This is a genomic window from Neptuniibacter pectenicola, from assembly GCF_001597735.1.
Taxonomy (GTDB): Bacteria; Pseudomonadota; Gammaproteobacteria; order Pseudomonadales; family Balneatricaceae; genus Neptuniibacter; species Neptuniibacter pectenicola.
Genome location: NZ_LUTS01000001.1, coordinates 115344 through 230686, shown reverse-complemented (window position 1 = coordinate 230686; position 115343 = coordinate 115344). Strand labels below are relative to the sequence as shown.

111 protein-coding genes (2 of these 111 cut by a window edge) are annotated in these 115343 nt (G+C 45.6%); 55 read left to right on the top strand and 56 right to left on the bottom strand.

The window, feature by feature from the left end; translation table 11 throughout:
• Both A3773_RS01045 and A3773_RS01040 read left to right on the top strand, forming a co-directional pair.
• Positions 1 to 324 carry the 3' portion of a protein adenylyltransferase SelO gene (locus tag A3773_RS01045; protein ID WP_067981854.1) on the top strand. The gene continues 1143 nt to the left of window position 1, outside the view, so 324 of the gene's 1467 nt are visible here — the last part of the coding sequence; the start codon falls outside the window, past its left edge; the stop codon is at positions 322 to 324.
• Between the two features lie 228 nt (positions 325 to 552).
• Positions 553 to 759 carry a cold-shock protein gene (locus A3773_RS01040; protein ID WP_067863684.1) on the top strand — a complete coding sequence of 69 codons (207 nt, stop codon included), beginning with the start codon at positions 553 to 555 and terminating at the stop codon, positions 757 to 759.
• A 93-nt stretch (positions 760 to 852) separates the two neighbouring features.
• Here A3773_RS01040 and A3773_RS01035 read toward each other — a convergent pair whose 3' ends face one another.
• Positions 853 to 1173, bottom strand: coding sequence for a DUF3301 domain-containing protein (locus tag A3773_RS01035; RefSeq protein WP_067981849.1), 321 nt, complete (start codon positions 1171 to 1173; stop codon positions 853 to 855).
• A 132-nt stretch (positions 1174 to 1305) separates the two neighbouring features.
• Between A3773_RS01035 and A3773_RS01030 the strand changes: the two genes are divergently transcribed.
• Together A3773_RS01030 and htpG are read left to right on the top strand one after the other, a co-directional pair.
• On the top strand, positions 1306 to 2019 hold the full coding sequence (locus tag A3773_RS01030; protein ID WP_067981846.1) for a DUF599 domain-containing protein: 714 nt from the start codon (positions 1306 to 1308) through the stop codon (positions 2017 to 2019).
• A gap of 121 nt (positions 2020 to 2140) precedes the next feature.
• On the top strand, positions 2141 to 4066 hold the full coding sequence (gene htpG, locus A3773_RS01025) for a molecular chaperone HtpG (RefSeq protein ID WP_067981844.1): 1926 nt from the start codon (positions 2141 to 2143) through the stop codon (positions 4064 to 4066).
• Positions 4067 to 4132: 66 nt separating this feature from the next.
• Here htpG and A3773_RS01020 read toward each other — a convergent pair whose 3' ends face one another.
• Complete coding sequence (locus tag A3773_RS01020; protein WP_197462696.1) at positions 4133 to 5764, bottom strand: EAL domain-containing protein; 1632 nt, start codon at positions 5762 to 5764, stop codon at positions 4133 to 4135.
• A gap of 200 nt (positions 5765 to 5964) precedes the next feature.
• Between A3773_RS01020 and A3773_RS01015 the strand changes: the two genes are divergently transcribed.
• The 5 genes from A3773_RS01015 (at position 5965) to A3773_RS00995 (ending at position 12596) form a co-directional block, all read left to right on the top strand.
• Entirely contained in the window at positions 5965 to 6258 is a 294-nt protein-coding gene (locus tag A3773_RS01015; RefSeq protein WP_075109447.1) for a c-type cytochrome, read from the top strand.
• 143 nt (positions 6259 to 6401) lie between these two features.
• Positions 6402 to 7730 carry an ATP-binding protein gene (locus A3773_RS01010; RefSeq protein ID WP_067981838.1) on the top strand — a complete coding sequence of 443 codons (1329 nt, stop codon included), beginning with the start codon at positions 6402 to 6404 and terminating at the stop codon, positions 7728 to 7730.
• A complete protein-coding gene (locus A3773_RS01005) occupies positions 7723 to 8718 on the top strand; it encodes an NADH-quinone oxidoreductase subunit B family protein (RefSeq protein ID WP_067981835.1) in 996 nt (331 codons plus the stop codon). The genes A3773_RS01010 and A3773_RS01005 overlap by 8 nt, the downstream gene beginning before the upstream one ends.
• A 1-nt stretch (position 8719) precedes the next feature.
• Complete coding sequence (locus A3773_RS01000) at positions 8720 to 10171, top strand: nickel-dependent hydrogenase large subunit (protein WP_067981831.1); 1452 nt, start codon at positions 8720 to 8722, stop codon at positions 10169 to 10171.
• A gap of 184 nt (positions 10172 to 10355) precedes the next feature.
• Positions 10356 to 12596 carry an ABC transporter substrate-binding protein gene (locus tag A3773_RS00995; RefSeq protein ID WP_067981828.1) on the top strand — a complete coding sequence of 747 codons (2241 nt, stop codon included), beginning with the start codon at positions 10356 to 10358 and terminating at the stop codon, positions 12594 to 12596.
• Positions 12597 to 12666: 70 nt separating this feature from the next.
• Here A3773_RS00995 and A3773_RS00990 read toward each other — a convergent pair whose 3' ends face one another.
• Entirely contained in the window at positions 12667 to 13770 is a 1104-nt protein-coding gene (locus A3773_RS00990) for a phosphoribosylaminoimidazolesuccinocarboxamide synthase (protein ID WP_067981825.1), read from the bottom strand.
• 99 nt (positions 13771 to 13869) lie between these two features.
• Positions 13870 to 14088 (bottom strand): hypothetical protein, encoded by a 219-nt coding sequence (locus A3773_RS00985; RefSeq protein WP_067981822.1) that lies wholly within the window; start codon positions 14086 to 14088, stop codon positions 13870 to 13872.
• A gap of 290 nt (positions 14089 to 14378) precedes the next feature.
• Between A3773_RS00985 and A3773_RS00980 the strand changes: the two genes are divergently transcribed.
• The 15 genes from A3773_RS00980 to A3773_RS00910 are packed head-to-tail and all read left to right on the top strand — an operon-like array spanning position 14379 to position 28035.
• Entirely contained in the window at positions 14379 to 15017 is a 639-nt protein-coding gene (locus A3773_RS00980) for a HyaD/HybD family hydrogenase maturation endopeptidase (RefSeq protein WP_067981819.1), read from the top strand.
• A complete protein-coding gene (gene hypC / locus A3773_RS00975; RefSeq protein WP_067981817.1) occupies positions 15017 to 15322 on the top strand; it encodes a HypC/HybG/HupF family hydrogenase formation chaperone in 306 nt (101 codons plus the stop codon). Before A3773_RS00980 ends, hypC begins: the two co-directional genes overlap by 1 nt.
• 12 nt (positions 15323 to 15334) lie before the next feature.
• Positions 15335 to 15766 (top strand): thioredoxin domain-containing protein, encoded by a 432-nt coding sequence (locus tag A3773_RS00970; RefSeq protein WP_067981813.1) that lies wholly within the window; start codon positions 15335 to 15337, stop codon positions 15764 to 15766.
• 12 nt (positions 15767 to 15778) lie between these two features.
• Positions 15779 to 16657 (top strand): hydrogenase expression/formation protein, encoded by an 879-nt coding sequence (locus A3773_RS00965; RefSeq protein ID WP_067981809.1) that lies wholly within the window; start codon positions 15779 to 15781, stop codon positions 16655 to 16657.
• The gene (locus A3773_RS00960; RefSeq protein WP_067981806.1) at positions 16654 to 16890 is read left to right on the top strand and encodes a rubredoxin; all 237 of its coding nucleotides are present in this window, start codon (positions 16654 to 16656) and stop codon (positions 16888 to 16890) included. The genes A3773_RS00965 and A3773_RS00960 overlap by 4 nt, the downstream gene beginning before the upstream one ends.
• A 5-nt stretch (positions 16891 to 16895) precedes the next feature.
• Entirely contained in the window at positions 16896 to 17447 is a 552-nt protein-coding gene (gene hybE / locus A3773_RS00955) for a [NiFe]-hydrogenase assembly chaperone HybE (protein WP_082800507.1), read from the top strand.
• Positions 17447 to 18628 carry a nickel-dependent hydrogenase large subunit gene (locus tag A3773_RS00950; RefSeq protein WP_067981793.1) on the top strand — a complete coding sequence of 394 codons (1182 nt, stop codon included), beginning with the start codon at positions 17447 to 17449 and terminating at the stop codon, positions 18626 to 18628. Before hybE ends, A3773_RS00950 begins: the two co-directional genes overlap by 1 nt.
• A 4-nt stretch (positions 18629 to 18632) precedes the next feature.
• Positions 18633 to 18974: a hydrogenase maturation nickel metallochaperone HypA gene (hypA, locus tag A3773_RS00945; RefSeq protein WP_067981791.1), complete on the top strand. Its 342-nt coding sequence runs from the start codon at positions 18633 to 18635 to the stop codon at positions 18972 to 18974.
• Positions 18975 to 18976: 2 nt separating this feature from the next.
• Positions 18977 to 19855 carry a hydrogenase nickel incorporation protein HypB gene (gene hypB / locus A3773_RS00940; RefSeq protein WP_067981787.1) on the top strand — a complete coding sequence of 293 codons (879 nt, stop codon included), beginning with the start codon at positions 18977 to 18979 and terminating at the stop codon, positions 19853 to 19855.
• 1 nt (position 19856) lies between these two features.
• Entirely contained in the window at positions 19857 to 21311 is a 1455-nt protein-coding gene (locus tag A3773_RS00935; RefSeq protein ID WP_067981784.1) for a sigma-54-dependent transcriptional regulator, read from the top strand.
• A gap of 34 nt (positions 21312 to 21345) precedes the next feature.
• Entirely contained in the window at positions 21346 to 23793 is a 2448-nt protein-coding gene (gene hypF, locus A3773_RS00930) for a carbamoyltransferase HypF (protein ID WP_075109446.1), read from the top strand.
• On the top strand, positions 23784 to 24032 hold the full coding sequence (locus A3773_RS00925; protein WP_067981782.1) for a HypC/HybG/HupF family hydrogenase formation chaperone: 249 nt from the start codon (positions 23784 to 23786) through the stop codon (positions 24030 to 24032). Before hypF ends, A3773_RS00925 begins: the two co-directional genes overlap by 10 nt.
• The gene (gene hypD, locus A3773_RS00920; protein WP_067981774.1) at positions 24029 to 25186 is read left to right on the top strand and encodes a hydrogenase formation protein HypD; all 1158 of its coding nucleotides are present in this window, start codon (positions 24029 to 24031) and stop codon (positions 25184 to 25186) included. Before A3773_RS00925 ends, hypD begins: the two co-directional genes overlap by 4 nt.
• Positions 25187 to 25213: 27 nt before the next feature.
• Positions 25214 to 26290 (top strand): hydrogenase expression/formation protein HypE, encoded by a 1077-nt coding sequence (gene hypE, locus A3773_RS00915; RefSeq protein ID WP_067981771.1) that lies wholly within the window; start codon positions 25214 to 25216, stop codon positions 26288 to 26290.
• Positions 26290 to 28035: a hydrogenase maturation protein gene (locus A3773_RS00910; protein ID WP_067981768.1), complete on the top strand. Its 1746-nt coding sequence runs from the start codon at positions 26290 to 26292 to the stop codon at positions 28033 to 28035. The genes hypE and A3773_RS00910 overlap by 1 nt, the downstream gene beginning before the upstream one ends.
• Before the next feature lie 16 nt (positions 28036 to 28051).
• On the opposite strand, the gene A3773_RS00905 is transcribed toward A3773_RS00910, so the two are convergent.
• The 3 genes from A3773_RS00905 to A3773_RS00895 form a co-directional block, all read right to left on the bottom strand.
• A complete protein-coding gene (locus tag A3773_RS00905) occupies positions 28052 to 28438 on the bottom strand; it encodes a hypothetical protein (RefSeq protein ID WP_067981765.1) in 387 nt (128 codons plus the stop codon).
• A 128-nt stretch (positions 28439 to 28566) separates the two neighbouring features.
• Positions 28567 to 29769 carry an EAL and HDOD domain-containing protein gene (locus A3773_RS00900; protein ID WP_067981763.1) on the bottom strand — a complete coding sequence of 401 codons (1203 nt, stop codon included), beginning with the start codon at positions 29767 to 29769 and terminating at the stop codon, positions 28567 to 28569.
• 129 nt (positions 29770 to 29898) lie between these two features.
• Entirely contained in the window at positions 29899 to 30204 is a 306-nt protein-coding gene (locus A3773_RS00895; protein WP_067863713.1) for a hypothetical protein, read from the bottom strand.
• 244 nt (positions 30205 to 30448) lie between these two features.
• Between A3773_RS00895 and A3773_RS00890 the strand changes: the two genes are divergently transcribed.
• On the top strand, positions 30449 to 31378 hold the full coding sequence (locus tag A3773_RS00890; protein ID WP_067981761.1) for an AEC family transporter: 930 nt from the start codon (positions 30449 to 30451) through the stop codon (positions 31376 to 31378).
• A gap of 33 nt (positions 31379 to 31411) precedes the next feature.
• On the opposite strand, the gene A3773_RS00885 is transcribed toward A3773_RS00890, so the two are convergent.
• The gene (locus tag A3773_RS00885; RefSeq protein ID WP_067981759.1) at positions 31412 to 32479 is read right to left on the bottom strand and encodes a nucleoid-associated protein; all 1068 of its coding nucleotides are present in this window, start codon (positions 32477 to 32479) and stop codon (positions 31412 to 31414) included.
• 141 nt (positions 32480 to 32620) lie between these two features.
• On the opposite strand from A3773_RS00885, the gene A3773_RS00880 reads away from it, so the two are divergent.
• Positions 32621 to 33154 (top strand): YaeQ family protein, encoded by a 534-nt coding sequence (locus A3773_RS00880; protein ID WP_067981757.1) that lies wholly within the window; start codon positions 32621 to 32623, stop codon positions 33152 to 33154.
• Positions 33155 to 33176: 22 nt separating this feature from the next.
• Here A3773_RS00880 and arfB read toward each other — a convergent pair whose 3' ends face one another.
• The 3 genes from arfB to A3773_RS00865 all read right to left on the bottom strand — a co-directional run bounded on the left by arfB (position 33177) and on the right by A3773_RS00865 (position 34815).
• Complete coding sequence (arfB, locus tag A3773_RS00875; protein WP_067981755.1) at positions 33177 to 33590, bottom strand: alternative ribosome rescue aminoacyl-tRNA hydrolase ArfB; 414 nt, start codon at positions 33588 to 33590, stop codon at positions 33177 to 33179.
• 140 nt (positions 33591 to 33730) lie between these two features.
• Complete coding sequence (locus tag A3773_RS00870; protein WP_067981753.1) at positions 33731 to 33946, bottom strand: PA3496 family putative envelope integrity protein; 216 nt, start codon at positions 33944 to 33946, stop codon at positions 33731 to 33733.
• Between the two features lie 287 nt (positions 33947 to 34233).
• A complete protein-coding gene (locus A3773_RS00865) occupies positions 34234 to 34815 on the bottom strand; it encodes a HupE/UreJ family protein (protein WP_082800505.1) in 582 nt (193 codons plus the stop codon).
• A 345-nt stretch (positions 34816 to 35160) separates the two neighbouring features.
• Here A3773_RS00865 and A3773_RS00860 point away from each other — a divergent pair, with 345 nt between their 5' ends.
• A complete protein-coding gene (locus tag A3773_RS00860; RefSeq protein WP_067981751.1) occupies positions 35161 to 37905 on the top strand; it encodes a bifunctional acetate--CoA ligase family protein/GNAT family N-acetyltransferase in 2745 nt (914 codons plus the stop codon).
• A gap of 44 nt (positions 37906 to 37949) precedes the next feature.
• Here A3773_RS00860 and A3773_RS00855 read toward each other — a convergent pair whose 3' ends face one another.
• Together A3773_RS00855 and A3773_RS00850 are read right to left on the bottom strand one after the other, a co-directional pair.
• A complete protein-coding gene (locus tag A3773_RS00855) occupies positions 37950 to 38966 on the bottom strand; it encodes a GGDEF domain-containing protein (protein WP_231902108.1) in 1017 nt (338 codons plus the stop codon).
• 512 nt (positions 38967 to 39478) lie between these two features.
• Positions 39479 to 39763: an ArsR/SmtB family transcription factor gene (locus tag A3773_RS00850; protein ID WP_082800522.1), complete on the bottom strand. Its 285-nt coding sequence runs from the start codon at positions 39761 to 39763 to the stop codon at positions 39479 to 39481.
• Positions 39764 to 40245: 482 nt separating this feature from the next.
• On the opposite strand from A3773_RS00850, the gene A3773_RS00845 reads away from it, so the two are divergent.
• The 3 genes from A3773_RS00845 to A3773_RS00835 are packed head-to-tail and all read left to right on the top strand — an operon-like array spanning position 40246 to position 44994.
• Entirely contained in the window at positions 40246 to 42882 is a 2637-nt protein-coding gene (locus A3773_RS00845; RefSeq protein WP_067981747.1) for an efflux RND transporter permease subunit, read from the top strand.
• Positions 42875 to 43684, top strand: a complete 810-nt coding sequence (locus A3773_RS00840; protein WP_067981744.1) for an outer membrane lipoprotein-sorting protein — start codon at positions 42875 to 42877, stop codon at positions 43682 to 43684. Before A3773_RS00845 ends, A3773_RS00840 begins: the two co-directional genes overlap by 8 nt.
• On the top strand, positions 43684 to 44994 hold the full coding sequence (locus A3773_RS00835; RefSeq protein WP_231902107.1) for a hypothetical protein: 1311 nt from the start codon (positions 43684 to 43686) through the stop codon (positions 44992 to 44994). Before A3773_RS00840 ends, A3773_RS00835 begins: the two co-directional genes overlap by 1 nt.
• A gap of 29 nt (positions 44995 to 45023) precedes the next feature.
• Here A3773_RS00835 and A3773_RS00830 read toward each other — a convergent pair whose 3' ends face one another.
• Positions 45024 to 46232 carry a GGDEF domain-containing protein gene (locus tag A3773_RS00830; RefSeq protein ID WP_067981742.1) on the bottom strand — a complete coding sequence of 403 codons (1209 nt, stop codon included), beginning with the start codon at positions 46230 to 46232 and terminating at the stop codon, positions 45024 to 45026.
• 231 nt (positions 46233 to 46463) lie between these two features.
• Positions 46464 to 46877: a YgaP family membrane protein gene (locus A3773_RS00825; protein WP_067981739.1), complete on the bottom strand. Its 414-nt coding sequence runs from the start codon at positions 46875 to 46877 to the stop codon at positions 46464 to 46466.
• 208 nt (positions 46878 to 47085) lie between these two features.
• Between A3773_RS00825 and A3773_RS00820 the strand changes: the two genes are divergently transcribed.
• On the top strand, positions 47086 to 48015 hold the full coding sequence (locus A3773_RS00820) for a universal stress protein (RefSeq protein WP_067981736.1): 930 nt from the start codon (positions 47086 to 47088) through the stop codon (positions 48013 to 48015).
• Positions 48016 to 48061: 46 nt separating this feature from the next.
• Positions 48062 to 48325 carry a hypothetical protein gene (locus A3773_RS00815; protein WP_067981732.1) on the top strand — a complete coding sequence of 88 codons (264 nt, stop codon included), beginning with the start codon at positions 48062 to 48064 and terminating at the stop codon, positions 48323 to 48325.
• A gap of 83 nt (positions 48326 to 48408) precedes the next feature.
• On the opposite strand, the gene A3773_RS00810 is transcribed toward A3773_RS00815, so the two are convergent.
• The 5 genes from A3773_RS00810 to xthA form a co-directional block, all read right to left on the bottom strand.
• On the bottom strand, positions 48409 to 49134 hold the full coding sequence (locus A3773_RS00810) for a hypothetical protein (protein WP_075109445.1): 726 nt from the start codon (positions 49132 to 49134) through the stop codon (positions 48409 to 48411).
• Positions 49135 to 49227: 93 nt separating this feature from the next.
• Positions 49228 to 49542 carry a 4a-hydroxytetrahydrobiopterin dehydratase gene (locus A3773_RS00805; protein WP_067981725.1) on the bottom strand — a complete coding sequence of 105 codons (315 nt, stop codon included), beginning with the start codon at positions 49540 to 49542 and terminating at the stop codon, positions 49228 to 49230.
• 261 nt (positions 49543 to 49803) lie between these two features.
• Positions 49804 to 50070, bottom strand: coding sequence for a hypothetical protein (locus tag A3773_RS00800; protein WP_067981724.1), 267 nt, complete (start codon positions 50068 to 50070; stop codon positions 49804 to 49806).
• A gap of 76 nt (positions 50071 to 50146) precedes the next feature.
• Entirely contained in the window at positions 50147 to 51406 is a 1260-nt protein-coding gene (locus A3773_RS00795; protein ID WP_067981721.1) for a DEAD/DEAH box helicase, read from the bottom strand.
• Between the two features lie 237 nt (positions 51407 to 51643).
• Positions 51644 to 52459: an exodeoxyribonuclease III gene (gene xthA, locus A3773_RS00790; RefSeq protein WP_067981719.1), complete on the bottom strand. Its 816-nt coding sequence runs from the start codon at positions 52457 to 52459 to the stop codon at positions 51644 to 51646.
• A 195-nt stretch (positions 52460 to 52654) separates the two neighbouring features.
• On the opposite strand from xthA, the gene gorA reads away from it, so the two are divergent.
• From gorA to A3773_RS00775, 3 genes are all read left to right on the top strand, one after another.
• Positions 52655 to 54007 (top strand): glutathione-disulfide reductase, encoded by a 1353-nt coding sequence (gene gorA, locus A3773_RS00785; RefSeq protein WP_067981717.1) that lies wholly within the window; start codon positions 52655 to 52657, stop codon positions 54005 to 54007.
• Positions 54008 to 54444: 437 nt separating this feature from the next.
• Positions 54445 to 55392 carry a cytochrome-c peroxidase gene (locus A3773_RS00780; protein ID WP_067981714.1) on the top strand — a complete coding sequence of 316 codons (948 nt, stop codon included), beginning with the start codon at positions 54445 to 54447 and terminating at the stop codon, positions 55390 to 55392.
• Positions 55389 to 58610 carry an EAL domain-containing protein gene (locus tag A3773_RS00775; protein WP_067981710.1) on the top strand — a complete coding sequence of 1074 codons (3222 nt, stop codon included), beginning with the start codon at positions 55389 to 55391 and terminating at the stop codon, positions 58608 to 58610. Before A3773_RS00780 ends, A3773_RS00775 begins: the two co-directional genes overlap by 4 nt.
• 19 nt (positions 58611 to 58629) lie before the next feature.
• Here A3773_RS00775 and chrA read toward each other — a convergent pair whose 3' ends face one another.
• The gene (gene chrA / locus A3773_RS00770; protein ID WP_067981707.1) at positions 58630 to 59796 is read right to left on the bottom strand and encodes a chromate efflux transporter; all 1167 of its coding nucleotides are present in this window, start codon (positions 59794 to 59796) and stop codon (positions 58630 to 58632) included.
• A 151-nt stretch (positions 59797 to 59947) separates the two neighbouring features.
• Positions 59948 to 61207 carry a glycosyltransferase family 4 protein gene (locus A3773_RS00765; RefSeq protein WP_067981702.1) on the bottom strand — a complete coding sequence of 420 codons (1260 nt, stop codon included), beginning with the start codon at positions 61205 to 61207 and terminating at the stop codon, positions 59948 to 59950.
• A 111-nt stretch (positions 61208 to 61318) separates the two neighbouring features.
• Here A3773_RS00765 and A3773_RS00760 point away from each other — a divergent pair, with 111 nt between their 5' ends.
• Positions 61319 to 61852 carry a DinB family protein gene (locus A3773_RS00760; protein WP_197462693.1) on the top strand — a complete coding sequence of 178 codons (534 nt, stop codon included), beginning with the start codon at positions 61319 to 61321 and terminating at the stop codon, positions 61850 to 61852.
• 61 nt (positions 61853 to 61913) lie between these two features.
• Positions 61914 to 63005 (top strand): DUF1835 domain-containing protein, encoded by a 1092-nt coding sequence (locus A3773_RS00755; protein ID WP_067981699.1) that lies wholly within the window; start codon positions 61914 to 61916, stop codon positions 63003 to 63005.
• Positions 63006 to 63414: 409 nt separating this feature from the next.
• On the opposite strand, the gene A3773_RS00750 is transcribed toward A3773_RS00755, so the two are convergent.
• Positions 63415 to 64443 carry a GGDEF domain-containing protein gene (locus A3773_RS00750; RefSeq protein ID WP_067981695.1) on the bottom strand — a complete coding sequence of 343 codons (1029 nt, stop codon included), beginning with the start codon at positions 64441 to 64443 and terminating at the stop codon, positions 63415 to 63417.
• 353 nt (positions 64444 to 64796) lie between these two features.
• Between A3773_RS00750 and A3773_RS00745 the strand changes: the two genes are divergently transcribed.
• Positions 64797 to 66446 (top strand): SulP family inorganic anion transporter, encoded by a 1650-nt coding sequence (locus A3773_RS00745; RefSeq protein WP_067981692.1) that lies wholly within the window; start codon positions 64797 to 64799, stop codon positions 66444 to 66446.
• Here A3773_RS00745 and A3773_RS00740 read toward each other — a convergent pair.
• Positions 66422 to 67039 carry a YigZ family protein gene (locus tag A3773_RS00740; RefSeq protein ID WP_067981689.1) on the bottom strand — a complete coding sequence of 206 codons (618 nt, stop codon included), beginning with the start codon at positions 67037 to 67039 and terminating at the stop codon, positions 66422 to 66424. The two genes, A3773_RS00745 and A3773_RS00740, sit on opposite strands and share 25 nt — an antisense overlap.
• The gene (locus A3773_RS00735) at positions 67036 to 68214 is read right to left on the bottom strand and encodes a cation diffusion facilitator family transporter (protein ID WP_067981684.1); all 1179 of its coding nucleotides are present in this window, start codon (positions 68212 to 68214) and stop codon (positions 67036 to 67038) included. Before A3773_RS00735 ends, A3773_RS00740 begins: the two co-directional genes overlap by 4 nt.
• A gap of 529 nt (positions 68215 to 68743) precedes the next feature.
• On the opposite strand from A3773_RS00735, the gene A3773_RS00730 reads away from it, so the two are divergent.
• Positions 68744 to 69625 (top strand): bile acid:sodium symporter family protein, encoded by an 882-nt coding sequence (locus tag A3773_RS00730; RefSeq protein ID WP_067981681.1) that lies wholly within the window; start codon positions 68744 to 68746, stop codon positions 69623 to 69625.
• Between the two features lie 9 nt (positions 69626 to 69634).
• On the opposite strand, the gene queE is transcribed toward A3773_RS00730, so the two are convergent.
• Positions 69635 to 70267: a 7-carboxy-7-deazaguanine synthase gene (gene queE / locus A3773_RS00725; protein WP_067981678.1), complete on the bottom strand. Its 633-nt coding sequence runs from the start codon at positions 70265 to 70267 to the stop codon at positions 69635 to 69637.
• 114 nt (positions 70268 to 70381) lie between these two features.
• On the opposite strand from queE, the gene A3773_RS00720 reads away from it, so the two are divergent.
• On the top strand, positions 70382 to 70897 hold the full coding sequence (locus A3773_RS00720; protein WP_067981676.1) for a DUF3087 family protein: 516 nt from the start codon (positions 70382 to 70384) through the stop codon (positions 70895 to 70897).
• Positions 70898 to 71088: 191 nt separating this feature from the next.
• A complete protein-coding gene (locus A3773_RS00715; RefSeq protein ID WP_067981674.1) occupies positions 71089 to 71730 on the top strand; it encodes a rhodanese-like domain-containing protein in 642 nt (213 codons plus the stop codon).
• Between the two features lie 34 nt (positions 71731 to 71764).
• On the opposite strand, the gene A3773_RS00710 is transcribed toward A3773_RS00715, so the two are convergent.
• The 17 genes from A3773_RS00710 to ccoN all read right to left on the bottom strand — a co-directional run bounded on the left by A3773_RS00710 (position 71765) and on the right by ccoN (position 87912).
• The gene (locus A3773_RS00710) at positions 71765 to 72238 is read right to left on the bottom strand and encodes a hypothetical protein (protein ID WP_156473414.1); all 474 of its coding nucleotides are present in this window, start codon (positions 72236 to 72238) and stop codon (positions 71765 to 71767) included.
• A gap of 195 nt (positions 72239 to 72433) precedes the next feature.
• Entirely contained in the window at positions 72434 to 73405 is a 972-nt protein-coding gene (locus tag A3773_RS00705) for an SLAC1 anion channel family protein (protein WP_067981670.1), read from the bottom strand.
• Between the two features lie 158 nt (positions 73406 to 73563).
• Positions 73564 to 74478: a recombination-associated protein RdgC gene (gene rdgC / locus A3773_RS00700; protein ID WP_067981669.1), complete on the bottom strand. Its 915-nt coding sequence runs from the start codon at positions 74476 to 74478 to the stop codon at positions 73564 to 73566.
• Between the two features lie 109 nt (positions 74479 to 74587).
• Positions 74588 to 75061 carry a thioredoxin fold domain-containing protein gene (locus A3773_RS00695; protein WP_067981667.1) on the bottom strand — a complete coding sequence of 158 codons (474 nt, stop codon included), beginning with the start codon at positions 75059 to 75061 and terminating at the stop codon, positions 74588 to 74590.
• A gap of 50 nt (positions 75062 to 75111) precedes the next feature.
• Complete coding sequence (locus tag A3773_RS00690; RefSeq protein ID WP_067981666.1) at positions 75112 to 75993, bottom strand: alpha/beta hydrolase; 882 nt, start codon at positions 75991 to 75993, stop codon at positions 75112 to 75114.
• Between the two features lie 100 nt (positions 75994 to 76093).
• Positions 76094 to 76636 (bottom strand): adenine phosphoribosyltransferase, encoded by a 543-nt coding sequence (locus A3773_RS00685; protein WP_067981664.1) that lies wholly within the window; start codon positions 76634 to 76636, stop codon positions 76094 to 76096.
• Between the two features lie 165 nt (positions 76637 to 76801).
• On the bottom strand, positions 76802 to 77596 hold the full coding sequence (gene fnr / locus A3773_RS00680; protein ID WP_067981662.1) for a fumarate/nitrate reduction transcriptional regulator Fnr: 795 nt from the start codon (positions 77594 to 77596) through the stop codon (positions 76802 to 76804).
• A gap of 72 nt (positions 77597 to 77668) precedes the next feature.
• On the bottom strand, positions 77669 to 79057 hold the full coding sequence (gene hemN / locus A3773_RS00675; protein ID WP_067981661.1) for an oxygen-independent coproporphyrinogen III oxidase: 1389 nt from the start codon (positions 79055 to 79057) through the stop codon (positions 77669 to 77671).
• A 79-nt stretch (positions 79058 to 79136) separates the two neighbouring features.
• The gene (locus A3773_RS00670) at positions 79137 to 79805 is read right to left on the bottom strand and encodes a sulfite exporter TauE/SafE family protein (protein WP_067981659.1); all 669 of its coding nucleotides are present in this window, start codon (positions 79803 to 79805) and stop codon (positions 79137 to 79139) included.
• A complete protein-coding gene (gene ccoS / locus A3773_RS00665; protein WP_067981656.1) occupies positions 79798 to 79998 on the bottom strand; it encodes a cbb3-type cytochrome oxidase assembly protein CcoS in 201 nt (66 codons plus the stop codon). Before ccoS ends, A3773_RS00670 begins: the two co-directional genes overlap by 8 nt.
• 46 nt (positions 79999 to 80044) lie before the next feature.
• Positions 80045 to 82531: a heavy metal translocating P-type ATPase gene (locus A3773_RS00660; protein WP_067981654.1), complete on the bottom strand. Its 2487-nt coding sequence runs from the start codon at positions 82529 to 82531 to the stop codon at positions 80045 to 80047.
• Complete coding sequence (locus A3773_RS00655; RefSeq protein WP_067981652.1) at positions 82531 to 83052, bottom strand: FixH family protein; 522 nt, start codon at positions 83050 to 83052, stop codon at positions 82531 to 82533. The genes A3773_RS00660 and A3773_RS00655 overlap by 1 nt, the downstream gene beginning before the upstream one ends.
• Positions 83053 to 83184: 132 nt before the next feature.
• On the bottom strand, positions 83185 to 84609 hold the full coding sequence (gene ccoG, locus A3773_RS00650) for a cytochrome c oxidase accessory protein CcoG (RefSeq protein WP_067981651.1): 1425 nt from the start codon (positions 84607 to 84609) through the stop codon (positions 83185 to 83187).
• Between the two features lie 149 nt (positions 84610 to 84758).
• Entirely contained in the window at positions 84759 to 85652 is an 894-nt protein-coding gene (ccoP, locus tag A3773_RS00645) for a cytochrome-c oxidase, cbb3-type subunit III (RefSeq protein ID WP_067981649.1), read from the bottom strand.
• Positions 85649 to 85834: a cbb3-type cytochrome oxidase subunit 3 gene (locus A3773_RS00640; protein ID WP_067981647.1), complete on the bottom strand. Its 186-nt coding sequence runs from the start codon at positions 85832 to 85834 to the stop codon at positions 85649 to 85651. Before A3773_RS00640 ends, ccoP begins: the two co-directional genes overlap by 4 nt.
• A 6-nt stretch (positions 85835 to 85840) precedes the next feature.
• Positions 85841 to 86461: a cytochrome-c oxidase, cbb3-type subunit II gene (ccoO, locus tag A3773_RS00635; RefSeq protein ID WP_067981645.1), complete on the bottom strand. Its 621-nt coding sequence runs from the start codon at positions 86459 to 86461 to the stop codon at positions 85841 to 85843.
• Positions 86462 to 86481: 20 nt separating this feature from the next.
• Positions 86482 to 87912, bottom strand: a complete 1431-nt coding sequence (gene ccoN / locus A3773_RS00630) for a cytochrome-c oxidase, cbb3-type subunit I (protein WP_067981643.1) — start codon at positions 87910 to 87912, stop codon at positions 86482 to 86484.
• Positions 87913 to 88283: 371 nt separating this feature from the next.
• On the opposite strand from ccoN, the gene A3773_RS00625 reads away from it, so the two are divergent.
• The gene (locus A3773_RS00625) at positions 88284 to 88883 is read left to right on the top strand and encodes an alpha/beta family hydrolase (protein WP_067981641.1); all 600 of its coding nucleotides are present in this window, start codon (positions 88284 to 88286) and stop codon (positions 88881 to 88883) included.
• On the top strand, positions 88880 to 89947 hold the full coding sequence (rlmM, locus tag A3773_RS00620) for a 23S rRNA (cytidine(2498)-2'-O)-methyltransferase RlmM (protein WP_197462691.1): 1068 nt from the start codon (positions 88880 to 88882) through the stop codon (positions 89945 to 89947). Before A3773_RS00625 ends, rlmM begins: the two co-directional genes overlap by 4 nt.
• Before the next feature lie 26 nt (positions 89948 to 89973).
• On the opposite strand, the gene A3773_RS00615 is transcribed toward rlmM, so the two are convergent.
• Positions 89974 to 90255 carry an antibiotic biosynthesis monooxygenase family protein gene (locus tag A3773_RS00615; protein ID WP_067981639.1) on the bottom strand — a complete coding sequence of 94 codons (282 nt, stop codon included), beginning with the start codon at positions 90253 to 90255 and terminating at the stop codon, positions 89974 to 89976.
• A 148-nt stretch (positions 90256 to 90403) separates the two neighbouring features.
• On the opposite strand from A3773_RS00615, the gene tusA reads away from it, so the two are divergent.
• Together tusA and A3773_RS00605 are read left to right on the top strand one after the other, a co-directional pair.
• Positions 90404 to 90640 carry a sulfurtransferase TusA gene (gene tusA / locus A3773_RS00610; RefSeq protein WP_067981637.1) on the top strand — a complete coding sequence of 79 codons (237 nt, stop codon included), beginning with the start codon at positions 90404 to 90406 and terminating at the stop codon, positions 90638 to 90640.
• Positions 90606 to 91184 (top strand): ProQ/FINO family protein, encoded by a 579-nt coding sequence (locus A3773_RS00605; protein WP_231902105.1) that lies wholly within the window; start codon positions 90606 to 90608, stop codon positions 91182 to 91184. Before tusA ends, A3773_RS00605 begins: the two co-directional genes overlap by 35 nt.
• Before the next feature lie 61 nt (positions 91185 to 91245).
• Here A3773_RS00605 and A3773_RS00600 read toward each other — a convergent pair whose 3' ends face one another.
• The 5 genes from A3773_RS00600 to mqo form a co-directional block, all read right to left on the bottom strand.
• Entirely contained in the window at positions 91246 to 93195 is a 1950-nt protein-coding gene (locus tag A3773_RS00600; protein WP_067981636.1) for a bifunctional diguanylate cyclase/phosphodiesterase, read from the bottom strand.
• A gap of 25 nt (positions 93196 to 93220) precedes the next feature.
• Entirely contained in the window at positions 93221 to 93928 is a 708-nt protein-coding gene (locus A3773_RS00595; protein ID WP_425461958.1) for a transglutaminase-like cysteine peptidase, read from the bottom strand.
• A 19-nt stretch (positions 93929 to 93947) separates the two neighbouring features.
• Positions 93948 to 94955 carry a DUF3080 family protein gene (locus tag A3773_RS00590; RefSeq protein WP_231902104.1) on the bottom strand — a complete coding sequence of 336 codons (1008 nt, stop codon included), beginning with the start codon at positions 94953 to 94955 and terminating at the stop codon, positions 93948 to 93950.
• A gap of 70 nt (positions 94956 to 95025) precedes the next feature.
• The gene (locus A3773_RS00585; protein WP_269454467.1) at positions 95026 to 96330 is read right to left on the bottom strand and encodes an MATE family efflux transporter; all 1305 of its coding nucleotides are present in this window, start codon (positions 96328 to 96330) and stop codon (positions 95026 to 95028) included.
• 510 nt (positions 96331 to 96840) lie between these two features.
• A complete protein-coding gene (mqo, locus tag A3773_RS00580) occupies positions 96841 to 98355 on the bottom strand; it encodes a malate dehydrogenase (quinone) (RefSeq protein ID WP_067981627.1) in 1515 nt (504 codons plus the stop codon).
• A 439-nt stretch (positions 98356 to 98794) separates the two neighbouring features.
• On the opposite strand from mqo, the gene A3773_RS00575 reads away from it, so the two are divergent.
• Both A3773_RS00575 and A3773_RS00570 read left to right on the top strand, forming a co-directional pair.
• Complete coding sequence (locus A3773_RS00575; protein ID WP_067981625.1) at positions 98795 to 99196, top strand: SMI1/KNR4 family protein; 402 nt, start codon at positions 98795 to 98797, stop codon at positions 99194 to 99196.
• Positions 99197 to 99199: 3 nt separating this feature from the next.
• Positions 99200 to 99613 (top strand): hypothetical protein, encoded by a 414-nt coding sequence (locus tag A3773_RS00570; RefSeq protein ID WP_067981623.1) that lies wholly within the window; start codon positions 99200 to 99202, stop codon positions 99611 to 99613.
• Between the two features lie 60 nt (positions 99614 to 99673).
• On the opposite strand, the gene A3773_RS00565 is transcribed toward A3773_RS00570, so the two are convergent.
• On the bottom strand, positions 99674 to 101431 hold the full coding sequence (locus A3773_RS00565; protein WP_156473413.1) for a PHA/PHB synthase family protein: 1758 nt from the start codon (positions 101429 to 101431) through the stop codon (positions 99674 to 99676).
• Between the two features lie 493 nt (positions 101432 to 101924).
• Between A3773_RS00565 and A3773_RS00560 the strand changes: the two genes are divergently transcribed.
• On the top strand, positions 101925 to 102176 hold the full coding sequence (locus A3773_RS00560; RefSeq protein WP_067981620.1) for a glutaredoxin family protein: 252 nt from the start codon (positions 101925 to 101927) through the stop codon (positions 102174 to 102176).
• A gap of 11 nt (positions 102177 to 102187) precedes the next feature.
• Here the strand turns inward: A3773_RS00560 and A3773_RS00555 are convergent, their stop codons facing one another.
• Entirely contained in the window at positions 102188 to 102988 is an 801-nt protein-coding gene (locus A3773_RS00555) for a TatD family hydrolase (RefSeq protein WP_067981619.1), read from the bottom strand.
• An 87-nt stretch (positions 102989 to 103075) separates the two neighbouring features.
• Positions 103076 to 105040 (bottom strand): transglycosylase SLT domain-containing protein, encoded by a 1965-nt coding sequence (locus tag A3773_RS00550; protein WP_197462690.1) that lies wholly within the window; start codon positions 105038 to 105040, stop codon positions 103076 to 103078.
• 162 nt (positions 105041 to 105202) lie between these two features.
• Between A3773_RS00550 and A3773_RS00545 the strand changes: the two genes are divergently transcribed.
• Positions 105203 to 107089 carry an ATP-binding cassette domain-containing protein gene (locus A3773_RS00545; RefSeq protein WP_067981616.1) on the top strand — a complete coding sequence of 629 codons (1887 nt, stop codon included), beginning with the start codon at positions 105203 to 105205 and terminating at the stop codon, positions 107087 to 107089.
• Between the two features lie 43 nt (positions 107090 to 107132).
• Here the strand turns inward: A3773_RS00545 and A3773_RS00540 are convergent, their stop codons facing one another.
• Entirely contained in the window at positions 107133 to 107576 is a 444-nt protein-coding gene (locus tag A3773_RS00540) for a universal stress protein (protein ID WP_067981614.1), read from the bottom strand.
• Between the two features lie 221 nt (positions 107577 to 107797).
• Here A3773_RS00540 and A3773_RS00535 point away from each other — a divergent pair, with 221 nt between their 5' ends.
• Both A3773_RS00535 and A3773_RS00530 read left to right on the top strand, forming a co-directional pair.
• On the top strand, positions 107798 to 108304 hold the full coding sequence (locus A3773_RS00535; protein ID WP_067981612.1) for a hypothetical protein: 507 nt from the start codon (positions 107798 to 107800) through the stop codon (positions 108302 to 108304).
• On the top strand, positions 108304 to 108519 hold the full coding sequence (locus tag A3773_RS00530) for a DUF1653 domain-containing protein (protein WP_075109442.1): 216 nt from the start codon (positions 108304 to 108306) through the stop codon (positions 108517 to 108519). The genes A3773_RS00535 and A3773_RS00530 overlap by 1 nt, the downstream gene beginning before the upstream one ends.
• A gap of 14 nt (positions 108520 to 108533) precedes the next feature.
• Here the strand turns inward: A3773_RS00530 and A3773_RS00525 are convergent, their stop codons facing one another.
• Positions 108534 to 109238 (bottom strand): DNA topoisomerase I, encoded by a 705-nt coding sequence (locus A3773_RS00525; RefSeq protein WP_067981610.1) that lies wholly within the window; start codon positions 109236 to 109238, stop codon positions 108534 to 108536.
• A gap of 314 nt (positions 109239 to 109552) precedes the next feature.
• On the opposite strand from A3773_RS00525, the gene topA reads away from it, so the two are divergent.
• The 3 genes from topA to A3773_RS00510 are packed head-to-tail and all read left to right on the top strand — an operon-like array spanning position 109553 to position 112986.
• Positions 109553 to 112189, top strand: a complete 2637-nt coding sequence (topA, locus tag A3773_RS00520; RefSeq protein ID WP_067981609.1) for a type I DNA topoisomerase — start codon at positions 109553 to 109555, stop codon at positions 112187 to 112189.
• A gap of 12 nt (positions 112190 to 112201) precedes the next feature.
• Positions 112202 to 112726 carry a DUF6586 family protein gene (locus tag A3773_RS00515; RefSeq protein ID WP_067981608.1) on the top strand — a complete coding sequence of 175 codons (525 nt, stop codon included), beginning with the start codon at positions 112202 to 112204 and terminating at the stop codon, positions 112724 to 112726.
• A gap of 5 nt (positions 112727 to 112731) precedes the next feature.
• On the top strand, positions 112732 to 112986 hold the full coding sequence (locus A3773_RS00510) for a hypothetical protein (RefSeq protein ID WP_156473412.1): 255 nt from the start codon (positions 112732 to 112734) through the stop codon (positions 112984 to 112986).
• A 32-nt stretch (positions 112987 to 113018) separates the two neighbouring features.
• On the opposite strand, the gene A3773_RS00505 is transcribed toward A3773_RS00510, so the two are convergent.
• Positions 113019 to 113492: a cell division inhibitor SulA gene (locus tag A3773_RS00505; RefSeq protein WP_231902103.1), complete on the bottom strand. Its 474-nt coding sequence runs from the start codon at positions 113490 to 113492 to the stop codon at positions 113019 to 113021.
• 2 nt (positions 113493 to 113494) lie between these two features.
• The gene (gene lexA, locus A3773_RS00500) at positions 113495 to 114097 is read right to left on the bottom strand and encodes a transcriptional repressor LexA (protein ID WP_067981603.1); all 603 of its coding nucleotides are present in this window, start codon (positions 114095 to 114097) and stop codon (positions 113495 to 113497) included.
• A 120-nt stretch (positions 114098 to 114217) separates the two neighbouring features.
• Here lexA and dinG point away from each other — a divergent pair, with 120 nt between their 5' ends.
• A protein-coding gene (gene dinG / locus A3773_RS00495; RefSeq protein ID WP_331709161.1) for an ATP-dependent DNA helicase DinG crosses the window boundary here: on the top strand, positions 114218 to 115343 show its 5' portion. It continues 1031 nt past the right edge of the window; the window shows 1126 of its 2157 coding nt (coding positions 1–1126); it begins with the start codon at positions 114218 to 114220; its stop codon lies beyond the right edge, outside the window.

Here is a 115343-nt window from a genome sequence, read left to right as displayed (position 1 = left end):
GAAGCGGTTGCTGCCTTAATGACCTTAACGCAAGTGCCCTCAGGGTTAAGTGAGTGGCTATTAGCGTATGAACAGCGACTTGAGTTAGAGGTCGCTAGCTTTCCTATACGCCGTGCCCAGATGCGTGCGGTTAATCCTGAGTATATCTTACGTAATTACATGGCCGAAGAAGCGATCCGCGCGGCAACGGCAGGGGACTTTACCTTAGTCCATGATTTACTGATGTTACTGCGTACGCCTATGGACGAAAGTAGTGAATTTAGCCGTTATTCTACCGCGCCACCGACCTGGGCAGGGGGGATTTCATTGACCTGTTCGTCATAAATTAAATTAATTGCAAATTTATTGAATAAAAGCGTTTTTTTTCGTTGACCAGAGCTTAATAAGCTTTATAGAATGGAAGTCGCTTGAAAGTAAGACGTATATTTATGCACACCATTACGAAGTCTTATCAGTACCTCGTCCTGTTTTTCATAAGTAATCGCAACACTTCCAGCACAATCCGCCTCATATGAGGCAAAAAAAAAATTACTCTGAAAGAATAGGACTACTATTATGTCTACTACTGGTACAGTTAAATGGTTTAACGAAGAGAAAGGTTTTGGTTTCATCGAGCAGGAAAACGGCCCAGACGTTTTCGCTCATTTCTCTGCGATCCAAGGCGACGGCTTCAAAACTTTGGCTGAAGGTCAGAAAGTTGAGTTCACTGTAACTCAAGGCCAGAAAGGCCCACAGGCTGAGAACATCACTAAGATCTAATTCTTAGTACGTTCTAGTAAAAAAAAGCAAGGCTTCGGTCTTGCTTTTTTTATGCCTGAAATTTATGTTCAACGTAATAGTTAGCCCTGCGGGCTAGTGCAGAATATGCGGATCTAGATGAACATCGGTGACGGTATAACCTAACGTTATCACCTGTCCTTTATACCTTTCCTCGCCCGTGGAGGAAAATTCAAAGTTATAAGAGCGCCAGATTCTTATTTTGCCATCAGGCGCCCGTTTTAACCAAAAGGCACTGAGGTTAATATTATCGTCGAGTAGTTGCAGCTCTAACTCTTTACACTGTTTTCGAATGCGGTTTAATGCGACTTCTTTGACCTTTTGTGATTGCCACCAATGATAAAAAAGGTAGGCGAATAAGGTGACGACGATGAGTGCTTGGATATCTATATACATTATTGCTCGTTTCCGCAGTGCGTGTGTAACGAAAGTTAGATCAAATAAAAATCATAGCTTCTTTTGATTCTTACTTGTTTTACAATGAGTTGTATTACATTGCACGATTAATTTTATATTGAGGCTTCACTGATGGTATCGCTTTACCAGTTTATTCAAGAAAGTTGGCTCAATCTTCTCGCCTTAGTTTGGTTTTTAGTCTGTTTTAAAGGCTACATGTTTTATGCGCGTCTAAAAAGCTATGACACGCCTTGTCTTGCCAGCCTACTGCACCTTTATCGTAAAGAGTGGATGTTGCGGATGCTCACCCGTGAAGTGCGTATTGCCGATACCACGGCGATTGCAAACCTTGAGCGAGGCGTTTCTTTTTTTGCATCCACAACGATGCTGATTTTAGCCGGTTTAATGACCGTGCTGGGCTCCACTCAGCAGGTTATTGATGTGGTTTCCGATATCCCTTTTGCGGCGAAAGCGACCAGCGGTGAGTGGGAACTTAAAATATTGCTTATGATCACGTTATTCGTCTATGCCTTTTTTAAGTTTACGTGGAGTCTTCGTCAATACGGTTTTGTGTCCATTATGGTGGGTGGTGCGCCGTTACCGGAAGAGCATGTTTCTGAGCAACAAACAGAAGCCCATGCCAATCGAATTGCAAAAATGACGTCGATGGCAGCAAACAATTTTAATGTCGGCTTACGTACGTACTATTTCTGTTTAGCGATTCTTGGTTGGTTCATTAATCCGTGGATATTCATGGCATTGAGCACGGGTGTTGTTTATGTGCTTTATCGACGGGAATTTAAATCATCGACCTTAAAAACGTTAATGATGAGTGCCGGTGATTAAAAAAGCTGGGTCTGACGCTTGAAATGATTTCTCACGTCCCAATATTGTTTTTATAGGTTGCTTTGTTGTTTATCAGCAAAGCACTGTTTCTTGTAATAATCGATATATTGGATAAGTGTTAATGACTACCGAAACTCGTACAGAAACTCATGGTTTTCAGACAGAAGTGAAGCAGTTGCTTCATTTGATGATCCACTCCCTCTATTCAAATAAGGATATCTTCCTTCGTGAACTGATCTCTAATGCGTCAGATGCGGCTGAAAAGTTGCGCTTTGAAGCATTATCAAATGGATCTCTGTATGAAAATGATGGTGATCTTAAAATCAGCATCAGTTTTGATAAAGAAGCAAAAACCTTAACGATCGAAGATAACGGCATCGGTATGAGCCGTGATGAAGTGATTGAGCATTTAGGTACGATTGCTAAATCAGGTACCTCTCAGTTTCTTTCTCAGTTGACCGGCGATCAATCAAAAGATAGCCAATTGATCGGTCAGTTTGGTGTTGGCTTTTACTCTTCGTTTATTGTTGCTGACCAAGTTGAAGTGTTTACACGTAAAGCGGGCTTACCTGCGGCTGAAGGTGTGCACTGGGTCTCTGAAGGTGAAGGCGAATTTAGCATTGGTGATGTAGAGAAAGAGGGACGCGGTACGCGTATCGTCTTGCACCTTAAAGAGGGTGAAGAGAGCTTTGCCGATGGTTTTGCTTTACGCGGGCTGGTGCGTAAATACTCTGACCATATCTCTATTCCTGTTGTTATGCAGAAAGAAGCGACGCCTACGTTTGATGAAGAGGGCGAAGAGGAAAAAGATAAAGCGGTTGAGTTGGAAGATGAAACAGTTAACAGCGCTACGGCGTTGTGGACGCGCAGTAAATCTGACATTACTGACGAAGAGTACCAAGAGTTTTATAAGCATATCTCCCACGACTTTGGTAACCCGTTAACATGGGCCCATAACCGTGTTGAAGGTAATATGGAATACACCAGCTTGCTGTTTGTTCCTGAACGCGCACCTTATGATCTATGGAACCGTGAAGCACCACGGGGTTTAAAACTCTATGTGCAGCGTGTCTTTATTATGGATCAGGCGGATGAGTTCCTACCGCTTTACCTACGTTTCATGAAAGGTGTTATTGATACGAAAGACCTTTCGCTTAACGTGTCCCGTGAAATTCTTCAGAAAGACGCTAATGTTGATAAATTACGTTCAGCGTTAACTAAGCGCGTCTTAGATATGTTGATTAAACTGGGTAAAAATGATCCAGAGAAGTATGCTTCTTTCTGGAAAGAGTTTGGTCAGGTACTGAAAGAAGGGCCTGCAGAAGATTACGCTAACCGTGAGAAAATTCTTAAGCTGATGCGTTTCTCATCTACTCATACGGGTAGTGAAGAGCAGAATGTATCGTTGGATGATTACATCTCACGTATGCCAGAAGGTCAGGATAAGATCTACTTTGTGGTTGCTGATAACTACAACACGGCGAAAAATAGCCCGCACTTAGAGATCTTCCGTAAGAAAGGCATCGAAGTGTTGCTGATGACTGATCGTATTGATGATTGGATGATGAGCCAATTACACAATTACGATGAGAAAGCGTTCCAGGATGTCACTAAAGGTCAACTTGACCTAGATGATGCCCAGACGGAAGAAGAGAAAAAAGTACAGGAAGAAGCAGCCAAAGAGCTTTCCGGTCTAGTTGAACGTTTAAAAGCGAGCTTGGCGGACAAAGTTGCTGATGTACGTATTACAACCCGTTTGACTGATTCTCCTGCCTGCCTTGTGTTGGGTGAACAGGATATGGGCTTGCAGATGCGTCAGATTATGGAAGCTGCTGGACAAGCCGTACCGGATAGTAAGCCAACGTTTGAAGTGAACCCAGAGCATCCATTGATTGAAAAGCTCGACAAAGAAGCGGATGAAGATCGTTTTACGGATCTCGCATGGGTTTTATTTGATCAGGCTGGTTTGGCGGCGGGTGCTCAGCTGGATGATCCAGCGACTTATGTGGCACGCCTTAACAAACTATTATTGGAACTAAGCGCATAAGTAATAGGCTTAGAACAATAGAAAAGCGGCTTTTATAGCCGCTTTTTTTTATGCTGTTTTTTTGTGCTAAGAGGCTGGGATTGAGAGAGTAAAGCCTCGCTGTTCTATCTGTTCGAGCAGTACTTTTGCCGGTAAGGCTTTGCTATAGAGCCATCCCTGATGCAGTTCGATCTTTAGTTGCGTGAGATAATCTAGCTGTTCAGTTGTTTCGACCCCTTCGGCGATAACGGTTAACTCAAGCTTTTGCGCTAAATCAACAATCATCTCTAAGACATGGGTATGCATGCCGTCGGTCCCAATGGCCGCGATAAAGCTTTTATCGGCTTTAAGGTAGGTGACGGGGAGTTGGCTTAAGTAACTCAGTCCACAATAGCCGGTGCCGAAATCGTCAATCGCAATATGGATACCCGCCTGAGTTAGGGTGATAAAGGCGTGTTGAATGCTTTCGTTGGTTTCATCAATCAACACATCCTCGGTGACTTCGAGTACTAACCCCGGTATCCGTGTTTTATAACGGATGAATTCAGTAATCGCTTGCTGTGAGAGGAGGTGACAGGCGGAGATATTGATCGTCACGATAAAATCGGGGTCTTTGTCGATCAAGTGCTTTAGCTCTGTATAGCATTTAGCGAGCTGCTGCGATGTCATGAGATTGAGGTAGCCGGTGGCTATCGCCTCAGGAATAAAGGTAATGGGGCTTTTAAGGCCTTCTACTGGATGTTGCCAGCGCATTAATACCTCAACACCCATTATTTTTTTATCGCGATGAGCCACAATAGGTTGGTAGTAGTTGATGAACTCATCTCGTTTTAATGCGCGTTTGAGTTGGTGCCGACTGTCCGACAAATAGTTAGAGAGCATATAACCCACAGCGGTTAAGGCAAGCCAGATAATAAAAAGAACAAGGAATCCGGTAGGGCTGATAAGCTCGTCGTTGTCGATCAGAATGCTTTTCTCATCACTGATCACAATGCTGAGTTTAGGTAGGGTGGTTAAGGGGCTATAAACGGCAATTTGTTCACGGTTGTTTTGAAAGTAAGCCTGAATAATAAGGTCAAAATCGATAGGTAGATGAGTCGCTGGCTTCGGGTGGCTGTAGAGGCCATTTGTTACGATCGGATTGCCGGTGTCACTATCGATCAATGCGGTGAACCCTAGCTCACTTGCGTAGTTCTTTAGTTGGTTCTTAAGCCAGCGGATACGCACAAGGGCATTGACCTCAGAGCCGTCTCTTAATGTGCGGGCTAAAACAAACGCGGGTTGTTGCATATACTCGACATTGAGTGGACCGACAAACCGTAGCCCATATTGATCAGGCGGAGGGTTCACTTTGATCGCATTGTGATGTCGTTGCCAGCTGGTACAGATCAGTTCGCCCGCAGAATTGACCATGCCAATTTCTACAACCGGGGCTACGTTAAACATTAAACTGCGCAGTTCAAACAACATCTCACTGTCACAGGTATCCGCGGTTAAGGGCTCAACCTCCATTAATACATTGTTGATAATGCTGAAATTAGTATCTAACCATGCGGAGAGTTGTTGGGCTTTGAGTGTGAGGTGGCTGTATTGGAGTTGTTTACGCGCTTCAATCTGTTGGTAGACAAAAAAGATAGTGATAGCGACCGTGATCAAAAGCGCGATGGCGGCATGGGGTAATATTTTATTGAACCTAGGTAGGTTCGTTAAAGATGTCATCAGGTGCAGCGTCATTTTGTTGAAGGGTTAGGCAACAAACTACCATAAGTTATAACCAGTCAATAGATTTACTGCTACTTTTTGATATAGGTTAATGGTTTACTGAGGCAAATAGTTGAGTATTTGGTGTGTAGATTCACGTTGTTTTTATCGCGCATTCACCGATAAAAACAGTCAAATGTTCAACTGAGGTAAGCGTAATGATTAAACAGTTAGGGCCTATTGCCATCGCGTTCTTGTTATCGGCTACGTATGCAAACGCGGATGGCCAAGTAACCTATGCTAAGCATTGTAAAGGTTGTCATGTTGCGGGCGTAGGTCAGGCGCCTAAACCGGGCGATCAGGCCGCATGGCAGCCCCGTATTGCAAAGGGCGTTGATGCGATGGTGCAAACGGTGATCTCGGGTAAAGGCGCGATGCCACCTAAAGGCACATGTATGGAGTGTGATGAGGCGGCACTAACGTCCGCCGTTGAGTGGTTGATTGCACAATAGGTGAGGTTTTATTGGACGACTGTTTTTATGACAGGGGCGTGGTTATTATATGTCTAGACAGGTACATTGTGGCTAAGACATATCCGGTTTTAACCCGCGTATATAGCCCATTATAAATGGACAGAAGAGTTGATTGATCCTTTATGACGCATGATAAACACTTAGCTACTTCGCTTGATAACGGGCCGGAAGATGCGTGGGTAAGCGTTATTCAGAAAATGGATGAAGCGTACGCTGATCTGGTGCGTTACCAAGTTGAAGTAGAAGAGAAAAATCTGGAGTTAGAGGAGAATAAACAGTTCTTCGATAGTATTCAGAGCTCAATGAGTGACGTGCTTATTGTGTGTGACCACAGTGGTTATATCCAGCGGGTCAATCGGGCGCTCGAATTTTTAACCGGCAGTGTGGGAGAATCCCTTATTGGGACCCGTTTCACTGACCTTGTCGAGTCGCGCTTTTTACAGAAAGTCGACAGCTTCCTAAATCAGATCCGTATTCAGCCGGTTAGGGACTGTGAACTTGAGTTAAAAGGGGTTGATGGTCCCGTTCCTTTATCGATGAACTGCTCCCCACGTAAGAACCGCCGAGGGCGTTTGGTGGGCATGGTGCTGATTGGTCGTCCTTTGGGTGAGCTGCAAAAAGCCTATATCGAATTAAATAATACCCATGCCGAACTTAAACTGGCGCAAGAGCGTTTGGTTCAGTCTGAGAAGATGGCCTCCTTAGGCCGCTTGGTCGCGGGTGTCGCCCATGAGTTAAATAATCCGATCAGTTTTGTCTACGGCAATATGCATGCTTTACAGCGCTATACTGCCCGTTTGAGCTTATATTTTGATGCAATCAATGAAGGTCAGTCGCGAGAATCGTTAAAAGCGATGCGTGAAGCGTTGCGTCTGGATAAACTGATTCGCGACCTTAACTCGTTGGTCGATGGCACGATGGAGGGAGCCGATCGTGTTAAGGAGATAGTGAACGATTTACGCCAGTTCTCATCGACCCAAGAATCAGAAAAAAAACGCTTCGATCTCACCCACGTTATTCGCACGGCCTTGCATTGGATCATTAAGGAAAGTAAACACCCAGTTGAGGTACGTGAAACGGTACCGGATGGGTTATTTGCATTTGGACACTCCGGTCAGATCCATCAGGTTGTGGTCAATCTTATTCAGAATGCCGTCGATGCGATGATTGATTCTCATGAGAAAATACTCACCCTCAACGCTGAGCAGGTGGCGGGGACTATCGAATTTCGGGTGTCTGATACCGGGTCGGGCGTCTCCGGTGAAAACCTGTCGAGGTTGTTCGATCCGTTTTTTACCACAAAGCCGGTGGGGCAAGGTACGGGGCTTGGTTTATCAATCAGTTATGGCATAGTGTCTGAACATGGTGGCAAACTTGAGATCAGTAACAACCCCACAGGTGGTGCCCATGCACTGCTTGTCTTGCCTATAGAGGAGAGTCCCGTTGTTTAACCTTTTATGGTTACAATCTGCTGGGTGCGGCGGTTGTTCAATGTCACTGCTCAATGCAGAGTCCCCCGATCTTTTATCAACACTGGCCGCGGCTGATATTAATCTTCTTTGGCACCCCTCTTTAAGCGAAGAGACCGGCTCAGAAGCTGTTGCTATTTTGCAGAGTATTCTTGACGGTGAGACACGGTTGGATGCGCTTTGTGTCGAAGGCTCTATTTTGCGAGGGCCTATGGGTACTGGACGTTTCCATATGTTAGGCGGGACCGGTAAGGCGATGATGGAGTGGGTCAGTGAACTGTCTGAAAAAGCACACTATACCATTGCTGTAGGTTCATGCGCAGCGTATGGCGGTATCTCTGCGGCGGGCGATAATATTACCGATGCAACGGGACTGCAATTTGAAGGGGAAGTGTCCGGAGGGCTGTTAGGTGAAACTTATGTATCCCAATCCGGCTTTAAAACAATCAATATATCCGGTTGTCCCGTGCACCCTAATTGGGTGACAGAAACCTTAATGAGTCTAGCGTTGGGTGAGCACAACCATGATGCGGTCGATCTCTTTGGGCGCCCGCGTATGTATGCGGATCAATTAGTCCACCATGGTTGTAGCCGTAATGAATATTATGAATACAAAGCCAGTGCGGAGCAGCCCGGTGATCGAGGCTGCATGATGGAGAATATGGGGTGTTTGGGGACACAAGCCCACGCTGATTGTAATACCCGACCTTGGAACGGTGATGGCTCCTGTACTAAGGGGGGTTATGCATGTATCAACTGTACCGCCCCCGAATTTGAAGAGCCCGGTCATAGCTTTACACAAACCCCTAAAATTGCAGGTATTCCTGTTGGGTTGCCAACCGATATGCCTAAAGCGTGGTTCGTGGCGTTGGCTTCACTGTCTAAAGCCGCAACGCCTGAGCGTTTACGTAAAAACGCTACTTCAGAGAAACTGATCTACCCTCCGACTATTCATAAGAGAAAGAATTGAGATGAGCCGTATCGTAGTGGGGCCCTTTAATCGTGTTGAAGGGGACTTAGAAGTATCACTGGATATTGAAAACGGGCAGGTCAGTAGTGCACAGGTTAACTCGCCTATGTTTCGTGGCTTTGAGCGTATTATGCAGGGGCAAAGCCCAATGGATGCCTTGGTTTACACGCCGCGTATCTGTGGTATTTGTTCGGTGAGCCAATCGGTTGCGTGCGCTAAAGCCTTGGCGGATCTGATGAAGGTTGATATGCCGCCCAATGGCGAATTAGCGATCAACCTACTTTTAGCTAATGAGAATATGGCAGACCTTTTAACCCATTTCTATCTCTTTTTTATGCCTGATTTTTGTCGTGATGTATATGCGGATAAACCATGGTTTAACGAGGTCAATGCGCGTTTTAAGGCAACTCAAGGGCGGGCCGCACAAGCGATGCTCCCCGCGCGGGCTGAATTTTTACACCTGATGGGGATTATGGCAGGAAAGTGGCCACACACGTTAAGTATACAGCCCGGAGGCAGCGCTAAGCCTATAGAGCCGCAAGAGCGAATCCGCTTGCTGGCTATTATTGGTTCATTTAGACGTTTTCTGGAGGAACACCTTTTTGGCGCAAATCTAGATGAAATCGTGCAGCTAGACTCCATTGCCGCACTTAACCGTTGGCGAGATCAAGCGGATTGGCGTCAAAGTGATTTCCGTACCTTTCTGCATATTAGTGATGATTTAGGGTTGGCGGAATTAGGTCGTGGGACGAATCAGTTTCTGAGCTTTGGTAATTATGCCTTACAGGGCGAGAAGTTGTTTAAAGCGGGCGCTTACCTTCACGGTGAGCGGCAGGCACTTGCACCAGAGATGATTAGAGAAGATCTCGCGTATTCTTGGATGCAGGGCCCAGCTGAGCCACAACACCCGACAGAGGGGGTTACAGAGCCCTCTTTGGATAACCCTGATGCGTATACCTGGTGTAAAGCCCCACGCTTAAATGGTCATGTGGTTGAGGTGGGGGCGATAGCTCGACAGTTTATCAATGGGCACCCGCTTATCGAAGCGCTCGTCGCTCAGCGGGGCGCTAATGTTGAGAGCCGTATTATTGCTCGGATGTTAGAGTTGGCGATTGTCATCCCTCAAATGCAGGAGTGGGTTAAACAGATCGACCCCAAAGGGGATTTTTGTTACCGGGGCGCGCTGCCCAAAGAGGGGAGTGGGGTTGGCATTGTGGAGGCCGCCCGCGGCAGCTTAGGCCATTGGTTGAGTGTCAGTGGGGGCAAAATCAGTCATTATCAGATTATAGCGCCGACAACGTGGAACTTTTCACCCCGGGATCAGGATGCGACCCCTGGTGTTTTAGAGCAGGCGCTGGAGGGTGCGCCGGTTATTGCCGGTGAAAAAGAGCCGGTTTCAGTACAACATATCGTACGTTCATTTGATCCCTGCATGGTATGCACGGTGCATTAAAGGCTGAGTGCATGTCAATAAACAGGCAGGTAATACTAATATATCGTTATTTCCTATTGCTCTAATACAAAAATAGCCCACAATTGTTATTATCATCTATTTTGCGTCTTAAATTGTCGTCCTAGCTTCATACTCCTGATCTACACTGGGATGTAGAGATTGTTTTTTATTCTAAGGGCTTTCTATGCGGTTACTGCTTGTCAGCGCATTTTTTATATTTTTTAGTTGTCTAGCATCCGCGCAAGACACCATTAATGTTAGGTTGTTGTGGAAACATCAGTTCCAGTTCGCTGGCTATTACATGGCGAAAGAGAAAGGATTTTATGCTGAAGAAGGTCTTGATGTTAGGTTACAAGAGTTTGATTTTGGACTAGACCTAGTCGATGAAGTTATTCAAGGGCGAAGTCAATTTGGTATTGCGCGCACCTCCCTGTTAATTGATAAGAATGCGGGCGCAGATGTCGTTGCGCTTTTTGCGGCGTATCAGCAGTCGCCTCTGATGCTTTTGACGCGTAAAGACTCCAATATTCTTCTCTCATCGGATCTGCAAAATAAACAAGTGATGATCACGGATGATGCGAAGAAAGTGGGTGAGATTATTGCCATGCTTTTGCAAGCAGGCATCACCGCGTCTAATTTTATCCAGCAAGAACACAGTTATAATGTACAAGACCTTATTGATGGCAAAACGGATGCAATGGCGTCCTATGTATCGAATGAGCCCTTCCAGCTTGAGCAGCAAGGTATAGAGTTTAACATCATACATCCTAAAGATTATGGCTTTGATATGTACTCTGATATTTTATTTACCTCTCGTGAGTATGTAGAGCAAAACCCAGACGTTACCGACCGCTTTTACCGTGCCTCTATCCGTGGGTGGTTATATGCTTTTGAGCATATTGATGAAACCGCTGAGATTATTCTTAACCGCTATAACTCTCAGAACAAAAGCCTAGAGGCGTTAATTTATGAGGGTGAAGAACTTAGAAAATTAGCGTTTGATGATAAAGGTAATTTTGGCACCCTTTCGATTAATAAATTTAACGAAATGGCTCAAGTGTATCTGATTACAGGGAGTATCTTTTTAGGTTACGACTTTTCTGATTTTATCTATCGCCCCCTGAGTAATCTTTATCGTTTAAGCCAAGCGGAACAGCGTTATATTGATCAAAACGCTAAAGTAAAAATCTGCATTCATCCTGATTGGTATCCTTTTGAATCCTATTGGCAGGGGCGCTATCAAGGGATGGTGGCCGATTATATACAGTTGATTATGGGTAATATTGGGCTCAATTATGAAATAGTGCCCTCAACTTCTTGGCAGCAATCGTTGAAATATATTCAAAATGGCCGTTGTGAACTTTTGGCCGGTGCGATGCAAACCATTGAACGTAGCCAGTCCCTTGATTTTACCCAGCCTTATTTAAATGTGCCCGCTGTGATTGCGGTGAAAGCGGATGAGAATAAAAAGCCCCTCGCTGAGATGACCGTGGGGGTGATCGATAAGTCGGCATTCCATGAGATTCTAGCCACCCGATACCCTAAAATGAAAATCATTAGTGTGGATCATGTGGTTGAAGGCTTAAGAATGCTTCAGGCGGGGCAGATTGATGGCTTTGTCGGTGCGGCTGCGAGCATTGCGCATATCGCTAAAGAGTTTCAGATCTCCGATATCGCCATCAGCGATGAACTGCGGGATAGTTGGGATTTTAGTATTGCAGTAAAAAATGATATTCCGTATTTGCAAAATATTATCAATAAGTCGATTGCGTCTATTACCCCGGACGAGCAAGAGTCCATTGTTAACCGCTGGGTGGTCGTTGAATACAAACATACGGTTGATTACACCATCATTTGGATTGTGTTAGGGGTCGGTGCCGCATTAGCTTTAGCAGGTTTGTATCGATATTTACAAATACTCTCTTACAGTAAAGTTCTTAAAACTATCGCTGAAAAAGACGCCCTAACGGGTATTTATAGCCGTCATAAACTGCGCTCTGAATTAGAGTCGTTTACCGAACTGGCGGCACGGCATAATTGGTCACTGTCCGTTATCTTTTTTGATATTGATAATTTCAAACAGATTAATGATAGCTTAGGGCATGATGTCGGCGATAAAGTGCTGGTTCGTCTCTCTAAACTTATTGCCGGTATGTCACGTAAAACGGATCGTTTTGGCCGCTGGGGCGGGGAGGAATTCCTGTTTTTAATGCTTGAGACTGATCTGGATAAAGGGCATCGCATCGCCGAAAAATTCAGAGTAGAGATCTGTAAGTACAAGTTTGGTTTACCGGTGGATGTAACATGCAGTTTTGGTGTAGCTCAGTATAAGCGTGATGAGAGCATTGAACACTGGATTAGTCGAGCGGATCAGGCGATGTATCAGGCGAAGCACGAAGGCAAAAACTGTGTTCGTATAAGTTAATATAAAAAAACCGAGTAATCACTGGATTACTCGGCTTTAAGCGTAGTGCTGCTATGCGAACGGCGTTCGATTAATCGATTAGACCGTAGTCTTTACGTAAAATATCGATAATCTCCGCTTTCGGGTTCTCTGACAGCGTTAACGGCTTACCAATGATCTTTTCTGCAATGCCCACATAGGTTTCAGATACTTTCATCAGTAGTGCTTCAGGCAGGGCGTTATCTTTAGCTAAAGCATAACGTTCGTCCATGCGCTCTTTATTTAGAAGGATATCGGGGTCAGGGAAGTAGTTAAGCAGTTCCTGACGGAAAACTTCTTTTGAGTTTTCGACAACCTTGCCTTCACGGTACGATGGCCCATCCCAGATACGTGAAGAGTCAGGCGTTCCTACTTCATCCATATAGATAAGTTTTTCATTACCCGATGCGTCGGTCACATAACCAAATTCAAATTTAGTATCGACAAATACCTGATCAATTTTTTCAAGTGCATCGCTGATAACATCAAAGCCTTCTTTAAGCAGCTTTTCGTATTGCGCGATATCATCTTGGCTACGGAACTTGAAGGCTTCGTGGTTATTGCGGATATCATCCCGTGTAATATTGACATCATCGACTTCAGGCACGCCCGGAATACCGGTAAGGATACCTTTGGTCGATGGGGTAATGAGTAGCTCAGGCAGCTTTTGATCTTTCTTTAGGTTGTCTGCAATCTCAATACCGCAAAATTCACGTTCGCCTTTTGCGTAAGCACGCCACATGGATCCAGTAATGTATTGGCGGCAGATGGCCTCTATCATCACGGGTTTGGCTTTTTGTACAATCCACACAAAAGGGTGGGGTATATCGAGTATGTGGCTGTCAGCGAGGCCGTGCTCTCGGAAGAGTTTGAACCAGTGATTAGAGATTGCGTTTAACGCCGCGCCTTTACCGGGTACACCGTTCATACCCCCTTCGCCATGCCAGATGCATTCAAAGGCTGAAATACGGTCGCTGATGACCATAATAGCCAAAGGCGCATCAGCCGCGACATCATAGCCTTTCTCTTTAATTAGGCGTTTACTATCGGCTTCAGTTAACCAGTAAACAGAGCGTACTTTACCGCTATGGATCGGTTGATCTGTACGAATAGGTAGATCGTTATTAACGGCTAATACTTTATCAGCAAGACTCATCGATATATGTCCTGTATATAATCTGTGAAATCAGTAAATGAGGGGCTTGATTGTAACTAAAGCCCAAGTTTAATTAGCATCAGTTTTATGGTGCAAACATTATGAATAACGTTTTGCGTCGCGTAAAAGTGAGCTTAAATCCAGGTCTTGCATATCTGCGAGCGCTTCCAAGTCGTTGGAGGTTCGCGGTGGTAGCTTCGTAAGTCGCTCTCGTTTGGCGTCCTTTTCCTGAACCTTCTTTAATAGACTGTCCTGTATAGCATCCAGTTGCTCAGTAGTTAATGTAGCGAGGCGACTGATCAAGTCATCTTCAGTCATATTTCTCGTTATTGCTCCGAAACAACAAATCAAAAACAATTGAGAATTATACCAGCATTGTATGATCTTCGATCAAGTACCATTCTAAATTTAATAGTGGAAACTTACCTTTCAATTTTGCCGATATATGGAATAGTTTTTTTCGATCAATCTATATTCAGCGTTTTGTAACCCCTCCCGTAACAGGTGCCCTGTCTAGGTTTCAGCAAGGATACTGGTACTGGCATGTATTTTGTTAGTAGATAAAAAAGACAATAACGATAATACGCGGCACCGGTAGAGACATAGTTATGCAAGATCAAACGCCATTAAATGAAAAAAGAATACTTATTTTAGGTATCGGAAATGTGCTTTGGGCGGATGAAGGGTTTGGGGTTCGCTGTGTTGAAGCCCTGAATGCACGTTATCGATTTACGGATAATGTGAAGTTGATGGATGGGGGCACCCAAGGGATTTACCTGGTTCATCATGTCCAACAGGCTGATGTGCTTGTGGTTTTTGATGCTATTGATTATGGACTTGAGCCAGGCACCCTGAAAACTATTTATGATGATGAGGTCCCTAAGTTTATGGGGGCAAAGCAGATGAGCTTGCATCAGACGGGTTTTCAAGAGGTCTTAGCGATGGCCGAATTTACCGGCGATTACCCTGAATCCTTATTATTGATTGGTTGCCAGCCGGTTGAATTAGAGGATTTTGGTGGCAGTTTACGTGACCCGGTGAGGGCTCAAATCGATCCATCGTTGGAGATTGCACTGAACTACCTTAACCAGTTTGGCATTAGTCCTATTGCGGGTAGTGGGGGCTGCAATGAACTATCCCCAGAGGAACTGCAAATACATAGCTACGAGCAGGGCCGACCAGCAGAAAGCGAAGCCTGCCGTAAAGGTGATCCCCGTTTTCTCTACCCTGAAAAAGGTCAAGATTAATGTGCTTAGGGCGTCCTATGTTAGTGCAGCACTGTGAGGGAACCCGTGCACAATGTGTCTGCGATGAGTCGATTGAGTCCATTGATCTGTCGTTGATTGGACCTCAGGAAAAAGGAACCTGGGTGTTAGTGTTTCTGGGCGTCGCCCGTGAGGTGCTAACGGCAGAAAGGGCTTCACAGGTGCGTAATGCTTTAATGGCAGTAGATGCCGTAATGCGAGGGGATAAGGCGAACCTCGACCTGCTGTTTTCTGACCTTATTGAGCACGAACCTACACTTCCTCCTCACCTACAGAATAATAACTAAAGGTAATGACTTATGGCTTCACCGCTGATTAATCGTTTAGTTGATGAGTTGAACTATCCGCTTTTAAACGCAGATAATTTTGATGCGTTTATTAAATCCAATAAATACTCGGTGCTGTTTTGTACTGAACAGCCGGCGCGTTTTCCAGAAAGCAATGATGTCGCTGTCATTTTACCTGAATTGGTAAACCGTTTTTCTCAGCTAACCCCCGCTGTCGTGTCGACTGAGTTCGAAAAAAAGGTGCAGGGGCGTTACAACTTTAATGTGTGGCCTACCTTAGTGTTTCTGAAAGAGGGGCGATTTTTGGGGTGCATTAGTAAAGTGCAGGACTGGGATATGTACCGGTTAGAGATTCAAAGCATTTTGGGGTTAGAACCTAGGCGTGACCCAGGTATAGGTATTCCTGTTGTCGTCAATCCATCTTCAACGTCATGTGGACAGTAGGGGTATTAAATCATGCAAAATAATGGAATTCCTGTCGTTAACGTTCCTATAGGGCCTGGTAGCCAAGATGAAGGCGATATGGTCTTAGACTATATGAAAATGCCGTCCGAGATGGCGAGTTATGACCTGCCTATACTGCCTGAAGCTGAGATTGTCGCTGAGTGCCCACAAGCGTTGGCGGTGTTGGAAATATTACAAGAAAATCTAGATCGCTACCGTGTAGGTGATACTGCCCAAACAATCCCTCTTGTGGCGTTAGCTGAGCATGATCTGGACATTATTAATCAGATTTTAGGCGAGGGCGAAGTCAGTATTGCCATTGTTGGCCCGCGTGTTATTAAGGTGCAGGAAACAGTGTTGGCTGGTGTTTGGCGCATTCGTGCATTTGACGCCTCCGGCACGCTGATCGACGATGCGATGGAGATTGCAGATATACCGACGTTGGTCAAAACACATGCCTTCAGCACGCAACGCCCCCTTGTTTTTGATGCTGGTGCGTTGCCCGAAGGTGTATTAAACGCGCCGTCTGTGTTGGTGGAGATACAGGAGGCGTCACACCGATACAAAGAGGCTGCTGCGGTTGGCCAAGTGTCCGATATTGCGCATGTGATTAACTTATCATTGCTGCCTTTTTCACCGCAAGACCATGGCTTTTTGACAGAGATTACCGGTACCGGGCCTGTCACTATGCTTTCGCGGGGCTACGGGAATTGCCGCATTACTTCAACGCAAACGGAAGGGCTGTGGCGAGTACAGTATTTTAACAGTACGGATCAACTGATTTTAGATACGCTTGAAGTGACAGATATACCGCTGGTGGCCTGTGCAGCGCAAGAAGATTTAGATGACTCCGCTGAGCGCCTTAAAGAGATTCGTGAGGTGTTGGTATGAGTTCGGTGGATACGCGCTACCAAGGGTTTGAAGGAAGCTATATGGGGGATCAGTCCCGGGTTGCGGATGATGCCCGTTTAGAGTGCAAGATCTGTTGGCATGTCTATGACCCTCAAGAGGGCGATGATGTATGGCAGGTCGCTGCGGGTACGCCTTTTAGTCAGTTGCCCGAGCATTGGCGCTGCCCTGAGTGTGATGGTGAGAAAGACCAGTTCATGGTCTTAGATCGCTAGGTTTTATGATGCTGATTAGCGCAGATCAAATAAAACAGCAGTTTGAAAAGGTAGCCATAAACATGTCGTCGCTACCGATTTTTAACCCTGTGTTGAGGGTAGATACCCTCGGTTTCGACGTGACTGATGAGATTAACCCAGAGGGTTATGTGATGGGTGTGCTCATCACCCCCTGGTGTATGAACCTCATGTTACTGCCTAAAGGTGAGCTTAGGGTTAAGGAAGGGGATAAAGTGATGTTTACATTCCCCTCTGGCATCTATGAATTTATCAGCGCATGGGATGAAACCTTAGGTCACTACCTCAGCTGTTCGCTCTTTTCGCCGATGTTAGTCTTCAACGAGCAAGAGACGGCGTTGAGCACCGCCCGTGAAGTGTTAACCGCGCTGTTTAAGGCGGAACATCAAAGCTTAACGGATTTACAACAGGCGAAGCGGGCAGAGACGGCGCGTCAGCAAACCGATGCTGCTGAACAGTCGTCTAAGGTTGCGAACCATCATGTGGTGAGCCGTCGAGGGTTCTTAACCGCAGGTTTTTGCAATGAAAGTGAGCGGTAATGCCCTTGTCTAATATGAATGATCAGGCTCATCAGGGAGAAACCCTAGGCCATGTGGATATTGCGGGTCGCTTAACGGTGAAGGTTGATTATGCTGACGGTTATATTAAAGACTTGCAGATTACCTCTTCTCGGCCACAAGGCTTAACGGGTTTGTTTATCGGCAAATCACCCCAAACAGTGTGCCAGCTTCACCCACTCCTTTTTTCACTTTGCCGTAATGCCCAGTTGATTGCAGGCTTGAGCGCGTTTGAGTCGCTTCAAGCGGTCACTGTACCTCAACCGGCTCTGATTGCTCGAAATGTGTTGGTGTATTTAGAGACCGCCCAAGAGCTCTGTTTACGCCTGTCTAGTGATTGGTTAGATGATCTACAAGTGATTGATCTTGCCCAACTAATGACCACCATTAAGCAAGCGTACGGGGCGTTAAGCTGGTGTCTAGGCTTACATACCTCCTCTAAACCGGTGGTTGAGGCGGGGTTTGATTATGAGCCTATTCTCCGTGTGCTCGATCAGGTGTTACAGCCGTTAAGTCAGTTCTGCACACGCTACTTATTAAATCAGCGTACGTCAGGGCCGATCCCGCAGCTGGTTAGTCATTTAAACCAGACATTTGCACCGATTAAATTAGGGCACCCTGCGTCTCCTTTACAGCTCTCTGCTGAGTCGTTAATTGAGCGCTTACAGGGTGCGGATAGTCGTACTTTTTGTGCTCAGCCTGACCTTTACGTGGAGGGTCAGTGGCAGCCAGTAGAAACCAGTGTATGGACACGTAATTGTAATCTTTCATTGGTGAAGCAAGGGCGAGCTTTAGGGGCTCACCCTTTGACACTACGGGTGTTGGCGGTGATTAATGAATTGGAGAGCATACCGGACAAAATTAGACGCGTAATTCGTGAGCAGAATCACCTTTTAATCACCCAGCTAGCGCCGGGTTTAATCAAAGTTCAGGCCGCGAGGGGTGACCTTGTTCATCGCGTTGAGTTGAGCCACGATGTTGCAACTAATGTAAAGCAGTATCAGATTATCGCACCGACGGAGTGGAATTTTCATCCCCAAGGGAGTTTGGTTAGTATGCTGAAAGGGGTTATTGTTCCAAAGGAGCGTTTAATGTTATTGCTGGAAAAGATGATTTTAGCAATAGACCCGTGTGTGGCCTATGACATACAAATAGAAGAATAAAAATATGCATGAAATGTCGATAGCGGAAGGGATTGTTCAGGTACTGGAAGATCAAGCTAAAGCGCAATGCTATACCCGAGTTAAAACGGTATGGTTAGAAATAGGCCCTTTAGCCATGATCGAAACGGAGGCATTGAGCTTCTGTTTTGAGGCCGTTACGCGCGATACCTTAGCGGAAGGTGCCGTACTTAATATAATAAAAATAAAAGGTGAGGCATTTTGTATGCAGTGCCTTAAAAACGTCCCGATTACTGAACGCTATGATAGTTGTGTCGATTGTGGCAGCTATCAGTTACAAGTGGTTCAGGGGGATGAGATGAGAATTAAAGAGCTGGAGGTTGAATAGTTATGTGTACCGTTTGTGGCTGTAGCGAAGGTGATGTAAAGATTGAAGGTCCAGCTCATGAGCACGCCCATCCTCATGCTGATGAGAGTGAGCAGATGATTGTACAACAGGGCGATGATCTAGATTTTGGTCAAGGTCCTGCACATGCCCATGTAGCAGGCATGAGTCAAAGTCGGATGGTGCAGATTGAACAGGATATTTTGGGTAAAAATGATCGTTATGCAGGGCTTAATCGAGCACGGTTTGAAGCGCAAAGTATCTTTGCGTTGAACCTTGTTTCCAGCCCCGGTTCAGGTAAAACCACACTGTTAACGGAGACTATCCAACAGATCAAAGGCGACCGTCATGTGGCGGTGATCGAAGGTGATCAACAGACGGCGAACGATGCTGAGCGTATTCGTGAAACCGGTGTCCCTGCCATTCAAGTGAATACAGGTAAAGGCTGTCATTTAGATGCGCACATGGTCGGGCACGCCCTTGATAATCTGACCGCCTTTCAAGGGGGGATCCTCTTTATCGAAAATGTAGGTAATTTAGTCTGTCCCGCCGCCTTTGATTTAGGCGAGGCGCATAAGGTGGCCATTCTTTCCGTGACTGAAGGTGAGGATAAGCCGCTCAAGTACCCTGATATGTTTTATGCTGCGGACCTTATGGTTCTAAATAAAACAGACCTATTACCCTATCTGGATTTCGACGTAGATAAATGTATCGCTTATGCCAAGCAGGTAAACCCATCCATTGAGGTGATACAGTTATCAGCCAAAAGCGGTGAAGGCATGGCGGTCTGGGTTGAGTGGTTAGAGCACAAGCGTCAGGCCATGATTAAACAGCGTATCGATGCCTTAGAAACTGAAATCAACCAGTTTAAGGCGTTACTCTAATATGCAGTTACTAAAGCGACCCACCGTGCTCTGTGTGGATGATGAGATCCGTTCTTTAGAAACATTAGAACGTACCCTTGATGAAGAGTTTGATGTGCTCACCGCGTCTGATGCGGATCAAGCAATGGCCCTGTTAGCGCAGCATGAGGTACAAGCGATCTTATGTGATCAGCGAATGCCGGGAAAAACGGGGGTTGAGTTTTTAACGGAGGTCCGTCAAAAATGGCCTCAAACCGCGCGGCTTATCTTATCCGGTTATACGGATTCCGAAGATATTATCCGAGGCCTTAACGAGGCGGGTATCCTGCAATATATTACCAAACCTTGGCACCCGGATAATCTATTGTTGATTATGCGTGGGGCCTGTCGCCTGTTTGCGCTGCAAAATGAAAATGAGCTCTTGGCGATGGAGATGCGGCTCACCAGTGATCAAGCTGAGAAGAATATCGAGCAGAAAAAACAGCGTCTGCAACAAGCCTTTCAATTAGATGAGATCCGCCGGCACAAACAAAGCCCACTCAATCAACTATGTGATCAGGCGGCGAAAATTTCACCTTATGATGTTTCGGTATTGATAACCGGCCCGTCTGGGGCAGGTAAAGAGCTGTTCGCTCGCGCGTTACATTACAACAGTTTGCGCGCTGAACGGCCCTTTGTGGTGGAAAACTGTGGTGCAATGCCCGATGAGCTTTTAGCGTCCGAACTGTTTGGCCATAAGAAAGGCTCCTTTACGGGAGCGATCATGGACCATATAGGTCTGTTTGAGCAAGCGGATGGCGGGACCATCTTCCTCGATGAAATTGGTGAGATTAGCCCCTCTTTCCAAGTCAAACTTTTACGTGTGCTTCAAGAGCGAGAGGTTCGTAGACTAGGGGAGCATCAACGTCGAAAAATAGATGTGCGGATTATCGCATCCACTAACCGAGACCTCGAAGAGGAGGTAAGGGCAGGGCGCTTTCGGCAAGACCTTTATTTTCGTCTTGCTGAAGTCACACTGGAACTGCCAGCACTCGAAAAAAGGGTGGTCGATATCCCAGTGCTTGCCGACTGCTTTTTGGCCAAAGCCATGGTGGAGTTTGATAAGCCGGTTAAAGGTTTCACCGAGGAAACGCTCAACTGCATGAGCCAATATTGCTGGCCGGGTAATGTGCGAGAGTTGCAAAATGAGGTGCGGCGAATGCTCGTATTATCAGAAAGTGAGTGGCTGTCTGCGAATCTATTAAGTCCACGGGTATTACGTGCGGCACCGCGCGAGGAAACACAGGAAACTGAAGTGCTAGCGGGGTTGGATGGTTCGTTAAAAGAGCGCATAGAGAGTCTAGAAAAACGAATTTTACGGGAAACGCTGATCCGCCACCGCTGGAACAAAAGCCAAGCGTCGCGGGAATTAGGATTATCCCGTGTTGGGCTACGTTCTAAACTGGAACGTTATGGCCTGAATAAAGACTTTCATTAGTGTGTGATTTAGTAGACGTAGGGGGAGGGGCGTTATGAGCATCTCAGCATACAACCTTCGTGTTAAAGGTCAGGTCCAAGGGGTTGGCTTTCGCCCTTTTGTGTATAACTTGGCGGCACGGTTAGGGGTCTGTGGTTTTGTTAAAAATGGCCCCCAAGGTGTGGTTATTCATGCGCAAGCGGAGACGGCGGTTTTAACGCAATTCAAACAACGGCTGCTGGATGAACAGCCTTCGATGTCGTTGATTGAGACCATTGATATGACTCCGGCCCAAGTAGTGCCGACCCTAACCGACTTTTCGATTAAAACGAGTGAAACCGGCGCACTGGATCTTGGCGTTACACCGGATGCGGCGGTATGTCGCGAGTGCCTAGCCGAGCTCTTTGACCCTCATAACCGACGTTATCGTTACCCTTTTATTAACTGTACCCACTGCGGCCCACGATACAGTTTGATCAAAGCCCTACCTTATGACCGTAAACATACGACGATGGCTGATTTCGCCTTTTGTCAGCCCTGTTTAGATGAGTATAAAGCGGCTGATAATCGACGTTTCCATGCGCAACCGAATGCTTGTGCAACCTGCGGCCCCACACTCTTTTTTCACAATGCAAAAGGGGAAAAGCAGGCATCCATTGATCCGATCGCCGAGACCTTAGAGGTGATTAATAGGGGAGGGATTGTCGCGATTAAAGGGATCGGCGGTTTTCATTTAGCCTGTGATGGCCGTAACGATGAAGCAGTAAAACGATTAAGGGTACTCAAACAGAGAGGCCAAAAGCCGTTTGCTATTATGGCAGCAAACCCCGCCTCATTAGCCCCTTATATTGATTTGACTGTTGAGCGAACCCAGCGCTTACAGGCGATGGATGCACCGATTGTTCTGTGCCCAATAAAAGAGAATCAATCGTCTACATTATCTAAAGTGCTCGCGCCGCAGTTGGCTTGGATGGGGGTTATGTTGCCCCATTCTCCTGTACACCATCTTCTTTTTCATAAAGCGGCCGGTGAACCTACGGGCCTGAAATGGTTAGATCAACCGCAGGCACTGTTATTAGTCATGACCAGCGCTAACCGCTGTGGTAATCCGTTGCTGATTGATAACCAAAAAGCGTTGACTGAATTAACCGGTATTGCAGATGGTTTTTTGCTGCATAATCGGGATATTTATGTGCGCTGTGATGATTCGGTTGTGAGTGCTGTTGGGGAGAAACCCCGTTTAATTAGGCGTGGCCGAGGTCTTTCTCCACAATTTATACCGTTATCTTATGGGTTTTCTGCCGTAGATAAATCGGTGCTTGCGGTCGGTTCATTTTTTAAAAATACCTTATGTTTAACAAAAGGTGATCGTGCTTATGTGTCGCAATATATGGGTGATTTAGATAACCCTGAATGCTGTCGCGCACTGCATACGACGGTTGAGCATTTAACATCCCTCTTAGGTATTAAGCCGGACCTCGTCGTGTCTGACCTCCATCCTGATTTTTACAGTACACAGTTTGCCGAGCATTACAGCCAAGAACACTCGATTCCTTTGATCAAGGTACAACACCACCATGCCCACATCGCCTCGGTGGTAGCGGAGCATCAGATTAAGACACCCGTCTTAGGCGTTGCCTTAGATGGGTTTGGGTTAGGATTGGAGGGTGAGCTCTGGGGCGGTGAGCTGCTCTATGTTCATCAGGGTGAGTTTACACGGTTGGCTCATTTGTCACCGCTGACACTCCCCGGGGGCGAACGGGCAGCTAAGGAGCCTTGGCGCATGGCCGCCGCCGCGCTGTACGATTTGGGGCGAGGTGAAGAGATCTCGCAACGCTTTGCTGATCAACCGGGGGCAGACCTTATCGGTCAGCTACTTGATAAACAACTCAACTGCCCAACCACCACCAGTGCGGGACGTCTTTTTGATACCGTGGCAGGGTTACTCGGCATTACGACGACCAATCAGTATGAAGCCCAAGCGGCCATGATGCTTGAGTCATTAGCGTATACCTACCTTCAAAATCACCCTTGGCCGGAGGCCTCTCCGCTGATTGAAAGCGTTGATGGCAACCTCAATTGTGCTCCCTTGTTAGCCGCCATCTCCGATTGTGAGGATGCGGGTTACGGCGCAGCACTTTTTCATCAACAGTTGATCGATGGGTTAGCTCGGTGGATCAGTGGACAGAGTCAACGGACAGCGGTGACTAAGGTCGTGCTGGCGGGAGGGTGCTTTTTGAATGCGCTGTTAACGGACGGGGTAACAAGACAGCTTCAGGCTAACAATATTGACCTTTATTGCGCCGAAAAGCTGCCCTGTAATGATGGCGGTATTGCGTTGGGACAAGCGCACATTGCACTCGAGATGGAGGTGAAAAAAAGCGCATCCTTTGATCAGAATAGTCTTAATAAAAATAATACACAGTTGCAGACCTGTAACCATGTGGGTCAGGTCGTCAGTGACAGCGCGGTTAATTCAGCGGAGATAAAACGATGTGTTTAGCGATCCCTGTACGAATAGAAGAGATTTTGGGTGATGAAACAGCCATGGCTGATATCGGTGGCGTAAGAAAAGAGATCAACGTGGCATTAATTGCCGATTTAGCGGTGGGAGACTTTGTCATTATGCATGTAGGTTACGCGTTGAATAAAATTGATCCCGACGAAGCTGAGCGTACACTCGCGTTATTTGCTGAGCTGGATGCGTTGAGTCAACAGGATATCATTGAGGCCGCCCAATGAAGTACGTTGATGAATACCGAGACGGCGGTTTAGCTCGCGAGATCGCTGCTAAAATCTGTGCTGAAGCAACGCCTGAGCGAGCGTATCACTTCATGGAGTTTTGTGGGGGCCATACACATGCGATTTTCCGCTATGGCATCCCTGATCTGCTCCCTGATAATGTAAAAATGATTCATGGCCCGGGTTGTCCGGTATGTGTGTTACCTATCCCACGACTTGATGCGGCGATTGAGCTTGCGGTCACCCATGGGGTCACGTTGTGCTCCTATGGCGATATGTTACGTGTGCCGGGTTCAAGAAAGCGAAGTTTGCTTAAAGCGAAAGCGGAAGGGGCTGATGTACGCATGGTTTATTCATGTATGGATGCCTTGCGAATAGCACAAGAGAACCCAGAGAAAGAGGTGGTTTTCTTTGCGATTGGGTTTGAAACCACAACACCGCCTACCGCATTGGTGATCAACCAAGCGAAAAAGCTCGGCCTTAAAAATTTCACGGTTTACTGTAACCATGTTTTAACCCCCGCAGCGATTAGCAACATTCTTGAGTCGCCAGAAGTCAGAGAGCTGGGGGTGTTGCCGTTAGATGGTTTTGTTGGTCCAGCCCATGTGAGTACGGTAATCGGTTCACAGCCTTACCACTACTTTGCCGAAGAGTACCAGAAACCTGTCGTGATCGCGGGGTTTGAACCCCTCGATGTGTTACAGGCCATTTTAATGTTGGTACGCCAGATAAATGAGGGACGTGCCGAGGTTGAGAATGAGTTTTCCCGTGCGGTGACGTACATGGGCAACAGTCGAGCAAAACAAGTGGTTGCGGATACCTTCGAATTAAGACGCTCGTTTGAATGGCGGGGCTTAGGTGTGGTGCCCTATAGTGCGTTAAAAATAAAGGATTCCCTGTCCGAATTTGATGCTGAAAAACGCTTTATTGTGAATTATCGCAGCACTCGTGAAAATAAATCATGTGAGTGCGGAGCCATTTTACGGGGGGTTAAATCGCCCCGTGATTGCACCCTATTTGGTGACCCCTGTACTCCTGAGAACCCTCTGGGCTCTTGCATGGTGTCCAGTGAAGGGGCGTGTGCCGCGTATTACAGTTATGGCCGCTACCAAGAGCGAACTTTTGCTACCGACCAATCCCATCCCGCGGCCTAACGATAAGAATAATACGAGAATAAAAAGATGACTGAGCAAAGTAGAACCGATAGCACCGATGGGAATAAACGGCATTACTCGCACACACTTGATCTAAGTAAAGGTAAGGTCGAGATGGTGCATGGCAGTGGCGGTAAAGCCATGGCGCAACTGATCGATGAGCTATTTTTAAATGCCTTTTCTAACCCGTGGTTGGATGAGATGAATGATCAGGCATGCTTTCAGTTACCTGCGGGTCGGGTTGTAATGGCTACCGATAGTCATGTGATATCGCCTCTGTTTTTCCCTGGTGGTGATATAGGGTGTTTGTCGGTACATGGCACCGTGAACGATGTTGCTATGTCAGGGGCTGTGCCTAAATATCTCTCAGCGGGTTTTATTTTAGAGGAGGGTTACCCTCTGGCCGATTTGCAGGCGATTGTAACCTCAATGGCCGTCGCTGCGGAGGAGGCTGGGGTCTATATTGTGACGGGAGATACCAAAGTTGTTGAACGGGGCAAAGGTGATGGCTGTTTTATCACGACGACCGGTATCGGCGTAGTGCCGGAGGGCGTATCGATGGGGGCTGATCGTGTGACGGCGGGGGATAAAATAATTGTTTCCGGTAGCCTTGGCGATCATGGGGTTGCCATTATGTCGTTGCGTGAAAATCTGACCTTTGAAACCACCATTGAGTCGGACACGCAGTCATTAAATGATCTTGTCGCCGCGATGGTGGAGGTTGTACCTGATATCCACTGTTTGAGAGACCCAACCAGGGGAGGCCTATCTGCTACGTTAAATGAGATCGCCCAGCAATCCAAGGTCGGTATGCAGGTCTATGAGACAGAAATTCCTGTTAAGCCCCAAGTTAAAGCCGCGTGTGAGTTTTTAGGCTTAGACCCGCTCTTTGTCGCGAACGAGGGCAAGCTGGTGGCGTTTTGTCCAGCAGCTAAAGCGGAACAGCTACTGGCGGTGATGCGCGCACATCCGAAAGGTATGGATGCTGCCATTATTGGTGATGTGATTGAAGATGATCTGCAATTTGTGCAGATGCAGACAGCGTTTGGTGGCAACCGTATGGTTGATTGGATCAATGGCGAGCAGCTACCGAGGATCTGTTAATGCGTATTTTATTTTTGACCCATGGTTTTAATAGTCTAACGCAACGGTTGTTTGTCGAACTACGTCAATTGGGGCATCAAGTTTCGATTGAGTTTGATATTAATGATGCGGTGGCAGAACAGGCGGTTGAGCTTTTTAAACCGGAGCTTATTTTGGCACCTTTTCTTAAGCGCGCTATACCCGAAACGATCTGGCGTCATCATCGCTGTATTATTGTGCATCCCGGTATTAAGGGCGATCGTGGCCCCTCGTCGGTTGATTGGGCAATGATGGAAAATAGATCCAGCTGGGGCGTGACCTGTATTGAAGCGGTAGCAGAGATGGATGCGGGTGATATTTGGGCCAGTGTCGAGTTTCCTATGCGTGCCGCCTCTAAAAGCAGTTTGTATCGGAATGAGATTACCGATGGGGCGTTAGCGGCGGTTAAGCTAACGTTGGCACGTATCGAATCCGGAACCTATACGCCCCAACCGTTGAATTATGCGCAGCCTGATATTAAAGGGCAGTGGCACTGTTTAATGACCCAAGATGAGCGCCGTATTGATTGGCAGCGGGATAGCAGCGAGATTATTTTAAGGAAGATTAGAGCGGCGGATTCACAACCCGGGGTAAAGGAGTCAATTGCTGGTAAAGGGTATTACCTTTATAACGGCATTGTTGAGACCCAGCTTAATCAACCGGTTGAGGCGGATCCAGGGTCGATTATTGCAACGCGTGATGGCGCGATCTGTTTTGCTACATTGGATGGGGCAATTTGGGTAACGCATTTAAGGCTAGTCGAGCCTAAAGGTGAGGCGTTTGGCTTTAAACGGCCTGCCGCTGCGCTGTTACATGATCAGCTAACCTCAGCGCCTGAGGCGTTACGTGTGGCGGAGTTGCCACTGGCGCCTGAGGTTGTCCCCCTAGGGGAAACATGGCAGGAAATAAGGTACAGAGAGGAGGCGCAGGTAGGCTATCTGTATTTTGATTTCTACAATGGTGCTATGGATACCCAGCAGTGCCAGCGTTTACAACAGGCGGTCGCTAACGCGAAACAGCGTAATATTAATGTGTTAGTACTCATGGGGGGAGAGGAGTACTGGTCGAACGGTATTCACCTTAACCAAATTGAAGCGGCAGAGAGCCCCGCACAAGAGTCGTGGCGTAATATCAATGCGATGAATGACCTCTGTTTGGAGATTATCAACTCGCCCGAGCAGATGGTGTTAGTCGCGATGCGTGGCAATGCTGGCGCGGGTGGGGTGTTTATGGCCTTAGCGGCGGATAAAGTGTTTGCCCGTCATCCGGTGATCTTTAATCCACACTATAAATCCATGGGGAATCTATATGGTTCGGAGTATTGGACCTATCTCTTACCGAAACGGGTAGGCGTGGAAGCAGCGGCCGAGTTGATGCACACCCGTTTGCCACTGTCCGCACGGGAGGCGGAAGCTAAAGGGCTTATTGATCTCTGTTGTGATGAAACGCGGGATGGGTTTGTGGAGAAAATAAAAGCAGAAGCGGTACAGCTCTCGTGTAGTGCTGGCTTTGCAGATCAGTTGGCGCTGAAAAATGTACAGCGCAAGCAGGATGAGACGCTAAAACCTCTAGCGCACTACCGTCGTGAAGAACTGGAGCAAATGAAGTTAAACTTTTTTGGATTTGATCCCAGCTATCATGTGGCTCGGTATCACTTTGTAGAAAAGCTCCCTAAGGCGAGGACGCCGAGCTACCTTGCCTCACATCGTCGGTTGAAGTGTGGTTGATCAGCCTGCGAGCGGCTTATGAGAACAGCTCACGGCTAACGGAGGAGATAACACAATGTGCACAGCTTGGACTGTGGATACACTCCGCTGTGGCGAGTTGATCAAGTTCGTCCAGTTTCTCTTTAACTTTGCTGTGTAAACGCTTTGTAATTTTTCTTTTTTGCTTATACATATCTAAAAAGTGATTCACCTCATCGAAACCAAATATCACGGGAGTGGTACGGAGGTGGCAGCTAATTAATGTGAAACCGACCTGATTTTTATTGAGAACAATCTGCGATTCTACCGCAGGAATACCTCTAAACCGGAACCCTTTAGGGTTCATTTGATCAAGTATCGACTGACATATAGGAGCGCAAATTTCATTGTCAGTTGCGCCAAGGCTTGTGACAAAAATGCTCATGATGACGTCCTGTCTAAAGTATAAATCATATACGTTAACTGTAGGACAGATATGCCAGAAGGTATAGTGAGATTAATGGTAGTTTTATGCTGGAGGGCGCTTGAGGCCTATTATTCAAGGGTTTTCAGCTAGTTAAAAGCTGCTTTTTGGCTATTGATTGTCCATTGGATCGATTCCGACTGGGCTTTCAATAAGGTTTGCTCATCGGTAAGGGGGGAGAGCTTATCCCACTCATAACGAGAGAAACTGATAACATCGTTAAGCATCAAACCTAATTCGCCTTCACGGTGCAATAATGCATCGTTGACCGCATCGCTTAGGGGAATATGGAGACTAATATCTTCCATGGGAATAGAGAGCAGAGTATCAACGCCTGACAGGATACCGATTAAGAACCCTAAACCGGCTTCCGCATGGTAGTGAGGGGCAATGAGCTCACACATTTTTGCGCGGATAAGTAGCTCACGACAAAGCTCATCCGGAATATCTAATGTACCGGAAAGCGATACGACGACCGCCCAGCGTTTTAATTCGGCAAAGCCCAACAGTACAACGGCTTCATTAATGGTGGAAATAGAGCGTTGTAATGAAAAGGTCGCTGAATTAACAATCTTCAATAGGCGTACGGCCAAGTGTGGGTCTTTAGATATGATCTTCTCAAGCCCTTGAGGTGTCGCATCGGGGTTGCCTAATTCGGCTAGCAACTCTATCATGGTTAACTCATTACCACTGATAGGTTTACCTTCGATGACCTGAGGCATCGCAAAGAAATAGCCCTGAAATAAAGCAAATCCCAGTTTACGGAAACGATGAAATTCGGCCAACGTTTCGACTTTTTCAGCGAGCAGGGTGACATTATAAGCGGTTAACTTTTCTAGGGTATGGAAAAGCGTTTTGCCTTTAAGTGCTAATACATCGATTTTAACGATATCGACCACATCCATAATCGCTGCAAATTCATCTTTCCAGATAAAATCATCTAAGGCGATTTTAAAGCCGGCATCAGATAGGCGTCTAATTTGTGCGCTGGTTTTGTCGTTAATAGGTACATCTTCAGTAATTTCTAAGACCACATTATCGGCGGCAAAACTAGGTAGCTCATGGAACAGCAGTTCTTCATTGATATTCATGAACGCGGGAAGGGTACGTACGTTACCGCGTTGCAAAATACCGGTGTATGCGTTGATTAATACTTGGCAGGTTGCTGCTGTGGCGTTAAAGAACTCATCCGGTGGGCAACCTTTTGCGTCTCGGTACAGTAATTCATAACCGACCGTTTCACAGTTTGTATCGAGAATCGGTTGTCTCGCCAGTAGAATCTGTTCAAGCACAGGTACGCCTCATACAGCTAAAATAAAACTATTTCTATCGTAATGACGTTACAGTTGATTGATGGGGCTGACAAGAAGAAAGCAAAAAAAAAAACCGAGCATTGCTCGGTTTTTTTCGTACGCTAAAAATTACTTAGCAATAGATTGTAGCTCAGTCATAGCCGCTTCGCGTGTTTCATTTGCGATAGACGTGAATGCTTCACCTTGTCCTTTAAGCAGTTCAAAAAGCGCTTTGTTCGCTTCCATGTTGAACTTGATAAGCTCTTCAGGTGTTTTAAGCTCTTTAGCTTTCTCAGCTTCAGTTTTAAAGAAAGACGTTAACTGCTCGCCAGACTTTTTCTGCTGCTCGATAGATTTAGTGATAGCTGCAGCCTGCAAGTTCATTAGAGACTGAAGGGCATCGAAAGATTTCTGAAAATCAACTGGGTTTGTCATTTTAATTCTCCTTAAGGTTCTTGTGCGATGCACAATATGGATTCTATTCTAGTCTGTTTTTTAATCAAGTCAACACTATTTTGTTGCACTGCACAAAAAAATATTACTAGGGCGTAAAGCGCTCAAATTAATGCCCCTTGGGCAAGCATAATAAAGGGCTATTACGGAATGATGTCTAGACCTTCGTTAGACAAATTGATCTAATTGTCCCCCCCTAATTTATGAATCTGAGTAGTATAGGTCTATGGCTGGCATCGAAACGATCCTTTCCCTATTTTTCTTGATAGGACTTGGTTATCTAGGTAAGCGCACAGTCATGGCTGGGCACTCGTTGGTTCCCCTTAATACCTTTGTGTATTATTTCGCGGTCCCTGCGCTGTTGTTTAACTCGGTATATAAGCTCTCTCTGGATAGTTTGTTCCAACCGTATTATCTACTCGCGTTCCTTTTGGCCGCTGCGCTGACGGCACTGATTGCGGGGGTGGGTTGTGTGGTTCTGTTTAAAGAGCGTGATCGGGAAGTGCTTATTTTTCGGGCCTTAAATGGAACGTTTTCTAACTATGCCTATATGGGGATTCCCCTTGTCTTCGGCCTGTTAGGTGAAGCGGCCTATGGGGCGATGGTTAGTATTATCTTGTTAGGTAATCTGTTTCAGATTGGTGGAACTCAGTTTTTGATTGAGAGCCATCGTCAGGAAGGAAAAGGGTTTAAACAATTTTTGGCCATTTTAGATAAGTCGTTATTGCGTAGTCCTATCTTTTTAGCGACGTTTTTTGGTGTTTTGGTCTCAGGACTGTCACTTGAATTTCCCACCATCATTGTGGATGCATTAAATATGTTAGCGCCGGCTACCGTGCCTGTTGCTCTCTTCTGTTTAGGCGCAAGTCTTGAATTTAAAGCCCTGCAGCAAAGTAAAATTGAATTAGTATGGCTGGTGGTTGTTAAGCTGTTTATCCATCCCTTGTTGACCTTAGCGATCTTTCGGATGGCGGGCCTGACGGATCATAATTGGTTATTAGCGGCGGTGTTCTTGGCCGCCTTACCGACCGGTGCGTTGGCGCATGTGATGGCGCTGCGTTATGACGTGAAAGAGAAGGAGACCTCACTTACCGTTGTGTTGTCCACATTAGCATCGATTGTGAGTGTATCGTTGTGGGTCGGGTGGATGATGTAACGGAGGACGCCCCCATTACATCATGTGCGGTGATTACTCTTCTTGTTCGAGCGCTTCACGCAGTTGGTTAATCACTTTGCTGGGGAGGCGATTGATAATGATACGGCTATTATCTTCGTCAAATTCAATATCTTTACCTGAGTTAAGCTCGCCAAAGTTGCGTTTGGTAAAATCGACACTCCAGTTATCGGCTTTAACCTTTAGTTTGGCAAAGCGGTTGATTGTACTGGTGTGTGGTTGGAACTCTTGGCTGACGTTGTAGGGACCTTTGTTGGCAAACTTGCCAAACGTGCCCGCTGCGGTTTCGGCTTGCTCGGGTGGAATGTAGGCATCGAATAGATTTTCTATCTCATTCAGATTGGCCGATTCTTTCTCTGAACGTTGGCGTGATAAGTAGCTGACGACATCGTCCACGACCTCTTCTTTACGATCGCTCATATTGTTTTTATTGCAGAAGTCACGGGTGGCGCGGATGAGCTCACCGGTGGATTTACGCGACGGTGTTACATCGGTACAACCGAAAGCGGTTGAGAAAAAGTGGGTGATTTCGCCTTTCTCTTTGCTGCCAATAAAGCTGAGGTAGCTATCCTGTTTTTTGCGGAACGTGCTGATATTAATGCGTGCGGCTTGGTGTAGCTGGTCAAGATTGACCTCCATTACCTCTGTGGGATGGAGATCATTATCAAAACCTATACTGGCTTTGTCGCGGACAAGCGCGATCAGTAAATATTCATAACGGTCACTGGCATACAGAGAGAAAAGAACATAGCCGCCATTGGCATTGTGTGCTGATGGGTTGTTAATCGCCGCCGCCAACTGTGACATGCTTTTATCCACTAAGGTGGAAAATACAGTTTCGTCCCAGGTTTGGCTAACAAACTCTTCAAAGGCTGAGATAAACGGGTAACTCGTTTCATCGTCTGTATTAAAGGAGCCGTGGGTTAAACTGGAACGACGGCTAAAGGCTGAATTTAGGGTCTCAAACAGCTGGGTTGCGATCGGAGAGGCGGTGGGGATAATGCCTCCACGGTCGGTAATCCGTGCCGGGGATTCTTCCGATTCCTTAACCAGTTCACGAATTGCCAAGTGTTTCAGTTCCATAATGACCTCAAGTGTTATTCGGTAAAGAGAGTGTAAAGGGGAGATTGTATTTAAAACTCTGCGTTGATGCAGTATAAAGATGCACACAATGTAAATGTCCTCAGCTCGAGGCGTTCAAAATTATTCATAGGTTTCCCTTTCATGGCGTTAAAACCAACTATCTACAAAACCACATTGAACCTGATTGATATGAATCGGGATATCTATGTCACGGAGAAGTTGATGCTTGTCCTGCACCCATCGGAAACTGATGTCCGGATGATGGTGCGGTTACTGGCCTATGCGCTTAACTACGATCAAGATCTCGCGTTTAGTAAAGGCTTATCTGCCACGGATGAACCAGACCTGTGGGTTAAGCGACCGGATGGTTCTGTGAGTTGCTGGATAGAGGTCGGTCAAGCGTCGCCAGAGCGCATCCGTAAGGGGGTTAGCCGAGCCGATCAGGTAAAGCTTTATGCGTATGGTTCAGAGGTTGATGTCTGGTGGGCTAAACATTGTGATGCGTTAACCGGCCTGCCAAAAACGGAAGTGTATAGTTTTCCTGCGGTACAAGTGGATCGCTTAAGTGAGCTGTGTGGGCGAAATATGGAGTTGACCATTACCTTGAGCGAAGACCAACTTTATGTCACTACCGGTGAGCAGCAGCTCGAGATTGGTCTGACGCGTTTAGCTTAAATTTACGAGTAGGGAGCGTGGTTTAAAAGTCTACTTTGCCCCGTCCCTTTTTTACCTGTCCCCGTTTGTTCTTTTTATCCATTCGCTTGCGTTGAGAGCTGCGCGTTGGTTTTGTCGCCCGTCGTGGCTTTTCTACAGTGGTTGCTGCTTGAATCAGCTGCTGTAAGCGCAGTAGTGCATCTTCTTTGTTGCGTTCTTGGTCTCGAAAGCTCTGTGCTTTGATCACAATCACGCCATCGGTGGTGATTCTCTGATCCTGATAGCTTAAGAGGCGCTCTTTATAATGTTCAGGTAAGGATGAGCGCTGGATATCAAAACGGAGATGAATCGCGCTAGATACTTTATTTACATTTTGGCCGCCGCAGCCTTGGGCACGGATCGCTTTAAACTCAATTTCATTGAGTGGGATGGATAAACGCTCTGATATAGTCAACATGGGGCTATTCTATCAATCCGTTAGCAAGAAAGTCAGGCTTTATGGGGTGGGTAGGTAAAGTATTTTAGGGGGCGGTTGTCAGGTGCTAGGTTAGGCGCTGGCGAGTGTGCCAGCACCTAATACGGATAGAGGGGCTTTAGTTAATCATCCCAGTTATCCTCAAATACATCTTTAATATCTTTCATTAACTCTCGTTCTTCACGCATCGCTTCTAAGCGTCGGCGTTTATCCGGATTAATACTATCTTTTTTACGGATGGTTGAGTCAACTTGCACAGAGTCAAGGTCATCGCTCATCCAATCTTCCAGATCAAAAGTTGATTCTGGCTCACTACTAACGGGGCGTTGTTGGCTCATTGCAATGCCTCACTAATTGAGTTGATACATAGCCTGATTATGGTACATATTTCAAAATAGGAAAGTAGAGTTAGGACTATTTTTTGTCAAGAAAAAAGTCGGGCTAAAAGCCCGACAAGAACCATTTTGGGTGATGGTACTGGAACATGAAAGCGGAATATTGACGATTACGCCCTAATAACGGGGGTAGGGGAGGTTTAAACTTTAAGAAAACGGCGTGTTATCGGTACTCAAACATCACTCTTTTCCATGTGTGAAGCGGGTAAGCGCCGTTTATGTGTATGTGGTTAGGCCATGAGTAACATGGCGCCCATTAACGCAATACCTGCGCCAGCGACTTTTCCTATGAGTGGGGTGTATCGTTGTACTAAAAGGGCTGATTGTACGCCTGTTAGGTGTAACAGCGCGGTTGAACCTATAAAACCCGTGGCAAATAGGGCGGCATGAGCTACTCCGACCTCCGCACCATGCGCAATTCCATGATATAGGGCAAATGATCCAATCAGAGGGAGTGATAGAGTCATAGGCAAACGGGCCGCACTGACAATTAATAAGCCTAAGATCAGAACCGACAGGGCAATACCCGTTTCGATCGCGACTAACGTCACTGCATTAAGCCCTAAAAGAAAGCCAATTAAGAGGGCGCTGATAAAGACGAGGGGAATCGTGCGTGTGTTTTTTCCTCTCTGTTGAGCGGCCCAAAAGCCTACAGCGAGCATCGCAAGTAGATGATCGAGGCCTAATAATGGATGTACAAAGCCCGTTAATAGACTTGATTCCATTGGCAATGAATGGGCAAACGCCGAGGGCGCTAAGGTTGTTATGAAGGCTGTAAAGCTAGTGAGCAGTGTCAATTTTAATGGAGTCATTGATCGGCCTGTTTAATTATTATTGGGTGTATGTTGGTAGTCTTCAAAGCAAAGCAAGTGCCAAACTCAGAGTAGATCTAATTAAAACAGGGTAAACGGCCGCTATACTTAGGGTTGATGATGGTTTGGGTGGATTCAACTGTCGGGTGAATGCTTGAAAATAAGCATGAAGGTGGTAACTAACTTACCAGCTGGTGGGTCGACTTCTGTTAACGGTAATCAGTCGGCTTGTTTTTAAGAAGGGCCGAAAAATAGATATTATAATTATACTTTGGTATAGAAAATCTATTTTGTTGCAGTGCAAAAAAGTATAAGATAATGGGATATTGATAGAGGATTTAATGCGTGGCTACTAAGTATCTCAAACGTTTCTTTAAACCAGCTTCCATTGCTGTTTTTGGTGCCTCCGCCAGAGAGGACAGCATGGGTGGTATTGTTATTCAAAACCTGCTCGAAAGCGGTTTTAAGGGAGCAATCTATGCGGTCAATCGTCATGAATATGATGAAGTGCATGGGGTACCCTGCTTTAGAACACTATCAGATCTGCCAGAAATGCCTGATCTCGCCATTGTTTGTTCACCGCCTGATACGGTGGCAGACCTTATTCGCGGGTTAGGTGTCAGTATGGTTAAGGCCGCTATGATTCTAACGGGCGGCCTATCGATGACGAAAGATGAAAGTCATCGAACCCTACGTGATGAGGTTAGGGAAGCAGCTAAACCTTACGGTATAAGAATTATGGGGCCTGACTGTATGGGGATGCTTGTTCCTGGTCACCATATGAATGCAAGCTATTCCCACGTCAATATATTGAAAGGTAAAGTGGCCTATATTGGTCAGTCCGGTATTTTGGGGACGGCGATGATCGACTGGGCAACAGGTCAAGAGATCGGTTTTTCCCACTTTCTTACATTAGGTGATGGGGCCGATGTCGATCTGCCTTCAGTGATCGATTACCTGGCGCAAGACCCTTACACCCATGCGATTCTATTGCAGCTTAACCGCGTGGATGGTTCAGCACGGGATTTTCTTTCAGCGGTCCGTTCTGCGTCACGTAATAAGCTGGTACTGGTGCTTAAAAATGACACGTTTATCGGCGATAAATCTGCGACAACCTTAGCTGAAGGGATCTATGACGATGACCTGGTTTATGACGCTGCATTACGTCGCGCGGGTGTTGTCCGTGTAAAACGGTCGGATGACTTATTTAATGCGCTTGAAACGCTGACACGGATGAAGCCTATGCGTGGGGAGCGGTTAGCTATTTTATGTAATGGCACCGGCCCCAATGCGCTTGCGACAGAGCAGTTGTTTAAGCATGGCGGCAAGCTAGCGCCGTTAACTGATGAAACCATCGAGGCGTTAGCCGAGATATTACCGCCCCATTGGAATCGTTCTAACCCTGTTGATCTTAACTCTGATGCGCGGCCTGAACGCTTTGCAGAAGCGGTGCGCCTGCTGACTAAAGATAAAAATGTTGATGCTGTGTTGATGCTGCATGCGCCTACACGTATGGCCTCTTCCGTAAACACGGCTGACGCGGTTATACAGATTGCCAAGAAAACACCCCGCAATATTTTAACGTGCTTTATGGGACGGGCTACGGCTATTGAAGCTCGGAACCATTGTAACTCGGCAGGTATCTCAACCTTTTTGACACCGGAAGAATCGGTCGATGCGTTTATGCATATGGTGGATTTTCACCGTAATCAGGACGTGATGCGTCAAACGCCACCACCTTATATTGAGCAGTGCAGTCCACACCATATTCGTGCGAGGGAGCTTGTTCAAGAAGCGTTGCTTGAAGAGCGCGATTATCTACGTCATGGGGAAGCGATCGAGCTATTAGATCTATACGATATTCCGGTGGCTAATACCTTCTATTGCGACACCATCGATGAGGTGGTGTCACGGGCTAAAAAGATAGAGGGCACGGTGCAAGTTAAAGCCTTACACCATCAAAATGTCTACCCGTTTAGTTACGATGATACTGGGCGTCAGCGTTGGAAAGAGGTGGTACAAGACCTGTTTTCTAGCACGGAGGTTGAACATGCCACTACCCAGCTTTCTTATCGTATGGGCGAGATTTATCCTGCAGAGGATCTGATGGGTTTTTGTGTTCAACAGATGAAACGAGGCTTCCAATCCTTACAGATTAATGTAGGTATTACCCGTGATCCTACGTTTGGTCCGGTCATCTTTTTTGGGGTTGGCGGTCACACGGTGGATGTATTAGCGGATCGGCATGTGATGTTACCTCCTTTAAATATGTCATTGGCATCGGAACTGATTCGTCAATCGAGGCTGTGTCAGATTCTTAAAGAGAATAGCTACCGCCCGCAGCAGGATATGCAGCAGCTTGCTAATTTACTGCTTAAATTGTCTGAGATGGTGGTTGATCTACCTAACCTTAAAGGGTTAGAGATAAACCCAATGCTGGTGAATAAAAGTGGCTTATTAGTGATGGATGTATCGGTCTCGCTATCGCCTGAAGCGGGCTGTTTATCTATCTCGCCTTACCCGGAACACCTCACTGAAGAGATCACGCTTAAGCGTTCAGGTCGTAAAGCGATTATGCGTGCCATTCGCGGGGAAGATGAGCCTAATCATCTAGAGTTTTATAACAAACTGAGCCCGCAATCTATTCGGCTACGTTACTTCTATAGCCGTGGTATTCCTACGCATCAGGAGCTCGCTAATTGGACGCAGATTGATTACGACCGCGAAATGGCCTTCATTATTACGGCTCCCCGTGAAGATGGAGATGGTATGGAAACCCTAGGTGTTGTTCGGGCGGTTACTGACGCGGATAATGTGCAAGCTGAGTTTAGTGTTGTCATACGTGATGACTTGCAGGGTGAAGGCTTAGGTGTCGCCTTAATGAATAAGGTTATTGATTACTGCAAAAGCCGTGGGACATTACAAATTTTGGGCTCAACCTTACCGAATAATAAAGGCATGCAGAACTTGGCTAAAAAGTTAGGTTTTACCAATAGCTATAATGCCGAAGAGGAGGTTGTGGATATGCGTATGATGCTAAATGAGCCGTCAGAAGATTGGCAACGATTACGCTTAAATATCCCCCATTAAGCGTGAATGCTTTCGGGGCAGGTTGTTTGTGGGGTTTATACGCACTAAGCCGCATGTACTTGAATGGTATTTTTCCCGTTATCTTTAGCAAGGTACATCGCATTATCGGCATTGGTGATTAATGTTTCTTTATCGGTGCCGTGGTCAGGGTAGATTGCAATGCCGATGCTCGATGAAATGTTAATATTGTGCCCCGATATTTCCATCGGGTTTGAGGCTTCCCGTAAAAGCTTATTAGCAATTTTTGTAATATCGTCCCGCTGTTCAATTTTTTGGACGATCACTACAAACTCATCCCCGCCTATTCTTGCAACGGTATCATAGCTCCTAACGATCGTTTTAAAACGATTCGCAATGGTTTGTAAAAGCTCGTCGCCGACGGCATGACCGTATGAATCATTGACATGTTTGAAGCCATCTAAGTCGATAAAGAGGATGGCAATAGGATTTTTTCCACGCATCTCTGCACAAAGTGCCTGCTCGATACGATCATTAAATAATGATCGATTGGGTAAACCTGTCAGCGCATCATGAAACGCGAGGTGCTGTATTTTTTGCTCGCTCTCATGGGATTTAATTCTTAACTCTATATTTTCGAGTATATTTTTTCCTTGTATTAAGGAGGCGTAGATAATAAATAGCATGAATAGTATTAACATTAATGCCATGCCAATGGAGGTGCCCTGCTCCGACATTAAATAATGGATAATGTTAGGTGCTATGGTCGGCAGAACAAAAGAAATCATTGATAGTTTATCAACGGATAAAGAGGATGCCGCACCAGCTAATAAGCCTGCGAGCATAAATGATATATATAACTGAGAATCGAGAGAAACCTGCCCCGCAAAATAATAACCACACCAACCCCAGGTTAAGCCGGATAAAAATGCGCCTATTCTAAAAAATATTAATTTTCCGGTAAAACCACTGGTTATATCTGTGTTTTCTTTATAGGGAAGGACAGATAAAAGGCGGATTAAAAGTATGGATAAACTAGTGATAAGCCAAGGCATCAGCTGATCATGGGGAATTTTGTCTTTTAAATGAAAGCTAATTAACAAACAAAGAAATGCACTAATAAAAAAACTTATTATGATCGATTTTCTTAGTAGTTGTATTTTCTCTTTATTAATCGATATGTGATTCATTTTTTTTATACAACATAGACACGCAATTATGGTAGCAGCTGGTTTTTAGATTGTCATTGTAGCCGCGATGAATTTTATGCATGGAAGTTAGGCTTCCTATAAAAATTAGTATAGGCCTTAAGGGGAAAGCGGATGAATAATAGGATTTTCGACAGGGGTATCTGTCTTAAATTGACCTCGCACCTTTCTCCTTATCTCCATGGAGTCGCTATATCCATTACCCCCTCGCTTTATAGGAGGGTCATTCGCAATAAGGGGCAAGTAACAGCAGTATTATAGACTAAGTTGTCCAATACGTGATCAATTGATTGTGTTTTTGCTCAATAGCGGGGGATGTCATGGGGCAGGTTAGTGTATGGGAAAGGCGTGGTGTTTACGTCGAGGAAAGGACGCGCTAGTGAAAGCTAGCGCTTATGCTGCATCAATTAAATAGTAGGGCAGAACATCTCATGTAACGTATGGATGATACGTTTTGCTGTATCGCCCTGTAATGAGTAATAGATGGTTTGTGATTCACGTCGTGTTTTAACCAATCCATCTTTCCGCAGAACGGCAAGGTGCTGTGATAGCGCTGACTGGCTTAAATCTAAACAGTTGTTTAATGCAGTAACCGAAAGCTCTTTACCATCAAGGTTACATAAGATTAATAAGCGACTTTCGTTGCCAAGGGCTTTCATTAATTGTGCCGCTTTACCGGCATTTTTTTTCATCATATCTAGGGTTTCTGCATCAAGTGATGCGGCAGTTGAATCGTTCAAAATTATACTCCGAAGCGCTTAACTATTAATGTTGGAATCCTAGCTTCCATACTGTTCACGCCAGCGTTACTGCTATCAATTATTATCAACTTATAGTTATTAATATTCTGTTTTTTATAACATGTTCCATACTACCTAGTTTGCCGGTTTTTCGCAATTTTCTAATATACGCATTTGAAATGCGGTTTATAGTATGGACGAATGCGCCGTTTCTTCCTCAGTGTAGGTTTAACGGTTGGGCTGTTAAATGACCGCTTTTAACCGCTAACAAGTCGTGTTCGGTGCAACGAGGCGCGGTCGTTATGCACAGAATAAGTCGCTCGCTTATACGCCGACCTAAGAGTATTAGGTCGCGTTAATGTATTGCAATATTAGTTAATACTAATACAATAAAGCCTTATCTACCAGTCTGTGTCATGTCTATGAGGTTTTCAATGGGATTAAGAGCGTGGTTAGTCGCGTTGGCGATGGAAAAGCCTAAACAGGTTTTTTTCGGGGTTATTGCGTTAGTCGTGTTGGCGGGTCTTCAGATTCCGAGTATCAAGGTGGATACGGATCCTGAGAATATGTTGCCCCATGATCAGGTGGATCGCGTTTTCCATGATGAGGTAAAAAAGCGTTTCTCGCTATACGATTCTATTATTGTGGGTGTTGTTAATACTCAGAACCCGCAGGGCGTTTATAACCCACAAACCTTACAAGATCTGCATAAGCTTTCATCCGCCGTACAGTCAATGAAGGGCGTTATTCGTCAGGACCTTATGTCTTTGGATACGGTTGATAATATTAGCCAGTCATCTAACCAGCCGGGTGCTATACGTTTTGAATGGATGATGAAGTCAGCGCCAACGACACAGGCGCAAGCTGATCAGATTAAAGCCTCGGTGGAAAACCTCCCTTTACTTCAAAACACGCTGGTTTCAGGTGATGGTAAAGCGGCCGGTATTTATATTCCGATTGAAAGCAAATCAGAGAGCTACCGCTTATCAAAAGAGATTCAAACCGTCATTGATCAGTTAAACGTTGAATCGCCTGCTGCTGATAATGAGTTTTACATGGCGGGTTTGCCTGTCGCTGAAGATACCTTTGGGGTGGAGATGTTTATCCAGATGGCGATCTCGGCACCTCTGGCTGGATTGATGATCTTTATCCTTATGTGGGTGTTTTTCCGTTCGATGTTATTGATTACGGCGCCGATGCTGGTTGCCATGGCGGCGGTTATTATTACGATGGGTCTACTCATCGGTCAGGGTTACACGGTTCATATTATGAGCTCAATGATCCCTATCTTTTTAATGCCTATCGCGGTGGTTGATTCTGTCCATATACTGTCTGAATTTTCAGATCGCTATAAGCCTGGGGATAAACCGAACGCCGCATTAAAGGCGGTGGTTGGGCATCTGTTTACGCCGATGTTTTATACGTCGATTACATCTGCAGTGGGGTTTGCCTCGTTAGCCTTTACGCCGATTCCGCCGGTACAGATTTTTGGCTTACATGTGGCGTTTGGTATTTTACTGGCGTTTGTTTTAACGGTGACCTTAGTGCCTGCTTATATTGTGAGTTTGTCGCCAGCGCGTTTGGCTGCACTTAAAGATCACTCCCTCTCCGAACAAGTACATGAAGACAATACCAGCTTACTCAGTCGCTTATTGGCGATGACGGGGCGTTTCTCTATCGCTAAATCGAAAACCTTAGTGATGATGTTTGTTGCTGTGACCTTAGTGTCTATCTATGGTTTAACGACGATCCAAATCAACGACAACCCTGTGCGTTGGTTTAAAGAGGATCATCGTTTACGTATTGCCGACCGAGTGATGAATGAACACTTCTCTGGAACCTATGATGCCTTTCTCGTATTAGAACGCACAGGGTTGGATGAGCAGAAAACAGAATTTCTGGCCTATTTAAGAAAACAGGTCAACGCCCGTGAAAACGCTCAAGCAGTGACCGATAAGTTGGATAGTATTTTGCGTACACTGGAGGGTGAAGATTACAGTACCTTATTGCAAAAGCTGACTTATCAATTGGATGATGCGGCCTATGAGGATAGTGCTCATGAGGCCCATTGGATGGCATTACTCGATACGGTCGAGCAGGCGCAATCGAGCAGTAAATATTTTTTAACGCCAAGCGCTTTAGGTTATTTAAATGACCTTCAATTATTTTTAGATGACTCCGCTTTGGTCGGTAAAAGTAACTCCTTGGTTACTTTATTAAAAACGGTGTACCGCGAGTTACAAGGGGGGGATCCTGCGCATTATAAACTGCCGGATAACAGCAATGCGGCGGCACAAACTATTTTGAGCTTTCAGTCCTCCCACCGGCCCGACGACCTATGGCACATGGTAACGCCTGATTTTAATGCGACTGCACTGTGGTTGCAGTTAAAGAGTGGCGATAATCAGGAGATGAGCCGGGTCATCAAGCTGGTAGATGATTATGTGAGCGAACACCCTCTCCCTGCCAATGTTGAGATGAACTGGGCCGGTTTAACCTATATCAATGTGGTTTGGCAGGAGCAGATGGTGACAGGGATGTTAAGCAGCCTTACCAGCGCCTTCTTTATGGTGCTTGTGATGATGTTTGTTCTTTTTCGCTCAATCAAGCTTGGCCTGTTGGCCATGTTGCCTTTAACTGTAACGATTTTATTTATCTATGGCCTGATCGGTTTTGTGGGTAAAGATTATGATATGCCGATTGCGGTGCTTTCTGCACTGACGTTAGGTTTATCCGTGGATTTCGCGATTCACTTTTTAGAGCGTTGCCGTACCACCTATCAGGAAAGCGGCAGTTGGCCGTCCACTGTGACGGAAATGTATAAAGGCCCGGCTCGGGCGATTAGCCGAAATGCGGTGGTGGTGGCGATTGGTTTCACCCCTTTATTATTCGCCCCGTTAGTACCTTACATCACGGTAGGTTTTTTTCTCGCGATGATTATGGCGGTGTCTGCTGTCGTCACGGTCGTGCTGCTACCTGCTGTTATTAACGATATTAAAGATAAAGATAAGCTTTTTGCTATGTCAGAAGATGACCGTTTAAAAAGCATACAGGAGAAAAATAATGTCTAAGTTTATCGGTATAAAATCACTGCTTATAGTGATGGCCGTTAGTGCGCTAAATACGGTCTATGCTACGGAATTAACCGATGCTAATGCCATCGTATCTAAGGCGAATTTAGTTGCTTACTATGCGGGTAATGATGGTCGTTCTGAGGCGCGGATGTTAATCACCGATGCGCAGGGCCGAGAGCAAAAACGTCAATTCACCATTCTACGTCGTGATCGAGAGGAGGGGGGAGAGCAGGACTTCTTAGTTGTTTTTAGTCGCCCATCGGATGTGCGCAATACTGTGTTTTTGGTCGCTAAGAAACCGGGCGGTGATGATGATCGCTGGTTATACCTTCCAGGCTTAGATCTAGTAAAGCGAATTTCAGCCGGTGATAAGCGCACGAGCTTTGTCGGTTCCCACTATTTTTATGAAGATGTATCGGGCCGTAGCATAACGGAAGATAGCCATCAGTTGCTGGAAACCAGCGATAAGTACTACGTTATTGAGAATAAGCCGCTGGACCCGAACAGTGCTGAATTTAGTCGCTATATTGCGTGGATTAATAAAGCCAGCTTCCTACCTGAGAAAATTGAATATCAAGATGAGAACGACAAGGTCTATCGACGTGTAGAGGTATTAGCGAGTGAGGTGATTCAAGGTCATGAGACCGTCACTAAATCCCAAGTGTCTGATCTTCGAAGTGGAGGGACAACCACCTTAGCGTTTCGTTTTCAGCATTATGATTTAGGAATGGATCAAGCGGTCTTTAGTGAACGCTCATTACGCAAACCGCCACGGGAATGGTTGCAGAGGGGCGAGTGATGGGGGCTAAGATAACACCTAGATACTGGTTACTTATAACGATTCTATGCACATTCCCTCGTTATCTTTATGCCGCAGATGATTGGGGCGATGACGCGTGGGGAGAAGAGGAAAAACAAGGCACTGCCATACATGGTTTTATCGAAACCGCTGTGGGCGATCGCGTAAGTGATGATACGTTGGTGGATGATGCGTTAAGTTTGGCTGAAGTCCGCGCAAGGCTTGAAGCAGAAACCTACCAAGGGGCGCTACGCCTTAGCGGAAAAGTGGATCTTTATGCCGATGGGGTCGAGCGTGGTTTCGACATCTATTTACGGGAAGCGGTGGCTGAATTTTCCCTGACAGATAATGTGGATGTGAGAGCAGGGCATCAAGTTTTAACCTGGGGGACAGGCGATCTGCTTTTCCTGAACGATCTGTTTGCGAAGGATTGGGTCTCTTTTTTTTCCGGCCGCGATGATGAATATTTAAAAGCACCCTCGTCGAGTATCAAAGTGTCGGCGTATGGGGAAACGGCAAATATTGATTTTGTTTGGACGCCGGTATTTAACAGCGATAACTTTATTTCAGGCGAACGGTTCTCCTATTTCTCGCCCCAGACCGGCACACAAGTGGCGGCTCCGAGTGGGAAAATAGTCCCTGACGAGCCGAGTGAAACGTTCAGCCACGGTGAGTTCTCTGCGCGTATCTATGGGCGTAGTCATCTGTTAGGGCGCAGCAGTACAGAGTGGGCGTTATATGGTTATCGCGGGTTTTGGAAACAACCGAACGGGATTAATAGTAATAATCAGGCTTATTTCAGCCCCTTAACCAGTCTCGGTGCAAGTCTGCGTACTAATGTTGCGAGCGGTATAGGTCATACGGAATTAGCGTGGTACAACAGTGTTGATGATGACGGCAGTAATCCGCTGATCCCAAATAGCCAGATCCGTTTTTTAATGGGTTATGAGCAAGAGCTAGTGCCTAAACTAACCTTAGGCGTGCAATACTATTTTGAACACATACTGGATTATGATGCGCTTTCAGCCCATGACGGAGGGTCTATCTACCGTCCCGATGAGCATCGGGAGTTGTGGACGATGCGCCTCTCTTATCGCGCGTTACAGGACAATTTAACCTTCAATTGGTTTAGCTTCTATTCACCTACCGACCAAGACTATTACCATCGACCTTCCGTTAAATATCGCTTTAATGATCAGGTGAACTTAACGCTGGGTGGGAATGTCTTTGGGGGGAAGCAGAAGCAGACGTTTTTCGGTCAGTTTGAGGATGCGTCCAACCTATATGCCCGCCTACGATGGAGCTACTAATCGTCTTCGTTTGCTAGCGACGTAAGTGGTTACGCATAATCTTTTCGTTGCCCACGCCTAGTTGGTTTAGGCTTGGGTTTGTAGTGAACGGTTGTCGAACAGTTACGGCCGTTCTTTTTCGAGCGGTAGAGGGCTTCATCTGCTTTTTTAATAACCGCGTGAGCGTCGGCTAACTCCGCTGTTTTCTCACATATGCCAATACTGATCTGGACACTCACAACTTCACTTTTAGCACGCTGCTGGCGTTGCTGTTGGCCTTGGTCATTATCTTTTGGCCGGTCCTGATTACGAATATGCATAGGGTAATTCGCAATCGTTTCGCGCAGTTGTTCTATGTAAGGGAGCGCTTCCTCTTCGCTTTTACCTGCAAAGACTAAGGTAAACTCCTCACCCCCATAGCGATAGGCTTTCCCGCCGCCGCTAACCTGATTTAGTTTGGCTGCCACCATTTTTAACACTTGATCCCCTACATCATGGCCGTAGGTGTCATTAAACTTTTTAAAGTGATCAATATCGCACATGGCTAGGGTATATTTTTTTCCTAATGTGGCCAATTTGTCTTGGAGTGCACGACGAGCAGGGATCGCCGTTAACTCATCGATAAAGGCCATCTGATAGGAGTTCTGCATAACCGAAATGGCTAAAGCAATAAGACTGGCTGAAACAAAGAGGGCAGATATAAGTGATTGATCAAACTTGCTTAGCATCACTAATGCCGAGATGAACGAGGCAAGTAGAGCCGCATCCGTGTAGGTTTTGCGCAGGGTAAACGAGAGCAAGACAGGAATAAGGCAGAGGGTAAAGGTAATAGCGGCAGCTTCACTCAAGTAATATTGGTGAATCAGCATTTCGAGCATACTCATTGGAAGGTCGGCTAAATAAAGCCCCAGCGAGCCTTTCGCCCAACTGATATACAGAGTGAGGTAGGTGAGTACAATAAATGCAATGCGGATCACGCCGACCGGAGTGAACAAGCCTCGCTCCTTGTAGATCGCGATCAATGCCATATGCACGGGGAGTAAAACGGAGATCGTACTAAAAAGAACAAATGCATCGGGTTGGTTTAGGCTTGTCTGCAAACCATTTTGAATAAGCCAGTAGGCGCCACTTAAATTGAGTGCGGTAAATAGAATTCGACTTCTCTTAAACCCGTAGCCGAGTAAGGCAACAATGCAGGCTAAGGGGTAAGGGGTTAAGGTGATGATTTGCTGGTATTCATGACTCAGCTGCGTTGCCATAGGTAATACTATAGCTACACCCGCGAGAAGTAGCAGAGAGGGTAAAATCAAACCTGCGAGTCTTAAAAGCAAATGTCTAGTCCAGCCGAGTTAAAATCCCCTCCATTGTAACGACTGTTACGTAAAAATAACGACAGTTAATGAAAAAATATTGCGTTAAAACAATAAAAAAACGCCGAGTTAATTAGACTCGACGTTTCAAGATCGTGCTTTCGATAGGGATGGCCAGAACTAAGAGGCGGTTGTTTTTTTACAGCCCAGCATGGATGCGATCATCATTGCGGGACACCAGCCCGTGAAAGCTGATTGGGTCAAACTCGCCCCAATAATAGCCGTGATGATCAATGTCATCGGGGTTACATGTAAAAAGAGCACCGCGCTAACGGTTAATATGATAACGGAGCCGGCGATGATGTGGACCGCCTGATTAACGGTAACGCCTTTGTCCGTTGGACACTCAGCTTTAAGTCCGAGCTTTTTAAAGACCAGTATCGCTGGGCACCAGCCGGTAAATGCTGATTGAAATAAGTTAAGCCCTACAAAACCGGTTAGGTAGTACCAATTAGCATTAAGGTATGTGCCGAGGGCTAAGCTCGTTAGGACAACGAGGCCAGCCATTAAGCGTAAGGCAGCATTGATCGTCATAAAGCCTCCTAGTGTGCAGAACGTCTGCATGGGTAAGTGAATTCACAATATTATATATAAGTAATATCTAATATAAAAGTGTTTTATATGATGCATACCGGGTTAAAGGTCAGTAAATTTCATCCATTACAGTGAGTATTGGAGTGGCTATCCTTGATGATTACGTCCAAAATTAAGCTAGATGCTAAGCGACGAATGAGGGAAGAAGATGGATAAAATTCTAGTCAATATCGACTTCAAACATGACACTGCCATGATCTTAGAGAAGGCGGCTCAATTAGCCATAGAGCATTCAGCGGTAGTCGAACTTTTTTGCTGCTGTTACAACCGCGCTATCGTGCAAGATTATATGTTTGATAAGGCTGGAGCGCAGAAAGCAGAACATGCGTACGTCCGTCAGATAGAATCACAACTAGAAGTACTGTCTGATGCGCTGGCAGATAAGGGTATCCATGCGAGTTTTGATGCGTGTTGGGATCGTTATACGGATGAGGGCATTATGCGTAAAATTTTACGTTATGAGCCCGATCTCTTGATGCATGCGGTGCAGCCCCATAGTCGCATAGGGCACTATTTATTTGCGTCGCTCGATTGGCAGATTGCCCGTCAAAGCCCTGTATCTGTATTGTTTGTTAAGCAAAAGCCATGGACGACGATTATGCGTATTGCGGCGTGTATCGACCCGTTCCATAAAGATGATTTACAGGGGCAATTAGATCGAGAAATTTTGACCCAGAGTCAAACCTTTTCAAAAGGAGGTATGAGTGAACTGCGCGTGCTGCATTGTTTTAATACTTTACCCCATGAAGCGATTTTTGATGAGCACTTAGTCACCGATTATGAAGCGCTGCAAATTCGTATCGAAAAAGAACATATAACCCGCTGTAATGATGTGCTTGCTGAGTTTGGTTTAAGCACCGAGGATAGTTTGGTTGATGTTTTAAAAGGTGAGGCGGACTCCCTTATTAGTGATTATGCTATCGATAATCATATCGATATTATTGCTATGGGGGGCGTCGCACGTAGTGTGCTTGATCGCTTGTTATTGGGCAGTACGATGGAAAGTGTGGTAGATAATGTGGATTGCGATGTACTGGTCGTCAAACGCCCAGATTTTCTATGCCCCCTATCTGAATAAGCTATAGAGGCAGCAAGTATGGCCAGGAAATAGAGAGGGGTTTAGCATGCGTTATCTTTTTGGTGTGGTTTTGCCAGCGTTACTGCAGGTGTTGGTTGTGTTTATTATTATAGAAACAAATACCGGGAATGGCTCGTGGCTAGGCCTTTTGGCTTATCTTATAGGTCTGTTTGCTATCCCCTTAACGGCTATCATTAATGCGCTTTATATATGGAAAAGCCCAACGGAGTATTTTTTGAGTATTACCGGAAAATGCTTTGCTATTGCCCTAATCGCGCCAGTGATGTGTGTCTTCATGCTGTTTTTATAGCGAGTTTTTTCCTGCATTTTTCGCGATGATATCGCTATCGGACGCCTATTATTTTGTTACAGCAGCTGAATGCGATAAGAGAGTTATACTAATGACTGTCCATCGGCGGTTATAGTAAGCTCGCCCTTAGCTGAAAATTGTAAGCTGATCTCTGGGTATGCTTGAGCGCGGTTATCACCGAGATAGGCTGAGAAGTTTTCTAAAATAATATCGACTTCCGCTTGAGAATTGGCCTGCGCTAATGCTTCACGCATAGGTGCGGTCGCCTGAATCCCCGCTACATGTGAGGAGAGCGCGTGGGCTGTTTTTAGCGTCTTAAGCATGTCCGGATGCTGTTCTAATGCGGCGGTCAACTCTTCCTTATAGGCGTAATCATTAGGTAAAACCAGTGTTCCTTGGTTATCAAATAGCATGGTCTGGGGCGCTTCAGAAATACCATGTTTAGTTAAAAAATCGGGGAAAACCGAAGAGATATGCTCCTGCAGTGCTAGCACATTATTACTACTCGGCAAGAGTAGGTTAGCTGCGCCTGATGCTAAGTCGTTAACCGGTGATGATTGGGTGAAATAGCGGTCTAAATCGATCTGTTTAGTACCACTCCCTGTATCCATGCGGTAAACCGCTGTACTTGTTTGCATCGCCTTCGCTTCATCGGACAACGTCACGTCTGATCCGCGTGCTGATGGGTAAGTGCTTGCCACCTGAGGGAGTGAATTTGCCGCGGAATTCTGGGTTGTCAGAGCACTATTTATCCCCTTCGATGGGGCGGTATAGGTGACGTTGTAGCTGTTGTTTGTATAAATAGTCATGGCAAAGCTCATAGGGTAATCGATGTTAGATTATCTAAAGCGATTTATGTGCCAGTTTTTCAGGGGTCTCTCCGGGGGAAAGGGATTGTCGGGTTACTCTTTTGCCAGCGTGTTTGCGTACAGGTTCATCTGTTTAGCCAGGTCAGCGTCTTTGTCTGAGATACCAGATAGGTCATGGGTCATCAGTTGGACGTTCACTTTGTTATATACATTAAACCATTCAGGGTGGTGATTGATTTTCTCAGCATAGAGTGCGCACAAGGTCATAAAACCGAATGCGGTGTTAAAGTCCTTAAAGAGGAACTGCTTGGTGATTTTTCCCTGTTCTACGTACCAGCCATTATGAACGGTGTTTAGGGTTTCAATGAGTGCCTGTATCTCATTCGGGTTATATGCCTTAGCGCTCATAACAGCCTCGTTATTTATCAGTGTGAAAAAGTGTGGGGAGTGTGTTTAGGATAGACCTTTTATCGAATGTAAGGGGTGTTCTTCTCTTTTTGTGCATATTTATTTGAATATTTTTAGATAGGGGACGTGCGCATACGGATATAGGGGGGGGCTGAGCGATTTTATTTATCGTATATGCAGGGGCAGATAGCCCATAGGGTTGAATAGGTAGGTTGGAAAAATAAATGGGGGTCTCCCCATTTATTAATCTATTTATGTGTTTTACAGACCAAGATTTCGGGTTAAAACCTCTGCGGATTTAATAATACGCGTTGTACGATAAAGCTCTGGGTGCTTTTCATCGTCTGCGTATCCTACTGGATCTCCCGCTCCTGTGTTTACAAACCAAGAGTTTTCTGGACTGCGCTCATCGAGTAGCTTTTTAAATTCAGCTGGTTTTATACCTAGCGCTTGAGCCGCTGCATTGTATGTACAACGAGTCTTAACTTCGTTTAGGTAGTCTCGTATGGTAGTAAGTTTATCCTGCATCAAAAGGTAATTCCTAGAAAGTTAATATTAGTATAGCTGTATTTACCTGTTAGCTATGATCTACATTTAAAATAAGTTATTTATCGCCCCAGATCTTTTTAGCTGCGGCAGCGGCACGGAGTTTGTCTTTCTTGCTCATACGCTGCCCTTTGACTGGGGCTTGGCCTTTCTGCTCACGTACTTCAAGTGGCACAATGCTGTCGCGTTCAAACCCAGTTATCTGCTCGCGCGGAAGGGTTTGTTTAATGCGTTTTTCAATCAGCTTAAAGTGACTGTCGCCTTCGTGGTCAATAAAAGAAAGTGCTAGTCCTACTTCACCTGCACGACCGGTACGGCCAATACGGTGGACGTAGTCAGCGGGCGAGCGAGGAAGGTCATAGTTCAGTACACAGGGGAGATTAGGTATATCGATCCCGCGAGCGGCTAGGTCAGTGGCAACGAGTATTTTGCATTTGCCTGATTTAAAGTCGGCTAACGCGCCGCTACGCTCGGATTGAGTTAGATTCCCGTGTAGTGCTTGTGCGTTAATATCTGCGCGGGAGAGCTTTAAAATCACATTGTTAGCAGTACGTTTGCTTGCGACAAAGATTAAAACCCGAGACCAGTTCTCTGTTTTTAATAGGTGTTTCAGTAACATGGTGCGGTTCGTACGATCAACTTCGATCGCGCGTTGTTCTAATTGCTCAGGGATTGTCGCTTCTTGCTTTATGGATATTTCAACAGGGTCGCTGAGTATCTCTTGGGTTAAGGTCCGAACACTGTTTGGGAAGGTGGCTGAAAACAGCAGATTTTGTCTACGTTCGGGTAGTTCATCAAGGATATCATCTAACTCATCAGCAAAACCTAAATCGAGCATGCGGTCTGCTTCGTCCAGCACTAAGGTATGAACTGCACGTAAATCGATAGCGTTACGTTTAAATAGGTCAATTAAGCGACCGGGTGTGGCGACGACAATATCGCAGCCACTTCGCATCGCCTGCATCTGGGTATTAATCGATACACCGCCATAAATGGCGAGCGATTTTAATTTTCTTGGGAAGTATTTGGCATATTGCTGAACCGCTTCCTCAACTTGTACGGCGAGTTCGCGCGTAGGAACCAGTACTAAAACGTTAGCGTGGTTGCTACGCGGCGGAATTGCGTCTTTCATTCTTTCTAAAATGGGTAGTACAAAACCTGCTGTTTTCCCAGAGCCTGTTTCTGCAGCGGCCAGCACATCATTACCTTCCAGCGTGGCTGGAATGGCTTTTAGCTGTACCGGCGTAGGCTGTTCGTAGCCTAAATCTGTTAACGCGTTTAACAGAAAGTCAGAAAGATTAAGTGAAGAAAAAGACATAAAAAATCAAGTGCTCAATGGTCAGAAGGTCGAACGATCAATTCTAGCAGATTTGAGAAGGATTATCGGCTTGTTCTTTTCAATGGCGAGTAAATAGAGGCGAGGTCTTTTGTTAAAACAGTACGGAGTGGATGGGCGCTGCCTGTTTTTTTGATCTTTATCTGTGTTTTTATTTTCGATGCGTTTGAGGCGCTGAGTCCTTGAATGGGTCAAGAGACTCGCGCCTAATCTGCGGATTTATAAGTCTATCTCGGCCCAAATAGGCGCATGGTCAGAGGGTTTCTCCATGGCACGAATCTCATAGTCAACGCCTGCGTCGTTACATCTTGCTAGTAGGGGGGCTGTGAGTAAGATGCCATCGATACGCAGTCCGCGTTTTGGCTCATCAGCAAAGCCCTTAGAGCGGTAGTCAAACCAGCTAAAGACGCGATCTTCCTCTGGATTTAGGTGGCGGAAACAATCGGTCAGCCCCCAGCCGGTTAATTTTCCATACCATTCCCGCTCTTCTGGTTGGAAGCTGGCTTTGCCGGTTTTTAACCAACGTTTACGGTTAGGCTCACCAATCCCTATGTCTTTATCTTCAGGTGAAATATTTAGATCACCCATCACAACGATATTTTGTTCAGGTGAACAGTGCGTCTCTAGGTGGCTTTGTAGGTCCGCATAGAATTTACGTTTAGCGGGAAATTTAATTTCGTGATCGACACTTTCACCTTGCGGGAAGTAACCGTTCATCACTCTAACGGTATTGCCATTGTCCGTTTCGTAATCCCCCATAATCATGCGTTTTTGCGCATCGTCATTATCGGTGAGGTAGCCTTTTTGTATATTCGTTAGGGGCTTTTTAGAGATAAGGCAAACACCGTAGTGACCTTTTTGCCCGTGAATCTCTACGTGGTATCCCATTGCCTCAACATCGGCGACAGGAAACGCTTCATCATGGACTTTGGTCTCCTGTAAACCGATCACGTCGGGCTGATATTTATCGATGACTGCTTGTAGTTGGTGAAGACGGGAGCGCAGTCCGTTAACATTGAAACATATCAATTTCATCTGATCGGTGTCCTGATCGGTAACTAAATGAATGTGAATTTTATTGAACAATTCATGGGAAAGATACTCTGAAGGCTATTGGTAAAATTAATAGGGCTATTTAACTTTCTTAATTGGCTCTCATCTTAGTATCCATGTAAATTATTATTAATAAACTCGATCCATTATTGAGATATGTATTTAAAGGAGCCTGTTGTGGCGGAATATGATTTTGACCTATTTGTAATTGGTGCCGGTTCAGGTGGTGTGCGTGCGGCGCGTATGGCTGCGGGTATGGGAGTAAAAGTAGCTATAGCGGAGGATCGTCATTTAGGAGGCACCTGTGTCAATGTTGGTTGTGTCCCTAAAAAGTTATTTGTTTACGCTTCGCAGTATGCTGAAGGTTTTGCTGAAGCGGCTGGGTTCGGCTTAACTAACAAAGGTATCGAGTTTGATTGGCCTACGTTACGTGATAATAAAACCCGTGAGATTGAGCGTTTAAACGGTATCTATCAAACGATGCTGGTTAATTCCGGTTGTGAATTGATTAATGGTCGTGCGGTATTGGTTGATGATCATACGGTGGCTGTGGGGGATAAACAGTATAGTGCCGAACGTATTTTGGTCGCCGTAGGTGGGTGGCCAAATGTGCCTGATATCCCAGGCAAAGAGCATATCATTAGTTCTAACGAAGTCTTTTATCTAGATGAGTTTCCTAAGCGCGCCTTAGTGGTTGGCGGTGGTTATATTGCTGTTGAATTTGCCGGTATCTTTTCAGGTTTAGGGACAGACACTAAGCTGGTTTATCGCGGTGATCTTTTCTTGCGTGGCTTCGATAACGAGATTCGTGAGTTTGCGGCGACTGAAGTGGCTAAAAAAGGGGTCGACCTTGTTTTTAATAACAATGTTGAAGCGATTGAAAAACAGTCAGATGGCTCTTTTGTTGCCCAGATGACCGACGGTTCCCGTATTGAAACGGATCTGATTATGTATGCGACCGGCCGCAACCCTAAAGTGGCGAACTTGGGTTTAGAAGAGGTTGGTATTAAGCAGGCGAAAAATGGTGCAATCATCGTAAACGATGAGTTCCAAACCAATGTGCCGTCTGTTTATGCAGTTGGTGATGTTATTGACCGTGTTCAGTTAACGCCGGTTGCACTTGCGGAGGGGATGGCGTTAGTGAATAACCTTTATGCGGGTGAAAACAGAAAAGTTGATTACGACCTGATCCCAACCGCCGTATTCTGCCAACCTAATATTGGTACGGTTGGTTTAAGTGAAGAACAGGCGCGTGAAAAATACAGTAATGTTGAGGTGTATAAGTCTAGCTTTAGAGCGATGAAACACACCTTAAGCGGCAGCGAAGAGCGGACCTTTATGAAGATGCTGGTGGACGGTGATTCACGTAAAGTGGTTGGTGTACACATGGTAGGTCCTGATGCTGGTGAAATTATCCAAGGTATCGGTATTGCGCTTAAAGCGGGTGCCACCAAAGAGGTGTTTGATTCGACTATTGGAATTCACCCGACAGCGGCGGAAGAGTTTGTGACGATGCGAGAACCGGTTTAGGTCTCTGCTACGCTGAGAATAGAATAAGCTCTCCTTCCCAGTGAGCTTAAACTTAGCCCACCTTGTGTGGGCTTTTTTTTAATCTTTTTTCATGGGGTGCATCTATTGCGGCGCAGCAAAGGTAAGGGTGCTATATTATCTATACTATATTTGATCTTAAACAACGTATCACTGAAAAACGGTGTTCATCCACAGTCGCCTTGATTACCTACTTGGGATAAGGTTATTTCTTAAATAGTAGATCGCTTCCTTAAACGATAACGCTGCCTTTTTTAAAGGGCGCTGTTTAAGCAGGATTTAAATATCTTTAAACCAATCGTTATCCGTTTTTATTTTCGAGCCTGAAAAATGATGTTTGTGCTGCCGACGGTGCCGTTGAACCTCAGTAGTGAGCGTGCGAAGCGTTTCCTTCAAAGTGATGATGAGTTGAGCGCATTATGTTGAAATTTATCAGTGTTGTTTTTTGTTTTATCGTCTCGTTTGATGTGCTTGCTGATGAGCCGATTACGCCACTCGTTCCCATTGAGGGGTTGTCACCGGATAAAGTGAAATTAGGGCAGCAACTGTTTAACGATAACCGTCTATCAAAAGATAACTCGATCAGTTGTGCTAGTTGTCATCTATTGTCTAAGCATGGGGCTGATAATCGTACTCGCTCCATTGGTATTAATGGCAGTCAAGGTATCATTAAAACACCGACCGTTTATAACAGTGCGTTTAATTTTGTACAGTTTTGGGATGGTCGTAGCCGTACCTTAAATCAACAGGTCTCAGGGCCTATCCATAACCCCATAGAGATGGGCAGTCACTGGCTTGAAGTGATAGATAAGCTGAGTGCCGATCCCGCTGTTGCCGTACAATTTAAGACGCTATATGACGATGGGTTAACCGCAGCAAATGTTGCGGATGCAATCACAACCTTTGAACGCTCGCTAATTACCTTAAATTCTCGTTTTGATCGCTGGCTCGAGGGCGATGAGAAGGCCCTATCAGCAAACGAAAAGCAGGGTTACCAGCTGTTTAAGGCTTTTGGGTGCATTAGTTGCCACCAAGGACGCAATGTGGGTGGGAATATGTATGCGTATATGGGGACGATGGGTGACTATTTTTCAGATAGAGGCCAGCCGATTACAGTGGCTGATTATGGTCGTTTTAATGTAACGGGGGTGGAGGACGACAAATTTCTTTTTAAAGTTCCAAGTTTACGTTTAGTGGCACTACAACGTTACTTTTTTCATGATGCAAGTGAACGTCGTTTAGTGTCAGCGATAGAGGTTATGGCTAAATATCAATTGGGCCGCAATATAAATGAGCAGGATGCTGAATTAATTGCGGCGTTTCTCCGCTCGTTGGTTGGGCAGCACCCCCTACTGGAACCGCAATGAAGCGTAAGTTATCAAACTCCATTATCCTGCAGGCGGTTTTATTTATCGCGCTTATCGCATTACTGTTCTTCTTTTTTAAGCTTAACAACCTTAATTCGGCAGAGCATAAAACGCGGGTTGAAGTGTTACTGTCAGCTGAGCGTATTGATGCGGAATTAAACCAAGCGGGCTTACAAATACTGACCACGTCAATGCGTCATTACGATTCCCTCTCAGCCCTATATATACGTTTTGATCGTTTAATGGATACGCTGAAGGCTCAACCTGCCGGCGTGTTTAGCGCAACTAATCCATTAATAATGGACGATGTTAAGAATCTAGTCATCCATTTACAAACAAAGCTCGAACTCATTGAACGATTAAAAACCCAGTCGGCACTAGTGCGTAATGGGTTGCTTTATCTTCCGACGCTCAGTGATGAATTTCGCACCCAGCCATCGCTAAGTATGATAAACCCCAATGTATATCTAACCCGCTTGATGGCTTATCAACACTTCGCGACGGACAGTACTAAGGCTGAATTGCTCCATGAGATGGAGGCGCTTGACCATTGGGTGCAGTTATATCCTGAGAATGAATTAGTCAGCAACTTCCAGCGCCATCTCCTTAAAAGCGTTGAAGGGTTGAATAAACTGAGTGATATCAAAAAACAGTTTATCGGGATTCCGACGAAAAATTTACTTGAGTCGCTGCGAATTAATTATCTTGATTATCATGAGGTTAAGGTTAAAGAACGGCAGCAGCTGAGTATCCTACTATTAATGTTATGCACCGTGCTTATCGCCTTTCTTATTATTATCTTACGTCGTCTCGACAGTTCGCGAATTGTGGCGGAAGAGGCCAACACGCTGTTACATAATGCGGTTGAAAAGTTGTATGAAGGCTTTGCACTGTATTCAGCTCAAGGTTCATTAAGGTTTACCAACAGTCGCTGGCTAGCGCTATATGGGGTGGACAGTATGGCTGACTACCCTTGCGATTTAGATGAGCTTAAAACCAGAAAACACGATTTTATCGTGGAGGAAACCGAGGTCGAAGATGAAGTCACCGGTTTGCCGTTTACGTTACAAAAAACGAAGAATGGGCGCTGGCTTCAAGCCCGAGATACCCCGACCAGTGATGGCGGTTTGGTGTGTATTCGAGTTGATATTACTGATTATAAACGGGCAGAACACCAGTTAAGAAAACTCGGTCGGGCTGTTGAGCAAAGTCCTATCTCGATTGTTATTACCGATGTCCAAGGGCTCATTGAGTATGTGAATCCAAAATTTGAAGAGGTGACCGGTTATTCCTTTGAGGATGTGAAAGGCACGAACCCAAATATATTAAAAGCTGGGTACACCTCAGAGGTTGAGCATGCTGCACTTTGGCATGACCTTAAAGCAGGTAACGAGTGGAAAGGGGTTTTCGCTAACCGGAAGAAAGATGGGACTGAATATTGGGTATCGGTGACCGTTTCGCCGATTAGAGATGAGGCGGGGGTTATTACTAACTTTGTTGCTATCAAAGAGGATATTACCCAGCAGAAGGCTGATAATGTGTATTTAGAGATGGCTGCCGCTGTCCTTGATGCAACCCCTGAAGGTATTATGACCACTGATGCGGAATTAAGGGTCACTGCTGTGAACCCCGCATTTACAGAGATTACTGGGTATCAGGAGAGTGATGTTTTAGGTAAAAAACCCTCTATGCTTAGTTCCGGTAAACATGATGCCGATTTTTACAAAAAGATGTGGGGCGTGCTAATTGACAAAGGGCGCTGGGCTTCCGAGGTGTGGAACAAACGCAAAGATGGGTCGGTATATCCACAATGGTTATCGATCAATGTAGTGCTTAATGACAAAGGTGAAGTCTCACAGTATGTAGCCATTTTGACGGATATCTCTGAGCGTAAAGCACAGGAGGAGAAGATCCACTATCAGGCCTACTATGATGGACTCACTGGGTTACCTAACCGTTCCCTTCTTATGGATCGTGTTGAACATGATCTACAAATAGCAAAACGTAAAGGTCACCAGAGTGGTTTGCTCTTTATCGATTTAGATCGCTTTAAACGCGTGAACGATACCATGGGGCATGAGGTGGGTGATCAGTTATTACAGGAAGTAGCTGAACGATTAAAAATAATTATTCGTTCATCAGATACCATTTCGCGCTTTGGTGGGGATGAGTTTGTTATCTACCTTACGGATATCTCGGGTCCGAGTGATGTGGCGCATGTCGCTGAAAAAATAGTAGATGCCCTGTCACAGCCTTTTGATTTAAATGGCTTTGAAGTCTTTACCGGTGCGAGTGTGGGTATTGCATTGGCGCCAGTAGATGCGGTGCGTCCCGATGATTTATTACGTTTGGCCGATCTTGCTATGTATAAAGCGAAAGAGTCGGGACGTAACCAGTACCATTTCTTTGCTCGAAAAATGCAGGACAAAATCAATCGTCGTGTGATGCTTGAACATTTGATCCGTAAAGGCTTAGAAAAAAATGAGTTTGAAGTTTACTATCAGCCCATTGTTGATTGCCGTTCGAACACACTGTTTGGTTTAGAAGCGTTAGCGCGTTGGACCCATCCCGATGAAGGGATGATCTCCCCTGTAGAGTTTATTCCGGTTGCTGAAGAGAGTGGCTTAATTGCACCGCTCGGTGAATGGGTATTAACCCGGGCGTGTACTGACCTTGTCGATATTCACCATCACTGTGAAGGGGTGCATTTATCGGTCAATGTGTCCAGCCGTCAATATCCTTTAGGCTTTGATGCTGAGTGTGTAAAACGTATTTTGGATGATACAGGGATTATGGGGCATGACCTTTCCTTAGAGATAACGGAAAGTATTTTATTGGATGACGACCCTGATATATTGAGTTGGCTCAATGGCTTTAGGGCACTGGGCGTTGGTTTATCGATTGATGACTTTGGTACCGGTTATTCTTCGCTGAGCTACTTAAAACGTTTTCCGATCGATTACTTAAAAATAGATCAGGCGTTTGTCGCCAGCCTTAATACGGATGATGATTCAACCCCCTTGGTGAGAGCGATTATTGCCATGGCACGAAGCTTAAATATGAAAATTATTGCAGAAGGGGTCGAGCTAAAAACTCAGCTCGATACTATTGAAAGCTTATCTTGTCATTACGTACAGGGGTATTACTTTGCTAAGCCTATGCCTAAAGATCAGCTGTTAGTGTGGATGGCCGATTATTTACAGAAACCGAGTGATTAAGCCGAGGGTTACTCAGTCCTTACACGCATAACCCTAGGCCAATAAAGCTTAATACCAGTGCCAGTATCGGCGGCTTAAATTGCCTAAGTATGAAAAATGCGATGAGCACTGATGCGAAATCCCCCGCGGATTGTACAGCGTTTATAAAAATCGGCTGGTATAAAGCTGAAAGCAGTAGTCCTACCACGGCCGCATTAATACCCCACACAGCCCCAGCTACGCGCGGTTTTTGCGCTAACGATTCCCAACTGTTCTGAACACTTAATATCAATAGAAACCCCGGTAAAAAAATAAATACCGTCGCGACTAAGGCACCGATAAAGCGTGCTTGTGGCGCGAGGTCTGCACCGACAAAGGTTGCGAGGGTAAACATCGGTCCAGGTATGGCTTGAGCGGCCGCATAGCCAACAAGGAATCGGTCAAGGTCGATCGCTTGCGCTAAGGACTGTTGTAGCAGAGGTAGAACCACATGGCCTCCGCCGAACACTAAACTACCGGTATGGTAAAAGGCGGTGGCGAGTGCGGCCCAATCCGATACATACGCGAGTAAGGGAAGCAGCGCGAATAGGGCGATAAATAAAATAAAAGGGGGCGTCAGTAACGTAAAGCCTAAGTGAGGCATGATTTTTTCTGTGGCGGTGGTGCGTTGATTGTCGGCATTCGGGCGCTGAAATACACCATAGCAGGCAGCGACTAATAGAATGGCCATTTGTGTCCATAAGCTTGGAAAGAGTAATAACGATGCGGCACTGATAACGGCGATACTCAGGGTGCGCCTTTCCTGACAAAAGCTACGCTGCATGGTTAAGACCGCGTCGGCGACGATAACGACCGCTAAGAGTTTTAAGCTGTGAACTACCCCGTTAAACCACAGACTTTCCGCGCCGATTTGGCTGGTGGCAAGGTAATAGAGAATCATAAATGAGGGGAGGGTAAAGCCTAAAAAAGCAGCGATCCCCCCAGCAAGGCCAGCGCGTTTTAGGCCTAAAGCAAAGCCGACTTGGCTCGAGCCTGGGCCGGGTAGAAATTGGCTTAAGGCAATAAGGCGTGCGTACGCATCTTGCTCTATCCATTTAAGGTCTTGAACAAAGGTTTTTTGAAAGTAGCCTAAGTGAGCGGCGGGGCCACCAAAGCTGGTGCAACCTAATAGAAGAAAGCGCCAAAATACCTGCCAAACTCTACTCATATTCACCCTATAATTGGTTTATATGCGCCCAACGTAGAACGTGCCCACACTGTACCGCGCGTTAAACCATGTAGATTAAATCATCATGATGAAGCTTAGATGACAATGGTTGGATGACAACGGTTAGGTACGCTTTATCGCAGCGGCTTTTTTAGTCTGCCAGATGTTTGTTTTTAGCCTCAATCCATTGGGACATATATTGGGTGCTTTTCATGCTGTGGTGGTTAAGCATGGCGCCGGTGAAATTATGCAGTCTATGGCTAGGGAGATCGTGACGTAATGTGATGATCTGCTGGATAAGCTGCGGACCACTCTGATCGCCATCATAGTACGTGCTGAGAATAGGCTGTGCGGCCTGCTGTTTTTGTTGCCATGCAATTGGGTCTGTATACAGTTCGACACAGGCGTCAATAAAGGCGTCATCCCTGTCTGCAATGATGCCTGGCCAGTCCTCGCCTTTTGTCATGCCCTCTGCACCAATGGGCGTGGTGATTGAAGGGGTTCCACAGACCATCGCATCTAATAATTTACCTTTAATACCGGCGCCAAAGCGCAGGGGGGCTAAGCAGAGGCGTGCGCTTTGCATGACCGCGTAGGCATCGTCTGCCCAGCCCTTAATCAGAAAACCTGTTTTGGGGTTGTTGAGTGCGGTCGCTTTAGGGGGTGGGTATGAGCCATAAATATGTAACTCTATCGAGGGGTGACCCCGCTCTTTTAAGCGTTTTCGTATCTCTGGCCATAAGGTTTGCATCTGTAACACAGCGTCCCAGTTAGGCGCATGACGAAAGTTACCAATCATCATCATGTGCTGGCGGTCTTCATAGCGGGCTAGGTGTTTAGGGCATTGCGTCAGGTTTAGCATAAAAGGTAGATGGTAAATTTGCGGCGAGGGTACCTTAAATTGTGTTTGTAGTAGTTCTATTTCGTAGCTGGAAATGATCAATGATAGGTCAGAGCGATAGATTGCCGCAATTTCCCGTTTAGCCAAATCGGAGTACAGGTCACTTAACTGCATCTCCCTTGCTTGTTTGACGGCATGGTGACGCGCATTACGCAAACATTGAAGGTCTTCAGTATCTAAAATACGTAGGGCATCAGGGCAGTTTTTCTCTACTCGCCAGCCAAACTGCTCCTCCATCATAAAGCGATCAAACATCACAACGTCCGGTTGCAAGGCGCTGATCGATTGATCAAAACTACTGTCGTTTAATGTAATTGGCAGGCGATCAACCCCTTCCTCGGCCAAGTCGGTCATATGTTCAGTTACTTGTGCCGGGCTTGCAAATGTGACTTGCCAGCCTTGACGTTTAAACAAACGTAGGAGGGAGAGCATGTGGCTGCCCGCTGCAGACGATTTTGGTTCTGGCCAGACGTAGCCGATGACCAGTACGTTAAGCTGGGGAGCCTGCATGATTAAATACCTGTCGATAAAATAAAGGGGGCTATTTTACCTTGCCTTGAGTAGGAATCTATAAGTTGTCATCTAAGCTTGCTTAAATAGATCAAAAAGCGAGGAGGAACTATGACACTGAAAGATCATTTTGAATTGATGGCGCGTTATAACCAGTGGATGAATGAAAGTATTTATGAAGCGGCAAGTGAGTTAGATCCTGTTGTATTGAGTGCGGATCAAGGTGCTTTTTTTAATTCAATTCTCGGTACGCTCAATCATATTTTGGTGGGTGATATTATTTGGTTGCAGCGTTTTTCGGAACATCCATCACACTTTAATGCGTTGGAATCGATTAAGCAGATGCCACGGCCAGAAAGTCTTGATCTCCTGCTTTATCAGGATTTTGACGCACTAAGAGATGCCCGTTATCTGATTGATATGGCGGTGATTGATCTGTGTGATCAAGTCGAAGTGTATGACCTCGCCTACCCATTAGCGTACTGCAATATGCACGGTAATAAGTTTGAGAAACGGTTTGGTTATCTTTTACAGCATTTCTTTAATCATCAAACCCATCACCGGGGACAAGTCACAACCTTGTTGAGCCAGCATGGCGTTGATTTAGCCACCACCGATCTATTGGCTATCATCCCAGAGGCTTGATAACCTGTGATTGTTTTCCTTTACGCGGGTGTAGGGAGCGAGTTGATTCAAGGATGCTGAGATGAAGTTACATATAACGAATGGTGATTGCACCGGTGAGATGCTTAACGACTCTCCGCAGATAACAGGGGAGGTGCTGTGCTGGAGAGATCTTTTGCATGATGGCCCGGTTCAATCGCTTCCATACGATGCGTATGTGAGTACCCGCACCACTTACCTTATGGCGCTATTGGAGAGGGGAGAATATAGCGGCGATATAAATGAGCAAGCCATCATGGCTGACTTTATGGCCCGCAAGGAGGTACTGGATAGAATTGCTCAGTATGATGAAGTGGTTTTATGGTTTGAGCATGATTTGTATGATCAGTTACAACTGATCGAGATCTGTCACCGGTTATTAGCCTCTGATGTGGCGCTTCCGCCTCTCTCACTTATCTGTATTAATCATCACCCCGAGGTGCCTTTTTTTCATGGGTTGGGTAATTTAACGCTGGAGATGATGAACGACTTATTTCACCAGCGAACATCGTTGAGCCGAGCGCAGGTTGATCGTGCGGCGAGCCTATGGCCGTTATTGACCGCTCCATCCCCTGAACCTTTAGCGGTTATGGCTCAAAAGGAGATCCCAGGCTGGCCGTTTATGGCTGATGCGTTACGCCGTTTTTGTCTTGAGTATCCGAGCCTAGAGACGGGGCTAACGTTGACGCAAACTTATTTGCTGTTGACGCTGCTAAAAGCCCCGGATGAATTACCCGCTTTGGCACACCACTTAACGGGTGCAGAACAGAGTGGTCGACTGCCTGGCGGGGTAAGTGCGGAGCAGCGTTATTACGAAATTTTGACTGGACCGGCTAGATTTAAACGAATATTTCACCATTTGCAGGCGCTGGAAGTGGCACCGTTTATGGGGGACTTGTCTGTACGTTATGAACTGAATCGCCTGCTACATGCCGCAACGCCTTATATCGCTAAGCGGTTAGTGAATAATGAGGCGGTCTATTCATTGACAACCGCTGGCGCCGAAGCGCTTCAAATGCGACGGCAGTGGCAGTCTGTTAATACCATGGATCTGTGGCGTGGCGGGGTACATATTACGTCGGATCAGTGTTGGTTATGGGATCAGCGCAATGCCTGCTTTTGTATCGAGACATGAACGCTTTTGCGATGACTCGTCCTGCCTTTTAGCGCCCCCTATCTCTGTAAAATCAGTTTGAGTTAAGGTCTATATTTTATGGGCGAATCTGTTTTTTTAAGCGTCAATGCTGCTTATCGATGAATAGTTAATATGAGTTTTTATTTGTTTAAAAGTCTGTATTGATTGCGTGAAACACTACCTTATAGAATTGATATAGGATCAAGCGTGCGCTAGATAAGATTCAGGTCGATCGCGTATATTCCGTTATTAAAGGCGCTTATTTAGGTTGCAGTGGGTTTTTATCGTGTGGGTCGGGCAAAGGATGGGGCGAAAAAGATTTCAGGCCCAGACGGTGTCCGGGCCCTACTTTCTCTCTTGTTCCAGCAAGTCTGTTTAAGCAGTGAGATGGAAGCCATCTCGGGTATGCTTACTCGGCGCGGTGTACTTGGTTTCGACCACAGTCTTTGGCTTTGTAGAGTGCATTATCAGTGCGCTCTATAAGCTGTTCGGAACTTTCTCCATGTTGGTATTGCGAGACACCAAAAGAGGCGGTAATCGAACTAATAATTTCGCCAGATTTTTTCTGTTTAATACGGATCGCCTGAATTTTTTCACGTACTTTTTCAGCAATCTCTGCCGCCGCGTCAATCGTCGTGCCTGGCATCAATACGGCAAACTCTTCACCACCATAACGTACAGGTAGCATAGGCTCTTGGCAGATATCTTTAAGTAATTTCCCTACGTACTGTAGGACTTTGTCGCCCATTAGATGGCCATAGGTATCGTTAAAGCGTTTGAAGTGATCAATATCTATTAAAACGAATGATGAGATCACATGGCTATTTTTGTTGCCGACCAATTGGGCGAGCTCAGAATCAAACGCACGACGGTTGAAGAGGTTAGTTAACGGATCAACGCGTGCATCTTGACGGGTTTTATTGAGCTCTTCTTTTAATGCTTGAATCTCGCCTTGTGCCGCTTGCATCCGTTTTTGAAAAAGACGGGCGGTTTCGCTAATGGATTTTGTATGGGTTGATAGTGCATGGATGATCGAATCAATAGGTAGACTTAGTTCGCCATCTTCTTGTTTCTGTAGCGAAACTAAACTCTCTTCTAGGACCGAATGAAAGTCGGCGGTTTGTTTAGCCGTATGACCTGCATCGTCATAGAGGTTATTGATTAAGCTGATAAGGCTGGCTTGAATATCTTCGGCACCATTAATCTCATCTTTGATCATATGCTCACGAAAAAGCTGTTCGCTGAGCATGGTTGGGCAGGTACCGTACGTGGAGAGTGTTTTGTCTAGCTGGAGGTTTAATTCCGGCACACGATCGCTCACATAGGTATACCACAGTGCATAATTAAGTGGATTGGGCGGGATGTTATGCTGAACCATCAATGGGATGGCTTTACGTAAATATTCTGCAGCTTGGTTATTATTTTCAGCGAATTTCATACTACCTCAATCGCTTATTATTGTTGAACGAATGTTACGTTGAAACATGCTTTCCAATAGGTGGTTTAGAAAGATCATCTCTTAATTACCCGGTAACTCTAAAACAAGCGTTTTAATTTAGAAACTGTTTATTAAATAAATATTTAATTACAGTAACTTAAAGCCATAGGTAGAGTATCGGCAGAAGCGCCTTAATCTTCAAGAAATTTATGTGCTTCTCTATTATGTTTGCTAATCTAGTGTTGACGGATGGCGATTTATTGATCGAGTTACAGCCTCGATTGAGATAATAAAAAGAAGGTTCGTTAATAAACCGTTTTAAGTGTTGATTTTTTTTAGGGGGGATTCTCTTTATGGCGCTGCTTCGTGGGGTGCATTTTCGTAATATACGAGGGGATCTTTTTGGCGGGATCACGGCAGCCGTGGTTGCGCTTCCGCTGGCGTTAGCCTTTGGGGTTTCTTCGGGGGCCGGCCCTATTGCTGGGGTGTATGGCGCGATCTTCGTTGGCTTTTTTGCTTCGCTGTTTGGTGGCACACCGGCGCAAGTCTCTGGGCCAACAGGGCCGATGACGGTGGTGATGGCGGCGGTTTTTACGCAGTTTTGTGCCATTGATCCGGTGCAGGGGCCTATTTTGGCTTTTACCGTTGTGCTTATGAGCGGTTTTTTTCAAGTCCTGTTCGGTCTGTTAAAGCTAGGTAAGTACATTACGTTAATGCCTTTTCCTGTTATCTCCGGTTTTATGAGTGGCATTGGGGTTATTATCATCACGTTGGAATTAGCGCCGCTACTGGGGCACAGTGGTGAGTCGTCTGTCATGGCCTCATTACAGGTGTTGCCAGAGAATATTTTATCCTATCAACCGTCGGCCTTATTATTGGGTATCCTTACGCTCCTTATTGTCTTTTTGTGTCCTAAATCCATTGGGAAAATCATACCGTCGCCGCTCATCGCCCTTTGTGTAGGTACGCTTATTTATGTCACCTTACTACCTGATGGCAGTGTGCCTGTTATTGGCAGTATCCCGTCGGGGTTACCTGAATTTATTTTTCCAGCCATTCAATTTGAGCTTTTGCAGGATATGTTGTTGGCCGCAATTATGCTGGCAGCGTTAGGTTCCATTGATTCGTTATTAACATCATTGGTCGCGGACAATATGGTGAAAGATCAGCATGATTCGGATCGAGAACTGATTGGTCAGGGGGTTGGTAATATGATGGCTGGACTGTTTGGTGGGCTGCCAGGAGCGGGGGCGACCATGCGAACGGTTATTAATATACGTGCAGGTGGTGAAACGCCTATTTCTGGTGCGGTACACGCGGTCGTGTTGCTACTGATCGTTTTGGGGGCTGGGCCTTTAGCGGAGGATATTCCCCATGCGGTACTGGCCGGTATTCTGATCAAAGTCGGTATCGACATTATTGATTGGAATTTTTTACGCCGGCTTCATCGCGCGCCGGTTTTTGTCGTTGTGCTGATGTTGTTGGTGTTTGGGCTAACGGTTTTTGTCGATCTTGTTACCGCAGTCATTATTGGTGTGTTTATCGCCAATGTGATCACCATAAAACATCTAGCCGATATTCAGATTGATTCCATCCGTGTAGTGGCGGATCAGCCGGATAATATTGACCAATTGAGTGCCCGGGAAAAAGAGATTCTTGTTGCCGCCGGTGGACGGGTCCTGCTTTATCATTTAGAAGGGCCGATCAGTTATGCCTCCGTTAAAGGTATGACAAAAAAATTAACCAATAGTCAGCCCCATGATGCATTGATGTTTGATCTAACATCGGTGCCTTTGATTGATGTTTCTACCGCGATGGCGATTGAAAACATTATGTTAGAAGCACTGAGGGCGAATAGAAGTGTATATATGATCGGCATGAATGATCCGGTACGGAGTGTGTTATCCCAGATGCAGATATTAACCCGCTTAGCGGATGAGTTTATATTTGATCAGCGTATCGATGCATTAGAAGCCGCTTACCAGCGCATCTCTTTATCTTGATAATGTGTTTGGTGTTGATAGGGGATGAGCTGTTGTCTTAATTCGGCCAGTTGTGGTGCGCTGGCTTGGCCGGTGAGTTGTAATTTTTCATTCCAGTTACGTGTAAGTACTTCGGCTTGGGTTTTCATGAGCAGTGTTTCAATCGGGCCGACTAATGCATGAGGCAGCTCAAGGGTAAACGTGAATTTATCAATCTTTTCTATTGTCGGTAGCGTTTTTAATGCGTCTTGAACCGCTAAGCTGTACGCCCTCACAATCCCGCCTGCTCCCAGTTTTATCCCGCCAAAATAGCGTGTTACCACAATTGTGGTTTCACATAACTGACTATGGCTGAGTACATTGAGCATCGGCTTACCCGCTGTACCTTTGGGTTCGCCATCATCACTGCTTCCCCAGCCATTTAGCTCAGATCTAGGCCCCGCAATTCTAGCCCAGCAGTTATGATTAGCTTTGTGATGCAGCTGCCTTACCTCATCTAAAAATGCGTTAGCACGCGCTATATTAGGTGTGTGGGCTATCTGTGTTATAAAACGGCTGTGCTTTACGTCGATTTCAGATTGGTAAACCGCTTGTGCAGGGATCTGTTGAATCATTTTACGGATCCGGTTGCTAAAAAGAGGGTACCTAGCCAGTCCTGGTTAATATCTAAGGCGTGCAACGCTTTTTTAAGGTTGGCGATAACATGCTCCGTTTCAAACCCCAGCTCATCGAGTCGTTTTTGCTGGGGTTGTGTCAGGAGTATTTCGATATTCACTTTATTTTTATAGTAATGCAGTGATAGGCGGTAGAGGTCGAGCTCATTATCGAGTGATTGTAGGTAACGCTTTATGCAGGGCTCTATTTCGGCCCGCATCGGTGGCAGCTTTTCATTATGAAACTTTTCATGTTCCTCATCATTGTAGGTATCAATGTGATAGATGATGTGAGCGATATCTCCATTTTCATAGAGTTTTATGCAGGCGGCATCACCAATTAAATGTCCCTCGGATGCGCTAATAAAGGGGGACACTTGAATATGCATTTCTAATAAACTTTTTCCTCCCATCGCCCGGGTTTTAAAACTGTGGACATTAATAATGCCTTCAATCGACATGACTTGGCTTTTATATTTTTGTACCTGTTCAGGGGGGAGTGCTGAGCCGACCAGCTCTTGAAAGCTTTTCCAGCTGAGGCTCCAACCAATCTTGGCCACGATGGCTGCCACGATGATGGCGGCAACGGAATCAAGCCAGGTAATCCCAGACATTGCGCCAGTGACGCCGATAAAGACCACAATGGATGAGATAGCATCGGTTCTACTATGCCATGCATTAGCAATCAGTAGGTCTGAACCAATCTCCCGACCGATTCGAGCCGTGTAGCGATAGATCCACTCCTTGGCAACGATAGAGAGTAGCGCAACCGCTAAGGCAGGCCATTCGGGAATAGGAATAGTCTCGTGGCTAAGTAAGCTCAGTGTACTGTCGTAAGTCATCGCGCCTGCGACAGCGATTAGGATGCTGCCTAGAAGGGCAGTACCCACCGTCTCAAAGTGTCCGTGTCCCCAAGGGTGGTCTTCGTCCGGTCCTTTGTGTGAGATCTTTAGGATGACGATCACAAGCGCATCGGTAAATAGATCAGAGAGTGAGTGGATACCATCCGCAATGAGGGCGGCGGAATGTGAAACGAGACCAAAGCCTATTTTAAGTAGCCCTAAAAGAGCGTCGATGACCGCACCGATAATCGTGACCTTATTGGCGGCATGTAGTTGCGCTGCATCTCGTTGCATAAAGGGTCTCATTCTCACATAGGCAGAAGGAAGAAAGCGTAAGTTTATCTTAGCAGTTTTTACGTTGTCATTGAGTAACTGAAGTGGTGAGTGAGTTTATTCAATCTGATTTTAATGCTCTGTTTGAAATTATGGATAAATAGACCGTATTTAGGGCGGTTGTGGGGAATGCCTGTTTTATTAGAAATATACCTTTTGCACTGTTAATAAAACAGCCGTATGAATCGGGAGGCTATACATACTTTAAAACATTAAATTACAGTATTGACATATTTAACATGTTGATTAATAAGGAATAAATTATAACTGGTTAAAAAATAATCAGTTTGATGGAGCGCCTTATTTAATAGGCGTTTCGTGACGTTTTAAATAATTAATTCACAAAGTTATCCACAGTGTATGTGGGTAGCCTTTGCAATCCCTTATGCCATCAGTGTTTGGGTTTTATTTGGGGGAAAAATTGAAGTTTTAGATTGTGTGAAAACGAACAAAAATTTAGTATCTGTGTTGGATTTATTTAGGACGGATTATGGAAAACGGAATCACAATACAAGTTGTTTTACCGCTGGCTCTTTTTACGATTATGTTAGGGGTAGGGATGTCGCTTCGGGTGTCCGAGTTTTCTCTGTTATGGCGTAAGCCTGCTGTTGTCTTGGTGGGGGTGTTATCTCAGCTATTACTGCTTCCCCTGTTAGGCTGGGTTGTTGTGCTTTGCTTTCAGCTTCCGCCGGTTTTAGCCGTTGGTGTGATGATACTTACCTTCGCACCCGGGGGCGCGACCTCAAATATGATTACGTATCTCTCCCGTGGAGATACGGCCCTGTCGGTCTGTTTAACGGCGGTATCTGGTTTAATTACCCCGTTTACTATGCCGATTTTGACGGTACTTACGGTCAGTTATTGGATGGGCGAGGAGGCGGCTATTGAGTTTCCTGTCATGACCACAATGGTGAAACTGCTGCTTATCTCTTTACTGCCCGCCTTGCTAGGTACGTTGATTCACCATCGTTGGCCAGCATTTTGTGACCGGATCGAGCCTTATGTAAAGGTGATGGCTTGTCTGTTTCTTGTCTTGGTTGTTTTTGGGATCGTTAAAGCGAACTGGGTTGAACTTCCCACGCTGGTGCTTGAGTTAGGTCCTGCTGTCGTTGTCTTGGTTTCTTTGGCCATGTTGTTGGGGTATGGGGTTGCTCGTCAAATGCGACTCACTACCGAACAGGGTATAACGATGGCTGTTGAGGTGGGGATACAGAACGCGGCGATGGCTTTGCTGGTGACCGGTGGGATTTTGCATAACGCAGAGATGTCAGCCAGCGCTTTAATCTACGGTGTCTTAATGAATATCCCCGCATTTGGCTTGATCACGTATCGGTTTTTTACCGCCCGGACCTTGTTGAAACGCTCGGTTTAAGTCGGTCCGTTAATCGATGCCTAACACTTTATGGTTTTGTAGACTCAGCTTCCAGCGAGGGTGCTGTAAGCAGTAATCGACAACGGCTTTAGTGTGCATAGGGCGAGCGGGGCTATCCAAGGGTTGTAAATAAAACTCAGTAAAGTCCATCGCTTCAAATTGTTCGGGCTGCGCTAGGGCTTGAGGGTATACCAGTTTTAACTCATCCCCAGAGGTAATGATGATTTTTGCATCGGCTTTGGGGCTGACACAGATCCAATCAATATCCGTAGGCAGAGGCTTTGTGCCGTTGGTCTCTATCGCTACAATAAAACCGTGTTGGTGGCATTCATCCACTAAGTGTTGATCTAGTTGCAGTGCAGGTTCGCCGCCGGTAAAAATAATATAAGGTGGTGTGTTACTATCGCTAGGCCAAAAGGTGCGGAGAAACGCACAGAGATCGCTTGCGGTTTGGAATTTTCCACCATTCTGACCATCGGTGCCGATAAAGTCAGTATCGCAAAAACTGCAGACAGCTGTTGCTCGGTCTTGTTCTCTACCGGACCATAAATTACAGCCGGTAAAACGACAAAAGATTGATGCGCGTCCACTTTGCGCACCTTCGCCTTGCAAACTATAGAAAATCTCTTTTACGGAATACATTGGATTGTGTTAGAAAGGGCCTTTATTTTGAAGGCGCTAAGTCTACACTGGCAGGTGTCGACTGCAAGTTAATTTCATTCATCATTATATAATCAGGTTAAGTAGGGTAGCTAGGTGAAACTTAAAGAGATAGATCAAACGGTTTATAAAAAGAAGCAACGCAAAGTTGCGGTTATTTTATGCCTGATATTTGCAGTGCTGGGCTTAGGCTTGAGCACATTGTTACGCCACTACTTTGGTAATCCCGAAGAGGCCAATACCATGGTTAATTTGGTAGGTGTCTTGGCGGGGGCTGCTATCACTATCGGCGTATTTTCAAGATTTGTCGGCCGACCTTATTATGATGAGCTACGTTATGCGTGGAACCTGAAACGTCAGGCGTTGAAAATTCAAAATCACCGCCATCGTTGGGAGCTACTGCTTGAAGAGGGTGATAAGACAGCCGCCATCGTATTAGCTTTTTATTATAAGGCGACATTGCAGATTCAGCATTTAGAAGGCAATGATTTTGGCTATAACGATACCCTAAAACGGGAGACTAAATTCTTAGCGTTGTGCCAACAGCAGGGGGTTGAAGCGGATCCCGACCTTTATTCTATTGATATGCTTGACGCGGTGAAAGCTCAGTAACTCATTAGGTTGCTAAGGGGACGCGTGCCTTTATCCTCGCCTCTATTGTTTCTAGGTCATGGCGTTAATGGTGTGACTCTTTTATCAGTTAATTCTAATGTCTTATATTAGAATTAATGACTATAGGGTCTATTTTGTGCAAAAATCATTATAACTGTACCGAATAAACTTATAATAATAGAGGTTTCGACATGTTAAAGCGTACTGTAGCTAGCCTAGCACTCGCATCAGCCCTGATTTCATCACCCTATCTAATGGCAGAGGGCGGCAAAAAGGTAATGATCGCCCCCGGTCTCGTTTCGTTTACTGTTCAGCATGAAGGTGAGCCTGTTGAAATCATGCGTAACCAAGATCGAAGCAATACGATCCATGAGCTGTACAGCACAACTTTTAGGGGGATTCCTCAACCGATCAAACCGTTTGAGCCTTACGATGTTGAAACGATTGGTGAGCGTGAATTTGTAGAGTATATGCAACAGGCGCAAACGGATGAGAATGTCCTCATTGTGGACACGCGAACAGAGGGCTGGCACTACCGTTTAACAATTCCCGGCAGTATTAATGTGCCTTATACGGTGATGGACGAAGCGGAGTCTGCAACCGATGCGCTGGAGGAGTTTGGTGCGGTTAAGCAAGAGGATGGTAGCTTTGATTACAGCCAAGCTAAAACCTTAGCGATGTTTTGTAATGGCTATTGGTGCGGCCAAACACCGGCGTTAATTCGTGCCATGCTGGAGATGGATTATCCAGCTGAAAAGATGAAGTACTATCGAGGTGGCATGCAAGCTTGGACAAGCTTAGGTTTCACAACCGTTGGCGATGCTGCTGAGTAGTTTACCTGGCTAGAAAGGCCTGTGTCTGTCCTTTCTAGCTTACTACCTGCCCCCTATAAACGAGACCTGACTTTTTAGGTTCGGGTTTAGGCGTTTGTTTTTCTACTTTACGTTCAACCTTCTGTCCTCGATATATCACTGTATTTGTTTCAGGGACTTCTGCGACCGCTTCAGGGATCGGCTCGGGCTCGAGTTCATCTTCATCTATTTTCTCCGAATAACCGATTGTTTCGAGCAAGTCTAATGCGGCTTCAGGTTGCAGTGCTTCGCTAACAGGGAAAAGAAGATCAGGGGTAAATGAGCAACGGAGATTTTGGCTTTCGATTAAGCAGTTGAAAGCCTCTTGAGTATTTAGCCCGCAATAGTTTAAGCCGATTAATGAGCCGTTATTAATAACTACCTGCCCTGATCGGTTTGACTCAGAGGCGATGAAAAGCGTGCCAGTGAGCTTCTCATAGCAGAGTTCTAATAAGGTGTTTTCAAATGAGAGTGAAATCGTAGCCATCATAAATGTCTCATAAACTATAGACTTTATGATGAAGAGCAATTTTTAAGCCATCAGAAGGTAACTTATTGAATCATATAGTTAGATGGTTGTTTAGGATCTATTTTTTGTTTCAAATTGGTGAGTGTTGAGTGGGGGGCGGTACCTTTTGGTGCATCGTAGACATGAAAAAACGAGGGGCTGGACTAGCCCCTTATTTTATTCGGGAATACATATCTCGTTCTGCATTATCGCGCGCAGAGTACGGATAAAAAGCAGGGTTACGACAAGGGAGCAGGCCGCTAAAAGCAAGAGGGAGAGGTATTGAAACGTGGGGGTTGGGTTATGCTGATACATCACTAATGTAGCGATCGTTGAGGCGGCTAAAGGGAATGAATAGGCCCACCATGACATGAAGAATTTTATCCTACTAAATTTAGGTAACTGCACTACGAGGAGCAGGACTAAGAATATTGCGGCATAAAATAAGATATGTGCAAAGTTATCTACCGCGCCGTTTAGCTTAACGTAGGAGATAAAGCCTACCGCAGGGGGGGCAATTAAAATAAAGAGTGTGGGTAAAAGCTTTTGCGGTAGTGGTTCATGGAAGAACATCCGGTTGAATATGAGGGTTTTTAAAATGATCCAATAGATAATGCCGATGGAGAAAAAGAACCAGCTAAGTTCAACAAACCCATGATCAACGCCAGCGATCGGGACCAATATGTTGCCGACAACAGGGATAAACCATGCGGGGGTCGAGTGGGCGATCTTGAATTTGGGGTGGTGTATCCATTGGCTTAACGTATAGAGGGTAAATACTAAATGGCTCAGTGTGCCTGCTGCCCACAGGTAGAGTGAAGGTGTGTGTGCTAAGTGAAGTGTGGCGATACTTATTAAAATAAGGCTAATTGAAAAGGCGGGGAAGAAGCTCATTTTAATCGGATGATGAAACTCCTCTAGCACGGCTGCGGGGTATTTTTTAGCTTTTAACGCATAGGTCATGACAATGAGTAGTAAAGCCAGCGCACTGATGATGAGAAGCGTGCGCGCGATAGTGTCGCTAAAGCCATAAACAACGGCGGCTTTTTCCCACGCGAGAGTCAGTCCTGTTAGTCCCATTACGACTGAGAAAAACGCGGCGGGAAAATATTTTAGTTTAGTGAGGGGCTGTTCTGTTGTATTTTCCATATCTCTAATCAAGTTAAATTAGAATATTCTAATATATTATATTGTTTTTCAGTATAAATGCTAGATTTTTTAATCATAGCTTTTTAGCGATAGGTCATGCGGGGTTAGGGTATTAAGCAAACCTTTTAAGTTAAGGTTTGCTTAATGTTTACGACGTACTAAGGTCTTTTAGCTTCACCGCCAAAGGCTTTGATGATGGCAGGAAAGAGCTTGGCAAACTCTAAACCCATTTGAACCATATCGGTATCAAACTGAGCCACTTCATCTTCAGCGGCTTCATCAGCCATTTTTTCTTGCAGTTGTTCGCTTAGTTTAAAGCGCTTAATCGACAGGTCATCTTGTAGCACAATTTTAAGTTGTTCATCCCATTCGAGTGCAAGTTTAACCACTCGTTTTCCCGCTTCTAAGTGGGCGACAAACTCTTCATCTTCCAGCTGTTGGCCTTTGATGCGGATAACGCCGCCTTCGAGTACATTATCGCGCAGTTCACATTCATCGAGTACTTCAAACCCTTCGGGGAGGCTGTCATCTTGCTCAAGCCAGTTTGACATGACAGCAGAAGGGGATTGCTGAACATCCGGTAATACGATGGGCAGACTGCCGAGAGTACCGCGTAGGTGGCTTAGAAGCTCTTCTGCACGCTTATGGCTAGAGGCATCAACCGCAATCCATCCCAAGCTAGGTAGAATGAGTGCAGTTGTTTGTTGAAACTTGCTGAAAGCGCGAGGTAAAAGATCAAGTACGACCTCATCTTTTAACTGGTCTTTCTCTTTTTTGTAAACTTTACGTGCCTGTTCATGTTCAATCACGGCTATCTTTTCGCCGACCGCCTCTTTGATAACCGCACCCGGCAGAATTTTTTCCTCTTTCCGTGCGGCAACCATAAACATGCCATGCACTTGATGAGCAAGTACATCATCAAGCAGGCGACAGGGAGATACCCAGCCATATCGGCTTAGTTCTTGGCTTTTACAGGGTGTAAACGTTTGTTCTAGGAGCTTTTCTTGCAACTGTTCCTGAGTATATTCGAAGGCTTCAGTTAAACGATAAAAGATAACATTCTTAAACCACATGGCAGCTCCTGATAGAAAAAAAAGGCAGTGCATAGTAGCAAGAAATGTAGAGGATGGGAGGAGAATTTATGGGTTTATAGATAAATTAATTAATCGGCAGGGGCCAGTATTATGGGTTTATCTTTTTAAAGGCCAGGCGAAGCGATTTATCGACATAGTAGTTATATAAATCTAGGGTATTGATGCCGACGATTTTTTCGGCAATCTCCTCACCTTTACGGTTAAGAAACAGTAGTGTGGGTGTGGCCCACGCATTGTATCGTTGTGCAAAGGCGTTGGCGTCAACTGATTGCCCACTGAAATCTTTCACTTGTCGTCCGGTATTAATTTCAAGCTCAGTAAAGAGGGTCGTATTTTGGTAGTGACCACTTAAAATCATCGGGTGCAGTATTTCAGCGTTGATGAGGGCGCAGTAGGTACAGTTAGGTTGTGACACTAAAAGAAGCACCACTTTTTGTTGGTGTGCTTCATTGATCCCCGAGGTTTGATAGCTTTTTTGTAGGTTTTGGGCGATAGGGATCTCGACTGCTCCGCTTGTTTGGCTCAGTAGTAGGCAGCAAAGAGTGATGAGTAATCGAAGCATAACAAATCCGAGTGGTTAGCCGAATAGGGCGTATCGTCTTAAGGGTCTGATTATAAGGGTTCTATAAACAGTAGACTATGCTCTGTGACCTCATCCATATAGAGATCCCTAAAGAAGTGATCAGCCCCTTCGATCTGAACTGTTGTAATTAGGGCATTGTTTAGTGCCGTCATTTTTTCCAATAGCCCGTGTACTGTCGTGTCTTCGCTCCCAGCAAAAACGAGGGTAGGTAAGGTAGTATTTGTTAATAACGTTGGTGTATCTAAGCGTGGGTTAGGTTGGTAATAGTTGAGGAAACTGGCAGCGCTGACGGTTGTTTTTTCACAATAGATAAAGTCAGTTTCCGTGAGCCGTTGGGCCGGTGCTAATTGTAGTGCGCGCTCTAGCTGTTGCTTGAGGGGGTGCTGGTAGCGTGCAGCGTAGTTCTCTTCTTCATCGGTTTCTGACCAGGTTTGTGGTGCAATTAATATCTGCCCTTTGATCACTGGGTCAGAATGGGTGTCAGTATACCATGCGGTTTGATTACCCCCACGGGAGTGGGCTGCGAGGATGATTGATTGGCTACCTTGTGTTTTTAGCCAGTTAACCCATGCGTCTATTTCAGCGATCGCATCGGTATGTTTGTGGGTATGAGGCACCTGACAGTCATACATACCATGGCGATTATCTAAGCCTAAGCTAAGGTTGATGGCTAAACTGCTGATGCCTTCCTCTTCTAACAGCGACTGCCATGTGGCGATGATCTCCATGCCATTATGGGCAAGGGTTCCATGGGTGATGAGGAGTATTTTATCGAAGCCGCTGTCTTCAGCGAGCTGTAGATTTGCGTTTAAGGTGAGGTTGTTCTGTTTAAGTAGAACCTCTTCTGCGCGAAGTGTGGTTGAGCAGAGGATGCTGCTGACCAAGAGTAAAGTGGCAAATATACGAAGCATAAGGGCACCGGAACGGCTTGATTATCAATATTGTTATATTGATATTCTAAAAAGAAATATGCAAGCCGTTTGGGTCTGCTTTTAGTCTAATGCGATCCGGTTAAAGCCCTTCATATGCGAGTAGGGTATGAACCGGTACCCCTGCTTCTTGAATTTTTTGGGAGCCGTTTAAATCGGGTAGGTCAATTAAAGCCGCTGCTTCAGATACAGTAGCACCTAGGGTTTTAATAATGCTGCACGCAGCGAGAATGGTACCGCCCGTTGCAATAAGGTCGTCAAACACTAAAACCTTATCGCCCTCTGCTACGGCATCAACCTGCATCTCTACCGTAGCGGTACCGTATTCCAATTTGTACTCTTGGTGGATGGTTTCACCCGGCAGTTTGCCTTTTTTGCGTACAAGTACAAGTGGGAGGTTTAAGTGGTATGACATGATGGAGCCAATCAGAAAGCCTCGTGCATCAATGCAAGCGATGTGGGTTATATCGCTATCGATGTAACGCTGTATAAATGCGTCAGAGATCATGCGTAATGCTTTAGGATCTTTGAATAGGGGAGTGATGTCACGGAACTGTACGCCGGGCTCGGGCCAGTCAGGGATAGTTCGAATAACTGACTTCACATAACATTCGTCGTAAGACATTAAAAATTCCTTAGAGACAGGTTGTTGATTTGGCTCAATGCATTAAAAAAGGGGTAAGTGTTTAATAGGTGCGTTGGGTTACACATTGAGATAGCTACTTATTGTGCGACTGACGAGCACCGGTAGCGAATGCGCCGGTGCTTTTCTTTACTTATCACACAAGGTTTAGCATTGGCTACCTTTGCCACACTGCGCACTTAATGGTTCTGTTTTCTCAGAATCTTGCAGCTCACCGGATAATCTGTAGAGTTGGTCAATATCTTCAATATGCACCTCTTTACCTTCGACATGTAGCAAGCTAGCTTTTTGGAAGCGGGTAAATATACGGCTGACGGTTTCTACCGCTAGGCCAAGGTAATTACCAATTTCGTTGCGTGACATGGATAGGCGGAAGCTTGTTTCTGAATAACCGCGTGCCTTAAAACGTTGAGATATCTTCACCAAAAAGGTTGCTACGCGCTCTTCTGCATTTTTCTTTGAGAGTAACAGCATCATCTGCTGCTCTTCACGAATCTCTTTGCTCATGGTGCGTAATAGCTGACGACGTAGTTCGGGCAGTTGGCCGGATAGGTCGTCTAAGCGTTCAAAGGGGATTTCGCATACGGTTGTGGTTTCGAGTACTTTGGCTGATACGGGGTATTCGTTACAGTCAAATCCGCTCATGCCTACAAGCTCACCAGGGAAGTAGAACCCCGTAATCTGCTCTTCGCCTTCATTGGTGATGGTATAGGTTTTAACGGTTCCTGCTCGAATCGCAAAAACATCGGTGAACCCTGAACCTTGATGGAAGAGGTGCTCACCTTTTTTCAATGGCCGACTTTTATCAATAATCCTATCTAGCCGTTCCATCTCTGTCATATTAAGCGAAACGGGGAGACATAATGAGCTAAGACTACAAGTGTTACAGCTAACCTGCTGCAAACTGCGCAGCTTTCCTTCGTTTGTCTTGTTATCACTCATGATACATTCCTGTTGTCGTTATAATCGAGTGGCTACATTTTGATTATGTAATATTTATGTAAAGACGGAAAGTTAAATAATCCTAGAGAACCGCTGTGAGCTATGGTCTTTTGGTATATAAGCATCAAAAGCCATACAGATTCTGCGGATTAACAACCGGCCCGCAGGGGATACGCTAATGCGTTTTTTATCCATCTGGATCAGGCCATCGGCAGTGAAGGCGCTTAACTCGTGTTGCGCGTCTGCAAAGTATTGATCAAACTGGATGCCGTATAAGGTTTCTATGGCGGCTTTTTCTAGCTCAAAATGGCAGATAAGCTGGGTGATTACATGGCGGCGGATGATGTCGTCTTGGGTGAGGCAGACGCCACGCTTTATCGCATGTTGTTCGCTTTCTACCGCATCGGTATAGGCCTGCATCTCATGTTGGTTTTGATAATACACAGAACCAATCTGGCTAATAGCTGATACGCCCATGGCGACTAAGTCACATTCGGAATGTGTTGTGTAGCCTTGGAAGTTACGGTGTAATTTACCTGTATTTTGAGCAATCGCTAATTCATCATCAGGTTTGGCAAAATGATCCATGCCGATATAGACATAACCGGCAGCAAGGAGCTTGCTAATGGTGGACTCAAGAATGGCTAACTTTGTTTCTGGGCTCGGCAGTGTTGATTCATCAATATGACGCTGAGGACGGAAACGGTCCGGTAAATGCGCGTAATTGAAGACAGAGAGACGGTCAGGGTTCATCTCAATCACCGTGTCTAGTGTCTCGTTGAAGCCATCAAATGTTTGATAGGGTAGGCCATAGATCAGGTCAATGTTGAGAGAGCGGAAGCCTTGGCGACGCGCTTCCTCTAGGATCGCTGCGGTTTGCTCAACTGACTGTACACGGTTTACCGCTTCTTGCACTTTAGGGTCTATATCTTGTAAGCCTAAGCTGATGCGGTTAAAGCCAATATCCCTTAACACTTGAATCGTTTCTTCGCTGGCTTCTCTTGGGTCTATCTCGATGGAGTAATCACCTGAGTCGTCATCGAGAAGGTTGAAGTGTGTGCGCATCTGCCCCATAAGCTCACGCATCTGATCATGGCTAATGAAGGTTGGTGTGCCGCCGCCCCAGTGAAGCTGGGTGACGTGGCGATCATTGCTATACCATTTGGACAGCTGGGCCATCTCTTTATAGAGGGTATCTAAATAGGGCTGTGCTTTTTTACGGTTACGGGTGATGACTTTATTACAGGCGCAGTAATAGCAAACATGCGCGCAAAATGGGATGTGGACATAGAGTGATAGCGGGGCATTCAAGTCCGCAGATTGCTGACCTGTGGTGACCAGATCTGAGGAGGAGAGTTCAGGATCGAACTGAACCGCTGTTGGATAAGATGTATAGCGTGGACCTGAAAGGTCATATCGCTTTATTAGATCTAAGTCCCACTTAATCAGATTGCTATCCACGAATGTTTTCCTCGTTATCTTTGTGGCCGCCCTTACTGGCAGCACCTATGTCTAAGTCAATATCTATGAATGAGTGAGCCTATAGCTTACTCACTATGCCTTGCCAAGGGATCGTATAGAGCCCCATAAGTATGATGATGCAGCCGGAGATATGTTTTGTTAGCGCATTTTGTAAAATAGCTTTTACTTGCTGTGCTAACACACCGGTTAAGAGCATCGTCGGCAGTGTGCCTAAACCAAAAGCGGTCATCAGTTGTGCGCTTAATGTCCAATTTGACGCCGCGGACGCCCATATTAATGTGCTGTATACCAAACCACAGGGTAGCCAGCCCCAAAGCACACCGAGCATCAGTGCTTGGCGCAGTGTTTTTACCGGCAAAAAACGACGCGCCAGCGGACTAATCTGCTTCCAGAGGTGGGAGCCTAGATGCTCAACTTTTGTTAAACCTTGCCACCATTGTGCTATATAAAGGCCCATGCTAATAAGCATTAAGCCTGCAAATGTACGCAAAGCCAGTTGTATTACAAGGTTGTCTATTAACCAGCTTAAGCTGCCCAGTAACGCTCCTGCCAAGGTGTAGCTAAGAATACGCCCACTGTTGTAGCCTAAAAGTAAGCCAAAACCTTTGAGGCCGTTCGGGCTACTTAGGGAAACGGTTGTCGCAATCCCACCGCACATACCGAGGCAGTGTGTACCGCCAAGTAGACCCAATAAAAACGCAGTAGGTAGGGAGAGCGCTTCAGTCATTCTTATCCTTAGCGGGGGTATGTTTTACTTTAGCGTCGTCAGGGATAAGGTCTTCGTCGTCGTCATATAAAATACTGTGGGCGGGGCTGTCTAAATCATCATATTGACCATTATTGACGCTCCAAAAAAAAGCCCAGACAGCGCAGCTCGCTAAGATAATAGCGATTGGTATGAGGAGAAAAATAATGTCCATGAGGATTAATAACCCTAAATTTTAAAAGGAGTAATTCTACCTGATTTTATTGCTGGGAGTTAGCCTTCAACGTTTCAGGGCGTGGTTTGTGTGTATTGAACTTCTTTTTCTTAATACGATTTAAACGCATGGCGTTGCCGACTACAACAAGGGAGCTGATAGACATGCCGAGTGCCGCCATATAGGGGGCGACAAACCCGAATGCGGCGAGTGGGAGCGCCATTAAATTGTAGAACAGTGACCAGAATAAATTCTGCTTGATGACTTGCTTGGTTTTGCGGGCGAGTAAAATGCCGTCCACTAAGCGCAGTAGGTCATGACTAATGAGCACGCCATCAGCATTGGTTTTAGCTAAGTCGGTTGCACCGCCCATGGCTATAGATGTTTGAGCGCCGGCCAGTACGGGGATGTCATTGATACCATCGCCGACCATCACAACATGTGCGCCATTTTCTTGTAGTGCTTTTACGTGGCTTAGCTTTTGCTCGGGCGATACGCCTGATACTGTATTATCAATGCCTAAAAAAGTGGCAACTTCTTCGACAGCGGATGAGTTATCTCCGGTTAGCATTTCACATGTTAAACCGAGTTTTTGTAGGTAATTAATCGTTTGTTTCGCTTCTCTGCGAACCTGATCATTCAACCTGAACCATGCCAAAGCGCAGTCTTCATTGCAGAGCAGTAACCATTGACCGCTGGTTTCAGGTAGCGGAGGTTGAGGTTGAACACAGATCTGAGCCGCAAAATCGGGTTTGCCGATGCGATAACGTTTGTTGTTGATCTGCCCTTCGAGGCCTTGACCGACTTCGTTGTGAATGTCTGATGCATGAAGTTCGGCGGACTGCGCGTGAAACGCTTTGGCAATCGGATGTTCACTATGGTGCTCAATGGCCGCGGCGATTTTTGTGCATTCACTTTCATTGAGTTCAGTGAGTGGGACTACCTGCTGTAGGCTCAAATTCCCTTCGGTCAATGTGCCTGTTTTATCAAAAACAAAGTGGGTTGCTGTCGCTAGACTTTCTAATACATGGCCACGGGTAATTAATAAGCCATTTTGCCTTAGCGTGCCGGTTGCGGCGGTAAGGGCTGTGGGTGTTGCGAGAGAGAGCGCACATGGGCACGTCACCACCAGTACCGAGAGGGTAATCCAAAACGCTTGAGAGGGTTCAATTAACCACCAGCTTACGCCGACAACGAGGGCTGTGAGTAACACTGCGGCAACAAAATAGCTGGCAACTTTGTCAGCCACTTTAGCAACATGTGGTTTTTCTTCTTGGGCGCGCTCGAGAAGGCGAACAATCGCAGAGAGCTGAGTCTCATTACCGGTTTGCGTAATCTCTATCGTGATTGGGTTTTCAACATTAATGGTGCCACCGACAACGGCATCGTCGACTTGTTTACGTATAGGTAAGTATTCACCGGTCAGCGCGGATTCATCTACAGAGCTATTGCCCGCGATGATCATCCCGTCAGCGGGAATTGTATGGCCGGGGCGGACAATAACGCAATCGCCGTTTTTTAGTTCTTTGACCGGTACAAGCTGCTCCTCATTACCAACGACTCTGATCGCACTGGCGGGTAATAAGTTGAGTAGGGAGTTGCCTGCTCGTCCTGTCCGGTGGCGTGCTTTCATCTCAAGGAAACGGCCGATGAGTAGGAAGAAAGTAAACATGGTGACTGAGTCAAAGTAGACTTCGCCACTATTGGTAACGGTTGCCCAAATACTGGCAAGGTAAGCGCCCCCAATGGCTAAGGAGACAGGTACATCCATGGTGAGGTGTTTGGTTTTAAGGTCACGCCAAGCGGCAGTAAAAAAGGGGCGCGCAGCATAAAGAACGACCGGGGAGGCGATGACTAAGCTAGCCCAGCGCATAAAGGTTACGTATCTATTTTCAATCCCCTGAATATCGCCGCCATAAAGGGCGACAGCGATCATCATGGTTTGCATCATTCCAATACCCGCGATCCCTAATCGACGTGTCGCACGCTTTTGCTCTTGCTCCAGCAGTTGCTCCTCTTTATCGGGGTGGTAAGGGTGTGCTTGGTAGCCGATACGGTATATTTCAGAAAGTAGGGTGCTTAATGGGGTGATGCTTGGGTCCCATGTGATACGTGCACGGTGATTGGTTAGATTGACATGGGCTTTTTCAACACCGGTAATGCCGTTGATGTGGTGCTCAAGTAACCAAACGCATGCGGCACAGGTGATACCTTCAATCACTAACGAGGCTTCAGATAGGTTATCTGTTGTGACAACAAACTCTTTTTGGATGGTGGGCTCATTATAAAGAGCAAGCTCTTGGAGAAGCTGTTCCGGTAGCTCTTTACCCCTAACCTCGGGCGATCCCGCCGTTTCTGTGCGATGTTTATAGTAGGTGTCTAATCCGCTATTGACGATGGTTTCGGCCACGGCCAAACAGCCGGGACAGCACATGGCGCGCGGTTCATTATCAATAATCGTTGTGAAATCGCTACCTGGCGGAATAGTGAGTCCGCAGTGGTAGCAATTTTTTGATGGATGGTTGCCCGTCATTAGTTATGTGCTGGTTCTAACTCAACGCTATTTTGATCGTAAGGTGGAAGGATCTCTGCGCGCAAGTTCCAGCTAGCCGTATCGTCTTCCAAAATAAGGTAACGCTTACCTTTAAGGGATGCTTTCAGGCTTCCTGTGTACAAATTTGTGCTCGGTACCTGTTTTAGCATGATCGTCTGGTCGTATTGCTGATGCGTCGGGTGAACGATGCTAAGTGTTAGGTGGTTCGGCTTTTCTGTTTGATTAGAGGTGAAGTCCACCATCAAATCGCCCGTTTGATTATCTAATTTGAGTGTGCCGGAAACGCCTAAGGCTTTAGCTGCTTCAGAGTGTGATTTATCAACAAAGTGACCGCGCGCAACTTTGTACATGTCATCTTTAACTATACCGTCATGGGTAATGATCGATAGGTAAAGGAACGAGGTTCCATAAATAACGACAGCAATGATCGGCGCTAAAATAAACCAGAGCCAGGGTTGTCTGTACCACGGAGCAATCGGTGTGTTGTCTTCTGAATTCATTGTATGTATACCCCAAAAAAAGCTGCGAGTTAAATGTGCGTAAGTTTACACATTTAACGGGCAGCTATTCTAACCTATTTGCCAACAAGGTGGAGCATAAATGCACCACCTTAGTTGATATTCATCAGCAACTTAGCGTTTTGGCGCGGGGCCGATAAAACGGTTTTCCTCTTTGATAGAGATTGAAGGGTTATCTAATGCTTCTACCTCAAATAGGATGTTGTTGTTGGCTTTACTCAAGTACTTAGCTGGAATAGTGATACGTACAGGGAGGTCGAGTAGCTCACCTGATTTAATCATCACAACTTCATCGCCCATGTATTTCATGCCTTCAAGTCCGGAAACTTTAATGCTGAATTGGTGGTCGATCTGCTCTTTGTTAGCGAGCTTGAGCGTATAGGTATTTTCAATCATGCCGTTGGATGTTTCAGCATAAAGCTTGCCACGGTCGCGCAGAATATCCACCTCAAGTGGAATACGGCTATACAGTGTGTACGCAAAGGCGATGAACATGGCGCAGAGCACCACAAAATAACCAATTAAGCGAGGGCGTAAAATGTGAGTTTTATTGCCGGCTAATTGATGTTCTGTTGTGTATTTCACGAGGCCTTTTTCATAACCTACGCGCTCCATAATATCATCACAAGCATCGACGCATGCACCGCAGGCGACACACTCATATTGAAGGCCATCGCGGATGTCGATGCCAACAGGGCAGACGTGTACGCAGTGGTTACAATCAATACAATCGCCTAACCCTTCGGCTTTATAGTCGGATCCTTTTTTACGTTTGCCGCGACTTTCACCCCGTTTCTCATCATATGAGATGATCAGCGTGTCTTGGTCAAACATAACCGCTTGGAATCGAGCATAAGGGCACATGTAGATGCAGACCTGCTCACGTAACCAGCCAGCGTTTCCATAAGTTGCAACTGCGATAAAGCCAATCCACCACATCTCCCAAGGGCCTAGCTGGAATGAGAGAATGCCATCGATCAGATCTCTAATCGGTGTAAAGTAGCCGACAAACGCAATCGCTGAAGCGATCGAAAAAATGATCCAAAGTATGTGTTTGGTACTTTTACGGATGAACTTCTCTTTGCTCATGCCTGGCGTTTTATCCATACGCATGCGCTTATTACGGTCGCCTTCAGTAACGCTTTCGATCCAGATATAGATCCAGGTCCATACAAACTGGGGGCAGGCGTAGCCACACCATAAGCGCCCAGCGAATACGGTGAAGAAGAAAAGGGCGAAAGCGAGAATAATGAGTAACCAAGATAACAACATGAAATCTTGTGGCCAGAACGTCATACCAAATACATGAAATTGGCGTTCGGGTAGGTCAAATAAGACAGCCTGACGGCCATCCCATGTAATCCAAGAAAAACCGAAGAACATCAAAAGCATGATAAAGCTTGATGCTTGACGGAATAGCTTGAAGATACCTGTGTAGTTTTTAACGTAAATGTGCTCACGTTTTGCGTACAGATCAAAATTCTCCTCAGAGTTTTTCTTTTTCTTTGGAGTTACGTCTTGAACTGGGATCTGATTCATATCGTTGCTCACATACTCACCAGTGATAATTGAAAATCAACTTTGCTAATGCTTGCTCGGTGCATTAGCAAAGCTGAATATTTTAAACGATCTACAAAAAAAGGCGACATGATCTGCATCATATCGCCTTTTATTTTCAATGGCTGCCCTTACTTATTTGACAGACTATATACGTAAGCAGTGATCAAATTGATTTTGTCATCGCTTAGTAGGTCTTTGTGCGCAGGCATGACACCGGCACGGCCATTACGGATAGTGTGTGCAACGTTCTCGAAAGAACCGCCGTACAACCATGTGTTATCCGTTAAGTTAGGCGCACCTAAGATAGGTAAACCTTTAGCATCGGCGCCGTGACAAGCGGTACAAAGTGCCTGGAATTGGCCTTTGCCGCGTTCAGCTGCTTCTGCATCGGACGCTGTTCCGCTGAGTGATAAAACGTAGTTCGCAACATCGCGTACGCCTTCTTCACCCAGTACCGCACCCCAAGGTGGCATGCCACCTACTCGACCATTAGTGATGGTGGCTTTGATCGTTTTAGGATCGCCGCCGTATAACCAATCATTATCAGTCAAGTTAGGGAAGCCGTGTGCGCCCGTTGCTGCTGAACCGTGACATACGGAGCAGTTGTTGGCGAACATGCGCTGACCCATTTTTAGGCCGCTTGCATTTTCAGGCTTTAGAAGCTCTTCAGCAGGTAGGGATGCGTATTTTGCGAATACAGGCTTATACACTTCCTCTGCGTGTTGAATTTCTTCTTCCCATTGGTTGTGAGATGTCCATCCAAGTAGGCCTTGGAAGTTACCTAAACCAGGGTATAGAACAAGATAAACTAGACCAAAAACAACAGTTCCAATAAACATCTGGAACCACCATTTAGGCAGTGGATTATCATACTCAGCTATGCCATCAAACTCATGGCCTAGCGTTTCTTCAGTAACTTCTTGGTGTGGCTGGCTCTTACGAGTAGCAAGAAGCAACCAAGTACAGCCAAGAATTACTGCTAGGGTAATTACCGTTACCCACGCGCTCCAGAAAGCACTCATTTTTGATCTCTCCCGTTATTGGACTCATCACCCAGTATTGGCTCATCAGGCTCCTGAAGAGGCATATTCGCTGCATCGTCATATTTTTCTTTGTTTTTAGGGTTAAGCACCCAAGCAAACAATGCTAAAAATGTGATTAGCATGACAACCGGAATGTATGGACCATAAACTTCGTAATTCACGCGTTATTACCGCTTGTTTGTGTATTCAGAATGCAATTTGCCCAAAGACTGCAGGTAGGCAACAAGAGCTTCAATCTCATATTTACCTTGTACTGCATCTTGTGCCCCAGCGATCTGTTCATCAGAGAACGGAACGCCAACACTGCGCTGTGCTTCAAGTTTTTTGGCAGTATCTTTGCCAGATAACTTGTTTTCAAACAACCAAGGGTATGACGGCATTTTAGATTCAGGAACCACGTCACGAGGGTTATACAAGTGAGCGCGATGCCAATCATCAGAGTAACGGCCGCCTACGCGAGCTAAGTCTGGACCTGTACGTTTAGAACCCCATAGGAATGGGTGTTCCCAAACGTGCTCATTAGCTGTTGAGAAGTGACCGTAACGTTCCGTTTCTGCACGGAAAGGACGGATCATTTGGCTGTGACAAACATTACAACCCTCACGGATGTAAATGTCGCGGCCTTCAAACTCAAGTGCTGAGTAGGTACGCAGACCTTCAATGGGTTTAGTCGTAGAAGACTGGAAGAACAGAGGTACGATCTCAGCTAAACCACCGCCACTGATGACGATGATGATCAGCAAGATCATGATGCCGATGTTCTTTTCAATCGTTTCGTGTTTGATCATTTCTATATGCTCCCTTGACCTTAAGCTGCTTGTGCAGAAGCTTTAGCTTCTGGTGCAGTACTGCCTTTACGAACAGTCTGCCAAGTGTTGAAAGCCATCAGAACCATACCCGTTAGGAAGAACATACCGCCTAACCAACGAACGAAGTAACCAGGATGAGACGCTTCAAGTGCTTCAACGAAGCTGTATGTCAAAGTACCGTCTTCATTCACTGCACGCCACATTAGGCCCTGAAGGATACCGTTAACCCACATCGCGCAGATGTATAGCACTGTACCAACGGTAGCCAGCCAGAAATGCGTGTTAATAAGACCAACACTGTACATTTGAGCTTTACCGAATAGACGAGGAATCATGTGGTAAACAGCACCGATAGAGATCATTGCTACCCAACCAAGCGCACCTGCGTGTACATGGCCAATTGTCCAGTCAGTGTAGTGAGACAGCGCGTTTACTGTCTTAATGGACATCATTGGGCCTTCGAACGTAGACATACCGTAGAAGGAAAGGGATACAACAAGGAAGCGAAGAACGGGGTCGGTACGAAGCTTATGCCACGCGCCAGACAGTGTCATCATACCGTTGATCATACCACCCCATGAAGGTGCGAGTAGGATCAGAGACATAACCATTGCTACTGACTGAGTCCAGTCTGGAAGCGCGGTATAGTGAAGGTGATGACCACCTGCCCACATGTATGTCGCAATCAACGCCCAAAAGTGAACGATAGATAGACGGTAAGAGTAAATTGGACGCTCAGCTTGTTTTGGTACGAAGTAGTACATCATACCTAGGAAGCCCGCTGTCAAAAAGAAGCCTACAGCATTGTGACCGTACCACCACTGAACCATTGCATCGACAGTACCAGGGTAAATAGAGTATGACTTCCACATTGTGACGGGGATTGCCATGCTATTTACAATGTGCAGTACTGCAACTGTAATGATAAAGGCCATGTAGAACCAGTTGCCTACATAGATGTGAGATGTTTTACGCATCTTCACTGTGCCAAGGAACACTATCGCATAAGCCACCCAAACTACTGTAATCAGTAGATCGATTGGCCATTCTAGCTCTGCATACTCTTTAGAAGAGGTCAGGCCTAGAGGTAATGTGATAGCGGCTGCAAGAATTACAACCTGCCAGCCCCAGAACGTAAACGCGGCAAGACCATCAGAGATCAGGCGGCGCTGGCTGGTACGCTGTACAACGTAGTAAGAAGTTGCAAACAGGGCGCAGCCGCCGAATGCAAAAATAACTGCGTTAGTATGCAGTGGACGCAGACGACCATAGGTCAACCATGCGGTATCAAAGTTTAGTGCAGGCCAAACCAATTGTGCAGCGATTAGGACACCGACGGTCATACCGACGATACCCCATATTACTGTCATTATGGCGAACTGGCGCACCACTTTATAATTGTAGGTGGGGTGTTCAGTTGCTGTGCTCATGTCAGACTCTCATCAACAAGCTAGATTATGGAAATTTGAGTTTCGCTGGCAATTATCTGGGAATAAGCCCGTATTATCAATGTATTTAGAAGATTAACTGGGGCATATTGTCGCAGGAGCACAATGTCGACCTAGGTATACTATCATTACATCTTAGGTCGCGGTTTATTTTATAAAGTGTTGAAATATAAGAATTATTTTATTATTGGGTGTGATCGTTTCCGTTGAATTAAAATCCATTTACTGATTTTTTTTGATCTATATCTACATTTTGTAAAAAAGAATAAGGTCCTTTTCGGGGCTTTATTTGACATAAATCAATTTCGATTCGTGCAATAATCCACCTCTTTTAGCGGGTTAGGGCGAACTGAGTGTTAATAAGTGGAAAGCCTGTAAAAGGTAGGGTCATTCTGGCGCATGGTGCTGGGGCAGGTATGAGGAGTGAGTTTATGGGGGTTCTCGCCGATAAACTTGTGCTTCAGGGCTTTGAGGTGGTTCGCTTTGAATTTCCCTATATGCAGCAAATTACAGCAACGGGTAAACGTAGACCGCCTGATCCTATGCCTAAGCTATTAGCTTACTTTGCGGAGATTATTGCTCAGTTTGATGAGGATGTGCCGCTCTTTTTAGCAGGGAAGTCTATGGGGGGGCGTGTTGCTTCAATGTTATTTGAAGCCTCTTCGGCAAGTGGGTGTTTTGTTTTTGGCTACCCGTTTCACCCTGCGGGTAAGCCCGATAAGCTGCGTGTAGATCATCTGTTTGAAATAACTAAGCCGCTGCATATATTTCAAGGAACGAGGGACCGTATGGGTTCATTTTCTGAAGTAACTCAGTACAATCTGCCTCCATCAGTGTCCGTGCATTGGTTAGAGGATGGCGATCATGATCTTAAACCTAGAAAAATATCCGGTTTTCTCCATGATGATCATCTTAATTATAGCGTTAGTTTTATCAAGGATTGGGTGCGTTGAGCCTTATTAATCGTTTGCTTTTACAGTGTCGTTCCGGTTTCGAAAAAGAAGCAGCGGCTGAAATTACGGACCAGTGCGGGTCGGTAGGTATCTATGGTTATTGCACGCTAAATGAAAATGACGGTTATCTGTTTTTTCATATTCAACAAGAGGGTTATGCCGAGAAGGCGGTACGTGAGCTTCGTTTTCGTGAGTTTATATTTATCCGTCAGTGGATGGCGTGCGGTGACTGTCAGCAACTAGAACGTGAGGATCGGGTGTCTCAAATTGAAGCCTATATTCAGGGGTTTCCCACTTGTTCTGATCTTTGGGTCGAGCACCCTGATACGACTGATGGTCGTGAGTTAGCGACATTTTCGCGTAAGTTCGGTTCAGCGTTAGCGCAAACGTTACGTAAATCGGGCTTTCTACAGAAAGAGAAACCCAATAAAGCGTTACGCTTAGTGTTGTTTGTGCTGACGGGTAGCGATATCTATATTGGCTATTCTGCCGTGGCTAATTCTGCGCCTTGGCCACTGGGGATTCCGCGTTTGAAGTTCCCGAAAAAAGCGCCTAGCCGTTCCACGTTGAAGTTAGAGGAAGCATGGCATTGGTTTATCCCTAAAAATGAGTGGGATGAGCGATTAGCACATGGTTCTCGTGCCGTTGACTTAGGCGCTGCGCCGGGTGGCTGGACTTGGCAGCTTGTGCAGCGGAGTATGTTTGTGGCCGCTGTTGATAATGGGCCGATGCAGCCTGATTTAATGGATACGGGGCAGGTTAACCACGTCCAAGAAGATGCGTATAAATTCATTCCAGATCAACCGGTCAATTTAATGGTTTGTGACGTGGTGGATAAGCCGATTAAAACAGCGGACATGGCTGCTGATTGGGTGATAAATGGTTGGTGCTCAGAAGCTATCTTTAACCTTAAATTGCCGATGAAACAACGCTATCAAGAGGTGGTTGCGTGTTTTAATTTGATCGCTGAGCGGTTTATGAAGGCGGGGCTGGGTTATGAGCTTAGTGCAAAGCATCTTTACCATGACAGGGAAGAGATTACTTGTCTCTTGCGTATTCGCTAGGTTGAATACGCAAGATCAAGAGTGTTTTAGTGCTCAAAAACCGTTATTTTTTCTTCGTGTTCTAGCATCGGGTTAATCATTGCCATCATCTCTAGGCGCTCTTCCGAGCTGGCCCAGCGTTGCCAGTCTTGTAGGGTTCTGTAAGTGGCGATGACGAGCCGGTGGTTATGATCCTTAACGTTCTGTAATGCCTCACCGGAGATAAACCCATGTGCTTGCATGGCGCGTTGCAGGGTTTCTCGTGCGGCTTTGTCGTAGTGTATGATTAGTTCATCAGCTATATGGCGTTCAATCATGACTCTGATCATAGCGATCTCCCTCTGAAATAACTTATCTGCCTTATAGAATGGTTTATTTATCGCATAAAAGCGATTTTAGTTCAGTAATTCGGGTTAAATCGCTTTTTCTGTCATGGGTAATTTGAGACAATACGCAACTTTGTGCAAGAGATGGAAGATGATTGATATCAAAGCGGATCATATTCTAGACGCGCAGGGTTTGTATTGCCCTGAGCCGGTTATGATGTTACATAACCATGTTAGGGATATGCGAGCGGGAGAGATACTGCATATAATTGCAACGGATCCTTCTACTCAGCGAGATATTCCGAAGTTTTGTCAGTTTTTAGGTCATGAGTTGGTGGAGCAGTACATAGATCATGAGCTTTTTGGGTACTATATCCGCAAAGGTTAACTCTGATATCCATCAGATTTTTTTTGAAACCAAGCAATTAATTGATCAACTGGAACAATTGCTTGAATCTGCTGAAAAACAGCAGAACATACTTATCAGTAACGTGTTCCAGTCCGAGGCTAACAAGGTGAATGACGTAGTAAATAAAGCGCCAAAGGCGAAATCCAAAAACCGTGCTGCTAATATGGCTGCCCTGCAGCAGTTGATGGAAGCGTACCCAAAAACCTTTGATCGTAAGAATGTTAGACCTCTTAAAATCGGTATTCAGGAAGATCTGATCGCTGACGAAAAGGTTGCAAAAAACAAGATCAAAAGGGCTTTAGCCAGTTATGTGCGCGCTCTAAATTACTACCGCTCTTTGCGTGAAGGGGCGGAGCGTATTGATATTAATGGCGAAGCGGCAGGTCTTGTAACAAAAGAAGAGTCTGAACATGCTAAGCAGAAGCTAAAAGAGATCAATAAAGCGCGACAGGAAAAACGTCAAGAGCAGGAGCGTGAAGAGCGCTTAAGCATGAAGTTAGAGATGTTAGTTAATCGTAGCTAAGGTCGCTTATTGATAGAAAAAACGACGGCAATGCCGTCGTTTTTTTATGTCTGAGGTCTGCTTAACTGAGTTTTCTCGGCGAACCGTGTAGATAGCCTTGGCTGCCATCAATTTCAAGTTGGGTTAATAGTTGGAGTTGGCTTTCCCGTTCTACATGTTCAGCATAGGCTTTTATATCTAAGCTATGAGCAACGCTGATCAGGCTGCTAACAAAAAATTGATCTTCTGCGTTTTGGTCTATTTCTCGAATCAGTGAACCATCAATTTTCACATAATCAGGCTGCACGGAGTATAGGTAGGAGAACCCATTAGGGTGAACGCCAAAGTGATCGACACCAAAACCTATATTGAGTTCTTTTAGTGATTTTCGGAAGTGTGTTATGGCATCGGTATTGTTTAATACACCGGTTTCATCCAGTTCAAAGAGTATTTTTCCGGCCAGAGACTTTCCTTTTAAGCGGGCAGATAACCACGCGATGAAATCATCACTTTGCACCGCTTCGTGGCTTAAGTTAATCGTGAGAGGGCAGGCGGCGGTGTCTGCTTTTTGTAGTGCGAGCTCTATCACGGCACGGTCCATTTCAGCCATGAGTCCAAGCTCTTTAACGAGGTTGATAAATTCGCCTGCCGATGTGGCTTGATTGTCACGGTCTAAAATACGGGCAAAGATCTCGTCTTGAATGGGCATGGAGTTAGGGCTTTTATTAAACACGCTCTGCACTTGTAGGAAGATCTTCCGCTGGTTGATCGCATTGGCGACATGTTGTTTCCAGTCGGAGGGTTGTGGGTCAACCGATTGCTTCGCTTCGCCGTTATACTCTTTCCAAAGGACGCCGTCTTTAACGGCTTCTTCGCTGGCGAGGCTTGCTTCTGAGAGTAGCTGGCTACTATTGCTTAGATCACTGCATTCGCAGCTACCGACCCCGATGACCGGATAGGAAATCTCAGTATCCATAAATTGCGCTAATAATTTACGGCTTTCTTGGTCGACCTTGTCTAATTTACGTTTTAGCTGATCTTTATTAAGGTGGCTAGTTAATAGCACAAAGTCAGCCCCTGTCATGCGCCCTAGAACACTTTGATCCGCTTGTCGTGATACATCTTGGAGCTGTATGGCTAGGTGTTTCAGCAAGTTGTTGGTTTTATCCATCCCGATCTTGTGGTTGATCTCTTGTAGATTGATTAAATGGATATTGAACAGGGTGCCTTTACCAAAATCTTTACGGTAATCAATGCGTTCAGCCAGTTGAGCGATGGTCGCCCTTTGGTTGGCGAGGCCTGTTAGGTTATCCTGGTAGGCGTTCCGGCGCAGCTCTTCAATGTTACGTGCTTGCTCTTCAAACATACCGCGGACACGATGGACCATACGGTTCATGGCTTCTACAACCCGTTTTAACTCTCGTGTACGTGGTAGCTTTTCTTGTTCTATATAACGCTTCTCAGAGAGCGCAATCGCCTGTTGTTCGACCTTGTTTAGTGGCCTTAATAGGTAGCGAATTAAGCTGCTGATGGCTAACAGGCAGATAATCGAGAGGGAGACAAATAGGATGATACTGTCTTGAGCGCCTTTCCATAATTTGTCATAGGCGTAGTCGGCACTACTGCGTACATAAATTTTGCCTACCTGTTGCCATTGGTAGGTCACATCTCGATACATTGAGGGAGGCGTAATCACCACTAAGTTTTGGAACCAGGTGGGAATTTCATCACTGACTTTGGAGGGCGCGGTTTTTTCAAAGAGGATGCCTTGTTTTGCATTGGTGACAATGATCTGCTGGTAGAAGCCACTATCAAAAATGGCGTTTACCGCTGTCTCGACTGTCGCGCTATCATTCTTTGCCATGTAAGGGCCAAGGTATAAGCCTAAATGGGTCGCCGAATCTTGCGCGTGGGACTCCAACTGATCTTGCAAAATTGAGCGTGAACTTTCTGACATGATATACAAGGTGCCAGAAACCAAGCCGATAAGAATGGCAAAGATTGCGGCGATCAGTTGGTTTACCAGTGACATAGTGTGTAACTCCTCGTCATTAAACCTAGCGCAGGTTAATGTCCTTGTTTTCAATTCTTGATTGCAACTTAACCCATGGCTTTAAACGATCTGATGTGCCTACGAGTGTCGTTCTGCGGCCCATTTTTGATATCCAGAGTTTATCACCATTAAAACTGTAAACATGTAGTAAATCGGGGCGTTTTGATGCAGGTAAAATTGTGCCATTAATATTATCTAGGATTAAGGGAATAGCCCCTTGATCCGGGTAATAGGTTAAGACCATATGAGCTTGGTTGTAGTCTAGTGCTTTGACATAGGCTAAATTCATTTTTTCGACAGGAACACCCAGCTCTTTGAGGGTGTAATATTTTGCAATGCTGAAGTCTTCACAGTCGCCGCCATTGGTGATTAAAAACTCAACGGGGGTGGCCCAATAATCTTTTTTCTTCCAGTGTTTAATATCATCAATGAAGCGGACTTGGTTGAAAAAGTCATTGACGCGTTCGAGCTTATCTTGCTCACTGTCGTTGGCGAGCTCGGTTAACAGGTTTTGCCAACGCTCTAAGCGACGCTGTGCTTTTGCGCCATATTCTTTACCCAGTTTTTCTATATCGGCTTGGCTTAGGCGAATGCTCTCCGCGCCTACTTGAATAAAAATTAGGCCGGATAGCGCGAACATCAATACCAGTAGTGACAGGTGGCATCTGCTGCTAAAGCTGCGCTTTTCTGTAGAACGAACTGAATTCAATATTGAGTCCACAACCTAATGGTTAATCACTGTGTTTAGGCATCATGCCACATTGTTTAAGCAGTTTCTGCCAGCTCTGCGTATGCTTATTGCGTGCTTCAAGGTAGCGCGCCCATAAACTGTCAGGCTCGTCATGGGAGAGTACAACGTGTTGGTACTTCGCAAGCTGCTCAGGAGGCTCTAAGTTATAGGCTTTAAATGAAGCCATAAGTTCCTTATTGACCGCCGTCCACGCAACCGCATATTTATGTACGTTAGCCAAATAGGGCTGAACCTCACCAATATAATATTTATAAAACACATTTTGTATTATTTTAGCCCTTGTTGACGGGGTATTGTTAAAACAGAGCTGTTTTTGTTGTAAACCGCGCTCTAATGTATCTGAAGCCTGAGACAAATGCGTGGTGAGTAGCTGCAATGAGCTGAGAATTTTAGGTCCTGAACGGTTGTTGTATAAAACATTATAGCTGGATTCGATCGTATCTAACGCGGGGGGGAGCTCCCATCTATCACCTGCGAGTGGTGCTCGAATAATGCCGATGAGAGTTTTCATCGCATTAATACTGTTTTGGCTGCTGCCATCATCAATAAGGGGCAGTGTTTCTTTTGCGCGCGAGAAATTGAGCTCTAGCTCTTTAGCGGTGAATATACCGTTCCATAATTCTGCCGGTAGGTTGTCATGTTTTGCCTGATAGATGGACGAGACTTGTGCTAAAAGCGCTTGATCGGCTGTGGGCGTATCCTCTAAGGCTTTTTTGCATTGGCCAATCGCATGATAAAAGGTTAATTCATAACGCATTTTTTGCGAGGGGGCATAGACTTTTCCCAAGGAGCTATTACGCTCGGCGATCAGTGGTAATAGGTTACATGTTTTTAAGTTGATGACATCGAGGAGCCCCTCTCTCACCTCCAGCGTGGGATAAATTAAGTGACGGCGAAGTGGGAATGCTGGGCGTGTTGGAAGGTCTGAGATGACGGCCTGAGAGACCTCCATGACATTGCTGATTCTATACTGATAGTTATTGAGCATATCCTCAGGTGATGAGGGTTCACAGCCTGAGATAAAAATCCCTAGACCTATCCAGCACAGTAGCTTGAGGCTATTTCGAAAGCGATACATGTAAGGTTTGTTGGCTTTTCCATCTTAAACGGGAGAGTAACAGTATAGCGCTAATTGTGAGGCCGATGACAAGTCCAAACCAAAAGCCGCTTGGCCCCATCGGTGCGACCACTAAATCTGTTTTGCCTAAAAGGTAACCGGTCGGGAGCCCGACGATCCAGCAGGCAATAAAGACAAGCAAAAGAGGGAACTGTGTGTCTTTGTAGCCTCTGAGTGCACCGGAGCAGGTTATTTGTACCGCATCAGATAGTTGAAAGAACGCTGCAATCGTAAGCAATGTGGTTGCAATTTCAATGATGTGTAAATCGGTTGTGTAGAGCGAGGCGATCTGTGTAGCGAACAGGGCTATAAGGCCTGAACTAAGCGTAGCAATGGCGAGGGTGATAATTAATCCCGCTTTTGCGCTATGAATTGCGCCAGCGGGATTTTTGCCACCGAGCTGATGGCCAACTCTAATCGTGAGGGCAAGTGAGATACTGAGCGGAATCATAAACACAAGCCCCGTAAATGTAATCGTTATTTGGTGGGAGGCGATAATGACCTCGCCGAGATCGGCTATTAAGAGGGCGATCACTGAAAACATACTGACTTCAATTAGCAGTGCAAATCCTATGGGCAAGCCCAGCGCAACATAGCGCTTAAACGCGTTGAGTTCAGGCAGTTGCCAATGTTTAAAGGGGGAGAGTTGTCTAAAGGTGTCAGATTTTTTTAAATAGATGATCGATGCCAGTAGCATTAACCACATAACGATGGCACTGGCCCAGCCGCAGCCGACCCCGCCCAGCGCCGGTAAGCCTAGTTTGCCGTAAATGAGAAGGTAATTTAACGGAATGTTAAACAGCAGGCCAAGAATAGCAATCTTCATGGCCGGTTGGGTTTTACCAAACCCCTCAATGTAGCTGCGCATTAATTGGTAAAAAAGTAGCGCAGGGATACCCCATGAAATTGCGGCAAGGTATTCCATGGTTAAGGCGGCTAAGTGTGTTTCAACATCCATGAATACCAAAATAGGGCCGCAATTATGTAGAAGAAACATAGTACCTACACAAAGTATGACGACGATCAGTGATCCTTGGTGCAAGGTCTCGCGGGCTTGGTGGGGTTTATCATCCCCAACAAAGTGGGCCACCATAGGTGTGGTGGCCATTAATATGCCTTGGCATGCAATGATAATGGGCAGCCAGATACTCGCGCCTAAGGATACCGCCGCTAGGTCGGTTGAGCTAAACCGGCCCGCCATAACCGTATCGACAAACCCCATTGAGGTTTGCGCTATTTGCGCGATCGCTATGGGAAAGCCTAGGTTGAGTAGTAACTTGATTTCAGCAAGGTATTTCAGAGCGCTGCTCCAGTAACGATAATGGACGGTAATTATGTGTTAAAGACGCTATATGTAAGTCTACCTAAGGGGTGGTTAGTACGGATATCTTAACGCGTGCTCCGTTCCAAAAGTTCGAGTATTTGTAGGGCTTCTTGTGCCGAATTACCACAAAAATCTTGTTCTGCTTGAAAGTTAGCGCAGGCCTGTGGTCTCTCTGGCTGATTAAAGATGCCACAGCGTAATGCGTCTGTTAAGTGCTGACACCTAACCCCAGCGGGTTTCTGTAAACTGCTTATACTTGGGGCGATACAACATGCGCCACACTTTTCTCTGCATTGCATATTATCTGCTGCTTTATACCAAAAAACGGGGGCTCATTGTACGTTGGCAAGCCGTAAAGCAAAAGGCCGATCTAAAGACCGGCCTTTTTCCCGTTAGGCATACCTGTTGTGAGCGAGTATCAATGGGATTCGCTTAAGCGACCTGTGGGGAACTCGAATTTTTTTCAGGGTCGAGTCCTAAGGTTGATAAGGTATATTCGCGAATCGTTTTTAGACGCTCGGGGTCTTGGGTCAGGTCGTGACCGTAAGATGGGATCATCTCTTTGATTTTTGCTTGCCATTCGGGCGTGGCCATTTTTTCTTTAAAGCAGGTTTCAACAATGTTTAGCATTGCGCTAACCGATGTTGATGCACCTGGAGAGGCACCTAACAGCGCGGCTAAGGTGCCATCCGCAGCGGTAATCACTTCCGTGCCAAATTCCAGTTTACCTTTGCCATCTTCATCTTTCTTGATGATCTGCACGCGCTGACCGGCGTGAGAAATTTCCCAGTCGTTTTCCTTCGCTTCCGGTATGAAGTTGCTGAGGGACATGACGCGAGAGCCGTGTGTCTGCATGACTTCACTAATGAGGTAGCGGGTTAGGTCCATGTTGGTAGCGCCAACATATAGCATAGGTTTAAGGTTATTAAACTTCATGCTTGAGATTAAATCGAAGAAAGACCCATTTTTGAGGAACTTGGTTGTAAAACCAGCGAAGGGGCCAAATAAAAGCGACTTTTTGCCATCAATGATGCGTGTGTCTAGGTGGGGCACTGACATAGGTGGTGCGCCAATGGGGGCCGCCCCATAAACTTTAGCGCCGTGCTGTTCTACGATCGCTTGGTTTTTGCAAACCAACCATTGCCCACTGACAGGGAAGCCGCCATAGCCATCGGCTTCGGGTATGCCTGTTTTCTGTAACAGAGGCAATGCACCACCGCCGGCGCCTAAGAAGACAAAACGGCTATTAATAACGTCGAACGCGTTTTTTTCTTTGTTTCTAATGGTGACAGCCCAGGTTTTATCTTTATTCTGATAAAAGTCTTTAACGTCGTGATTTAGCAGTAGCTCAAAATCACTTTGATCCTGAAGGTTTTTGACCATGCTGCGTGCCAGTGCGCCAAAGTTGACATCTGAACCGTAACGCACGCGAGTGGCTGCTATTTTTTCACCCTCTTTTCTGCCCTCCATTACCAGCGGCATCCACTCTTTTAGTACCTCTGGATCTTCGCTGTATTCCATAACATCAAATTGATGATGTGCACTTAAGGCTGCGTAACGCTTACGTAAAAATTCTACGTTTTTGTCACCCCATACAAAGCTTTGGTGGGGGACTGAGTTTATAAATTGGGAAGGCTCTGGTAGAGCGTTCTGTTGAACCAGGTAAGACCAGAACTGTAGGCTCACTTCAAAGGAGGCGTTGATTGCAAAGGCTTTGCTACAGTTAATGCTGCCATCATCCATTTCAGGCGTATAGTTCAATTCACAATACGCGGCATGTCCTGTCCCCGCGTTGTTCATGCAATCTGTGCTTTCTACGGCAATTTCATCGAGCCGTTCTACCATAGAAATTTTTAGGGATGGGTCCAGCTGCTTGAGCATGACGCCAAGGGCGGTACTCATAGCTCCCGCGCCGACTAGCAATACGTCTACTGATTTTGTGGTCATAGGAACTTCGCCATTTTAATAATAATAATGGTTTGTGAAGTGGCACGGGCGATGGGGCTTGTGGCCCTAACGTAATGATTATTCTGTCGATTGTTGTTCATTACGCGATCACCTGAGACTTCAGAAGCCTGCAAACAATAGGTATACATCTATTTCCAATTATATTGTTGCAGTGCAGTTGGCGCGAATTATACGGATTTTGTTACGAATGTCTTGGTTTGAGAGTCTAAAGGCGTTAGCAATTTGGGTAATGCTAATCCTAAAGTAGTATGTTTTGGGGCGGGTTAGTGGGCACTGTTTGCTAAGGCTGATTTATATCAATGTCTTTTATTCCGTTTGGTTATAGTTGTCGGCTTTTTGGTGATTAATTTTTTAGATATTTACATATGTAATCGTCTGGACTAGTCTGCAAACCTTATACATCTGCTTGGAGTGCTTAGTGGAAGATATTCTTGAGTTGTTACAGGAACGTAACCAAAAAGTTCCGGTGCCATTAGATCTACCTGATTATGATGATTTGGTAGACGTGGAGGAGGCTATTCTTATCTCGCTACCGGATGAGTACAAACAATTTTTGCTTGAGGCAAGCGATATTGTTTGTGGCTCTATTGAGCCGGCCACCTGTGCGGACCCTCAATCTCATACCTTTCTTCCTGATATGGCGGCTAGGGCATGGGATATTGGTATGCCGCGTGAGTATATTCCTATCTGTGAGCATGAGAATGGATTTTATTGTATCGCCGATACCGGACAGATATTTTTGTGGTTGTTCGAGGATACGATTGAGGATGAATGGGGATCAATATGGGATTGGGCCAAAGATGTTTGGTTGGAGAGTTAGCCTGTGAATGCACATCTATTTAGTCAGGTAGAGCGGCTTGCTGAAGCGCTATTGTCAGCGGCCGATCAAGATGATGAGACGTTGTTTTATCAGCTGTATGAGCAACTAAGTTCCTTATGTGAATTGCATGCAGGTAAAAAGAGTGACCATCCTCTTTTTTTAGAAACCTTAGCCGACTTTACTGAAGATAGCGTGGATGCTGTAGCGCTTTACCAGCGAGCATTTCTGATTGCTGATTCACTTAAAGAAAATGAGTATAAGGCGTCTATACAGTTCTCGCTTGCACAACGTTTGGCGGAGTTAGGTGAAATGGATCAGGCGAAAGATGCGCTGGCTACATCTGAGAAGTTTGCCAGTTTTACTGATGACGATGAGCTTAAAGGTGAGATTAGTGCGTTGGCTAGAACGTTGAATTAATGTCCATCGTTTAGATCAAAAAAAAGGAGCCTAAAAGGCTCCTTTTTTAGTGCGTTAAGCTTAGTCGATTCGAACCGTGACGTAACGACCCGGCGCCGCTTCAATGCCTTGGTAGGTGTCGTTGCCCTCTGTTTCGGGGGCGGCTACTTTTTTGCCTGCACGGCGTTTTAGCCATTCAGACCAGTGTGGCCACCATGAGCCTTCTTGGCGCTCTGCTGATTCTAACCAGTGGTCTGGGCCTTGGCCTAGTTCACCGTTAATCCAGTAGTTACGACGGTTTTTAGAGGCAGGGTTGATAACCCCTGCAACGTGGCCGCTTGCACCTAGTACAAATTCATTTTTGCCTTTAAGGAGTTCGGTACCTGGGAAGGTGCCTTTCCAAGGGGCAATATGGTCTTCAATGGTGGATAGGAAGTAGCAAGGAATCTTGATTTTTCCTAAGTCGATCTTTTCACCACAGAGTGTTAATGCGTCTTTCTTAACCAGTGCGTTTTCAAGGTACATATTGTTGATGTAGAAGGTGTACATTTTCGCAGGTAGGTTGGTCGAGTCACTGTTCCAGTAGAGAATGTCGAAAGGAGGCGGTGTCTGACCTTTTAGGTAGTTATTAACAACGTATGACCAGATTAAATCATTAGAACGGAGCATGTTGAACGAGGTTGCGAGCTCACGACCACTCAGGTATCCCTGATTAGTGACTTTGTCTTCTAGTTTTTTAACTTGCTGCTCATCAATAAACACACATAGATCACCCGGATCAGAGAAGTCTAATAGTGTTGTAAAGAAGGTGGCGGATGCAATCGTTGTGTCTTTCCGTGCTGCCATCACCGCTAGTGCTGACGCTAAGAACGTACCACCGACACACCATGCTACTGCATTGACCTTGTCGGCTTTAGTGATCTCTTTAGCGACGTGGCTGGCTTTAATGATGCCTTCGTCAATGTAATCGTCCCAGCTAATTTGTCCCTGTTCAATGGTCGGGTTAAGCCAAGAGATTAGGAAGGTTGTCTGTCCTTGATCAACACAGTACTTCACGTAGGAGTTACTTTCTTGTAGATCAAGAATATAAAATTTATTAATACACGGTGGCACAATCAATGTAGGGCGCGCGAATGTTTCTTCGGTCGTTGGCTTATATTGAATAAGCTGAAACATCTCATTTTCGAAAACAACCGTGCCCGGTGTTGTTGCAATGTTTTCACCTAGAACAAAAGCAGATTCATCTGTCATAGAGATACGGCCTTTATCTACATCACCGAGTAGATTTTTAAGACCGTCAACTAAGCTTTGTCCATTGGTTTCAAGTGCTTGCTGCAACACTTCTGGGTTTGTCATGGCAAAGTTTGTTGGCGAAAGCGCATCAATGTATTGCTGAGTATAGAACTCTAGCTTTTTCTGCTCGTTATCGGACAAGTTTGCGTTGGCTGCCATCTCTTGCATCAGCTTAGAGCTTAGAAGGTAGGACTGCTTGATATAGTCAAAAACAGGGTTTTGAGACCACTCCTCCGCTTGGAAGCGGCGGTCGCCTCGCGCAGGTTCCGCTACCGCATCGGACGCTTTCCCTGTTAAGAGATTGGTCCATAGGCTCATTTGGCTCTGCTGATAGTCGGTAATCGCGCGAATCCAGACGGTTGGGTCTTCCCATGAGCGGTTTGCAAGTTCCGTCCAAGACTGTGTAAATTGGGCAAAAATATCATCACCACCCGAAGTGGAAAACATATCGAACACTTTTTGGGTCTCGGTGTTGAGGTAGTCAATAAATTCTTGGGGATTTGAGAGCAAGTTGTTGTTATCCATTGGTTCGCCTTTCTTTGTCATATCCGTTTTCCATCTAGCCTAGCTTCACATAGTCTTTATGATTAGGAGGCGGATTAAGGGCAATAAATACCAGTTTTCAGCATATTCGCACAGGTTTTTCTTTGCAAGAATACAAGGGCATAATTAATAGAATAGCATATTATTGTGCAGTGCAACAAATCAAGTTATTCATTGGTCGATGGCACTTAGGTGTTACGACTAAATTACGGGCCTTTTATCGATAATAGCATTCATATATTGCAGTATTTTGTAATGAATTTCTTTTGTATAACCTGAGCGTACGCATTGTATGTCTGGTTTGCCCATTTTTTTATGCATGGGGGTTCAGTATAGGCGATGATTGAGCATTTGATATTGATAAACAGATAGGTACTACCAATGATTAGGTGCTAGCGGGGTCAACTGCAGAGGTTTAATAATAGATCAAGGCTATGTCTTTCGGTGGGTGGCTTACTTTTTTAATCAAAAATAACGGCGTGAGTGTGAAAATGATATGCGGGAATTAGAGTTAATGGGTACCTTGGGCTGCCACTTGTGTGATCTGGCGGAAGCGGTCATCGCGTCAACGGTTGATATGAGCGAGTATGCTATTTACCAAGTGGATATAGCGGAAGATGATGGGCTAATGGAAACATATGCGTTAACGATTCCGGTAGTGGTGGATGTTGTTAGTGGTAAAACGCTGGGGTGGCCGTTTGATGCCCATCAACTCGCTGATTTTTTAAAGGCCCTCGCGAGTGAGTAGGGCGGTTTTAGTTAAGCTGAAAGGTTGAAAAAATCGTAGGTCGTTTGCTGAACCTCTTCATTGAGCTGCGCCAGCTCTTTGTCGACTAACCCGGCGACGACGTTGGCAATATGTGGCAGATAGCTGGGCGTGTTACGTCTTGATTTAGGCTTGGGTTTTATATCTCTTGGTAGGAGGTATGGGGCATCCGTTTCTAACATTAATCGATCGGCGGGGATCTCTTTAACGAGTTTTTGTAACTCGAGCCCTCTTCGTTCATCGCAAATCCAGCCAGTAATGCCTATATGTAGATCCAGATCTAGGTAGTTATAGAGGGCCTGCTTTGAACCGGTAAAGCAGTGAATAACTGCGTGTGTAAAATCATCACGGTGGGCTTTTAGTATCTCTAGTTGCTTAGTGTGGGCATCTCGTTCGTGAAGAAAAAGCGGCTGCTGATGATTGGACGCGATCTCTAATTGAGCAATGAAGCTGGTTATTTGTTGTTCGGGAGGCGAAAGGTTTCGATTAAAATCTAGCCCTGTTTCTCCTATAGCCACGACACCGGCTTCTTTTACCAGTGTTTCTAGTTCGTGTAAGTCCGCTGAAGCGTGGTCTTTTGCATAGTGGGGATGGATGCCGACGGTGCAGTAAAGTTGGTTAGGGTAGCGTTGACAGAGATGAAGCGCCGCTAAGGATTCTTTAAGTGTTGTGCCTGTAATTATAAGTTTATCTATACCTTGGCTGAAGGCTTGCTCGATCACTTCATTGCGATCGTTGTCGAAGCTACTGTCCGTTAAGTTGACGCCAATATCGGTCCAAGAGTAGTGGTTCATGAAGGTAAGCCTGCATAAAAGAATAAAGTATATCTAGGGGCGCGTGTTGCCCCCTAGATAGGTTAACGGTTTTCTTTTGGTAAGAGGTTAGAGCGCGGTTGCTTTATTTTGATTTAACGCCAGTAGTTTAATCTGTTTTTCTGTGAGTAAGCTGGCTTCGCGTCCCGCCAAGCGATCGTAAATAACGCGAAATGCTAAGACATTCTGCACATATCTACGGGTTTCTTTGAAAGGGATTGTTTCTATCCACACATCTAAAGGCAGTTCGCCGCGCTGTTTTAACCAGCGCTTAACCCTATGGGGCCCTGCATTGTAGGCCGCTGCGGCAAACGCTGGATTATTGTCAAAGCGTTTTAACATGTCACCAAGGTAGGCGGAACCTAGTGTGATGTTGGTTTCTGGGTCATAAAGCTGTGATGTTTTTTTGTAAGGTACGTCATGTTTTTGTGCAGTTTGCTTGGCTGTTTTTGGCATAAGTTGCATTAAGCCCCTAGCGCCTACGCGTGATTGAGCATTATAGAGAAATGCACTTTCTTGGCGGGCGATAGCCATCGGAAAACTCAGGTCTAACTCATTTTTTAATGCATGGGTTTTAAATAACTGGCTGTGGGGCTGCGGAAAGCGTAAATCAATATGGTCCCACCGCTCAGTTTTGGCGGCGTTAATAATTGCTTGTAAATACCATCCCCAGGATTTTGCTAAGTAGCCGGCAACATTTTTCTCTTCGGGGGTCATTTTTGATAGGGCTAAATTCCATTCGCGGTTAGCCTCAATTAAGCGGCCTAATGTGAACAACTCTTTAGCGCGTGCAACGGCGGGCTTGCTTGATAATTGGGTTAACTGATCATCTGATAAGGTTTCATCAATTGCATTGAGCTGGAATGGACTGTTATTGAGTTCGGCCGCTAGAAAACCGTAAAAGCTTCGGTCTTTAGCGAGGGCTGCTAGCTGCGCTTTTTGGTCCTTATTTGGTGATAGGTTACGCGCTGCAATTAAGTCCCAGTACTGCCACTTGGGATCTTGTTTAAGGGCGTCACTGAGGTGTTCAATACCTTTTTGTACTTCAGTCCAGTTTTGTTGGGCGAGTGCGTTTCGAATGCGGCTTTCAATGAGTGATTCTAGTTTGTAGTCAGGGTCGAGCAGTGCAGAGAGTTTTATCGCCTGCGGGTGGTAGTTTCGGTTAAGGCGAATGCCCATGTATTCAGTGACAGAAAGCTGCTCAGCTTCCTCCATCAGTTGATCTCTGTTCTTCACCCACGCCTGTGTAGCGGTAATGGGTTGGGTTCTGTACCAGCGTTTGTAAATTAACTGCGCAACAGAGGTTTTGTGGGCTTTGGGTATCCGTGACAGTGATTTTTTAGAGATCGTTTCTGGCGCGTTATAAAGGCTCCAAAACTGTGAGGTAAACGCTTTTTGTTTTTTATCTGTGATTTTCTTGTCGATGTATTGAGCAAGCTTGATATTGTTTTGTTCAAGACTGAGCCAAAAGCGTTCGAAGGCTTCGCTGGATGTAGGTCTGCCCGTAGCCATCCATGCTTTAAATAGGGGGTCACAGGTTGCTGGCTGGGATTTGCCGACCAGCCACAGTGTTTTGGCTTTATACAGTGCCTCTTTTTTCTGTTTATCGTTCCCATTAAGTGCGGCTTGCAGCTGTATGCACTCATAGTGGGTTTGATTGATCGGGTATAACGTGAAGTGTTGGCTGTAGGTCTGCCATTGTTTCTGTTTGTGAAGGTGCTTGAGCCATGTTCGATTAAGGCGGCTCGCAATAGGTAGTTCGCTGTATTTGTCGATAAATGCACTTACCGTTTTGGGCGTGGACTGATCGAGGTTTTTTAATAACTGTTGATAGTCTAGGTAAGGGGCCAGAGGGTACTCATCTAATTGGGCGCGTAATTTAGTATAAGCGTCCGTTTTATTTTGCTTTAAGAGTGATTCGGCCTGAAGGAATTTCTGACGTAGCTTTTCTGTAGATGCATGAGTGTACTCTGTCGTTGTTAATATTATTATTGTGAATGCTACAAAAAGTAGTGAAACGATAGATCTGTGCATAACGCGATACATTGACCAAGCCCTGTGTGATGTTGCCTTTACTTATTTATACGGTAGTTTGAGTCAATTATTAAATAATAATTTGCTTGAATGCAGCATTTTCATGCATATCTATTAAAAACCAGTAGAATAGCGCCCTCATAGAACAAAAGCTGAACAATCATGCCACTTATTAGACTCGATAAAATATCAATCGCCTTTGGCGCGAAACCCCTTTTAGATAATGTTGATTTTCAAATAGATCCTGGTGAAAGGGTCGCACTGGTTGGATTAAACGGTGCGGGCAAGTCCACATTGCTCAAGATTGTTGCGGGTCACCATAAAGCGGATGGGGGCAAGTTTTGGGTCGCTCCCACCTGTCGTATCGCGGAACTTCCTCAGGCGATGCCTGCTGCAGATGAGCGCTTGGTTCGGGATGTTGTTACCGCCGGATTACAAGATGTGCTGAAGTTAAGAGAGGCTTATGATGAATTAGCTTCATCTGCTGATGTGGATATGAATAAGCTGGAGCACCTGCAGCATGAAATTGAAGCTGTCGACGGTTGGCATTTAGAGCAGCGAGTGCAGCGAGTCATCGAGCAGCTTGATCTGCCCGGTGATAAGTTAATGTCGGAATTATCAGGTGGTTGGCGTCGTAGAACGGCGTTAGGTGCCGCGCTGGTCCAAAAGCCAGACCTGTTGCTACTCGATGAGCCGACTAACCATCTGGATATTGAAACCATTGAGTGGCTAGAGCAGCAGTTACTTGAATTTAGAGGGGGATTATTAATAATCTCCCATGACCGAGCGTTGGTGGATCGCTTGGCGACGCGGATTATCGAGTTGGATCGAGGTAATTTATCATCTTTCCCTGGAAGCTATTCTGCTTATATGGAGTTGAAGCAGAAGATGCTGGAAGATGAAGAGAAGCAAAATGCGCTCTTTGATAAACGTTTAGCTCAAGAAGAAACATGGATTAGGCAGGGGATTAAAGCCCGCCGAACCCGTAACGAAGGGCGCGTTCGTGCATTAAAGTCGATGCGTAATGAGCGGTCTGATCGTCGTGAACGTGGTGGTAAGGCTAAATTCTCACTCGAAGAAGCAGCGCGTAGCGGGAAGATTGTTGCTGAATTGCAGGATGTTACCTTAGGGTTTGATGATAAAACGCTATTTAGTCATTTCGATTTCACCCTATTAAGGGGTGACCGTGTTGGGCTGATCGGGCCTAATGGTGCAGGGAAAAGTAGCCTTTTGAGTGTGTTGTTAGGTAAACAAACCCCAGATAGTGGCCAAGTGAAATTGGGTACCAATATTGAAGTGGCGTATTTTGACCAGTTGCGTGCACAGGTTGATCCTGAAAAATCAGTTATGGATAACATTGCTGAAGGCCGTGAAAGCATCACTATTAATGGTAAACAGCGCCACCTTATCAGTTACCTTAATGACTTTATGTTTGCTCCAGAGCGCGCGAGAACGCCAGTTAAAGCGTTGTCCGGTGGGGAAACTAACCGTGTGTTACTGGCGAAGCTTTTTAGCCAGCCTGCTAATTTACTTGTTTTGGATGAGCCGACCAACGATCTAGATATTGAAACCCTGGAGTTGTTGGAAGAGATCATTCTTGATTTTGATGGCACGATTCTGTTAGTGAGTCATGACCGTTCATTCCTTGATAATGTGGTCACCAGTACCCTTGTGTTTGAGGGAGAGGGGCAGCTTAATGAGTATGTTGGCGGCTATCAAGACTGGCTTCGTCAGCGTCCTAGCGTAGAGAAAAATGCGGCTAAAAAATCTGCAAAAGTAGAAGGCAATGCTGTTGCGGCTGAAAAAGCACCGAAAAAGAAAAAACTCAGCTATAAAATACAGCGGGAACTGGATGAGATGCCGGCGGTGTTAGAGGAAGCCGAAGCTAAGCTTGCTGAATTGCAGGAGCAAACAGGTCGTGCGGATTTTTATCAGCAAAGCCAAGATAAGGTGAATGAAACACTGGAGAAAATGCAGCAGCAAGCACAGGTGGTGGAAACGCTCATGGAGCGTTGGGTTGAGCTTGAGGCTATGCAGGAGGAGGGGTAACCCTCCTCTGTATAAATGACTGAAAGGTCTAAGTAAGAAGAGGCTATTCGGCCTCTTCTTTTATACGGATGGCCAACACGTCACAGGTTGCGCCATGCAAAATTCCATTGGCTGTCGATCCTAGTAGCAGCGCAATACCATGACGACCATGGCTGCCAACAATAATTAGATCGATCTCTAGCTCTTTAGCAATGCGATGAATCTCAGATTCAGTCTGCCCTGTGGCCACTTGTTTAGTGGTAACCGGATAGCCTAATGAATCGCAGAATAGTTCAAGTTTTTTCTTCGCATGCTCATCAAGCTGTTCTTGGATGGAGGTTAAGTCCATCGGCACATCCCCACCGTATGCAAAACTCAAGGGCTCAATCACATGAACGATGTGCAGTTCTGCTTGGTTGGTTGTAGCCAGTTCACGCGCTTTATCCTGGAGTTGTTCCGATTCGGCAGACAGATCCAGAGCAAGTAAGATTTTCTTGTAAGTACTCATGCTTATTTCCTTGAAGTTCGTGTCAGTCACATGCCGAGGGGGTTTGAACGGATCAACATGTGTTGTTTATCAGATTAGCATAGAGCGTGTAGCTTAGTACTCTGCTAAACTTCGTGGTGTTGATATTTATCAATTAACTAATAGTTACATGGCGTCTCAACCGCTTGTTTACAGACATATTTTAATCCCTTCTTTGCTTACAGTGAAACGGAGTATCTTGCATGAAATGGATGATCATAATCGTTATTATGATGTCGCTTATTGGCTCAATGATGTGGGTGATGCCAACACCACGCCAGAAGTATCAGGCGGCCCTCAGAATGAAAGCAAAACAGATGGGGTTTCTTGTTCAGTTAGAGCGGCTTAAAGCGCCGCGGGCGAAAGGGGAAATGGAACCAGAATCGCGTGATATGACGGCCTATAGAATTATCCGCGAAGGGTTGAGTAGGGAGGAGAAAAATAATTTCAAAACTTGGCAGGTTTTTAGAATTGAATCAATTTCTGATATCGGTCTTCCTTCTGGGTGGAGCTGGTCTGAAGGTGAAAGAACACTCTCTGAAAAACAGTTAGACAAGCTTGCTCAAGTGATCTCTAAATTGCCCGCAGGTGTGTTCTCTCTTGAATCAACGCCTATTCATGTGGGTGTTTATTGGGATGAAGAGGGGGGCGATGAGGCGTTAGCTGAGATTAAAGCGCTTCTGGATGGTTTTGTTGTAGAGAGGTTTTAATGGTGCAGATTGAGTTGGGACGTTACCAGCACTATAAAGGTGCAGAGTATGAAGTGCTGCAGGTCGCAAGGCACTCAGAGACAGAGCAGTGGCACGTTGTTTATCGCCAGTGTTATGGCGATGAGGGTGTGTGGATACGTCCATTGGAGATGTTTATGCAGCAGGTCACGTTAAAGGATGGTACCGAGGTGCCCCGGTTTGCAAAAATAAAATAGAAGCCGCTTCCCTTTTATAGCAAACGATCTAATGATTCAGCTAAGGAGCCTTGAGGTCTAGGTTTTTTTGGCTGAATCGATTCAATCAATTCCTCGACGGTATCCATTCTGGATTTTTTATTTTGTACAGGAATATTCGCCCTAACAAGCAGTGCTTTCGCATGACGGTAGTGGGATAGGGCGGTCATCAAATCATCTGATTTTTTAAATCGCTCACCCTGCATAATATGGGCATCTGCGACGACCGTTATACGCAGCCAATAAAGCTCTTGCTGATAACTTCTCGCAAGGGTGCGTGTGATTCTACCGCCTCGGGCCAGTTGTAAAACTAATTTCTCAGCAAAATTAATATAAATTTGGGCGCGTTTTAATGAACGATCACTGTCAAACACATCAGGGGAGGGGAACGCTTTGTCTGCTGTATCTTTCTGCTGTGTTAAGGCTTCATATAGCTCTGAATCAGGGGCGAGTATAGCGACCTCTTCGAGCAGAGCGATTGCGTGCTCATTAATTTTTTGTACAATTTCGGGCTTACAGTCCGCTTCTCTAAGAACGGCGATCGCTTGTAAAATATGTTCCGCTTGACCCTTGAGCCACGTGAGGCGCTTTTCCTTCGCCTCCTCCTGTTGCTCCCGTGTGGTGATGACAAAATTAACGGTAATGGCAACCAGCCCCACTATAGCAATTAGCACCACTAATAGAATATTGTCATTTAACATGAGGTTGTTTCAGCCAGTTGAGATGTCATTGATTATGTTGAATATTGTGGCCTTTAAGGGGCCATTGGTAAAGTTCTAGTTGGTCTGTTCGTCGACTTTTATCACAATTGTTGCTTGACCCCAGCATTCTCAGCACTTATATATGCACCCAAATTATTATTTATTATGCCGTTATTTAAAAGAAGCGTTGTAGATTTGCGAACAGTGTCGTAGGTTAAAAGACAAAATACATGGTTGAATTTTTTGTTTTTAAACCTTTTCTGTTTTTAAACTACGGCTTCTTAATTATATAGCCCTGAGGAAAGAAGGACTCTATGGGAAAGTCTCTTGTTATCGTCGAGTCACCTGCTAAAGCGAAGACTATCAACAAATATTTGGGTAACCAATTTGTTGTTAAATCCAGTGTAGGTCATATACGCGATCTGCCGACCAGTGGTAGCACTAAAAAGACCGATCCTAAAGAAAGGGCGCGTCTGGCGGCTATAACACGGAAGATGTCGCCCGAAGAAAAAGTCGCACATAAGAAAAAGAAGTCTCGTGAACAGCTTATCGGCCGTATGGGGATTGATCCCGATAAAGGCTGGGAACCGCATTATGAGATTTTGCCCGGAAAAGAAAAGGTCGTGGATGAATTAAAACGGCTGGCAAAAAATGCTGATGAAATCTATCTCGCGACCGATTTGGACCGCGAGGGAGAAGCGATCGCGTGGCATCTGCGTGAAGCGATAGGGGGTGATGAAAGTCGCTATCGTCGTGTGGTTTTTAACGAGATTACGAAAAAGGCAATCACTGAAGCATTTGATGAACCCTCTTTATTAGATATGGATCGTGTTAATGCGCAGCAGGCGCGCCGTTTTCTTGACCGTGTTGTGGGTTACATGGTTTCTCCGTTGTTATGGGAGAAAGTGGCCCGAGGTTTATCTGCCGGTCGTGTTCAGTCAGTTGCGGTAAAGCTTGTTGTTGAACGTGAAAAAGAGATTAGAGCGTTTATTCCTGAAGAGTTTTGGGAGGTGCAGGCTGATGTCCTGACTGAGAGTAAAGCGCCGCTTAAATTGCAGGTGAACCGCGTTAACGGTGATACCTTTAGACCCGGCTCTGAAGCTGAGACAAAAGCACACCTAGAGCGTTTACAGTCAGCGTCTTTAGAAGTCATTAGCCGTAAAGATAGACCCACAACGAGCAAGCCTTCAGCACCATTTATTACCTCCACCCTTCAACAGGCTGCGAGTACGCGTCTTAGCTTTGGTGTGAAGAAAACGATGATGATGGCCCAACGCTTATATGAGGCGGGCTACATTACATACATGCGTACTGACTCGACCAACTTAAGTGCAGAGGCTGTGGCCGCGTGTAGAGAGTATATAGGCGATAACTTTGGTAGTAAGTATCTGCCGGAGAACCCATTAAGCTACAGCAGTAAGGAGGGCGCACAAGAAGCCCATGAGGCGATCCGTCCATCCGATGTTACTGTTGAGGCGACTGCGCTTAAGGGTATGGATCGTGATGCTGAGCGCTTATATGAACTTATTCGCAGGCAGTTTTTGGCTTGCCAGATGACGCCCGCTAAATTCTTGAGTACACGTGTAACGGTTGCCGCTGCAGAGTTTGAGTTGGTGACTAAAGGCCGTATCTTACAATTTGATGGTTATACACGTGTTATGCCAGCAAAAGGCAAAGGGGAAGAGGATATTCTCTTACCTGACGTTAATGCCGGCGAAACGCTTTCTCTTGTTGAGTTATTACCTAAGCAGCATTTCACCAAGCCTGCGCCTCGATTTACCGAAGCGAGTTTGGTAAAAGAGCTAGAGAAACAAGGTATTGGTCGTCCATCAACCTATGCGACGATTATTTCTACAATCCAAGATCGTGGTTATGTGCAAGTACAAAATCGACGGTTTTATGCGCAGAAAATGGGCGATATTGTTGTTGAGCGTTTAGGTGAAAACTTTTCCGATCTTATGGATTACAGTTTCACTGCACGTATGGAAGAGAGCTTAGATGATGTGGCTGAGGGTACAGCCGATTGGAAAGCACTGCTTGATCAGTTTTATGCGGACTTCTCTTCAAAATTAGAAGAAGCGCAAAGTGATGAGCACGGCATGCGGCCTAACTCGCCAACTGAAACGGATATCAGTTGTCCTGATTGTGGGCGTCACATGATGATCCGCACAGCGAGTACGGGTGTTTTCCTTGGTTGCTCCGGCTATAGCTTACCGCCAAAAGAGCGTTGTAAATGCACAATCAACTTAACGCCTGGTGATGAGGTGGTGAGTGTTGATGGTGATGATGAAGAAGAGTCGCGTATTTTACGTAAGAAGCATCGTTGTGGGATATGTGATTCTGCGATGGATTCTTATTTAATTGATGAAAAACGTAAGCTTCATGTCTGTGGTAATAACCCAGACTGCCCAGGTTTTGAGGTTGAGGCCGGGGAATACCGAATTAAGGGATATGATGGGCCGGTATTAGAGTGTGATAAATGCTCAGCCGAAATGCAGCTCAAAACTGGACGATTTGGTAAATACTTTGGCTGTACTGAGTGTAAAAACACCCGCAAGTTATTAAGAAGCGGCGAGGCTGCACCCCCTAAAATGGATCCGGTGCCTATGCCTGAGTTAGCGTGCGAGAAGGTTGAGGACACGTATATTCTTCGTGATGGTGCATCAGGCTTGTTCCTTGCCGCGAGTCAGTTCCCAAGAAATAGGGAAACGCGCGCGCCTAAAATCGTTGAGCTTTTGCCCCATCAAAGTGAGATCGATCCTAAGTACGAATTTTTGTTTAGTGCACCTAAAAAAGATGCTGACGGAAATTTAACGGTTGTTCGATACAGTCGTAAGACGAAGGAGCAGTACGTTATGACCGAGGTCAATGGTAAAGCTACCGGTTGGCGGGCATTCTATCGTGATGGGAAGTGGGTTGAAGAAGAGGCCCGCAAAAAAGCGAAAAAATAGTTAGGGTACTCCATGAGCGGTATTTATTTAGCACGGACTAATCAGAAATTAAGTTTTACGCGTATTCATCTTGAGCAATTAAAACAGGCTCAGGATGATACAAGTTGGAGTAAGCACGCATTAATTGAATCGTTTAATGAGTCGGTTCTCTTTCATATGACTTCTGCCTATGACGCGTTTTTACGTGAGATTGCTGAAGTTTATAAGGTTGATACCGAGTCGCTAGATGGCTATCGCTCATTGGCGGCTCAACTAGAATCAACCGGCGTAGAAAGCCCAGAGCTTAAACAGTTAAGCGTATTAGAAAACGATGCCACGGGTTGGTTGCATAAAATGATTGGCGCCTATGAAGCATGTTGGCATGGTGCGGATAGACAAGAAGCCATCAGTGAAACAACAAGCCTTTCAGAAATTCACGTGTTGCAGGTGAATCCTGACCATGCGGAAGATAAGGCAATTATTGCTGAATATGAAAGTTGGTTTAATGCCTTGTCTGAGTTAATTGACTCGCTTAGGGAAGGAATGCAGGAGTGGTAGCGTAAGTGTCAAGTGTAGCGTCAGAAATGGTATTAGAGATAATAGAGCTTGAAAATGGAGAGTTGGCTATACGCAACGCTGATAGTGATGCGGAACCGATGATTAAAGTTAATTTTTCCGCTGAGCTTAAAGATAAGTTAAGTGAGCATTATTTAGATGTCGCACGGGTGATGCTCACCGCAGGTATTCAGATGGTGGCTGAATCAGGTCTCGACTTAGATGACAATGATGAACCAGAACCTGAACCCACTCTTCATTAAAGGCGCGCTATTTGGTTACGTTAATGGGGCTCTCAACTATGTTGTCTGCGTCTAATCACGATGCCGTGGCTTTGGCCTTGTTTGGCCGCGCTTTCTAACTCATTGAGTTCTTCTTCTGACAGGTAACCAGGCCACGAGATTACGGAATGGCTGGTTCCTGTGCTTAATGCTTGTTTTGCTAACGCAAACGTACTGTGTTTGTTGTCTGGGTTGAGTAAGATAACTTTATTTAAATCGATGCCGGCATCCGCGAGAAGTTGTTTAGGTAACAGTACAGGGGGAGCGATCCAGACAAACCATCGATCATCTTGGCTTAGTTGAGCCAGTAATGGCATCAACATTGGGATGTTAGAGAAGTTATTATTTTGTACTACAATTTCAGTGACACTTCCGGCTAACCCTGATCTTGATGAGTGGGGTTTCACAGGAAGGGAGGTAACCTTAGATGCTACTTTGCTTTTGAGTAGGACAGGTGGAACCTTGATATTTACTGGAAGTGCCATCATTTTTAGTTACCTCTGCGAATTACGCCAACGCTTAAGCCTTCAATTGCAATATCTTGCTCTTTTAAATCAACAATAATCGGGTCGAATTCTTCATTTTCGGCGATAAGATAGACGATGTTTCCCTCTTTCTTAAAGCGTTTTACGGTTACTTCATCTTCAATTCTTGCAACGACAATCTCGCCGTTTTTTGCCGTATTGCATTGGTGAACAGCCAGTAGGTCACCGTCCATAATGCCAATGTTTTTCATGCTTTCACCTTTTACACGAAGCAGATAGTCCGCTTTCGGCTGAAAAAAGTCAGAGGATATAGTGCAGTGATCCTCAACATGGGCTTCGGCTAAGATGGGTGACCCTGCGGCGACTTGACCGATAATAGGAATACCTAAATCAGCTTCGAGTTCAGGAAGCCTAATACCTCGTGAGGTGCCAGGAATAATTTCAATGGCGCCTTTGCGGGCAAGTGCTTTCATATGCTCTTCAGCAGCGTTCGCTGACCGGAAGCCTAAATCTCGGGCGATATCGGCACGGGTGGGTGGATAGCCCGTTTCGCCGATGTGTCGCTTAATGCATTCTAGAACTTCGGTTTGTCGTTTAGTTAGCTTCATAATTTTGTCTGTTTGTTTATACAGTACGTGTATTTTTATACAGTATTTTGTATTTGTAAAGAAACTTATGTTTTTTTATACAGTGTTTTTTGTTTTTATCTGCTGTGAACTGTTAGAATCGTGCTTGGACATTTAATCGTAAGCTCGGTACCTCCTTTGTTAGATAAGCAACTTAAACAGTCAATACAGCAGGCCTACAGTACTTTTTTAAGTAATCGTGGGCTCCAGTCCCGTTATGGTCAAAAAATGATGATTGCTGAAATCGCGCGGACGTTGGCTGGGATTTCTCAAAATAGCGAAGGGGAGCGTAATGGTGGTTCTCATATAAGTGTGACGGAGGCGGGAACGGGGACAGGTAAAACCTTGGCTTATCTTTTGGCGGCGGTTCCTATCGCGCAGCAGCGTAAGAAAAAAGTGGTTGTATCTACTGCGACAGTTGCTTTGCAAGAGCAGCTGATAATGAAGGACTTACCGCAGCTGGTAACGGATGCGGGTGTAAGCCTTACCTATGGTTTAGCAAAAGGGCGTGGTCGATATTTTTGTGTTTCCAATGCAGAAAAAGCGTTAGAGCAGCAAAATGAGCGGGGCCAGATTGCGCTTTATGAGGATGAGGCGGCACAAACAATCGATCCATCGGATATCGCTCAGATCCAATCGTTGCTCAACTTATATGCATCCGGTGAATGGGATGGTGATCGTGACGGATTAAAAAACACGGTGGATGAGCCTATTTGGCGTTTGTCGACCAGTGACCATATGCAGTGTACTAATCGGCGTTGTAGCCATTTCTCTATTTGCCCTTTCTTTAAAGCGCGACAAGAGTTAGACCGTTGGGATCTTATCGTTGCGAATCATGATTTAGTGTTAGCGGATCTATCGTTGGGAGGCGGCGCGATTCTTTCTGCCCCAGAAGATACGATCTATGTTTTTGATGAAGGGCATCATTTAGGGAGTAAAACCACGGGCCATTTCTCATATAGGTTACGTATTAAGTCGAGTCAACGTTGGTTGGCTAAAGCGACGCGTTCTCTAAATAAACTGCTCAATGATACGTCTGAGCATATGGTGTTGCGAGGCTACGTTGAAAAGATGGCAACGCCGTTTGCTGATATGGAGCGGGCGCTGGATGCGTGGCAATTATTGTTACAGCAATTGTTGGCAGATAAGTTACAAGGGAACAGTGATCGTTACCGTTTTGCGCAAGGGGTTATTCCTGAGCCTTTGCAGTTGATCTGTCATGATTTTG

What these genes read in the sequence shown, in the direction of transcription:
- hypA (WP_067981791.1), top strand. Translation starts at nt 18,633, where the DNA reads ATGCATGAAATGTCGATAGCGGAAGGGATTGTTCAGGTACTGGAAGAT.
- arfB (WP_067981755.1), bottom strand. Translation starts at nt 33,590, where the DNA reads ATGTTGACTATATCAGAGCGTTTATCCATCCCACTCAATGAAATTGAG.
- A3773_RS01010 (WP_067981838.1), top strand. Translation starts at nt 6,402, where the DNA reads ATGACGCATGATAAACACTTAGCTACTTCGCTTGATAACGGGCCGGAA.
- hybE (WP_082800507.1), top strand. Translation starts at nt 16,896, where the DNA reads ATGATGCTGATTAGCGCAGATCAAATAAAACAGCAGTTTGAAAAGGTA.
- A3773_RS00910 (WP_067981768.1), top strand. Translation starts at nt 26,290, where the DNA reads ATGCGTATTTTATTTTTGACCCATGGTTTTAATAGTCTAACGCAACGG.
- A3773_RS00505 (WP_231902103.1), bottom strand. Translation starts at nt 113,492, where the DNA reads ATGATGGCACTTCCAGTAAATATCAAGGTTCCACCTGTCCTACTCAAA.
- ccoO (WP_067981645.1), bottom strand. Translation starts at nt 86,461, where the DNA reads ATGATCAAACACGAAACGATTGAAAAGAACATCGGCATCATGATCTTG.
- A3773_RS00780 (WP_067981714.1), top strand. Translation starts at nt 54,445, where the DNA reads ATGTTGAAATTTATCAGTGTTGTTTTTTGTTTTATCGTCTCGTTTGAT.
- A3773_RS00600 (WP_067981636.1), bottom strand. Translation starts at nt 93,195, where the DNA reads ATGTCACTGGTAAACCAACTGATCGCCGCAATCTTTGCCATTCTTATC.
- A3773_RS00950 (WP_067981793.1), top strand. Translation starts at nt 17,447, where the DNA reads ATGCCCTTGTCTAATATGAATGATCAGGCTCATCAGGGAGAAACCCTA.
- A3773_RS00905 (WP_067981765.1), bottom strand. Translation starts at nt 28,438, where the DNA reads ATGAGCATTTTTGTCACAAGCCTTGGCGCAACTGACAATGAAATTTGC.
- A3773_RS00740 (WP_067981689.1), bottom strand. Translation starts at nt 67,039, where the DNA reads ATGATTCAACAGATCCCTGCACAAGCGGTTTACCAATCTGAAATCGAC.
- A3773_RS00755 (WP_067981699.1), top strand. Translation starts at nt 61,914, where the DNA reads ATGAAGTTACATATAACGAATGGTGATTGCACCGGTGAGATGCTTAAC.
- A3773_RS00965 (WP_067981809.1), top strand. Translation starts at nt 15,779, where the DNA reads ATGCAAAATAATGGAATTCCTGTCGTTAACGTTCCTATAGGGCCTGGT.
- A3773_RS00970 (WP_067981813.1), top strand. Translation starts at nt 15,335, where the DNA reads ATGGCTTCACCGCTGATTAATCGTTTAGTTGATGAGTTGAACTATCCG.
- A3773_RS00655 (WP_067981652.1), bottom strand. Translation starts at nt 83,052, where the DNA reads ATGAATTCAGAAGACAACACACCGATTGCTCCGTGGTACAGACAACCC.
- A3773_RS00895 (WP_067863713.1), bottom strand. Translation starts at nt 30,204, where the DNA reads ATGACAAACCCAGTTGATTTTCAGAAATCTTTCGATGCCCTTCAGTCT.
- A3773_RS00925 (WP_067981782.1), top strand. Translation starts at nt 23,784, where the DNA reads ATGTGTTTAGCGATCCCTGTACGAATAGAAGAGATTTTGGGTGATGAA.
- A3773_RS00810 (WP_075109445.1), bottom strand. Translation starts at nt 49,134, where the DNA reads ATGACTATTTATACAAACAACAGCTACAACGTCACCTATACCGCCCCA.
- A3773_RS00540 (WP_067981614.1), bottom strand. Translation starts at nt 107,576, where the DNA reads ATGAGTACTTACAAGAAAATCTTACTTGCTCTGGATCTGTCTGCCGAA.
- A3773_RS00560 (WP_067981620.1), top strand. Translation starts at nt 101,925, where the DNA reads ATGCGGGAATTAGAGTTAATGGGTACCTTGGGCTGCCACTTGTGTGAT.
- A3773_RS00705 (WP_067981670.1), bottom strand. Translation starts at nt 73,405, where the DNA reads ATGGAAAATACAACAGAACAGCCCCTCACTAAACTAAAATATTTTCCC.
- A3773_RS00935 (WP_067981784.1), top strand. Translation starts at nt 19,857, where the DNA reads ATGCAGTTACTAAAGCGACCCACCGTGCTCTGTGTGGATGATGAGATC.
- hypC (WP_067981817.1), top strand. Translation starts at nt 15,017, where the DNA reads ATGTGCTTAGGGCGTCCTATGTTAGTGCAGCACTGTGAGGGAACCCGT.
- A3773_RS00870 (WP_067981753.1), bottom strand. Translation starts at nt 33,946, where the DNA reads ATGAGCCAACAACGCCCCGTTAGTAGTGAGCCAGAATCAACTTTTGAT.
- A3773_RS00865 (WP_082800505.1), bottom strand. Translation starts at nt 34,815, where the DNA reads ATGACTCCATTAAAATTGACACTGCTCACTAGCTTTACAGCCTTCATA.
- A3773_RS00715 (WP_067981674.1), top strand. Translation starts at nt 71,089, where the DNA reads ATGTTAAAGCGTACTGTAGCTAGCCTAGCACTCGCATCAGCCCTGATT.
- A3773_RS01000 (WP_067981831.1), top strand. Translation starts at nt 8,720, where the DNA reads ATGAGCCGTATCGTAGTGGGGCCCTTTAATCGTGTTGAAGGGGACTTA.
- A3773_RS00815 (WP_067981732.1), top strand. Translation starts at nt 48,062, where the DNA reads ATGCGTTATCTTTTTGGTGTGGTTTTGCCAGCGTTACTGCAGGTGTTG.
- A3773_RS00890 (WP_067981761.1), top strand. Translation starts at nt 30,449, where the DNA reads ATGGCTGGCATCGAAACGATCCTTTCCCTATTTTTCTTGATAGGACTT.
- A3773_RS00550 (WP_197462690.1), bottom strand. Translation starts at nt 105,040, where the DNA reads ATGCACAGATCTATCGTTTCACTACTTTTTGTAGCATTCACAATAATA.
- A3773_RS00795 (WP_067981721.1), bottom strand. Translation starts at nt 51,406, where the DNA reads ATGTCTTTTTCTTCACTTAATCTTTCTGACTTTCTGTTAAACGCGTTA.
- A3773_RS00660 (WP_067981654.1), bottom strand. Translation starts at nt 82,531, where the DNA reads ATGACGGGCAACCATCCATCAAAAAATTGCTACCACTGCGGACTCACT.
- A3773_RS01015 (WP_075109447.1), top strand. Translation starts at nt 5,965, where the DNA reads ATGATTAAACAGTTAGGGCCTATTGCCATCGCGTTCTTGTTATCGGCT.
- htpG (WP_067981844.1), top strand. Translation starts at nt 2,141, where the DNA reads ATGACTACCGAAACTCGTACAGAAACTCATGGTTTTCAGACAGAAGTG.
- A3773_RS00835 (WP_231902107.1), top strand. Translation starts at nt 43,684, where the DNA reads ATGGGGGCTAAGATAACACCTAGATACTGGTTACTTATAACGATTCTA.
- queE (WP_067981678.1), bottom strand. Translation starts at nt 70,267, where the DNA reads ATGTATTCCGTAAAAGAGATTTTCTATAGTTTGCAAGGCGAAGGTGCG.
- hypF (WP_075109446.1), top strand. Translation starts at nt 21,346, where the DNA reads ATGAGCATCTCAGCATACAACCTTCGTGTTAAAGGTCAGGTCCAAGGG.
- A3773_RS00530 (WP_075109442.1), top strand. Translation starts at nt 108,304, where the DNA reads ATGGTGCAGATTGAGTTGGGACGTTACCAGCACTATAAAGGTGCAGAG.
- A3773_RS00685 (WP_067981664.1), bottom strand. Translation starts at nt 76,636, where the DNA reads ATGTCTTACGACGAATGTTATGTGAAGTCAGTTATTCGAACTATCCCT.
- A3773_RS00885 (WP_067981759.1), bottom strand. Translation starts at nt 32,479, where the DNA reads ATGGAACTGAAACACTTGGCAATTCGTGAACTGGTTAAGGAATCGGAA.
- tusA (WP_067981637.1), top strand. Translation starts at nt 90,404, where the DNA reads ATGATTGATATCAAAGCGGATCATATTCTAGACGCGCAGGGTTTGTAT.
- A3773_RS00690 (WP_067981666.1), bottom strand. Translation starts at nt 75,993, where the DNA reads ATGCTTCGTATATTTGCCACTTTACTCTTGGTCAGCAGCATCCTCTGC.
- A3773_RS00825 (WP_067981739.1), bottom strand. Translation starts at nt 46,877, where the DNA reads ATGACGATCAATGCTGCCTTACGCTTAATGGCTGGCCTCGTTGTCCTA.
- lexA (WP_067981603.1), bottom strand. Translation starts at nt 114,097, where the DNA reads ATGAAGCTAACTAAACGACAAACCGAAGTTCTAGAATGCATTAAGCGA.
- A3773_RS00840 (WP_067981744.1), top strand. Translation starts at nt 42,875, where the DNA reads ATGTCTAAGTTTATCGGTATAAAATCACTGCTTATAGTGATGGCCGTT.
- A3773_RS00735 (WP_067981684.1), bottom strand. Translation starts at nt 68,214, where the DNA reads ATGCAACGAGATGCAGCGCAACTACATGCCGCCAATAAGGTCACGATT.
- A3773_RS00745 (WP_067981692.1), top strand. Translation starts at nt 64,797, where the DNA reads ATGGCGCTGCTTCGTGGGGTGCATTTTCGTAATATACGAGGGGATCTT.
- A3773_RS00800 (WP_067981724.1), bottom strand. Translation starts at nt 50,070, where the DNA reads ATGCAGGATAAACTTACTACCATACGAGACTACCTAAACGAAGTTAAG.
- hypD (WP_067981774.1), top strand. Translation starts at nt 24,029, where the DNA reads ATGAAGTACGTTGATGAATACCGAGACGGCGGTTTAGCTCGCGAGATC.
- ccoP (WP_067981649.1), bottom strand. Translation starts at nt 85,652, where the DNA reads ATGAGTGCTTTCTGGAGCGCGTGGGTAACGGTAATTACCCTAGCAGTA.
- A3773_RS00985 (WP_067981822.1), bottom strand. Translation starts at nt 14,088, where the DNA reads ATGACTGAAGATGACTTGATCAGTCGCCTCGCTACATTAACTACTGAG.
- chrA (WP_067981707.1), bottom strand. Translation starts at nt 59,796, where the DNA reads ATGAGTAGAGTTTGGCAGGTATTTTGGCGCTTTCTTCTATTAGGTTGC.
- mqo (WP_067981627.1), bottom strand. Translation starts at nt 98,355, where the DNA reads ATGACCACAAAATCAGTAGACGTATTGCTAGTCGGCGCGGGAGCTATG.
- A3773_RS00545 (WP_067981616.1), top strand. Translation starts at nt 105,203, where the DNA reads ATGCCACTTATTAGACTCGATAAAATATCAATCGCCTTTGGCGCGAAA.
- A3773_RS00765 (WP_067981702.1), bottom strand. Translation starts at nt 61,207, where the DNA reads ATGCAGGCTCCCCAGCTTAACGTACTGGTCATCGGCTACGTCTGGCCA.
- A3773_RS00555 (WP_067981619.1), bottom strand. Translation starts at nt 102,988, where the DNA reads ATGAACCACTACTCTTGGACCGATATTGGCGTCAACTTAACGGACAGT.
- hypB (WP_067981787.1), top strand. Translation starts at nt 18,977, where the DNA reads ATGTGTACCGTTTGTGGCTGTAGCGAAGGTGATGTAAAGATTGAAGGT.
- ccoG (WP_067981651.1), bottom strand. Translation starts at nt 84,609, where the DNA reads ATGAATCAGATCCCAGTTCAAGACGTAACTCCAAAGAAAAAGAAAAAC.
- ccoS (WP_067981656.1), bottom strand. Translation starts at nt 79,998, where the DNA reads ATGGACATTATTTTTCTCCTCATACCAATCGCTATTATCTTAGCGAGC.
- A3773_RS00820 (WP_067981736.1), top strand. Translation starts at nt 47,086, where the DNA reads ATGGATAAAATTCTAGTCAATATCGACTTCAAACATGACACTGCCATG.
- A3773_RS00730 (WP_067981681.1), top strand. Translation starts at nt 68,744, where the DNA reads ATGGAAAACGGAATCACAATACAAGTTGTTTTACCGCTGGCTCTTTTT.
- A3773_RS00830 (WP_067981742.1), bottom strand. Translation starts at nt 46,232, where the DNA reads ATGGCAACGCAGCTGAGTCATGAATACCAGCAAATCATCACCTTAACC.
- fnr (WP_067981662.1), bottom strand. Translation starts at nt 77,596, where the DNA reads ATGAGTGATAACAAGACAAACGAAGGAAAGCTGCGCAGTTTGCAGCAG.
- A3773_RS00605 (WP_231902105.1), top strand. Translation starts at nt 90,606, where the DNA reads ATGAGCTTTTTGGGTACTATATCCGCAAAGGTTAACTCTGATATCCAT.
- A3773_RS01020 (WP_197462696.1), bottom strand. Translation starts at nt 5,764, where the DNA reads ATGACATCTTTAACGAACCTACCTAGGTTCAATAAAATATTACCCCAT.
- hypE (WP_067981771.1), top strand. Translation starts at nt 25,214, where the DNA reads ATGACTGAGCAAAGTAGAACCGATAGCACCGATGGGAATAAACGGCAT.
- A3773_RS00805 (WP_067981725.1), bottom strand. Translation starts at nt 49,542, where the DNA reads ATGAGCGCTAAGGCATATAACCCGAATGAGATACAGGCACTCATTGAA.
- A3773_RS00710 (WP_156473414.1), bottom strand. Translation starts at nt 72,238, where the DNA reads ATGATGGCTACGATTTCACTCTCATTTGAAAACACCTTATTAGAACTC.
- A3773_RS00760 (WP_197462693.1), top strand. Translation starts at nt 61,319, where the DNA reads ATGACACTGAAAGATCATTTTGAATTGATGGCGCGTTATAACCAGTGG.
- A3773_RS00990 (WP_067981825.1), bottom strand. Translation starts at nt 13,770, where the DNA reads ATGAGTCTTGCTGATAAAGTATTAGCCGTTAATAACGATCTACCTATT.
- A3773_RS00750 (WP_067981695.1), bottom strand. Translation starts at nt 64,443, where the DNA reads ATGAAATTCGCTGAAAATAATAACCAAGCTGCAGAATATTTACGTAAA.
- ccoN (WP_067981643.1), bottom strand. Translation starts at nt 87,912, where the DNA reads ATGAGCACAGCAACTGAACACCCCACCTACAATTATAAAGTGGTGCGC.
- A3773_RS00995 (WP_067981828.1), top strand. Translation starts at nt 10,356, where the DNA reads ATGCGGTTACTGCTTGTCAGCGCATTTTTTATATTTTTTAGTTGTCTA.
- A3773_RS00850 (WP_082800522.1), bottom strand. Translation starts at nt 39,763, where the DNA reads ATGAAAAAAAATGCCGGTAAAGCGGCACAATTAATGAAAGCCCTTGGC.
- A3773_RS00670 (WP_067981659.1), bottom strand. Translation starts at nt 79,805, where the DNA reads ATGACTGAAGCGCTCTCCCTACCTACTGCGTTTTTATTGGGTCTACTT.
- A3773_RS01035 (WP_067981849.1), bottom strand. Translation starts at nt 1,173, where the DNA reads ATGTATATAGATATCCAAGCACTCATCGTCGTCACCTTATTCGCCTAC.
- A3773_RS00515 (WP_067981608.1), top strand. Translation starts at nt 112,202, where the DNA reads ATGAGCGGTATTTATTTAGCACGGACTAATCAGAAATTAAGTTTTACG.
- rdgC (WP_067981669.1), bottom strand. Translation starts at nt 74,478, where the DNA reads ATGTGGTTTAAGAATGTTATCTTTTATCGTTTAACTGAAGCCTTCGAA.
- A3773_RS00960 (WP_067981806.1), top strand. Translation starts at nt 16,654, where the DNA reads ATGAGTTCGGTGGATACGCGCTACCAAGGGTTTGAAGGAAGCTATATG.
- A3773_RS00525 (WP_067981610.1), bottom strand. Translation starts at nt 109,238, where the DNA reads ATGTTAAATGACAATATTCTATTAGTGGTGCTAATTGCTATAGTGGGG.
- A3773_RS00845 (WP_067981747.1), top strand. Translation starts at nt 40,246, where the DNA reads ATGGGATTAAGAGCGTGGTTAGTCGCGTTGGCGATGGAAAAGCCTAAA.
- A3773_RS00615 (WP_067981639.1), bottom strand. Translation starts at nt 90,255, where the DNA reads ATGATCAGAGTCATGATTGAACGCCATATAGCTGATGAACTAATCATA.
- A3773_RS01030 (WP_067981846.1), top strand. Translation starts at nt 1,306, where the DNA reads ATGGTATCGCTTTACCAGTTTATTCAAGAAAGTTGGCTCAATCTTCTC.
- xthA (WP_067981719.1), bottom strand. Translation starts at nt 52,459, where the DNA reads ATGAAATTGATATGTTTCAATGTTAACGGACTGCGCTCCCGTCTTCAC.
- topA (WP_067981609.1), top strand. Translation starts at nt 109,553, where the DNA reads ATGGGAAAGTCTCTTGTTATCGTCGAGTCACCTGCTAAAGCGAAGACT.
- A3773_RS00775 (WP_067981710.1), top strand. Translation starts at nt 55,389, where the DNA reads ATGAAGCGTAAGTTATCAAACTCCATTATCCTGCAGGCGGTTTTATTT.
- A3773_RS00880 (WP_067981757.1), top strand. Translation starts at nt 32,621, where the DNA reads ATGGCGTTAAAACCAACTATCTACAAAACCACATTGAACCTGATTGAT.
- A3773_RS00535 (WP_067981612.1), top strand. Translation starts at nt 107,798, where the DNA reads ATGAAATGGATGATCATAATCGTTATTATGATGTCGCTTATTGGCTCA.
- A3773_RS00980 (WP_067981819.1), top strand. Translation starts at nt 14,379, where the DNA reads ATGCAAGATCAAACGCCATTAAATGAAAAAAGAATACTTATTTTAGGT.
- A3773_RS00590 (WP_231902104.1), bottom strand. Translation starts at nt 94,955, where the DNA reads ATGCTCAATAACTATCAGTATAGAATCAGCAATGTCATGGAGGTCTCT.
- A3773_RS00695 (WP_067981667.1), bottom strand. Translation starts at nt 75,061, where the DNA reads ATGCTTCGATTACTCATCACTCTTTGCTGCCTACTACTGAGCCAAACA.
- A3773_RS00565 (WP_156473413.1), bottom strand. Translation starts at nt 101,431, where the DNA reads ATGACAAAGAAAGGCGAACCAATGGATAACAACAACTTGCTCTCAAAT.